We start from the raw sequence: 94,955 nt of genomic DNA, 5'->3' as shown, positions 1-94,955 counted from the left end.
CTGACACAAGGTCAGTCAAGTCTGACGAGGTGCTGAAAAAAAGTTAACGTTCTGGTAGGTGCAGGTGACTTCAGAAGATGGCAAAACAGGTAAGACCGCAGGAGGATACACCGAGAGGTAACAAGGGCAAGTTAGCCCGTAGAGGATGATTGGTACCTGCCTGGCGGATTTCATCATGGTTCGGGATAAAAATCCCATCAGAAACCGGATATATGGCTGCACCTACCCGTTTTATTACATAACTGAAGAAAGCATTGCATTCCGGGAGCGTCCATATATGTTACCTCGCGCCCGACCCGGTAGCCGTAAGGGATAAGCCGAGGGCACCGCGCAGCGGCGATTTTGTTCGCCAGAGCCCGGGGGTGCAGGGGGCGGCGACGATTGGCCGCCCCTTGCGCGCTCCTTGCGCCAGTGATTATATGAAGCAATGCACATGACAGGAGCGCAACAGGATGAGAGACTGAAATATTCTCGTTATTTTCGAATCTGATGACATTAATTAATTTTAAAATATCATCTTAAATACGCCAGTCACCACCAGTAGCCCAATCAGGAAAATAATCAATACTGCCCAGAGTATAATTTTCATTGGCGTTCCTTTATTTGTGAATGCTGAATAAGTATAGGAAAAAATGAAACTCTTTGCCGTCATTCATAAGCAATTAAGATAAATCAGAGGATATCATTCACTTACTGTATATTTTTCTGGATATGTCGTTTTATTTCCGCTGATGTATTGCCACGCGAAACTAAAAAATATATCGCCACACACGGTAATCTCCGCGCACCGTTTCTTACCTGATTATTCCCCATGAATCGTGATTCATTTAATGCAGCAAGCGTCTGTTTTCCGCTTTTAATTTTGTTGGCTGGGTGTGCGCCTGTGCACGAAACTCGCCAGGCGTTAAGCCTGCAAACGCCTGCCACGCAAGTGGACACGACGTTACCTGCGGCATTGAAAAACGGTTGGCCAGACAGTCAGTGGTGGCTGGAATACCACGATAATCAACTCACTTCCTTAATTAATAATGCAATACAGAACGCGCCGGATATGCAGGTGGCTGAACAGCGAATTCAACTGGCTGAAGCGCAGGCGAAAGCAGTAGCGACCCAGGATGGCCCGCAGGTAGATTTTTCTGCGGATATGCAACGGCAAAAAATGTCGGCTGAAGGGTTAATGGGGCCGTTTGCCCTGAACGATCCTGCCGCAGGAACTACGGGGCCGTGGTATACCAACGGTACTTTTGGTTTAACGGCGGGCTGGCATCTTGATATTTGGGGAAAGAATCGGGCGGAAGTTACTGCTCGCCTGGGGAATGGTAAAGCACGGGCGGCTGAACGTGAGCAGACCCGACAATTGCTGGCTGGCAGCGTGGCACGCCTGTACTGGGAGTGGCAAACCCAGGCAGCTTTGAACACTGTATTGCTGCAAATCGAAAAAGAGCAGAACACCATTATTGCGACCGATCGCCAGCTCTATCAGCGTGGAATTACCTCTTCGGTTGAAGGTGTGGAAACCGATATTAATGCCAGTAAAACCCAGCAACAGCTCAACGATGTCGCGGGTAAAATGAAAATTATCGAGGCGCGATTAAGTGCGCTCACCAACCATCAGAAAAGCGCATTGAAGCTGCATCCGGTCACGTTGCCGAAAGTGGCAAGCCAGCTTCCTGATGAACTGGGATATTCCTTGCTGGCCCGGCGGGCAGATTTGCAGGCGGCGCATTGGTATGTCGAGTCGTCGTTAAGTACCATCGACGCAGCAAAAGCGGCATTTTATCCCGACATCAATCTGATGGCCTTTCTGCAACAGGATGCTTTGCATTTAAGCGATCTTTTTCGTAGCTCCGCCCAACAGATGGGCGTCACGGCGGGGCTGACATTGCCAATATTCGACAGCGGCAGACTTAATGCCAATCTTGATATTGCGAAAGCCGAAAGCAACTTGTCGATTGCCAACTACAACAAAGCAGTGGTCGAGGCGGTGAATGATGTGGCGCGGGCGGCGAGTCAGGTGCAGACACTGGCAGAGAAAAACCAGCATCAGGCGCAAATTGAGCGCGATGCCATGCGTGTGGTGGGGCTGGCACAGGCGCGATTTAACGCGGGCATCATCGCGGGTTCCCGCGTCAGTGAAGCCAGAATTCCGGCGCTTCGCGAACGAGCCAACGGCCTGCTTTTGCAAGGGCAATGGCTGGATGCCTCCATTCAACTCACCAGTGCGCTGGGCGGGGGCTATAAACGCGGTTGATGTCTCATTTATCAAGTATTAAGCAGAGAAACGTTGGACCTCACCGGCGTTTCATTTCCCGCGCCGTTTCAGCCACCAGCGAACACCAACCACCAGAGCCACAACCAGAATCAACCAAACCCAGTGCTTCAAATGTTGGTCAAGTTCGTGCAACCACGGCGCAATCACCTGACCACCAGCGTAACCGATAGTGGTAAAAATCAACGCCCAGGCAAATGCGCCGAGAATATTCAGCGGTAGAAATATTTTCGGCGGTAGCTGACTAGCGCCAATCAGCGTCGGACCAATCACCCGAAAGCCATACATAAAACGTGTACCAATAACAAACAGATACGGATGACGTTGGATCAGCTTCTGCGCCCGTTCAATTTTATCCTGATGTTTTGATAAACGGCGTAACAGCTTGCCGCCAAACCGCCGCCCGCACAGATAAAGCGCCTGGTCGCCAATCATGCCGCCAAGTGCTACGGAAAGTACCACTAGCGGGAATTTCAGCAGCCCCTGATGCGCGGCAACACCACCGAGCAAGGTGACGGTTTCACCTTCAGCCAGACTGCCAAGTACCAGCGCGGCATAACCATATTGTGAAATAAGTGTATTAATATCCATAGGCCAGTCTGTCTCCCTTTGGTTACCTGTAAGCATACACCCAGTAAATTATTCACGCAGAAAAAGCCCCTCAGGGTAGTGCACTAATTTTGTGGTTGAATAAAAAATAATCACAAGCTGACTTATACTTGAACTGTCAGGTTCATGAACTCACAACAAGGGGGCGGTATGAGCCATGTCTGGGGACTGTTTTCCCATCCCGATCGTGAAATGCAGGTGATTAATCGTGAAAACGAAACGATTTCTCATCACTACACCCACCACGTTTTGCTGATGGCGGCGATTCCGGTGATTTGCGCCTTCATTGGCACCACGCAAATCGGCTGGAATTTTGGCGATGGCACTATCCTGAAGTTATCCTGGTTTACCGGACTGGCGTTGGCTGTCTTGTTTTATGGCGTGATGCTGGCTGGGGTCGCGGTGATGGGGCGGGTCATCTGGTGGATGGCGCGCAATTACCCACAGCGCCCGTCGCTTGCGCACTGTATGGTCTTCGCGGGATACGTCGCGACGCCGCTGTTTCTAAGCGGTCTGGTAGCGCTTTACCCGCTGGTCTGGCTGTGTGCTCTGGTCGGCACGGTGGCGCTGTTTTACACGGGGTATCTGCTTTATCTCGGTATTCCAAGCTTCCTGAATATTAACAAAGAGGAAGGTCTTAGCTTCTCCAGTTCGACACTGGCGATTGGTGTGCTGGTACTGGAAGTCCTGCTCGCCCTTACCGTCATACTTTGGGGGTACGGTTATCGTCTGTTCTAGAAAGTTCTTTTGCGTTGCATTGCTGGCGTAAATGTCAGCAATGCAGCATTTCCTCACGATTCTCCTTTGACGACCGCACTTTTTGCTCGTTATGATGGCTTCGCTAGCCTCAGTAAATCCTTACTCCGGCGGTGCGCAACCCGTGCGCGTGAACCACTATTTGAATGCTCATCATGCCGAAATTTCGAGTTTCTTTATTTAGCCTGGCCCTGATGCTGGCTGTGCCTTTTGCACCGCAGGCCGCTGCGAAAACGGCAGCCGCTACCACCGCTTCGCAGCCGGAAATTGCTTCCGGTAGTGCGATGATTGTTGATCTTAATACCAACAAAGTGATCTATTCGAACCACCCGGATCTGGTGCGTCCGATTGCCTCAATCACCAAATTAATGACTGCGATGGTTGTGCTGGATGCACGACTGCCGCTGGATGAGAAACTAAAAGTAGACATCAGCCAGACGCCGGAGATGAAAGGGGTCTATTCGCGCGTACGACTGAACAGCGAAATCAGCCGTAAAGATATGCTGCTGCTGGCGTTGATGTCTTCGGAAAACCGCGCGGCGGCGAGCCTGGCACATCATTATCTTGGCGGTTATAACGCATTTATTAAAGCAATGAATGCGAAAGCAAAAGCTCTCGGGATGAATAACACGCGCTTCGTTGAACCGACCGGGCTATCAGTGCATAACGTTTCGACTGCCCGTGATCTGACCAAATTGTTGATTGCCACCAAACAATATCCGTTGATCGGTCAGTTAAGTACCACCCGTGAAGATATGGCGACCTTCTCTAACCCGTCGTATACGCTGCCATTCCGCAATACTAACCATCTGGTGTATCGCGATAACTGGAATATCCAGCTAACCAAAACGGGCTTTACCAATGCCGCAGGGCATTGCCTGGTGATGCGCACGGTTTTCAATAATAAACCGGTGGCGCTGGTGGTGATGGATGCGTTTGGCAAATATACCCATTTTGCCGATGCCAGCCGCCTGCGTACATGGATTGAAACCGGCAAAGTGATGCCCGTTCCGGCAGCGGCGTTGAGTTATAAAAAACAAAAAGCCGCCCAGATGGCGGCGGCAGGGCAGACGGCACAAAACGATTAAGTTTGCTTGCCCGTAGGCCGGAGAAGGCGTTTACGCCGCATCCGGCATTCGATTGTGCCGTGCCTGATGCGATGCTTGCGCATCTTATCAGGCCTACAAACGTGACCCGCCCGTCAGGCTGGATAAGGCGTTCACGCCGCATCCGGCATTCGTTGTCCGTGCCTGATGCGATGCTTGCGCATCTTATCAGGCCTACAAATGTGACGCGCCTGTAGGCTGGANAAGGCGTCACGCCGCATCCGGCATTGTGTCGGATGCGATGCTGCCGCATCTTATCCGACCTACAGATATCACCGCGCTCGTAGGCTGGATAAGGCGTTCACGCCGCATCCGGAAAAAGCCGCCCGCACAATAACATCATTCTTCCTGAACACGTTTTACCGCAAATTATCATCACCACTGAAACCGATTACACCAACCACACCAGCCAAATATTTGTAATATTTTCATATTATTATTCAGTTTTCACGGTTGTTACATTTCTTTTCAGTAAAGTCTTAATTGCAGATAACCGTGTTTAACCTATGATGATATAACTCAATTAATTTCATATACTTAAATTATAACCATAATGAATATTAGTGTAAGCGATTACACTGATGTGATTTGCTTCACATCTTTTTACGTCGTACTCACCTATCTTAATTCACAATAAAAAATAACCATATTGGAGGGCATCATGCCTGACGCTAAAAAACAGGGGCGGTCAAACAAGGCAATGACGTTTTTTCGTCTGCTTCCTTGCTGCTCTGGCGGGATTACTCTTTGGCCTGGATATCGGTGTAATTGCTGGCGCACTGCCGTTTATTGCAGATGAATTCCAGATTACTTCGCACACGCAAGAATGGGTCGTAAGCTCCATGATGTTCGGTGCGGCAGTCGGTGCGGTGGGTAGCGGCTGGCTCTCCTTTAAACTCGGGCGCAAAAAGAGCCTGATGATCGGCGCAATCCTGTTTGTTGCCGGTTCGCTGTTCTCTGCTGCTGCACCGAACGTTGAAGTGCTGATTCTTTCCCGCGTTCTGCTGGGTCTGGCGGTAGGTGTAGCCTCTTATACCGCGCCGCTGTACCTCTCTGAAATTGCGCCAGAGAAAATTCGCGGCAGTATGATCTCGATGTATCAGTTGATGATCACTATCGGGATCCTCGGCGCGTATCTTTCTGATACCGCCTTCAGCTACACCGGTGCATGGCGCTGGATGCTGGGTGTGATTATCATCCCGGCAATTCTGCTACTGATTGGTGTCTTCTTCCTGCCAGACAGCCCACGTTGGTTTGCCGCTAAACGCCGCTTTGTTGATGCCGAACGCGTGCTACTGCGCCTGCGCGACACCAGCGCGGAAGCCAAACGCGAACTGGATGAAATCCGTGAAAGTTTGCAGGTTAAACAGAGCGGTTGGGCATTGTTTAAAGAGAACAGTAACTTCCGTCGCGCGGTGTTCCTGGGTGTACTGTTGCAGGTGATGCAGCAATTCACCGGGATGAACGTCATCATGTACTACGCGCCGAAAATCTTCGAACTGGCGGGTTATACCAACACCACAGAGCAAATGTGGGGGACCGTGATTGTCGGCCTGACCAACGTACTTGCCACCTTTATCGCAATCGGTCTTGTTGACCGTTGGGGGCGTAAACCAACGTTGACGCTGGGCTTCATGGTGATGGCTGTGGGCATGGGCGTACTGGGTACAATGATGCACATCGGTATTCACTCACCGTCGGCGCAGTATTTCGCCATCGCCATGCTGCTGATGTTTATTGTCGGTTTTGCCATGAGCGCGGGTCCGTTGATTTGGGTACTGTGTTCTGAAATCCAGCCGCTGAAAGGCCGCGACTTCGGTATCACCTGCTCCACCGCTACCAACTGGATTGCCAACATGATTGTCGGCGCAACCTTCCTGACTATGCTCAACACGCTGGGCAACGCCAATACCTTCTGGGTTTACGCAGGTCTGAACGTGCTGTTTATCCTGCTGACACTGTGGCTGGTGCCGGAAACCAAACACGTTTCGCTGGAACACATTGAACGTAATCTGATGAAAGGTCGTAAACTGCGCGAAATCGGCGCTCACGATTAATCTCCCCAGGCTTCCTCCCGTCGCGGAGGAAGCCACCTCTTGCAGTCATCTTTTCTTCGCTCTATCCTCTGCCGCTATGAAAACATCCCGTCTCCCTATCGCCATCCAACAGGCTGTTATGCGTCGCCTGCGGGAAAAACTCGCCCAGGCCAACCTGAAGCTGGGGCGTAACTATCCGGAGCCAAAACTCTCTTATACCCAGCGTGGCACATCCGCCGGAACGGCCTGGCTGGAAAGCTATGAAATTCGCCTCAATCCGGTGTTGCTGATGGAAAACAGCGAGGCTTTTATAGAAGAAGTGGTGCCACACGAACTGGCGCATTTGCTGGTATGGAAACACTTTGGTCGCGTAGCGCCACATGGCAAAGAGTGGAAGTGGATGATGGAAAGCGTGCTGGGCGTTCCCGCCCGCCGTACGCATCAGTTTGAACTGCAATCCGTGCGCCGTAACACTTTCTCCTACCGTTGCAAATGCCAGGAGCATCAGCTCACCGTACGTCGTCATAACCGCGTGGTACGAGGCGAAGCCGTCTATCGCTGCGTTCACTGCGGTGAACAACTGGTTGCCCAATAACCAGCAGAACTATCAGGAATTTTACTGATCTGGCTGATTGCATACCAAAACAACTTTCGCTACGTTGCTCGCTCGTTTTAACACGGAGTAAGTGATGTACCGTAATTTGTCTGTGGCTGCGGTGGTACTGAGCGCAGCATTATCCGGCACGGCGTTAGCCGAAGGCATCAATAGTTTTTCCCAGGCGAAAACAGCAGCGGTAAAAGTCTACGCTGATGTGCCGGGAACATTTTACTGTGGATGTAAAATCAACTGGCAGGGTAAAAAAGGCATCGTGGATCTGGAGTCGTGCGGGTATCAGGTGCGCAAAAATGAAAACCGCGCCAGCCGCGTAGAGTGGGAACATGTTGTTCCCGCCTGGCAGTTCGGCCACCAGCGTCAGTGCTGGCAGGAAGGCGGTCGTAAAAACTGCGCTAAAGATCCGGTTTATCGCCAAATGGAAAGCGATATGCATAACCTGCAGCCCGCGATAGGTGAAGTGAATGGCGATCGCGGCAACTTTATGTACAGCCAGTGGAATGGCGGCGAGGGCCAGTATGGGCAGTGCGCTATGAAGATTGATTTCAAAGAAAAAGTTGCTGAACCGCCAGCTCATGCCCGTGGTTCCATTGCGCGGATTTACTTCTACATGCGTGACCAGTACAACCTGACACTCTCACGCCAGCAAACGCAGCTGTTTAACGCCTGGAACAAAATGTATCCGGTCACCGACTGGGAGTGTGAGCGTGACGAACGCATCGCGAAGGTGCAAGGCAATCACAACCCGTATGTGCAACGCGCTTGCCAGGCGCGAAAGAGCTAACCTACACTAGCGAAATTCTTTTTGTTAACCCTACCCCACGCGCGCAACCGCGTGGGGAGACGACGCGGATATTTAACCATGCGTATCCCCCGCATTTATCATCCTGAACCACTCACCAGCAATTCGCAGATCGCGCTTTGTGAAGATGCTGCTAACCATATCGGGCGCGTCCTGCGTATGGGGCCAGGTCAGGCATTACAGTTATTTGACGGCAGCAACCAGGTCTTTGACGCAGAAATCACCAGCGCCAGCAAAAAAAGCGTGGAAGTTAAAGTGCTGGAAGGCCAGGTAGACGACCGTGAATCTCCCTTGCATATTCACCTTGGTCAGGTGATGTCGCGCGGAGAAAAAATGGAATTCACTATCCAGAAATCGATAGAACTTGGCGTAAGCTCATTACGCCACTTTTTCTGAACGCTGCGGCGTTAAACTGGATAGTGAACGTCTGAACAAGAAGCTCCAGCAGTGGCAGAAAATTGCAATTGCCGCCTGCGAGCAGTGTGGTCGTAATCGGGTACCAGAAATCCGTCCGGCGATGGATCTGGAAGCCTGGTGTGCAGAGCAAGATGAAGGCTTGAAACTCAATCTTCACCCGCGCGCCAGTAACAGCATCAATACATTGCCGTTACCGGTTGAACGCGTCCGCCTGCTGATTGGCCCGGAAGGCGGTTTGTCGGCAGATGAAATTGCCATGACTGCCCGCTATCAATTTACTGATATCCTGTTGGGACCTCGCGTTCTGCGTACTGAGACAACTGCGCTCACCGCCATTACCGCGCTACAAGTGCGTTTTGGCGATCTGGGCTAACGGAGAAGAATAATGATCAAGCTCGGCATCGTGATGGACCCCATCGCAAGCATCAACATCAAGAAAGATTCCAGTTTCGCTATGTTGCTGGAAGCACAGCGTCGTGGTTACGAACTTCACTATATGGAGATGGCCGATCTCTATTTGATCAATGGTGAGGCTCGCGCTCGTACCCGTACTTTGAGCGTCGAACAGAACTACGATAAATGGTACGAGTTCACGGGTGAGCAGGATCTGCAACTGGCCGATCTCGACGTGATTCTGATGCGTAAAGATCCGCCGTTTGATACCGAGTTTATCTACGCGACCTATATTCTGGAACGCGCCGAAGAGAAAGGAACGCTGATTGTTAACAAGCCGCAGAGCCTGCGCGACTGTAACGAGAAGCTGTTTACCGCCTGGTTCTCTGACTTAACGCCAGAAACACTGGTCACGCGCAATAAAGCGCAGTTGAAAGCGTTCTGGGAAAAACACAGCGATATCATCCTCAAGCCGCTGGACGGTATGGGTGGCGCGTCGATTTTCCGCGTGAAAGAAGGCGATCCGAACCTTGGTGTGATTGCCGAAACCTTGACTGAGCACGGCACTCGCTACTGCATGGCACAAAATTATCTGCCAGCGATTAAAGATGGTGACAAGCGCGTGCTGGTGGTGGATGGCGAACCAGTACCGTACTGTCTGGCGCGTATTCCACAGGGCGGCGAAACCCGTGGCAATCTGGCTGCCGGTGGTCGTGGCGAACCTCGTCCGCTAACGGAAAGCGACTGGAAAATCGCCCGTCAGGTAGGACCGACGCTGAAAGAAAAAGGGCTGATTTTTGTTGGTCTGGATATTATCGGTGACCGCCTGACTGAAATTAACGTCACCAGCCCAACCTGTATTCGTGAGATTGAAGCAGAGTTTCCGGTGTCTATCACCGGAATGTTAATGGATGCTATTGAAGCACGATTACAGCAGCAGTAACCCTGTTTAGCGAGAGGGATCTCGTTGAGACTATGAGTGACAGCGCCATACTTTCCACGCATACTGGGCGCTGTTGCTTTTTTGAACCAGGAAACAGAACCTCTGACAATGAATTTACAGCATCACTTTCTTATTGCCATGCCTGCTCTCCAGGATCCGATTTTCCGTCGTTCCGTGGTCTACATTTGCGAACATAATACCAATGGAGCAATGGGGATCATCATTAACAAGCCACTGGAAAATCTCAAAATTGAAGGGATTCTGGAAAAGCTGAAGATCACGCCGGAGCCGCGTGATGAATCTGTCCGTCTGGACAAACCGGTTATGCTTGGCGGTCCGCTGGCTGAAGATCGCGGGTTTATTTTGCATACCCCGCCATCCAATTTTGCGTCCAGCATTCGCATTTCAGATAACACGGTGATGACCACTTCCCGCGATGTGCTGGAAACACTCGGCACCGATAAACAACCTGCTGACGTGATGGTAGCCCTTGGTTACTCCTCCTGGGATAAAGGCCAACTGGAGCAAGAAATTCTCGATAATGCGTGGTTAACCGCCCCGGCAGATCTGAATATTCTGTTCAAAACACCGATAGCCGACCGCTGGCGCGATGCGGCAAGGCTGATTGGTGTTGATATTCTCACCATGCCTGGTGTGGCAGGGCATGCCTGATGAGCGGAACATTACTCGCCTTCGACTTCGGCACCAAAAGCATTGGCGTAGCGGTCGGCCAACGCATTACCGGCACCGCTCGCCCGCTGCCCGCAATTAAAGCACAGGACGGTACGCCGGACTGGAACCTTATCGAGCGTTTACTGAAAGAGTGGCAACCAGACGAAATCATCGTCGGTTTACCGCTGAATATGGACGGCACCGAGCAACCATTGACTGCCAGAGCGCGTAAATTTGCCAACCGTATTCATGGCCGTTTTGGTGTTGAAGTAAAGCTCCATGATGAACGGCTTAGCACCGTGGAAGCGCGTTCCGGTCTGTTTGAACAAGGCGGCTATCGGGCGCTCAACAAAGGCAAAGTCGACTCTGCCTCTGCGGTTATTATTCTCGAAAGTTATTTCGAGCAGGGATATTAAGGCGATTTATAAGCGCACGGATTGCTGATAACGTGCTCGTTGTTTCATGTTGGATGCGGCGTGAACGCCTTATCCAACCTACAGTGAGTGCAAATTCAATAAGTTACGCTTCCCTTATAGGCCCGATAAGCTTGCGCATCGGGCATGTTTACAATTCGTATCAGGCACAGCAACGTCACAAGCGCCCTTCCCCCACCCGCTGCTGATAACTCTGCTGAAACGTTATCATCCCCACCTGCTGCCCGGTTTGAATAACATGCGGTAACTGGTGGGTTTTCCCCTCACGAATCAAATTCCCCACCGCGGGTGTGTTAATCAGCAATTCAAACAGCGCCACACGTCCTTCCTGTTTATCCACTTCCAGCTTTTGTGACAACACTGCTCGCAAACTACCCGCCAGTTGATTACGCACGGGATCTTTTTCCTGCGCCGGAAATGAATCCACCAACCGCTCAACGGCCTGCGCCGCACCACGCGTATGTAAAGTTGCCAGCACCAGGTGCCCGGTTTCTGCCGCCGTCAGCGCCAGACGTATTGTCTCGCTGTCACGCAGCTCTCCGAGCAATATCACATCGGGATCTTCCCGCAATGCAGCCCGCAATCCCGATGCGAACGTCATACAGTGCAAACCAATCTCCCGCTGCTGGATCAAACATCGCTGGCTGGTATAGAGATATTCCACAGGATCTTCCAGCGTCAGAATATGCGCATCGGCATGTTGATTGAGATAGCCAACCATCGCCGCCAGAGTGGTCGATTTGCCACTCCCCGTCGCCCCCGTCACCAGAATCAGGCCATTCTCGCTATTGAGTAATTCCGGTAATACCGGCGGCGCGCCAAGCTGTTCGAGCTGCGGGCAGTGCGAAGGCAACAGCCGTAACGCCAGAGAAATACCTTGCCGTTGGGCGAACGCACTACCACGCAACCGCTGGTTTTCCGTCAGCGACACGGCAAAATCCAGCTGACCATTCTCCAGCAATATCGCCCGCTGCTCGTCATCCAGCCACTCCCGCAGTAGCTCCTCGACGTCCGGCGCATCAAACGGCGCAGCTTCCATTCTGCCGCGAATGCGCCATCGTGCGGGCCAGGCGCTGCACAGGTGTAGATCCGAGACGTTATGCTTTACACTAAGGGCCACAATTTCTTCCATATTCATACTAAGATCCTCGGAAAATGAACGATATTGCGCATAACCTGGCACAGGTCCGGGACAAAATCTCAGCGGCTGCAACGCGTTGCGGCCGTTCTCCAGAAGAAATTACGCTGCTTGCAGTCAGTAAAACAAAACCTGCGAGCGCCATCGCAGAAGCCATTGATGCCGGGCAGCGTCAATTTGGTGAAAACTACGTTCAGGAAGGGGTAGATAAAATTCGCCACTTTCAGGAGCTGGGCGTAACAGGATTAGAATGGCATTTTATTGGCCCGTTGCAGTCTAATAAAAGCCGCCTGGTGGCAGAAAATTTCGACTGGTGTCATACCATCGACCGTTTGCGTATCGCTACCCGCCTGAACGACCAGCGACCGGCAGAACTTCCCCCTCTTAACGTGCTGATTCAAATCAATATTAGCGATGAAAACAGCAAGTCAGGGATTCAACTGGCGGAACTGGACGAGCTGGCTGCTGCGGTCGCTGAACTACCGCGTTTACGTCTGCGCGGGCTGATGGCAATCCCTGCGCCTGAGTCAGAATATGTAAGGCAGTTTGAAGTTGCACGCCAAATGGCTGTAGCATTTGCCGGACTGAAAACGCGCTACCCGCATATCGACACGCTCTCTCTGGGAATGTCGGACGATATGGAAGCCGCCATTGCGGCAGGTAGCACGATGGTTCGTATCGGCACTGCAATTTTTGGTGCGCGTGATTACTCTAAAAAATAAGGAATTAAAGGAACGCCATGAATACGTTGACTTTCCTGCTTTCAACGGTCATTGAGCTGTATACCATGGTGCTGTTATTACGCATCTGGATGCAGTGGGCTCATTGTGATTTTTATAACCCTTTCTCACAGTTTGTGGTGAAGGTGACACAACCGATTATCGGGCCACTGCGCCGCGTTATTCCGGCAATGGGCCCCATTGATAGCGCCTCGCTGCTGGTCGCGTACATTTTGAGTTTTATCAAAGCCATCGTGCTGTTCAAAGTGGTGACCTTCCTGCCGATCATCTGGATTGCAGGTTTGCTGATTCTGCTGAAAACCATCGGCCTGCTGATTTTCTGGGTCCTGCTGGTGATGGCGATTATGAGCTGGGTAAGCCAGGGTCGTAGCCCAATTGAATACGTGCTGATTCAGCTTGCCGATCCGCTGCTGCGCCCGATTCGCCGCCTGCTACCGGCAATGGGTGGGATTGATTTCTCGCCGATGATCCTCGTTCTGCTGCTGTATGTCATTAATATGGGTGTCGCAGAAGTGCTGCAGGCAACCGGAAATATGCTGCTGCCGGGGCTGTGGATGGCGTTATGAGTGCCGTAACAGTTAATGATGACGGTCTGGTTTTACGGCTCTATATTCAGCCGAAAGCCAGCCGTGATTCTATTGTCGGTTTACATGGCGACGAGGTAAAAGTCGCCATTACCGCGCCGCCGGTTGACGGTCAGGCCAACAGCCATCTGGTGAAGTTTCTCGGTAAGCAATTCCGGGTAGCCAAAAGCCAGGTGGTGATTGAGAAAGGCGAACTTGGCCGCCACAAACAAATTAAAATCATTAATCCGCAACAAATCCCGCCAGAAATCGCGGCGTTAATTAATTAGGTATCCTATGCAAAAAGTTGTCCTCGCAACCGGCAATGCCGGTAAAGTGCGTGAGCTGGCGTCGCTGCTTAGCGACTTCGGTCTTGATATCGTGGCCCAAACAGACCTCGGCGTAGATTCCGCTGAAGAAACCGGCCTGACCTTTATCGAAAACGCGATTCTGAAAGCGCGCCATGCGGCAAAAGTGACCGGTTTACCGGCAATTGCGACGACTCTGGTCTGGCGGTAGATGTGCTTGGCGGCGCGCCGGGTATTTACTCCGCACGTTATTCCGGTGAAGACGCGACCGATCAAAAGAATCTGCAAAAACTGCTGGAAACACTGAAAGACGTACCGGACGACCAACGTCAGGCGCGTTTCCACTGCGTGCTGGTGTATCTGCGTCACGCGGAAGATCCGACCCCGCTGGTGTGCCATGGCAGCTGGCCGGGTGTGATTACTCGCGAACCGGCGGGCACTGGTGGCTTTGGTTATGATCCAATCTTCTTCGTACCTTCCGAAGGGAAAACCGCTGCCGAACTGACCCGCGAAGAAAAGAGCGCCATTTCCCACCGTGGTCAGGCATTGAAACTGCTGCTGGACGCTTTACGTAATGGTTAAATTACCGCCGCTGAGTCTCTACATTCACATCCCGTGGTGCGTGCAGAAATGCCCGTACTGCGATTTCAACTCTCACGCGTTGAAAGGAGAAGTGCCGCACGACGATTATGTTCAGCATCTGCTTTGCGATCTGGACAACGATGTGGCTTACGCTCAGGGCCGTGAAGTAAAGACAATCTTTATTGGCGGTGGTACGCCGAGCCTGCTTTCCGGCCCGGCGATGCAAACGCTGCTGGACGGCGTGCGTGCGCGTTTGCCGCTGGCAGCGGATGCAGAAATTACTATGGAAGCGAACCCTGGAACGGTAGAAGCCGATCGCTTTGTCGATTATCAGCGTGCTGGTGTGAACCGCATCTCTATTGGTGTGCAGAGTTTTAGCGAAGAAAAGCTGAAACGGCTCGGGCGCATTCACGGCCCGCAAGAAGCGAAACGTGCAGCAAAACTGGCAAGCGGACTGGGGCTGCGTAGCTTTAACCTCGATTTGATGCACGGGCTGCCGGATCAATCACTGGAAGAGGCGCTAGGCGATCTGCGCCAGGCCATTGAACTGAATCCGCCGCATCTTTCCTGGTATCAACTGACCATCGAACCCAATACGCTGTTTGGCTCGCGCCCTCCCGTACTGCCGGACGATGATGCGTTATGGGATATTTTCGAACAGGGGCATCAGTTGTTAACCGCGGCAGGTTATCAGCAATATGAAACTTCCGCTTACGCCAAGCCCGATTATCAGTGCCAGCACAATCTCAATTACTGGCGATTTGGCGACTACATCGGCATCGGCTGCGGCGCGCACGGCAAAGTGACCTTCCCGGATGGGCGCATTCTGCGTACCACCAAAACGCGTCATCCGCGTGGTTTTATGCAAGGAAGGTATCTGGAAAGCCAGCGTGATGTCGAAGCCGCAGATAAGCCGTTTGAGTTCTTTATGAATCGCTTCCGTCTGCTGGAGGCCGCGCCGCGCGTGGAGTTTAGCCAGTTTACTGGCCTTTCTGAAGAAGTTATTCGCTCTCAGTTAGACGAGGCTATCGCTCAGGGCTATCTCACAGAATGTGCGGATTACTGGCAGATTACGGAACATGGGAAGCTGTTTTTAAATTCGCTGCTGGAGCTTTTTCTAGCTGAGTAAACTTGTATTGCCGGATGCGGCGTGAACGCCTTATCCAGCCTACATGTGGCAACGGTTGTAGGTCTGATAAGACGCGCAAGCGTCGCATCAGACGTTGATTGCCGGATGCGGCGTGAGCGCCTCAGCCGACATGTGGCAGCGGTTGTAGGTCTGATAAGACGCGCTAGCGTCGCATCAGACGTTGATTGCCGGATGCGGGGTCGAACGCCGCATCCTGCTACAAATCGTGCGCTATATCAAAACTTACTTAATCACCCCATTGCGCCGTAATGCTTCGGTATCTTTTTTCCAGCGATCGCAGGCCTTATTGATATCGTCAATTTTCATCAAAATCGCGACTTTTTTTACTGTTTATTTCTGAAACCTTCATCGTTAACGGATATTGCCCTTTCTCGAGCGTTATCCAGTCATCCTGCAATTTACGGCTAAGTTTTTGTGATTGCAGAAAGGTCTGTCGCCGTTGTTCGTTGATATCAAAATCTCGTTTCTGCTGAATCGGCACTTCATAACACTCTTCACTCTGTTTATGACATGCCGCAATCGCCGGTTGATAAACCTCTTTGTCATATTTAACCGCGAACGCCTCGCTATCATTCTGTTTATTAAACTCATCACGCTGTTGGTGAATTTTTTTTAAAGGCGTCTTCGCGAGTCATTTGCTTGCCATTTGCATCTTTTCCCCAATATGCATCTGCTGCTTTCTTCGCCGCCACCATTTGCTTATCAAGCGCTTTTACATCCTTTTCCAGCGCAGGAATCGAGTTCTTCTGGGTATTCAACGCTGATTCAAGCTGACTAAAGCGATAATTGAAATCTTCGCTATTCACAATCAGGTACTTATTATTCGTTTTAATATCGTCGACCGCCCGCCCACTATCGCTGGCTGCCGCCTGAAAAGAGTAAAAGTTCACCGTCCAGCCAGACGCGGGCGTTCCTTTACTGGTTAACATCGCCGAGAATTTTACTGGTTTATCTTTCGTCCAGGTCTGTTCGAGCAGTTCGTAATCTGTCAACTGACCGACCCAGGTATAGAGATCGTCATTGGAAGAGACATCGCCTTCCGCTGACCAGGTGGCCTGATTACCCTTGGCATCAAGATTTTTTAAGGTGATGGCATCAAGTTTGAGAATGCCGTGATACTGCTTTTTGAATTGATCTTTTAAGATATTTTCAGTTGGCGGTTCGCCATCGGCCCAGACATTACCAGACATCAACATAAGCAGCGCCGTGCCAACAATCCATTGCTTTTTCACCCGAAAACCCTCGCGCGGAATAATTTATTCCGGTGATTATCATTAGGGTAATGATAATTGGCAATGGACGTGAGTCTGAAGTGAATAAGCCCCGGCGCGATACCGGGGCGAGGTGATTAGTACTGATTGAAGATCTGCTGGATCTGCTGCGGATCTTTGGTTTGCGTCAGAGCCAGTTGCAGCAGAACGCGCGCTTTTTGCGGGTTCAGCGTGCCAGAGGCGACGAAGCCGTATTTCGCATCATCCACTTCGGCATCCTGAGTGGTAGCGCCCGTCGGTACGCGGGAAGAACGCACTACCGCAGTGCCGTTTTTCGCGGCGGTCGCCAGAGTGTCAAACACGGATTTATACAGGTTGCCGTTACCCACACCAGCGCTCACGATGCCATCATAGCCCGCATCTACCAGGGCTTTAGCCGGAAGATCGGATGCGTTAGCGTAGTTATAAACAATGCCGACTTTCGGCAGTTCATTCAGCTTAGAGACATCGAACGGCGTGTCGCCAGTATGCTTACGTGCCGGGGTACGCTGATAGTCAATCTTACCGTTGTGAATGTAACCCAGAGGGCCGTAGTTAACAGACTTAAAGGTCGCAACGTCGGTGGTGTTGGTTTTGGTGACATCCCGCCCATCCAGCACAGTGTCGTTCATCACCACCAGCACACCACGATTGGCGGAGGCTTTATCAGCTGCGGTCACTACCGCGTTATACAGGTTGAATGGACCGTCTGCGCTCATGGACGTGGACGGGCGCATTGCGCCAACCATCACCACGGGCTTGTCGCATTTCACCGTCAGGTCGAGGAAGTAAGCAGTCTCTTCCATCGTGTCGGTACCGTGGGTAATAACGAAGCCGTCAGTCTTATCACAGTCGGTGTTAATTTTTTTCGCCAGTGTCAGCCAGACATCATCGTTCATATCCTGGGAGCCGATATTAACGACCTGCTCGCCTTTAACGTTCGCAATGTCCTTCAGTTGCGGCACCGCATTGACCAGATTTTCTACGCCAACTTTACCCGCTGTGTAGTTAGATTTGGTTGCGGAGTCACCACCACCGGCAATCGTCCCGCCAGTCGCTAAAATGGTGATATTGGGTAATGCCAATGCTGCACCACTAAAACCCATAACCAGTGCGGCAAGTGCCGTCTTTTTGAAAAACTCCATTTCATTCCTCCAGTTACGTGAACGCTACGTATTATCCCTTAGCTTTGTATAGGAAATTTGACGTTAAACAATTTACTTTGTGAATAGATTTTGGAGATCTATAAAGTTAGAGGCAGGTAACAAAATGAAGAATTAAACGGCATAAAAAAGCATTATGCCGTCTTAAACTAGAGGATTATTTCAAATTCCCGACCAGGGCTTTACGGCTGTCTTCCAGAGTCACAACACGGCTACAAACATCTTTGCCAAATTGCTGGAAATCTTTTTCCTGCTTTTTCCACTCGGTCTGGATTGAGGATTGCAGTCCTCCCAGGCTTCCCAGCACATTCTGTAACGGGTTGCCGCCGCTTTTCAGCACCGCTTTCGCGCCCATTTCGTTAATGCTGTCCTGCAAAATTCCGCCCATCGCCTGATTCACTAACTGCTGACCTTCGGCGCGAACCTGATCAATGGCTTTATAGTGAAATGTCAGGCCATCGCTGCGCGTTTCGATAATACGATTCATCTGCTCTTTCAGCTGCGCATCAAGTTTGGTCAGACGGCTGCGCATTTTGCTGCTTTCGCCCATCTCCTGAACGATAATTTTATCCAGCGCAACGCGTGCTTTCTCTACGCGGCTTTTCGCGCCTTCATCAATCCACGGCAGCGTGCTGCGCAGTTCGGCCTGATAATCCTTCGCCTGCTCGCGCTGGGCGGCGTTCAGTGAATATTGCTTGCCGTTGTACATCACATTGCCGTCTGGCGTGATCACCAGATTGCCGTTTTCGCCCTTCACCTGCACGGTTTGCGGGCTGACAATCACATCGTCACGCGGCGTGACGCTGCACTGGTAGTCGGCGTGAGCGGTCATTGCCGTCACTGAAAGTGCTGCCGCCAGCAGCATTTTGCGCATCATAGTCTTCCCTCAAGAACAAATCAGGCCAGCATTTGCTGGCCCCAGATTGATAACAAAGTACACGTTGTCCATGCCGGATGCGGCGTAAATGCTTTATCCGGCCTACTCGATCGTGCATCTTTCCAGGCCTGATAAGCGTAGCGCATCAGGCAGTTTTGCATTTGTCATCGCCCGTATGCTTTCTTAGTCCCACCAAACATCGAAAAGTTCGCTGGTGCGTACCTCATCCAGTTTGCGCTCTTCCAGCCACTTACGCACAATCGCCTGATGTTCTTCGGTGCATTTGCCGATTTCCTGCATGCAGATCAGACCTTCCCAGGCCAGATAACCGCTGCCGTCAAAGGCCAGTTTGTTCGGTTCGATAACCTCGTTAATAAAGTCATCAACGGTTTTATCAATCTGCTCTTCCGATGTACCTTCCGGGAATCGCCATGCCACCGAAAATCCTAATTCCTGGAATTCGTCGATGTGCATTTTTTTACGCAGACGACGGCTACGGTTCTTTGCCATTATTTCACCCTCTCGAACATTAAGTCCCATACTCCGTGACCAAGACGATGACCACGTTGTTCAAATTTCGTCACCGGACGTGATGCCGGACGCGGTACGTAATCATTGCTCTCTGACAGGTTTTTATAACCGTCAATGGAAGACATCACTTCGAGCATATGTTCCGCATAAGGTTCCCAATCGGTCGCCATATGGAATACGCCACCCAGCTGCAGTTTGCTTTTTACCAGTTCAGCAAACGGCACCTGAACGATACGGCGTTTATTATGGCGCGCTTTGTGCCACGGGTCAGGGAAAAAGAGCTGCACCATGCGCAATGAATTGTCAGGAATCATTTTATGCAGCACTTCAACCGCGTCGTGGCACATCACGCGCAGGTTGGTTAAGCCCTCTTCATGCGCAGAAGCCAGGCATGCACCAACGCCCGGTGAATGCACTTCAATGCCGAGGAAGTCCTGCTCGGGGCGATCTTTAGCCATTGCCACCAGCGAGGCGCCCATGCCAAAACCAATCTCAAGCGTCACCGGCGCTTCACGGCCAAAAAGCGCAGGGAAATCCAGCATATCTTCGCTGAACTCAACGCCCATCACCGGCCAGTAGTTTTCCAGCGCATGTTCCTGGCCTTTGGTCAGTCGCCCCTGGCGGCGCACAAAACTACGGATACGGCGCAGTGGGCGGCCGTTTTCATCAAATTCCGGTGAGATGACGTCGTTTTTCATAAAGATTTAGTCGCTTGTGAAAGTGTTCTGAAAACGGGCATTATCCAAAGTTAGTTGCCGGATGCAAGCATGATAAGGCCGTAGCTGCGGAAAGTTCCGGTTTACACCCCGCCGCGGCTGTGCTGCAATCTTGCCCCCAACAACAGTGAATTCGGTGACCATGCAAGCGTCGCAATTTTCAGCCCAGGTTCTGGACTGGTACGATAAATACGGGCGGAAAACGCTGCCCTGGCAAATTGACAAGACGCCCTACAAAGTATGGCTCTCAGAAGTGATGTTGCAACAAACTCAGGTTGCGACCGTTATCCCCTATTTTGAACGCTTTATGGCGCGCTTCCCGACGGTGACCGATCTCGCCAATGCGCCGCTGGACGAAGTTCTCCACTTGTGGACCGGGCTTGGCTATTACGCCCGCGCGCGCAATCTGCATAAAGCGGCACAGCAAGTTGCCACCTTACACGGTGGTAAATTCCCGGAAACCTTTGAAGAAGTCGCGGCGTTACCGGGCGTCGGGCGTTCCACTGCGGGCGCGATTCTCTCACTTTCTCTGGGTAAGCACTTTCCGATTCTCGACGGTAACGTCAAACGCGTGCTGGCGCGCTGCTATGCTATAAGCGGCTGGCCTGGGAAAAAAGAGGTCGAGAATAAACTATGGAGTTTGAGCGAGCAGGTGACGCCCGCGGTTGGCGTGGAACGGTTTAATCAGGCGATGATGGATTTGGGCGCGATGATTTGCACGCGTTCGAAGCCGAAATGCTCGCTCTGTCCGCTACAAAACGGGTGTATTGCCGCCGCCAATAATAGCTGGTCGCTTTATCCGGGCAAAAAACCGAAACAGACGCTGCCGGAGCGCACCGGCTACTTTCTGCTGTTACAGCACGAAGATGAAGTATTGCTGACGCAGCGTCCGCCGAGCGGATTGTGGGGCGGTTTATACTGTTTCCCGCAGTTTGCCGACGAAGAAAGTTTGCGGCAATGGCTGGCGCAACGGCAGATTGCTGCCGATAACCTGACGCAACTGACCGCGTTTCGCCATACCTTCAGCCATTTCCATTTAGATATTGTGCCTATGTGGCTTCCCGTGTCGTCATTCACCGACTGCATGGATGAAGGCAATGCGCTCTGGTATAACTTAGCGCAACCGCCGTCAGTTGGCCTGGCGGCTCCCGTGGAGCGTTTGTTACAGCAGTTACGCACTGGCGCGCCGGTTTAGCGCGTGAGTCGATAAAGAGGATGATTTATGAGCAGAACGATTTTTTGTACTTTCCTGCAACGTGAAGCAGAAGGTCAGGATTTTCAGCTGTACCCCGGCGAGCTGGGGAAACGCATCTATAACGAGATCTCCAAAGAAGCCTGGGCGCAGTGGCAGCACAAACAAACCATGCTGATTAATGAAAAGAAACTCAACATGATGAATGCCGAGCACCGCAAACTGCTGGAGCAGGAGATGGTCAACTTCCTGTTCGAGGGTAAAGAGGTGCATATCGAGGGCTATACGCCGGAAGATAAAAAATAAAAACAGTGCCGGAGTACGCCTCCGGCAACTTGCATAAAAACAAACACAACACGCACCCGGAATGATGAAAAAATATCTCGCGCTGGCTTTGATTGCGCCGTTGCTCATCTCCTGTTCGACGACCAAAAAAGGCGATACCTATAATGAAGCCTGGGTCAAAGATACCAACGGTTTTGATATTCTGATGGGGCAATTTGCCCACAATATTGAGAACATCTGGGGATTCAAAGAGGTGGTGATCGCCGGTCCTAAGGACTACGTGAAATACACCGATCAGTATCAGACTCGCAGCCACATCAACTTTGATGACGGCACGATTACTATCGAAACCATCGCCGGGACAGAACCTGCCGCGCATCTGCGCCGGGCAATTATCAAAACGTTGCTGATGGGTGACGATCCGAGTTCGGTCGATCTCTATTCCGACGTTGATGATATTACGATTTCGAAAGAACCTTTCCTTTACGGTCAGGTGGTGGATAACACCGGGCAGCCGATTCGCTGGGAAGGCCGTGCGAGTAACTTCGCGGATTATCTGCTGAAAAACCGCCTCAAAAGCCGCAGCAACGGACTGCGTATCATCTACAGCGTCACCATTAACATGGTGCCGAACCACCTTGATAAACGTGCGCACAAATATCTCGGCATGGTCCGCCAGGCGTCACGGAAATATGGCGTTGATGAGTCGCTGATTCTGGCGATTATGCAGACCGAATCTTCCTTTAACCCGTATGCGGTCAGCCGTTCCGATGCGCTGGGATTAATGCAGGTGGTACAACATACTGCCGGGAAAGATGTGTTCCGCTCGCAGGGGAAATCCGGCACGCCAAGCCGCAGTTTCTTGTTTGATCCTGCCAGCAATATTGATACCGGCACCGCGTATCTGGCGATACTGAACAATGTTTATCTCGGCGGAATTGATAACCCAACGTCGCGGCGTTATGCCGTCATCACCGCCTATAACGGTGGTGCAGGCAGCGTGTTACGCGTTTTCTCTAACGATAAGATTCAGGCGGCTAATATTATTAATACCATGACACCGGGCGATGTTTATCAGACGCTGACGACTCGCCATCCTTCTGCGGAATCTCGTCGCTATCTTTATAAAGTGAACACGGCGCAAAAATCTTACCGTCGCCGATAATTTTACCCTTATCCCTAACAATACTCCGAGGAAAGTGTTACACGCATCACAATTCCGCCTTGCAAATTGAGATTATTTGCAATTATTTGCTACGGATAACAAAAAAACAGTCAGTGAAGTTGATAGAATCGCATCATCTTGCACGGTCAAATGTGCTTTTTAAAACACTCATCCGCATCACGATGTGAGGAAATTAACATGAATCTTAAGCTGCAGCTGAAAATCCTCTCTTTTCTGCAGTTCTGTCTGTGGGGAAGTTGGCTGACGACCCTCGGCTCATATATGTTCGTTACCCTGAAGTTCGACGGTGCTTCCATTGGCGCTGTTTATAGCTCGCTGGGTATCGCTGCGGTCTTTATGCCTGCTTTGCTGGGGATTGTGGCCGACAAATGGTTAAGTGCGAAATGGGTGTATGCTATTTGTCACACCATCGGCGCAATCACCCTCTTCATGGCGGCACAAGTTACCACTCCGGAGGCGATGTTCCTCGTGATATTGATTAACTCGTTTGCTTATATGCCAACGCTTGGGTTAATCAACACCATCTCCTACTATCGCCTGCAAAATGCCGGAATGGATATCGTGACTGATTTCCCGCCAATCCGTATCTGGGGTACTATCGGCTTTATCATGGCAATGTGGGTTGTGAGCCTGTCTGGCTTTGAATTGAGCCACATGCAGCTATATATTGGCGCAGCACTCTCCGCCGTTCTGGTGCTGTTCACCTTTACGCTGCCGTATATTCCGGTTGCTAAACAGCAAGCTAATCAGAGCTGGACGACGCTGCTCGGCCTCGATGCATTCGCGCTGTTTAAAAACAAGCGTATGGCGATTTTCTTCATCTTCTCGATGCTGCTGGGCGCGGAACTGCAGATTACCAACATGTTCGGTAATACCTTCCTGCACAGCTTCGACAAAGATCCGATGTTTGCCAGCAGCTTTATTGTGCAGCATGCGTCAATCATCATGTCGATTTCGCAGATCTCTGAAACCCTGTTCATTCTGACCATCCCGTTCTTCTTAAGCCGCTACGGTATTAAGAACGTAATGATGATCAGTATTGTGGCATGGATCCTGCGTTTTGCGCTGTTTGCTTACGGCGACCCGACTCCGTTCGGTACCGTACTGCTGGTTCTGTCGATGATTGTTTACGGCTGTGCGTTCGACTTCTTCAACATCTCTGGTTCGGTGTTTGTCGAAAAAGAAGTTAGCCCGGCAATTCGCGCCAGTGCGCAAGGGATGTTCCTGATGATGACCAACGGCTTCGGCTGTATCCTCGGTGGCATCGTGAGCGGTAAAGTGGTTGAGATGTACACCCAAAACGGCATTACCGACTGGCAGACCGTATGGCTGATTTTCGCAGGTTACTCCGTGATTCTGGCCTTCGCATTCATGGCGATGTTTAAATACAAACACGTTCGTGTCCCTGCCGGTACACAAACTGTTAACCACTAATTACGCAAAGAAAAACGGGGGCGCCAGAAGGTGCCCCGTTTTTTATTCTTACTTCAACACATAACCGTATAACCGTTTCATTCCATCCGCATCGGTTTCGCTATAGACACCTTGTAGCTCCGGCGAAAATCCCGGCAGCAAATTCACGCCTTCTTCCAGCGCAAGGAAATAACGCTGGACCGCTCCGCCCCACATTTCTCCTGGCACCACGCAAAGCACGCCAGGTGGATACGGCAGCGCGCCTTCCGCCGCAATTCGCCCTTCGGCATCACGAATGCGCACCAACTCCACTTCACCACGAATATAAGCGCTATGCGCGTCCTGGGGATTCATCACCACTGGCGGGAAGCTCTGCTGGCGGAACATCGCTTTTTGCAGGTCTTTGACGTCAAAACTGACATACAGATCATGCATCTCCTGACACAACTGGCGCAGGGTGTAGTCACGATAGCGCACCGGGTATTTGTTATAAACACTCGGCAACACTTCAGACAGCGGCGAGTCATCTTCAATATGTTGTTCAAACTGCACCAGCATCGCCACCAGCTGTGCCAGCTTCTCGTGGCTTTCCGCCGGAGTTAATAAGAACAGAATGGAGTTGAGATCGCACTTCTCCGGCACAATGCCGTTCTCACGCAGATAGTGCGCCAGAATCGTCGCTGGAACGCCAAAATCGCTATATTCGCCGGTTTCGGCATCGATACCCGGCGTGGTGAGTAACAGCTTGCACGGATCAACAAAATACTGATCAGCGGCATATCCTTCAAAGCCGTGCCACTTCGCCCCCGGCTCGAAACTGAAAAAACGGCGGTCGCTGGCTAACACTGATGTCGGATAATCCTGCCACAATTTGCCATCAACAACGGGCGGGATAAACGGGCGGAACAGCTTACAGCGCGCAAGAATCGCTTTCCGGGCTTCAATCCCTATCTCAACACACTCAGCCCACAGCCGACGCCCACTCTCCCCTTCATGAATTTTGGCGTTAACGTCCAGCGCGGCAAACAGCGGGTAAAACGGGCTGGTAGAGGCGTGCAGCATAAAAGCATTGTTCAACCGTTTATGCGGGCAAAAACGCGACTGTCCGCGGATATGGTTATCTTTTTTATGGATCTGCGACGTCTGTGAGAATCCCGCCTGCTGTTTGTGCACCGACTGAGTCACAAAGATCCCCGGATCGTTTTCGTTAAGTTCTAACAGCAGCGGCGAGCTATCTGCCATCATCGGGATAAACTGCTCGTACCCTACCCATGCAGAATCAAACAGAATGTAATCACACAGATGCCCAATGGTATCGATCACCTGGCGGGCGTGTAGATAGTGCCGTCATAGGTTCCCAACTGAATAATCGCCAGGCGGAACGGGCGCGGCAATTCGGCTTTTTCTGGCGCAACGTCTCGAATTTGCTGGCGCAGATACTCTTCATTAAAACAGTGCGCATCAATCCCGCCGATAAACCCGAATGGGTTGCGTGAGGCTTCCAGATACACCGGCGTCGCCCCCGCCTGAATCAGCGCACCGTGATGATTCGACTTATGGTTGTTACGGTCGAAGAGCACCAGATCACCACGCGTTAACAGCGCATTCGTCACCACTTTATTCGCTGCCGATGTGCCGTTCAGCACAAAATAGGTTTTATCGGCATGAAAGACTTTGGCGGCGAATTTCTGCGCATCCTTTGCGGAACCTTCATGAATAAGCAGATCGCCCAATTTTACGTCAGCGTTACACATATCGGCGCGAAAGACGTTCTCACCAAAGAAATCGTAAAAATGGCGTCCGGCAGGATGCTTTTTAAAGAACGCACCATGTTGATGCCCAGGACAAGCAAAGGTGCTATTGCCCATCTCAACGTACTGGGTCAGCGTGTCATAAAATGGCGGCAGCAAATTCTCTTCATACTGACAGGCTGCGGATTCCAGCTCCAGCCACTGCTGCTCATTGCCGTTGATGATAGCCGTAACGCCCGTGGGCAATTCAACCGCATCTTCAGAATACAAAAACACCGGCAGATGAAAACCGGTGCGCTTAAGTAACGCAAGGATGCCGCTACGACTATCCGCAGCGGTAATGACGACTGCCGCGACGTCCGTAAAATCAGTATCTTCCAGCGCCACCACGCGGCGATGGGTAGAAAGTCGGGAAACCAGTTCACCACTGGCGGCAATACTCATTGATTTCATAAGCGCAAAACCGTTTCGGGGAAGTAAAAATACCGGGCAAGGTGGAACCCCCTGCCCCATGAGATGTGGGTCAAACTGGTCATCAGCTCCGACCGCCAGACATCAGTAAAAGCAGAAACGCTCTGATTTTACTGTTGCCCTGCAGTGAGCATACGTTAACGTCACCGCATAAAAAGCAGCGTCACAGAACAGGAGACATTTCGCGCGAAACGGCGATAAGCGAAAGAATGTAAGGAGGCGGCGTGCATCAGGCAAGCTCCGTACAGGAAGGAGAAAATTCGCGCAATCATGGCACTTTTCGCTAACGCGTGCAAGCCAGGACTTTGCGACCAGACAAGCAATCGACGGGGCAAAAAGTTCATAATAAAAACATCAAACAACACAATTAACAGGAACTCTTGTGGTCATCGGCCCTTTTATCAACGCAAGTGCAGTATTACTGGGTGGCGCCCTCGGCGCACTGCTTAGCCAACGCTTACCGGAACACATCCGAGTCTCTATGACATCGATTTTTGGTCTGGCATCGCTGGGAATTGGTATTTTACTGGTGGTGAAATGTGCCAACCTTCCGGCGATGGTTTTAGCTACGCTACTCGGGGCATTAATCGGCGAAATTTGTCTGCTGGAAAAAGGCGTCAATACTGCGGTCGCTAAAGCGCAGAATCTGTTTCGTCACTCGAGCAAGAAATCTGCGCATGAATCTTTTATTCAGAATTTTGTCGCGATTATTGTCCTGTTTTGTGCCAGCGGCACCGGGATCTTCGGCGCGATGAATGAAGGGATGACAGGCGATCCGAGTATTTTAATCGCCAAGTCATTTCTTGATTTCTTTACAGCGATGATCTTCGCCTGTTCACTTGGCATTGCGGTATCGGTGATTAGTATTCCATTGCTCATCATCCAGTTAACGCTGGCGTGGGCTGCTGCGCTGATATTACCGCTGACCACACCGTCGATGATGGCGGACTTCAGCGCCGTAGGTGGTTTATTGCTGCTGGCAACCGGCTTACGCATCTGCGGCATAAAAATGTTCCCGGTGGTCAATATGCTTCCAGCCCTCCTTCTGGCAATGCCACTTTCCGCCGCCTGGACCACCTGGTTTGCCTGACATTACGAGCGATAACGGCAAACTGATGATAGATTGTGCAGTCTGCCGTAAATTGAAGAAATTTGATTGACGAGACGAGGCGAATCAGGTTTAATGCGCCCCGTTGCCCGGATAGCTCAGTCGGTAGAGCAGGGGATTGAAAATCCCCGTGTCCTTGGTTCGATTCCGAGTCCGGGCACCAAATTTATAAGGCCTCGCTGCAAAGCGGGGCTTTTTTCTTTTTCTGGCTACGGTAAATTTCAGATCGTTGCTACAGGTCATTCGTAATCGTTAACGCCTTTTAATTTCAAAGCATTCTGTCTAATGTCGGCATATCTGGCGATGAGCTGTTTCAGATGCATCTCTGCCTCAGCCCCTGCGGCAGGAGGAAGTGGTTGTCCCGCCGACGACTGTTCCAGTATCCGCAGTTGCTCTTCAGCCGGTATGGATTGATTAAAAGACTGTATCGTTGAAAACACCACTGACTTCAGCTCGCTGACCGTCATGTATTTCCCCTTATGCTCATCCAGTCCGTTCAGTCGTTCACTCAGTTTCTGTAGCGTAACCATTCCCTGATGCCAGCTATTCAAATTTTCTGTCGGCAACGCAGCGACATTAAATTGTTGCTGCCACTGCTGTATCAGGGGCTTTGCGCGCTCCGGCCATATCACCTGGGCCTGTTCGACAAGCTGCCTTTCCCGGGTTATGAGCCAGTCCGGCGGTAGCTTGTCCAGAAGCGTAAGCTGCTGTTGTGTTTGCGTAATTAAAGCTTGTGGCAACGGCGATTGCTGACGCAATAAATCCAATTGTTCAGGCGTGAGTACTGCGGGTAACGGTGCCAGAGAGGCAGTAAACTGGGTTTGTAACGGGTCCGGCCGATGCAAAAACTGCCACGTCCATAGTGTTGCTGCACCTATCACCAGCATGGTACACATCCCACCGACAAAAGATTTCCATTTTTTTACTGGCTCAGGTATTGCCGACAGTACCTCCACGTTCGGCTGCGTAACGTACACCCATTGCACTGCACTGTCTGGCGTCCGGATATCTTCAAACGAACGACCAGTATGGGAACCTGTTGTTATACCCACGTCATTCATGACCGGATCATGCGAAACGATACCCGACTGAATTGTCGCCCCTGTACAGATTGTGTCATCGCTGTTCTCCAGCCTGACAGCGTTGTTATGTATCAGGGTACGCAATGTATCCAGCTGACTGAGATGTCTGAGTTCCAGGCGCTGTAAAACTGCCCCCAAACGGGTAAGCAGTTGCTCTGCCCGATACAGTTGGCTAAGGTCGCTGTATTTCAGCGGGAGTGAGCGCATCCGTTGTTGCAAACGCTGGCTCAGATTACTGAGGATCTCAATCCGAACATGGACAGGCTGTGGCCAAAGCACGCCCCACTGATGGCTTATCAGAGCCTCCAGTATTGCCAACCCTTCATTCAGACCAAACAATCCGGCCAGCTGCGTACGGGCCAGCGTATACCAGGCCGCAGTCTGCAGCTCAACACCATTTTGCTCAAACAGTGAGAGACACAGTTTTTCGGCATAACGCCAGTTCACATCAGGACGTGCCGGATGCGTTAGCTTATTGAGTTCATCACACAAAGCGGCATAATCCGGTAGCCTTCGCGGGTCACCGCCGGTTTTGATTCTACGTGGGGTAATGTCATTCATGACCAGTTATCCATCTGACGTACTTGCGGTTATAGAAGATGATTGTTTATGCAGCTTCGTGTTCTGCATATTCAGGGCGTAGCAGAGACTGACGGGGTTAGGGAGAAACGCTAAAACCAGGCCTTAAATACGAGCTGCCGTGTCGAGATACTGCTGTTTCAGGTGTCTCAACAGGACTCGCCCTTCAGGCATAAATTCAGTGCCATAACGCACCAGACCAACATCTTTGAGTTCAGCGTCAATGGCATAGCACAGCTCGCCAGGGACTGCCTGTTCCAGCAGAACAACGGTTATTTTTTTCAGACGCGGCTCATATTTGAGCAGTACGGTAGATAACGTCCCCATCATTTCATGCGCCGTCCCCGGCATTCCCTGGAGAATTTTGGTCATATCCGGTAGACCATAGTCCGGCAGATGTGCCAGCGTGCCGGCACGACTGTTAAGAATGCGCTGCATATTGTCCAGTACTGAAAGGATTATCTGGTTCTGCTCGCTAACCTGATTCAGATCCAGACCTCCGGTAAAATTCCCAAACAGGGTTTCATATAGCGACGGACGCGGAGTGTCATTCATCTTTCAACGCCTTCAGAGTCAACCGTTCACTCCCTGCTTCAATGATTCTGGCTGAGTCCGGGTCAAGGTCGTCACGACTCAACACGATCCACCATGTGTTATTCACCTGATCCGGAGTGCCGGCCTTATCCAGGTCTAACATCGCTGCCCGGTCCGGATGATTGTGTGCAAACTCTTTCGCGGCTTCACGCAGGTAGCGCATTTCTGCGTCGTAATAACGCAGGGTTAAATCTTCCATAAAATAGTTACTCAAAATATAGGAAACAATGTTTTCTTCCCCAAAAGTGGAAGTTATCTCACCACTTCGCGAGTAGTCAGAGACATAGGTTCTATCTCCTCATTTAAAATCTCAAATTCAGTAGTTATTTTTCTGAATGACTGACCAGATAAAAAAATGTGAGAAAGTACCTTGCGATAAATTATGAGCCACGCTTATTCATCCTCCTTTTATCCAGCCAATAACTTTCTCTAACCACATAACACCGCGGCCCGCGCCGGATCGAGCTGAATCAGCCCGCCTAGCAATTTTTCCATAGCAGGCCCGAGGCGAATCTTGTCAGCCTCACTGCGACTGGCTTTCAGTCTGAGGAGTTTCAGATGACGGGCCTGTACCTCAAACAGCAGCTCGGGTTCCCAGTCGCTAAGGGCCACTTCTCTGGCACGCTCACCCAGCTCTGCAAACAGGTGCACCGCGAGCTCATTTTTTCCGTACTGTTCTGCAATACGCCCCATTAGCAGGCGCAGCAGCCACTGCTGCCGCGCAGTGGCGATGCCTGGTCGATGCTGTAACCAGCTCAGTGCCGCATCCGGGCTTTCGCTGTCCGCCAGCGCCACGGCTTCCGACTCCAGAGCCAGAATGTCGTCATTCACTTCGGCCATACGGGCGGAAGGCGTTTCTTTGCCCCACCCAGCGGTGGTATCCAGTACGCTCTGCTGGATCCAGTTCAGCGTCACTTCATCAGCAAACGGCGTACCGTCACTGAATGCCAGCGTCTCCAGCCCGGATAGCCGGGTCAGTAGCCCCTTCAGATCAGCGGCAATAATGTCAGCCACTATCTCCTTACCGGACTTCGTCAGCGCCTGGTGGATATACCATTGCAGATCCAGCCACAGGTGGTTAGCACCGCGGGAAAAAGTACTGTCTGCCGTTTCCAGAATTTCAGCCCAGTTTTGCTGCAGGTACAGACGTTTGAGCAGCGCTCGCTGGTCTGCTCTTGGGGGTTCGATGCGAGTTCGCCCCTGTGCATCTGGAGCCGGAATAGCCTGCAGGGTATCGTGACGCAGACTTTTCATCAGATGGTGCGCCGACAACCAACCGTCGGGCTGTTCGCGCAGGTATTCGCTGAGAGTGCGCGCCTGCGCCAGCAAATCCTGACCGGAAGTGATTCTCCCGATAGCAGGGGCATCGCTGTGGCTCGCCGTGGAAAGTGTCTCAGTAGTACTGGCGTTCTGCGGTACAACTGCATCCACACCGCCCGCTTTCTGCAGGCGGTTTTCCAGCGCACCATACAGCGCGTTAAGTTCTGGGCGGGTTTCATCCGGCTCATTTTCAGTGAGCTGCGCTATCAGCAGCAGCGCGCCGATGGTACGCAGCGCATCTTCCCTGACCACTTCCGGATACAGTGAAAGAGAATCCGTCATGCGTGAACCTGCCAGCCACTCCAGTGCTGCCTTACGGCTGCGGTTGCGCTGTGGATGCAGTTGCACACCGAAGCGGTCTATCAGACCCGCCAGCAGTTCGAGCCCCTCTGCCAGCCCCTGCTCGCCTTCACGATGCAACCTGGCCCAGCAGTAATACGTCGCCACACGAATGTCTTTAGCAGTGGTGGTGAGCACTTTCTCCGCCAACTGGCAGATAAGCTCAGTATCCGCCCCGGAAAGTTTGTTGACCTCCTCGCGCATTTGCTGGAAGCCATCGTCATAACCTGGGTCATCTCCCACTGATGACTCTCCGGGTAACGGCTGCAGCCAATTGTTCCACTGCGCCACTCGCTCACGGGTCGCGTCAAGGAGTGTTGTCGGCTCTGTCTGACAGGCGCTAACCAGGGCATTTAACGTGCTCATCAATTGACCTCCGCTGCATCACGGTTCGTGCTGGCGACCGGGTCTGTCACTGCCACTTTCGCCGTACTGAAGATGGTACCTGTCAGACTCATAAGGTTCCTTCAGTCATATTTAAACTCCAGCACAACCCCTTCTTCATCATTCCACCCCAGTGTCAACGACGCTGGCTTTTGTTTCGCCGCCATATGAACCAGCAATTGCTGACTCAGCACCGGCAGAATTTGTTGGTTGAGTAAGCTGTCGACATTGCGCGCCCCGGTGTCCGGTAACAGGCAGGCTGCGGTCAGCGCGTCGTACAGACTTTCGTCAATCAGCGTGGTCAGGCCGTAGTGGCGCTGTAAGCGCTGGCTGACCTGGGAGAGTTTCATCTCCACAATCGTGTGCATGGCTGCTTCTGCCAGCGGACGGTAAATCACGGTCTGGAAACGGGCGAGCAACGCGGGCTGGAAGTGGTCGCGCAGTGTCGGGCGCAGCAGTTCGTGCAGGTCTGCCTCGGTGGCTTCCGGTTGTTCGTTCAGCAACTGCATCAGGTGGTCGCTACCAAGGTTGGAGGTCATCAAAATAACGGTATTACGGAAGTCGATTTCTCGCCCTTCGCCGTCGCGCATAAAACCACGATCGAATACCTGATAGAACAGATTCATCACGTCACGGTGCGCTTTTTCGACTTCATCGAGCAGCACCACACTGTACGGACGCTTACGTACGGCTTCAGTAAGAATGCCGCCCTGGCCGTAGCCGACGTAACCAGGTGGAGAACCTTTCAGCTGGGAAACTGTGTGTGGTTCCTGGTATTCCGACAGGTTAATGGTAATCAGCGATTTTTCGCCACCGTACAGCGCATCCGCCAGCGCCAGCGCGGTTTCAGTTTTTCCTACACCGCTTGGACCAACCAGCAGGAATACACCCTGTGGACCGTTCTCAGAGGTGAGGCCAGTTTTAGCGGCGCGCAGGCGCCGGGCGATGGCTTCAAGCGCAATATTCTGACCGACTACACGTTTACCGATTTCATTTTCCAGGGTAAGCAGTTCAGTCTGTTCGTCTTTCATCAGCGAAGAAAGCGGCACGCCGGTCCAGTCGGCAATCACTGTTGCAACAGTGCGCACATCCACATCCACCGACAACAACGGATTGCCCTGCTGTAAACCGTTCAGCTCCTGTTGTAGGGCATGCGTTTCGCTCTGACGGGAAATGTCCTGGCGGCTTTCCCGTAGTTGTTCAGTAAGTTTCAGTTCCTGGCCGTACTGGGTTTCAAGTTCGTGGAGTTCAACGATGACGTTTTTCTCTTCCTGTTCGATTGCCGTCAAGCGTTCACCGTGGTTTTGATTACCGACGGTAATATCTTCCTGTAGCGCTTGTCTCTCCATTTCAAGAGAGGTAATCCGGGAACGGATACGGGTCAACTGTTCGGGTACGGTGTCGAGACTCATACGCACGCGAGCGCTTGCAGTGTCGAGCAGGTCAACGGCTTTGTCCGGGAGTTGACGGCCTGTCAGATAACGTCGGGATAACGTAACGACAGCGCACACCGCATCATCAGTGATGTGCACATTATGATGTTCGGCATAACGGGATTTCAGGCCACGCAACATCAGACAAGCCGTGTCGTCGTCCGGTTCGTCAACTTTCACCATCTGGAAGCGGCGTTCGAGTGCGGCATCGCGCTCAAAGTATTGTTTATACTCAGACCAGGTCGTCGCGGCGATGGTACGTAACTCACCGCGCGCCAGGGCTGGCTTCAGCAGATTGGCAGCATCAGCACCACCCGCCTGGTTACCTGCGCCGATGATGGTATGGGCCTCATCGATAAACAGCAAGACAGGTACCGGAGACTGCTGTACAGCATTAATCACGTTTTTCAGGCGCTGCTCAAATTCCCCCTTCACTCCCGCCCCCGCCTGCAGCAGCCCGAGGTCAAGGGTGCGTAGCACCACCGGTTTGAGGGATTCAGGGACATTACCGTCAGAGATTCTGAGCGCCAGACCTTCTACCAGTGCGGTTTTCCCGACACCTGGCTCACCGACCAGGATTGGGTTATTTTTTCGGCGACGAGAAAGAATGTCCACCATCTGGCGGATTTCACTATCGCGGCCAAATACCGGATCAATTTTGCCTTCACGCGCCTGGGCGGTGACGTCATGGGTGAATTTATCCAGCGCATTCTGCAGCGCCGGACTCAGTTCCCCATCTTTCATCTCACTCCCGACTGGACGCCCGATAAACTCCACGTCCCCACCATGGCTCCCCGTAATTTCGGCTTCCTGCTGTACTTGCGCACGCTCGTCTGACTGAGCATCCAGTAGCGGGCGCAGGCACTCTAACTGGCTCTGTCCCAGAGTCAGCAATGGCCACAGACCATCGCAGCGCACCAGCTTCTGTTTAGCCACCAGCGCCATCAGCAGGTGGTGACTTCGAATCTGTTCTTCTCCCGCCAGAGAGGCAATCAGCCAGGCTTGTTGCATCAATACCTGGATATTTTCTGAAAGCTGCGGGCGATGGCGCACCGAGCGCGGTTGTTTGTCGAGCCAGGCAAGTAAATCTTGCCAGAGAGTGTCCATGTCCCACTCGTAGCGGCGTGCCAGCACTGTGAGACTCCCCCTCGCCCTGCTCAAGAAGTTTCAGCAGCCAGTGCTCTGGCAAAATTTCCGCATGCGCGCGAATCTGACAGAGTGAAGCCGCGCCTTCCATCGCACGGGCGCAATAAGGATTCAGACGTCGCAGCAAAATGGCTGGATTTTCCATGAATATCTCTCTTTGTCGGTTTCTGAACACACTACCGCCCCTCGCTGTTTTCCGTGAGGAAGACCAAAGCGCATACGGTCGTGCTGACAGATTGTGGAGTTTTTGCTGAAAGCCCGTTGGCTTCAGACGTTCAGCAAAAACAAAAAACGGACAGAGAAACTCTGTCCGCTCGTGGCTTAGGCGGTGGCGCGTTCGTTCCAGGAATCGGAATGAATGATGTTGCCGTCTTTGTAGGTCCAGGTGATTTTTTCGTAACGCAGTTCAATGCGCTCAAGGTGGTTGTGCTTCTCTTTAGAAGGATCCTTGATGTCATACATTTCAGGATTCACCTTCACCACTTTCACGTTCTCAAGTTTGGTGTTGAAGTACTCCACTTCCTGGCCTGCGTCGTTGATTTTGTACCACTTGAATTCGGCAGACTTGAGGGTCTGACCGGTGGTCACTGCCTTATACAAGTACGGACTGGAGGAGTCGATTTCCTTGGTGAACAGGAACGGGGTATGGATACGGGTGCCGGTCAGTTTGCCTGTGTTGTTATCAGTCGGGATGTACAGGTTGTGTTCCTGAGCCACGACTTCGATGCTGCCTTCACGATCCTGAACGTCCACAGACCCTTTGATGTCCGCGCCGCCATCGTCCTTCAGCCAAAGATAAACAGGTATTGCCATGGAATTACTCTCCATTATGTTGTGATGCGCCATCATCCTGCGATGACGCCAGGGTGTGTCCAGGTATCTGACAGGCATTAGCCTGCGGTACCAGACTGATTTCGACACGGCGGTTGAGCGCACGGCCCTCCGGGGTGTCATTGGTTGCGATCGGACGGCTTTCGCCATAGCCCTGTACCGCAAAACAGCTTTCCGGTACGTCACCGGTTTCATGCATCCAGCCGCGCACCGCTTCGGCACGTTTCTGAGAAAGCGTCTGGTTTAGTTGTGCGTTCCCGGTGTTATCCGTGTGGCCAGCGACCACAATCAACCAGCCCGGTTTTGCTCTGACTCCCACCAGTGAATTAACCAACATTTTGGTGGACCCGGCCTTCAGCACCGATTTGCCGGAATCAAATAGCGACATACTGTCGAGGCGGATAATCTTCTGCCCCGGGACGATTTTTGGGATAACAGGTGAAGAGAACGACGGTGGTGCCAGGTCATCCATGACGGCTTCAATAACAGGTACAAGACGCAGCCCCTGATACAGTCCGAGGCGATAACGCACAGGCTCACCGCGACGATGCCAATCATCCAGCAGTGCGTCATCAGCGCGCAGACGCTGCTGGGCCTGGAGTTAGGTTCTGCCTGTGTGTCAGTAAGATGGTGGTATAAGGCAAGGTGGTCGCCGACATTGCGACGGATAAATCACAAACCGGAGGAAGATTATCCGCCAGGTCGGTATCAACGATCGTGCCATCCTGGAAACGTACCACCAGACAGGTAGCATTTAGCCGTGACAGCGCCAGGGCGGCGGTGTCAAATTCAGCATTCACCACGCCCCAGGGATGGGAAATCCCCATCCTTGCAACGGTATCGGCAACGTGCGCATTCCAGCGGGCCTGCTGCTGGAACTGTTGCGGGGCCAGCGCAGCCCCGTCCTCCCAAAGTGGGCGAAAAATTTTCATCCTTGATTTCCCCTCGCCTTACGACTTGGCTTTTGGCATCTGGGAAACCAGTGATAGGTTGATGTCCATCCCTTCCACCTGGAAGTGGGGGATAGCAAAGAGTTTCACGCGGAAGAAGCCTGGGTTATCCCCGATATCTTCCACCAGCACTTTCGCGTCACGCAGCGGGTGAGAAGCCTGCAAGTCATCGCCCGGATCGGTCATTTCTGTCACAAGACCACGAACCCAGGTATTAAGCTCCAGTTCCAGCAGACGACGATCCTTGGTTGTACCAATGTTTTCCCGTTGAATCAGCTTCAGGTAATGAGCGATTCGCGACAGCAGGAAGATGTACGGCAAACGCGCATTGATGCGGCTATTAGCAGTGGCATCAGCAGTGTCGTAGAGCGCAGGTTTTTGCGTGGAGTTCGCCGAGAAGAAACAGGCATAATCGCGGTTTTTGTAGTACGACAGGGGAATAAATCCAAGATTTGCGAATTCAAATTCGCGGGTTTCCGGGATCATCACCTCTGACGGAATTTTTACCTGATTACCCGTGCCGAGATCATACAGATGAATGGGCAAGTCCTGCACTGCACCACCGGCCTGTGGGCCACGGATTTGCACGCACCAGCCGTTGTTGATGAAGCTTTTCACCATGTTGGCCGCAAAAGCGAAGGAGGCATTGGTCCACAGGTATTTATCGTGATCCGGGCCTTTTACTTCTTCAACATAGTTAAAACTACGTACCGGTACTGTGTCCGGGCCATACGGCAAACGGCCCAGCACGCGAGGCATGACCAGCCCCATGTATCGGGAGTCATCCGTATCCCTGAAACTTTTCCATTTAATGTACTCGGCGCGGTCAAAGTAGTTACCAATATCTTTGATGGCCGCGACCTCTTCCATTGACTCTTTCAGGAAAAATTTCGGCCCCGCAGAACCGATAAAGGGCATATGTGCCGCAGCAGACACTTTTGACAAATTACGCATCAGCGCCACGTCCTGCGCAGAAGCATCAAACTCGTAAGAGGAAATCAGCGCGGCAATCGGCTCGCCGCCCGGCGTGTCATATTCATCGATGTATGTGTGTTTGTACAAACCACTCTGGATAATTTCCGGGCTATCTTCAAAATCCTGACGCAGGTCTTCTTTAGAGATATCCAGCAGTTCAACTTTCACGTTCTGGCGGAAATCGGTTTTATCAACCAACGATTTCACGCCCCGCCACAGGCTTTCTACCGCCTGAAAGGCCTCGTGATGCATAACTGCATCAAGTTGACGACTTATCTGGTAATCCAGTTCAGCGATATGGTGGTCAATCAAATTTTTGTCGAGCTTTTCAACTTTAGAGCCGGATTTAGTCAGACATTCCAGGAACACTTGCATCCCGGCCGTTAAACGTTCATCCGCGGTCGCATCTGACATCGCCTGTGCATCCTGCCAGATATCCAGTGCACTCAACTCTGAGACTGGACTCAGATTAATTTTTTCAAACAGGGACGCATAAACTCCACTTGCCACAGGACGTTCAAGGACCACACTCTCGCCAGCAGTGGCATTCTCATTATTTACAGACATCAACATATTCCTTATTAATCCATTAAATCGTCATGATCGTTATGGCTGTTTTGGGGCCAGGGCTGAGAGTTCGGCTCTGAGTTCTGCGCTTAATGCCGGGTCCAGCAGAATATTTTCCAGTTCTTTGCGGAAAGCCTGGTTATCCAGAAGATTTGCTTTTAAATCACGAAGTAAATTACGCATGGAAAGCATGGCCTTCAGTTGCGGTATTTGCCGGGAGACTTGTTCCGGGGAAAAATCCTTTATACTGCGGAATGTCAGTTTGATGCTTTCTTCGCTATCGTCATCAGCAAGCGTATTTTTAACGATAAGATTTACTTTTGGGGAATAATCAAAAAGGACTGCATCAAAGTTATTTTTGTTAAGATTAACTTTTTTACGCTCTGATAATGGCGCGGATTCCTGACCATTACTAAAATCACCCGCAATAAGTAACTTAAGGGGTAATTCCATTTTTTTGCTTGCGCCACCTGTATGCAGTTCTAATTTTAGATTAATACGGGCCTTCGGGATCTCCCGCTGGAAGCTGTCACTCATAGTTCCCTCACGTAATTCAGTTAAAGTCAAATTAACAACAATATTTCCTTAACCGGATACTAGGGCAATATCAATTCCAAAAAAACAATATAGATCAATAAATTGAATATAAAAAACAATAAGAAATCTGCCAAAAAACAAGAATAACTTTAGACATATCAAGCAATTAAAAAAACGACTTTATACATGTTCTGAATTATATTTTCATTACGTAACTACATTATTTTTTATACCCTAACCCAGATTGTACAAAGTGCGAAATGCTGACTTATTATATAACAACATTCTTCATGATCCTCAGGCGGCAGCCCTGAGTGTTTTTGCGATGTAATATCGAAGTAATTCGTTTGTATATAAAATCCATCACTATAGTAAACCGTGAATATTCACCATGCACTGGCATTTCCTCTTTGTACGCTCCAGCTTAAAGTCAAACCAGTTTCTATTAGGTTAAATACCGTAGAAAGAAGATTTACTTATTAATATTTTTATTTCAGGTAATCAGAATTTTGCATTTTTGCATCCAGAAGCACCTTCAGGAATACTCTGATTAAGCATAAACATTGATGCAGCGCAGCAAATTATTTATTTTCACCACTTATATTCACATAGACATTGTAATTGCACAGTAAAAGTAGGTACTTATGCGTAATGGAGTATTTCGGATTAGTAAGTATTTGGTTGTTATTACTGCGATATCCTGTATGTATACCGGATTTGCATTTGCAACGAACGTCACATTGAACTCTGTCCAGGTAAAACATCTGAATAGCGTTATCAATCGTGAGGTAAAAGGGAAGAATGACCGTAATTTTGTCAATAACAACTGGACTGAAGCTCAGCGCGTAGCCGAATTTATTTGCCGACCGCTCGCAATAAAAGAGCTGCAGAAGCAGTACCCCGACGTAGATAAGGTTATTTTCGATCAGGGAAAACATAATATGCAGCGACTGATCTCACCTGCACTACTGACAGGCAATGGCCAGTACCGTAGGGGGATTAGCTGGACGCCGTTTCACTACGAATGTCAACTGTCAGTAAAAACCGGGGAAGCAACAGGATTCAGGCTGACGAGAAACAGAGTCCTGACCATGGCTCCTGGGCCAGTTATCCGATCTGAAGGAGCCAACCAGTGAAAAATATACTTACGGCATTTCTCATCATTACGTTGCCTGCTTTCTCTGTCACGGCAGCCAGTTTTGACTGTCGGCTGGCCCGCAGTGCGGATGAAAAAGCGATTTGTGCATCGCGTACCCTCAATGACATGGATGTGGAGATGAGCGTTAAATACAAATTTCTCCATGGGCTTTACGCAATGGGTGCCGCCGGGGAACTAAAAGAATCACAGGCACAGTGGCTGACAGAACGACGCCGTTGTGGCAGTGATAAACCCTGCCTGAGAGAAATATACAGAAAGCGCTTAACAACGTTGAACCATCTTTATGACGCGATTAACAAACCACTCTGAATCCAGAGTGGGCTCGTTGGTTGTTGGAAGTGCCTTCATGCGAGGCACTTCCTTATCAGTCTGCACAGTTATTGGTTAGCGAATGATAATCCCCGCCATTATTTTTTAATTTAATAATAGTTTCCACGGAAAATATATACGGTGATAAATGCGTCTCTGTTTGATTTAAAAACATATTTATCGCCATAAATAATCAAGCGCAAAACTATCATGCTAGTCAATATTCACCGCAAAAAATTTGTCATTCTCTTCTGCTTTACAGGGGGATTGTCAATCTGTTTATTATATTCAACTTAAATAGTTAATCACAAAATATCATCGCCATTACTGACGTGTTTTATTTATTGATAACAGTGACATACGTTCTTTTTTTTATAAGCAAACAATCAATCGCTAAATTGTTTTTCGACTTAATAGTTAATCGCGAAACATTTTAATGATTGATAAAAATCCTAAATTCCTTGTTCATAATGTAGGGGTGTGTTAAATAGGTGGGCAAAATTTGGTTCCCCCTTCTCGCCTGTAATATTGCAGCATCTTCGCACTTCCACGAGACATTGCGACTTAATAAGAAGGTGATAAGCCCTACATAAGCACATGGGCTGACCATGGTTTTATATTCATTAAAACACTTTGTTATAACCAATTGATTTAATATCAATAATTTATTGTTGGTTCGGGTTTGTTGTGACTATGGCATTATTTCCGAGCAAAGGAGTTGATATGTCTGAAAGACATTTCCCTGATGACCAGAGCAGTACTATCGATCCATATTTAATTACCTCGATTTGCCAGACTCTGGCAGAACAAGGTGCTGCATTACAAAATTTGTCCAAACAGCTGGATTCCACTCAGTACCAACGTGCTCTTGAATTGATAATTAATTGTAAAGGACACGTTATTCTTTCGGGAATGGGTAAATCAGGGCATGTTGGTCGAAAAATGTCTGCGACTCTGGCCTCTACGGGTACGCCGAGTTTCTTTATTCATCCCGCAGAAGCTTTCCATGGCGATCTGGGCATGATTACGCCTTATGATCTTCTGATCCTTATTTCTGCCAGCGGCGAAACAGATGAAATCCTCAAGCTCGTCCCGTCACTGAAGAATTTCGGCAACCGAATTATCGCCATTACCAATAATGGAAATTCCACGCTGGCGAAAAATGCCGATGCCGTGCTGGAACTCCACATGGCGAATGAAACCTGCCCGAATAATCTTGCACCAACAACGTCCACCACGCTGACCATGGCGATCGGCGATGCGTTGGCGATTGCCATGATCCACCAACGCAAATTTATGCCGAATGATTTTGCACGCTATCACCCGGGCGGTTCATTAGGCCGTCGCCTGCTGACCCGCGTTGCGGATGTCATGCAGCATGATGTCCCTTCGGTTCATCTGGATGCGCCCTTTAAAACGGTGATTCAACGTATCACCAGCGGTTGCCAGGGAATGGTGATGGTAGAAGACGCAGAAGGCGAGCTGGCGGGCATTATCACCGACGGTGACCTGCGTCGCTTTATGGAAAAAGAAGATTCTCTGACATCCGCCACGGCGGCGCAGATGATGACGCGTGAACCGCTGACGTTGCCAGAAGAAACCATGATCATCGAAGCGGAAGAAAAGATGCAAAAACACCGCGTCTCGACGTTATTGGTGACCAATAAGGCGAACAAAGTTACTGGTCTTGTGCGCATTTTCGACTAATTAAGCAACAGGGCGCGAGAGTTAAGTCTCTCATTGAATTTGCGCCCCACTGAAACTCTGATAATCGTTACATGTTGATAAAAGTGAAGTCAGCCGTATCCTGGATGCGTGCTCGTTTGTCTGCCATCTCACTGGCAGATATCCAAAAACACCTGGCGAAAATCATCATTCTGGCACCGATGGCGGTGCTGCTGATCTATCTGGCTATCTTCAGCCAACCTCGCTATATGAGCGAGTCGAAAGTTGCCATTAAACGCTCAGATGATTTAAACAGCGGCAGCTTAAATTTTGGTCTGCTGTTGGGTGCCTCTAACCCGAGTTCCGCAGAGGATGCGTTATATCTGAAAGAGTACATCAACTCTCCAGATATGCTGGCAGCGTTAGATAAGCAACTGAATTTTCGCGAAGCGTTTAGCCACAGCGGGCTCGATTTTCTTAATCATCTTAGCAAGGATGAAACCGCAGAAGGCTTCCTGAAGTACTACAAGGACCGTATCAACGTTTCGTATGACGATAAAACCGGATTGCTCAATATTCAGACGCAGGGCTTTAGCCCGGAGTTTGCGCTTAAGTTTAACCAGACCGTGCTGAAAGAGTCAGAGCGCTTTATCAATGAGATGTCACATCGCATTGCGCGTGACCAGCTTGCCTTTGCGGAAACGGAAATGGAAAAGGCACGCCAGCGTCTGGACGCCAGCAAAGCGGAACTGCTCTCTTATCAGGACAACAACAACGTTCTGGATCCGCAGGCACAGGCACAGGCAGCGAGCACGTTAGTGAATACGCTGATGGGCCAGAAGATCCAGATGGAAGCGGACCTGCGGAACTTGCTGACGTATCTGCGCGAGGACGCCCCGCAAGTTGTGAGTGCGCGTAATGCGATTCAGTCATTGCAGGCACAAATCGATGAAGAAAAAAGCAAAATCACAGCGCCACAGGGTGACAAGCTAAACCGTATGGCGGTGGATTTTGAGGAAATCAAATCAAAAGTAGAGTTCAACACCGAGCTCTACAAACTGACGCTGACCTCCATTGAAAAGACCCGTGTAGAAGCGGCTCGTAAGCTCAAGGTGCTGTCTGTGATCAGTTCGCCACAGTTGCCGCAGGAATCCTCTTTTCCAAACATCCCTTATTTGATCGCCTGTTGGTTACTGGTGTGCTGCCTGCTGTTCGGCACCCTGAAACTGTTGCTGGCTGTTATTGAAGATCACCGAGATTAACGCTGTCGCTGAATGAGTTTGTGATGAAATTATTTAAATCAATTTTACTGATTGCCGCCTGTCACGCGGCGCAGGCCAGCGCGGCCATTGATATTAACGCTGACCCAAACCTGACAGGAGCCGCACCACTGCCCGGTATTCTGAGCGGACAAAAGTCGGATACGCAAAACATGAGCGGCTTCGACAATACCCCACCGCCAGCACCGCCGGTGGTGATGAGCCGTATGTTTGGTGCTCAACTTTTCAACGGCACCAGCGCGGATAGCGGTGCGACGGTAGGATTCAACCCTGACTATATTCTGAATCCGGGCGATAGCATTCAGGTTCGCTTGTGGGGTGCGTTCACCTTTGATGGTGCGTTACAGGTTGATCCCAAAGGTAATATTTTCCTGCCGAACGTTGGTCCGGTGAAAGTTGCTGGCGTCAGTAATAGTCAGTTAAATACCCTGGTCACATCCAAAGTGAAGGAAGTGTACCAGTCCAACGTCAACGTCTACGCCTCCTTATTACAGGCGCAGCCAGTAAAAGTGTACGTGACCGGATTTGTGCGTAATCCTGGTCTGTATGGCGGTGTGACGTCTGATTCGTTACTCAATTATCTGATCAAGGCTGGCGGCGTTGATCCAGAGCGCGGAAGTTACGTTGATATTGTGGTCAAGCGCGGTAACCGCGTGCGCTCCAACGTCAACCTGTACGACTTCCTGCTGAACGGCAAACTGGGGCTTTCGCAGTTCGCCGATGGTGACACCATCATCGTCGGGCCTCGTCAACATACGTTCAGCGTCCAGGGCGATGTCTTTAACAGCTACGACTTTGAGTTCCGCGAAAGCAGCATTCCCGTAACGGAAGCGTTGAGCTGGGCGCGCCCTAAGCCTGGCGCGACTCACATTACGATTATGCGTAAACAGGGACTGCAAAAACGTAGCGAATACTATCCGATAAGCTCAGCGCCAGGCCGTATGTTGCAAAATGGCGATACCTTAATCGTCAGCACTGACCGCTATGCCGGCACCATTCAGGTGCGGGTTGAAGGCGCGCACTCTGGTGAACATGCCATGGTGCTGCCTTATGGCTCCACCATGCGTGCGGTTCTGGAAAAAGTCCGCCCGAACAGCATGTCGCAGATGAACGCGGTTCAGCTTTATCGCCCATCAGTGGCCCAGCGGCAGAAAGAGATGCTGAATCTCTCGCTGCAAAAGCTGGAGGAAGCATCTCTTTCCGCCCAGTCCTCCACCAAAGAAGAAGCCAGCCTGCGAATGCAGGAAGCGCAACTGATCAGCCGCTTTGTGGCGAAAGCGCGCACCGTGGTTCCGAAAGGTGAAGTGATCCTCAACGAGTCCAATATTGATTCTGTTCTGCTTGAAGATGGCGACGTCATCAATATTCCGGAGAAAACATCGCTGGTTATGGTTCATGGCGAGGTGCTGTTCCCGAACGCGGTGAGCTGGCAGAAGGGAATGACCACCGAGGATTACATCGAGAAATGCGGTGGCCTGACGCAAAAATCGGGTAACGCCAGAATTATCGTCATTCGTCAGAACGGTGCTGCCGTCAACGCTGAAGATGTGGATTCACTCAAGCCGGGCGATGAGATTATGGTTCTGCCGAAATATGAATCGAAAAACATTGAAGTTACCCGTGGTATTTCCACCATCCTCTATCAGCTGGCGGTGGGTGCAAAAGTGATTCTGTCGTTGTAAGGAATTGAAATGAGCAAAGCAGTTATTGTCATTCCGGCCCGCTACGGCTCCTCGCGCCTGCCGGGTAAGCCACTGCTCGATATTGTTGGCAAACCGATGATCCAGCATGTTTACGAGCGTGCGTTACAGGTGGCGGGCGTTGCGGAAGTTTGGGTGGCAACAGACGACCCGCGCGTTGAACAGGCCGTGCAGGCGTTTGGCGGGAAAGCCATCATGACGCGCAACGATCATGAATCCGGCACCGATCGGCTGGTCGAGGTAATGCATACGGTGGAAGCAGATATCTACATTAACCTGCAGGGCGATGAACCAATGATTCGCCCGCGGGATGTAGAAACGCTGCTGCAAGGAATGCGTGATGACCCCGCGTTGCCAGTGGCAACGCTATGCCACGCGATTTCTGCCGAAGAAGCAACAGAGCCAAGCACGGTAAAAGTGGTGGTAAATACCCGCCAGGATGCACTTTATTTCAGCCGTTCGCCGATTCCGTATCCGCGTAATGCTGAAAAAGCGCGCTACCTGAAACACGTCGGTATTTACGCTTATCGTCGCGATGTGCTGCAAAACTACAGTCAATTGCCAGAGTCCATGCCGGAGCAGGCGGAATCACTGGAGCAGCTACGGTTGATGAACGCGGGGATCAACATTCGCACATTTGAGGTTGCCGCAACCGGTCCGGGCGTTGACACCCCGGCATGCCTTGAAAAGGTGCGCGCTCTGATGGCGCAGGAACTGGCCGAAAACGCATGATTGGCATTTACTCGTCTGGCATCTGGCGTATTCCACATCTGGAGAAATTTCTGGCGCAACCGTGCCAGAAACTTTCTCTGCTGCGTCCTGTTCCGCAAAACGTCGATGCTATCGCCGTGTGGGGGCATCGCCCCAGCGCGGCGAAACCAGTCGCCATCGCCAAAGCTGCGGGAAAACCCATCATTCGTCTGGAAGATGGATTTGTGCGTTCGCTGGATCTTGGCGTCAATGGCGCACCGCCGCTTTCTCTGGTGGTGGATGACTCCGGCATTTACTACGATGCCAGCAAGCCTTCGGCGCTGGAGAAACTGGTACAGGATAAAGCCGGAAATGCGGCATTGGCTGATCAGGCCAGAGAAGCGATGCACACCATCGTGACCGATGATTTGTCGAAATATAATCTGGCGCCTGCGTTTGTGGCTGATGAATCAGAACATTCAGACATCGTTCTGGTTGTCGATCAGACATTTAATGATATGTCAGTGACGTATGGTAATGCTGGCCCGCATGAGTTTGCTGCCATGCTTGAAGCCGCGATGGCGGAAAATCCTCAAGCCGAAATTTGGGTGAAGGTGCACCCAGATGTACTTGAAGGAAAGAAAACAGGTTATTTCGCCGATCTGCGCGCCACGCAACGAGTACGTTTGATTGCCGAGAATGTCAGCCCGCAGTCGCTGTTGCGACACGTTTCCCGGGTATACGTCGTGACCTCCCAATACGGCTTTGAAGCCTTGCTGGCAGGAAAACCAGTGACATGTTTCGGTCAGCCCTGGTATGCAGGCTGGGGCTTAACCGACGATCGCCATCCGCAGTCCGCTTTGTTATCCGCTCGACGCGGTTCTGCCACGCTGGAAGAACTTTTTGCCGCAGCATACCTGCGTTACTGTCGCTATATCGACCCGCTCACCGGGGCCACAAGCGATCTGTTTACCGTACTGCAATGGCTGCAATTACAGCGCAGCCATCAGCAACAGCGTAATGGCTATTTGTGGGCGCCAGGCTTAACGCTGTGGAAGTCGGCGATCCTGAAACCTTTCTTGCGAACAGCGACAAACCGACTGAGTTTTACACGTCGCTGTACTGCCGCCACCGCTTGCGTGGTATGGGGTGTAAAAGGAGAACAGCAATGGCAGGCCGAAGCGCAGCGAAAATCACTGCCATTATGGCGAATGGAAGATGGTTTTCTGCGTTCATCCGGACTTGGCTCTGACCTTTTGCCGCCGCTATCGTTGGTGCTAGATAAACGCGGGATCTACTATGACGCCACGCGCCCCAGCGACCTGGAAGTACTGCTTAATCACAGCCAGTTAACGCTGGCGCAGCAGATGCGAGCTGAAAAATTACGCCAGCGGCTGGTTGAAAGCAAACTGAGTAAATACAACCTGGGGGCCGATTTCTCTCTGCCTGCCGAGTCCAAAGGTAAAAAAATCATCCTGGTACCGGGTCAGGTAGAGGACGATGCATCTATTAAAACAGGCACTGTCTCGATTAAGAGCAACCTTGAGTTATTGCGCACAGTACGCGAGCGTAATCCGCGCGCCTACATTATTTATAAACCGCACCCGGATGTACTGGTGGGAAATCGCAAGGGCAATATTCCGGCTAAATTGATCTCTGAACTTGCCAATTATCAGGCTCTGGACGCAGATATTATTCAATGCATTCAGCGCGCAGATGAAGTGCACACCATGACATCATTGTCCGGGTTTGAAGCGTTATTACATGGCAAGCAAGTTCATTGTTACGGCATGCCCTTCTATGCCGGTTGGGGGTTAACCGTTGATGAACATCACTGCCCGCGCCGCGAGCGCAGATTAACGCTAGCAGACTTGATCTATCAGGCGTTGATTGTTTATCCAACCTATATCCACCCAACACGGCTACAACCTATTACGGTTGAAGAAGCTGCGGAATATTTAATCCAGACGCCGCGCAAGCCGATGTTTATTACCCGAAAAAAAGCGGGGCGGGTAATACGCTATTACCGCAAATTAATTATGTTCTGCAAGGTCAGATTTGGCTAAACAATTTCATAGTTGACTATTACGCAAATTATTTATGCAAGACAACGCACTAACCATTTTATTATCGGGTAAAAAATATCTGCTTTTGCAGGGACCGATGGGACCTTTTTTCAATGACGTCGCCGAATGGTTAGAGTCATTAGGCCGTAACGCTGTGAATGTTGTCTTCAACGGTGGGGATCGTTTTTACTGCCGCCATCGACAATATCTGGCTTACTATCAAACGCCGAAAGAGTTTCCTGGTTGGTTGCGAGATCTCCACCGACAATATGACTTTGACACCATCCTCTGCTTTGGTGACTGCCGCCCATTGCACAAAGAAGCCAAACGGTGGGCAACGTCGAAAGGTATCCGCTTTCTGGCATTTGAGGAAGGATATTTACGTCCGCAATTTATAACCGTTGAAGAAGGCGGAGTGAACGCATATTCATCGCTACCGCGCGATCCGGATTTTTATCGTAAGTTACCAGATATGCCTGCGCCGCACGTTGAGAACTTAAAACCTTCAACGATGAAACGTATAGGTCATGCGATGTGGTATTACCTGATGGGCTGGCATTACCGTCGTGAGTTTCCTCGCTACCGCCACCACAAATCGTTTTCCCCCTGGTATGAGGCTCGTTGCTGGGTTCGTGCGTACTGGCGCAAGCAACTTTACAAGGTAACACAGCGTAAGGTATTGCCGAGGTTAACGAATGAGCTGGATCAGCGTTATTATCTTGCCGTTTTGCAGGTGTATAACGATAGCCAGATTCGTAACCACAGCAATTATAACGATGTGCGTGACTATATTAATGAAGTCATGTACTCATTTTCGCGTAAAGCGCCGAAAGAGAGTTATTTGGTGATCAAACATCATCCGATGGATCGTGGTCACAGACTCTATCGACCATTAATTAAGCGGTTGAGTAAGGAATATGGCTTAGGTGAGCGAGTCATATACGTGCACGATCTCCCGATGCCGGAATTATTACGCCACGCAAAAGCGGTGGTGACGATTAACAGTACGGCGGGGATCTCTGCACTGATTCATAACAAACCACTCAAAGTGATGGGCAATGCCCTGTACGACATCAAAGGATTGACGTATCAAGGGCATTTGCACCAGTTCTGGCAGGCCGATTTTAAACCGGATATGAAACTGTTTAAGAAGTTTCGAGGGTATTTATTGGTTAAGACGCAGGTTAATGGGGTTTATTATGGGGAGATGATTTTTAACAAGATAAAACTGGATAAATATTTTCAGAGCTTGTCGTGTCAAGTATGAAATATAATAATAAACAACACAAAACAATTATTAAAATGATGCCATTTTAATGTTACAAATATAAACAACAACCATCCACAAGCCAAGTTAAAAATCCAAGATGTAATTTTGTTATTATCTATAAATGATACAAGTATAATCTATACACTAATCAATTATTTTTGTAGAAAATTTATTTTATTAGTATTCACACGAAAATATGACGAAGTTATTAGCATTACACATTTATAACCATCAAATATGAAAATATTGTTACTATCATCACTCATCAATAAGTTTATCTAAAGGAATATAATATAATTGAGCAAATCTTTTTTTATGATCCCCAAAAGCATACATGATAACCAATGATTTTGATTTGCGATCAATAGCTAAACCTTCAGGTTCCCAATGTTTTTCTTTGCCACTGTTAAGAGAATCTTTTTTCCCTACTGTTACATTATTAAACTTTCTTACAAGCTCTCCTTTTAACGTGTAAATATAGATTCTTTTGTTTTCTCTATTCCCTCCCCCACTCAACAAATATATATATTTATTATCAGCGGTAATGGCTTGCAGTACATAATTATCATTGGTTAAACCTGCATCGATAAACCATTCTATATTTTGTTCTGATGAAATATCACTCTCGATTCGAAAGTTAACTTCTTCACTATTATAGACTCTTAATAAGTCTCTACCATTCAACTTACTTCTTACTATTAAATATTTAGCATCTAAGGTTAAAACAGGCATTGTACTAACACGAGTATTATATGGTCTATCGAATACTTTTGTAAATTTCATATCATACGGAAACGCTTGCTGCTGATATTTAAAGTGCGTGATAAACCATCCCTTGTAACTAAATGCATCACCAGCCGAAGAAACTAAATACCCATTGCTATAATCAAAAGTTAAACCTTGATGACCTATAAAATCCGTAGGATTCTGAAAAGAACAAGCCGTAATTTTATTAGATTCGTCAACAAGCAAAAAATGATTTACAACTCCTTTTTCTGGTTTCCCTGTTACATGTAGTGTGTATAGACCATCAGTTTTATCATCAATCACAAGACCTTGAGTAACGTTATTCTTACCTTTCCCCAACCGATGTAGCTTTATTTTTTTAAATATATAATTATCATCTATAATAACATCTTTATCAGAAGTGATGCTTGCCTTAACATTAAAACACAACAATAACAACAACAAGAGATATAAATTCTTAATCGCATTCATAAAAAATAATCATCATCCTGACAACAAGAATATTTTAATATATTGACTCTAGGAGTTTTGTCTTTATTTTCTTATCTTCATGCACATAATTACATAGCCATTGTATTCTCTCAGAATATGTTTTATGTTTTAACGTAGGCAGGGAATAAGATATCATGTAATCAATTATATCATTAGGGCATGATGGAATACTTGAATTACACACCACCTTATCAAATAAAATATTCTTATAAAACGGCAGCATTCTTTTGGGGATATATATTCTTTCCGCCTTGTTTTCTTTTAGCACTACGCTACATGGAATTCTTCGAGAGTGAAACTGTACCTCCATAGCAGAAATATCAGTAATTGCAAATGAAACGCCGATATTTTCTACCTTTTTTTTTCTGCCTTTCCAAAAAACAAAATAATAATATTGTCGCACAAATCCATCCTCTACCAAGAAAACAGTTAAATTTGATCTCAAAAAAAAATCAATGCATTCATTCAAATAATATCGATACTTTGCATCTCTATGTCCTAAATTAGGATGAGGTTGTATAAAAATTTTTTTTAATGTTATTTTTTTTACAGAATTTATCTATGTTTTTTGCGATAGACATACTAATCGAGCAATAATTTTCTTCCGGAACTCCACCCTCCCATGTAGGGGCATAGACAAGACTATGCGAATTTGATTCGTATTTAAAAATATTGCTACCGATAAAAGTATCGCCTAATTTTAGCACTTTCCCATTGTTGATATCGTACTGAGTGAATATACCTGATTTCAAATATCTATCAACTCCAACATCACCTGATGTAATTACATAGTCGTAGATTCTAATAATTGGTTTAACAGAGGCTAGCTTATGACTCTCGCCGTGAGTTACAAAAACATGGATAAGATCTCTATTGGCTACGACACGACAATTGGACTGTGCATTAAACAAATAAAATACAATCCTTCCCTTGATAAAGGATAGATCTGAATTTTTTTTTAATAAACTTAAACGTTATATTATGTTTATTAAATACCTCGACAGCTAAATGTTCTATTTCCTTATAATATTTACAAAAAACACTAATACAATCCTTGTTATTAAATACTTGTGATTGAAAGTAACGAATAAGTTGCTCAAATGCACCTTTTATCTTTGTATCTATATATATATAATATAGGCTATTATTGGACATAATGTATGCCCCTTGTATTTATTGTCATATTAATATCTATTTATTTATGATATCTCACAGGGTTTAATATTTTATAAATGTTATTAAAAAGACCAGCAGGTTTATCTTTAACAATTATAAAAAACACAAACCAATAACTATTGATGCAATTTATCTGGAGCAATGCTATTTAAAATCTCATTCTTAATAAAAAAATGTAGTAAAATCTTGTAAAAAATAAATTTATAATGCTTTATGGAAAACCTAAATGAAATATACATTCATCCATTTTTTGTTAAGAATATTAAATTACAGATCGTTTATTACAATAACTAAAACTCAAAAACAGTCATGTTATAAGTAAAACATTGATAATTACATGTTATATTAGGCCATGATAAATAAACATAATTTAAATAAGGTAGTAGCATAATGAAATTTATAGTACTAATCATTTTTGTTTAATTAATAACTTTAATGATTAATCATTTATGATTACTATCTGTAAAATGATTATTAGCCACTACCTGTGATATAGCGTTTGTTAATTGCCCACCGGTTAATTAACACCCGTATAATTCTCTATCAATTACAAATCATCTTCCATCTTTACGGATATCAACAATAAGCCCTGTTCTGTTTGAGCCTAACACTTTAAGGCTTGTAAGGGCAACATCTTTGGGGTCAAGAAGCAAGTCGCTTGGTTCAACGCCAAAATTCGATGTTCTCATCGGTGTTGCAGTTCTTTCTGGATTAATACAATTAACTTTTATGTTGTCTGAGGTCCATTCTTCTGCAATTGCTTGGGTAAAGTTTACAATTGCAGCCTTCGAAGATGAATAAAGAGCATAATAAGAACGTCCACGAGTATACGAACTTGATGTAAAATTCAATAGCATCCCTGAAGATTTTTTTTAAATATTTTTTTGCAGCGATAGCTATATTAACAGCGCCAACATAATTAATGCCTATTAGAGAATTCACTTCATTAAATGTAAGTGCATCAATTGGTTTCTTTATCAAAACACCAGCTGTATTTATTATATAATCTATTGATCCCAACTTTTCATTAACATTATTAAGGAAGTGTTCTATATTCTCGATATTAGCAATATCAACATTATTGAAAGAACGACTTGCAACTTCAACATTTGCGCCTAATAAAATTGCCTCCTTTTGTATTTCCAATCCAATACCACTGTTCCCACCAAAGATGACAATATTTTTCCCTTTAATAAAACTTAAATCATCACCTGTAGAAAAAGATATTTTATTCGCTTCCTGAAGTAATTTTTCTGCGATAAAAAGATCAATAGGTTGTGTTACTTTCATATTTGCTTCAGTCCCCATGACTGTAGCAACCCGGACACCAGGTACCATTGATCGAACAACACCACAATCACACGTAAAACTAAACCGCTTTTCAGCAATTGCACGTTGATATGCCAATTTTATTGTTCCTAACTTAAATGCTTGTGGTGTTTGGCCCCGCCGCATTAGTGCGCGATTTGGTATATTAGAAATACATCCGTCATCATAGACCTCGACTAAGGTATCTGCCGATGGAATAACAACATCTACAGCCTCAAAAATTTTCAGAGATTCGATACAATTACTAATTATTGTCTCATCGATTAATGGTCTTACAGCATCATGGAAAAGGATATTGCAATTATCGTCTTCGCCTTCCAAGCCTTGTAACGCTGAATATGTTGAATCAAATCGCTCCTTCCCTCCATTAAAAATTTTTTGTAACTTTATTCCATTGGTTTTTCTTCACATAATCCCATGTCAGTTCAGTGTAATTTGGTTGTGAAACTATAATAATTTCATCAATTAACTCTGTTCTTTCGAAAGCATCGATAGTATATTCTATAACTGCTCTTCCTGCTAACTTTGTAAACTGCTTTGGTAAGGTTCCTCCAAATCTCGCACCTGAACCACCAGAAAGAATAACAGCAATATTTTTCATATTAAACCACCTTATTTTTATTGAATGACAAATTCACGTTTATTTTCTTTTTCTGAAACAGTTGAACTTATTCTCTTAAGCTCATTTAAAAATGCATCGTTTACTGTTTCATTTACACTCAAAAGATAATCTAATGCTTTATATCTGGCTTCAGCTAGATGATCATTCCCATTAATAATTATGTTTTCTATTAGTTGCATCAACTGCTCTATATTTGAAAAGGTGTATGCATAATCAGAATAATGCATATCACTTCCAGAAGTAATCACATTACGATCTTCAGGAATATAAATAAAAATTGGAGATAATGAAGATATACATTCACTTACTACAGCTGAAATATCACAAATAAACAAATCACTGTTAACAACCAAGTTGGGTATCGGTTCTGACTTGTTAGCAATTGAAAGCATGCAAGAACGATCTATGAAACTATTTTGTAATGCATCTTGGATCGTTTCTAATGTTTTATCTCGTGAGCCTGTAAGTGGATGGTATTTAGCTACTATTTTACAATTAAGTTTTTGTTGTAATTCAGAGAGAAATATAGGTGACAATCTAGCTGATGAATAATTATTCTCCTCAAAAGCACCTTCCCATGTTGGAAAGTAAGTTAGTGTTTTAATAATATGTTCTGTCACATTATTATTACTAACAGATTGTTTTACAATTTGCTTTAAGGAAGGACGCCCTACTTTAACAAACTTTATATGTTCTACATTGAATCCTGCATTTTTAAATCTATCAATATGTGCCTGCCCTGCTACCCAAATTTCATCATACACCCTAAAAAACTTATGCGCACTTGCTGCTTTATCACTATCGCCATGTCCTAAAAATATATGTTGGTAAATATTATATCTTAGAGTATGAATCAAATTACCAGTATTAGAAAGATAGTAAATTGCTTTAAGATATGGTAACTGATTCAGAACCTGTTCCACTGCGATGGCTGACTTTGCATACACAATATCCACATTGGGATATTTTGTAATAGCCCAATTATAAAGATTAATGTCTCTAATTAATAATGCAAACCTTTCATTTGAGGATATAAATTCACCGATCCATTGTTCAATATGAAATGAACAATTTATACCTTCTCCCGTATGTATCAAGTGGTTTATTTTTGTAAACAGCCTAATATTTGTTGTAATCATTTTAGGTTCATTTTTAGCTAAGTTATTAGTAATGTTTTTTTTCTTATCTTTTTCAGCCAACTTAGGTGTTTTTGAAACAATATTGACTTTTTCTGATTTATCAGGTTGTTTTTTATTATTTGAGTCTTTTATTGTATCCCCACGTCTTTTTCTTAATCATATCTCTGAAGAACATATCAGGCTTTGTTACTAACTTGCTTAACTTTGACAAGCTCCAACTCCTTTTCAAAAACAATTAATGATTTAAAATATGAATGCATAAAATATTTTTATCTTAAGATGTGACATCTAATAAAAACACCATTACATTTTACATTTTTTTGCTCAACAAAGGCATACTCATCTTATTTTACTATACACAATTAAAGTGTATTTTTATAATATATAAGATGAATGCTTTAGATCGATTTTATAATAACTCTTTTTTACATCATCAATATATGACTTATGGTAATGGATTTAATATACCATCACACCTATACTCATCTATCCCCTCCTGAACATCCTCATGAAAACTAACCGCATTATCATCCTTAAACACAATCGCCACATCACAAAACTCTTTCAATGAATTCAAACTATGTGAAACCATTAAAAAGCTAGATTCTTTATGCCTTTCTTTAAACAATTGAGCGCATTTTTCTTTAAACCTGGCATCACCGACCGCCGTTACTTCATCGACGATATAATAATCAAACTTAAATGCCATGCTTAAACCAAAGCCCAGGCGAGATCGCATACCTGAGGAGTAAGTTTTAATCGGCATATCAAAGTACTTACCGAGTTCGGCAAATTCTTCAACAAACTCAATTTTCTCTTTCAGTTCTTCTTGCTTCGCGTATAACCGGGCAACAAATTTTACGTTTTCGCGTCCGGTTAAACTTCCCTGAAATCCACCTGCAAGGCCGACTGGCCATGATATTGTTTTATTGGTGATGATCTTTCCACTGTCAGGGCGGTCAATGCCGCCAATCATTCTCAGTAACGTTGATTTACCCGCTCCGTTGCGACCAATAAAGGCGACACTTTTTCCTGAAGGGATTTCAATATTTAAATCCTTAAAGACATAATGTCGACCCGTTGGCGTGCGATAGGACTTCGTCAAATTCTCAATCTTAATCATGATGTCAGCATTGCCTCTTCACGCGTTCGGTATAACGCCAGACCGATGAACAGGGTGACCAGAGTAAACATTGCCAGGTAGTTCAGACTCACGCCTTCGCTGATATAGCCAGGCATAACGGCCTCGCGGCTTAACTCCACGATATGCACTAATGGGTTCCAGAGTAGATATGACCAGTATTGCTTTGGAATCGAGTGTAGAGGGAACATGATGCAGGAGATGAAATACAGCGGCTTAAGCAGTATCGGCAGGACCTTTTGCATTTCAGGGAAGGTTTTGCCAACGACCATGAATATTAAGCCGACGCCACATGAAAGAATGATCAGCAGACTCCAGGTAAGCACAAGTTGTAAAAAGTTTGTTATTTCGAAATATTCGCCTGCCATCCAGACGATAAGCATGAGCAATATATAAACAGCAACGTAAATCAGTGTCTCAAGCAGTGCGCGCGCAATGATCGTATCGATGGGTTTTACTGGTCGATAATTAAACAACCCCTGGTTCGCTTCAATAGCACCAATAGAACGTTTGCTGATACTGCTAAAGATAAAAAAGGGAATCAGGCCATTAAGTAAAAACACCGGGAATGAGATGTCTGGCATCGTGCGGTGCATAATGTAACCAAAAATGCCCAACAGTATCAGCAAATGCGCAGAGGGTTCGAGAATCGCCCACAGATATCCCAGACGGAACTTACCAAAGCGTGTTCGTATTTCTCGTAGAAATAATGCCTCTACGGTGACTTTCTGGACTTCAAATCCACTTCTTGCCATTTGGTGATGTGATCCTATTCTCTTCAGGTATGCTACCGCCCCTGGCTTAACAGCTACCAATACACTGGAGGTAATACTTGTTTGTGACTGGATAAAATTCACTCAGACGGTTTGACCTTTTTAATAGCAGCAAACAATTTCAGCAGAAATTATTTCTGCAGGGATAAATAGATCTATTTCCGTCTCGTTTCTTCTAATCCATTCTTCAGGCATGAATGTATTCGGTCTTCTGGTAATTTCAGAAAACTGGCCGTTTCAGAATGTTGAGTTAATTTCTCAGGAAATTATTTCTACCTCTTTTTGCTTAACCAATATGGCTTAAAAAAGACGTAACGCAGCATGCGTTCTGGATTACTCCGGAACACACTTATTCAAAATGGGCTGCTAATTTCGCAAGAAATTATTTTTTACTATTACTGTTAACTACTTGATTATAATACCACCTATGAATTTTATGCGTAACAACACCTGCAATCTGTCTCAAACCAGAACGCATGCGATTGATTACCAATAAATTGTTTAGCGAGAAACTATTTCCCTATTTAAAATTCACTCATGTACTTCTTATTTATATCTACAGCACCCTCTTCACAGCCATATTTGTGATTTATATCACATTTAAATGGTGTTATTTAAGTCGCATCAATAATCCCGGAAGTAATTATTTTCGTCGATTAAGATATACATCTTGATTATTTTGTGTATTTATTTTAACCAGCGTTACAGCCAGCATTAACCGTCGGTAGATATACCAAATCAGACATTTCTTAAAATCGACGAATAGTTTCCGCGGAAATTATTTTACTTTCCCAAAATTCCCTTTCTGATTATCTCCAGGAATTTTACTAATTTCCAGGCTACACAAAATACAGATCACACAAGAATTATCCTATATGTTTTGGCCTATCAATTGTTACTCAATGATTTATTGCAACTATTAATAATCATAATGTGTCAAAACACTTAAGCATCTTTACAGTCTGTGAAAGGTGTCTATTCACAAGGGCTACATTGTGAAAAACGAATTCCTACAGTATTGTCGAACATTCCGTGGCGGCCTGGAAGGAGAGTGCATTCTTGCTACATCGAAACTCAGCCCGGTGAGCGGGTTTGACAGTTCCGCACTCACCATTGGGCTAAGGGTTATCAGGTGGGGTTAAGGAAATGGCAATACCTACCCCCGCCCAAACTCCAGCCGCTGCACCTCCACCATCCCGGGCTTCTCACCCGCACTGACATCAATTTGTGTCACCCGCAGCGCATACTTTTCATCCAGCGCATTTAACCATTTCACCAGATCATTAAACACCACAGGTTCTATCCAGACCTGAATATTCTCCCCGCGCTCGGCTATCCGCTTTATGACCACTGAGTGCGCGGAAGCACTGTCACTGATGACCCGCGATACCTGTGCAGGCGTTGTCGTGGCGGATTTTCGCGCCACAATAATATCCGGCGCGGCGCTCTTCATCCGGGAGTTCATCGCCACCAGCTGTTGCAACATCGTCTCCTGTTGCTCAATCCGTTCGCTCAAAGGCTGCCAGATGAGGACGTAATATCCGACGCTAAACAGGAACACTGCCGCTGCCAGTAACATGCCTTTTTCACGCGGCGAACGCCCCGCCAGGTGTTGTGCCAGCCAGTGTTCGCCACGCTGAACTGGCGTTCACGCCATTGCTGAAAATAGTGAATAAATTTATCGCGTAACATGTTATTTCCTCCGCAACGTTACGCCGCCGGAAACCGCATCACCCTCTTTCTGTAACGCGTCCTGTTGCACAACATAATCTGCCGCCAGTGCGCTACGCAGTTTGTCGAAGCTGGCAAAGTTCGCAGCCCGTAGCTGAAGGTGAAGCGTCTGGCGTTTTTGATCAAAGGTAAATCCACGCATCTCAATGTCGGTAAGTGACGCTGATTTCAGGGTACTGGCGATCGCTGACAATTCTGCGAGCAGCCGGGTATCGTCGGCCTGCGGGCGATATTTTTTCAGCGCCATCGTCACCTGAGAGCGTAAATTCACAATCCGCTTCTGCTCCGGGAACAACATTAAGAACTGTTTCTCGGCCTGGGCGCGGCTTTGCGCCACCTGTTCGTTGACGCTCCATAACGTCACGCCCCGTTCCACTGCCAGCGCAACCAGAATCAGCAATATCGGTAGAATCATCACCCGCCAGCGCGCCCACTGTTTTCGGTAGCTGACGCGAGGCTGCCACGGTCCAGTTAGCAGGTTCCCTTCCGGTTCGCCATAAGTGGTAATGGCGGGCAGAGCCGTAATTGTCAGGCGTTCAGCGTCTGCGCCAGCCCATGCAGATAGCTCTTCCTGCGCGATCCCGACCACGGTTAGCGAAAGCGGTAAATCCTGCTCATTGAGCTGTGCGCGGAACATTACCGGAGCCAGCGCCCGCCAGGCGCTCCATCCCCGGCACTCATCGATGCGGCAGATAACCCGTTGCGCATCGCCAGCCATATAGCCACAAGGAATGGACATCCAGTCCGGCGCGACGGTAGCGCGGGTGATGCCGTTTTCCTGCAACCACTGCGCAATGTTGCGCATATGCTGCTGGTGAATCACAGCTACGGTTGCCAGTTGCTGGTCGATTTTCAACGGGGCGAAATGCAGTTCATCGATATCCTGGTTCAGCTCTTCTTCCAGCAAGGCGGGCAGAATAGTCGGTATCTGCTTGCGGGCAACATCAGGCAGTTCAGCCTGCCAGACGCTGATCCATTCGCCGGGGATGTAGAGTCGAATCGCATCAGTTTGCAGCCATTGCTGGAGACGTTCATCAGCAACGTCAGGCCAGATACCGTGCTCCACGTCGGGTGTACGGCACTGCCAACGGATGGGGTCGGAGGCGCAAAGCGGGAAAAAAATCTCAAGCATGGAACTCACTCACTTTCTCCTGTCTGATGCCAGAGAACAGAAAAGTGTTGTGGGCCCATGCGGACAATTAACGAGTTCATCGTCAGTTCAATCTCATTCACGGTGATATCTGAACGCAGCCAGAAGTAATTGCTGTCCACGCTCAGGACGGTTTTTAGCTGTTTTTTAGTACGCTCATCGACGTCAGCAAGTAGCGGCTGTGCAAGAAACTGATCGACATCTTCCCAGCCCTTCGCCGGACGTTGTTGTAATAACGCCCGCGCCTGAACGGGGCTTAACCACGGGTCAAACAGCGCCTCAAGAATCACGCTTTGCGCGACGTCTAAGGTGTTGATGTTGATTCGCTGGCGAGTCATCGGCAGCGCACAAACCAGCGGTTTGAGTTTTTGATAGAGTCCGGCATCCATTCCCTGCACAACGCGCATCTCACTGATATCCGCCAGCGGTTGATTCGCGGCGTAGAAAGGCACCGAACGGGCGAGATACTCGCTGTCTTCACGCCCCAGCCGCGTCTGCACGCTGCGATCTTCGTCAATAAACTCCCACAGGCTTTCGGCTATCAGTTCGGCCCGATAAGCAGGCACATCCAGGCGCGAGATCAGGGCGATAAGCTGTTGCACCGCGAGCGGACGCGACGCCGTTGTCGGCTGTGCGAGGGCATTCAGGTTAAAGCAGGCCTGTGCGTCACGCAGAGTGACGGCGATTTGCCCCTGCGGCAGTGGGAAAAAACGAGGGCCTGAAGCCCACGGCTGTGTCAGATGCACGCGCTTTTCATTTTTCAGGCTCAGACTGAGCGCGCTCAGCGCCAGGCTTTCTGCACTGGCGCTGTACCACAGCGCCTGCTGGTACTCCTGCTGGCTGCGCGTTCGCCCAAGTTGTTGCTGCATCCGCCCGGAAAGCGTGATGGTTACCAGCATCATAACTGCCAGCAATACCAGCACCACGACCAGTGCCATTCCGCGTTTTGGTGGTGAGGTGATCATGATAATTGCGGCCCGCGTAACAACCAGATGCGTTCAATCTCGCCCCATTGCGGCGAATGCAGGGTCATGCGTACCGCTACAGGGATCGCCTGTACTGACGACCAGCTCTCCTGCCAGCGCGTGCCGTCGTAGAACTGCAAACGGAGCGAATCCGCCGGAATCAACTTTTGCGTTGTTGGCTTCACGCTGCCTGCTGCATCGGTCAGCGGCCAGGACAACCGTTCGAGATAACCATCATGAATGCGATAACCAACGGTGAGCAGATTACTGCGCGGCAGACGCATCAACGGGTTAACCACACCGCCGCGCACAAAGCGCATCCCTTCACTCTCAGACGCCAGCACGCCAGCGCCCGCCAGTAACGCTGATTCACGCTGGCCCTGCTCGCCTCTTACCGGACGCGGCATCATTTGGGTCAGATCGTGGGTCAGAAAACTCATCGTTTGCTGCATGAGGTTTAGTTTTTGATCGTGTCCGGCGACGGCGCTATTCACGCGCGTGACGCCGTTTGTCACCTGCTGCGCCATCAGTGCCAGCGAGGCAAAAATGGCAATTGCCACCAGCATTTCCAGTAACGTGAAACCAGCGCGAGTCCTTCTCACTGTTGGCCTCCCACGGCGCTAAACCAGGCGCGTCGTGACTGAATCACTGGCGAAAAGTCTTCGTGAAGACTGACTTCAATATCCACTGCCTGGAGCAGCGCGTTACCTGTATTCAGCGGTGTGGTTCGCCAGTACCAGCGGCTTCCTGCCATATCACTCTCGCCCTGGTGCCTGACCGCTCGTTGTTCACGGGTCATCAGGTAGAGCAATGCGGTCTGGTTTTCAGCTACCCAGCCCGCTACCGTTTTTTCCTCAAGAATTTGCTGATTACTCAGCGCACCGCTGGCAATCTGTAACACCGCCGTGGCAGCCAGCGCAAAAATCGCCAGCGCGAGCATCACTTCCAGCAAGGTAAACCCGCGCTTCATGGCATCCTCTCATCACATTGATTGAGGGATAACGCGCCATCGTGCGCCAGTTTTACCGCCCAACATGCGTTTTGCGCCGCCGAGTAGAAGCGCAGCGTAAACGGCGTACCGGGTTCAAAAGGCGAAAAACGGATCTGCGGCGTCTTCTTTTTCGCCTCTTTTTGCAGCTCCAGTTCAATATCGTGCAGCGTCAGGCGGCGACGTTGCAGCTCCAGCGTATATTCCTTCTGCCAGATATCACTTCCGGGTTGTAACAGCATCTGCACCTGTTTCGGCACCGTAACCTGTGCCGATAACCGGGTCGCAGAAACGGGCAACCACTGCCCCTGACGACGCTGCATAAACTGGTATCCCGGCGGGTCGATTAGCACACCGAGTGTTTGCCCTTCGATCACTGCCCTGTCCTTAAACTGCGCAAAGCGAGTCAGAAAATCCTGCGCCGCTTTTTTCGCGGGCGATTCAGAATCGGTCGCAAAAGTCCGTACCACGCCCGCACTGGCAAGGCCGATAAGGAAAATCACCAGCATGATTTCCAGAAGAGTGAATCCGCGTTCAGGCACTGATTACTGAAACTCCTGCAAATTCCAGTTACCGATATCTGCGCCAGCACCTTCCCCGTTTTCCTGACCATCCGCCCCCAGGGTATAAACATCAAACAGTCCTTTTTCACCCGGGCTGAGATACTGATAATCATTGCCCCACGGATCTTTTGGCAGTCGTTTGATGTATCCACCGGTACGGTAGTTGCGGGAATCAGCCATATTGGCTGGTTGCTGGATCAGCGCCTCAAGCCCCTGTTCGGTGGTCGGGTAACGCCCGTTATCCAGTCGGTACATATCCAGCGCGTTTTCCAGCGCCACGATATCGCTGATGGCTTTTTGCCGATCCGCTTTCTCTTTGTTGCCCAAAAGGTTAGGCACCACCAGACTTGCCAGGACGCCAAGAATAACAATCACCACCATCACTTCCAGCAGGGTAAAACCTGCCCGTGGTTTTTGTGTGCGGGATAACGAATTCATGTGATAACTCCGTAAATTACATTCCAACCATATTGTTCAGTTGCAGCATCGGCTCGAGGATGGCGATGACGATAAACAGCACCACGCCCGCCATCATCACCACCAGCGCAGGTTCAAACAGCCCCAACGCCAGCCCCACTTGGGTATCAAATTCCCGTTCCTGGTTAACCGCGGCCTGTTCAAGCATGGTTTCCAGTTCACCGCTCTGTTCACCGGAGGCGATCATGTACAGCATCATCGGTGGGAACAGGCGCAACTCCGCCAACGCGGCGCGCAGGCTGCTTCCTTCGCGGACGCGATCTGCAGCCAGCAGCAGTTGTTGCTCGACATAACGATTTGCCGACACGGCGGCAGCGGTCTGAATACCTTCCAGCAGCGGAACACTGCTGGCGGTGAGGATGCTTAAGGTGCGGGAAAAACGCGCCGTATTCAGCCCGCGCGCAACACGCCCCGTCACGGGCAGGCGCAGCAAAGTTTTATCCCAGCGCAGGCGCATAGCAGGATTTTTGAGTAGCCGTTGCCCCAGCACCAGAAGCCCCAGCAATCCCGCCAGCCAGTAAACGCCGCTGGCCTGTAACGCGTCGCTCATAGCGATGAGCATTCGGGTGGAGGCGGGCAGCGCGTGTCCGAGATGATCGAACTGTTCGATGATTTTCGGCACCACTGCCGTCAGCAAAATAGTGACCACGCCCGCTGCCACCACCAGCAATACCAGCGGATAGAGCATGGCCTGCAGCAGGCGTGATTTCAGGCGCTGCCGCTGTTCGGTGTAATCCGCAAGGCGATTGAGCACCACGTCGAGATGCCCGGATTTTTCTCCGGCAGCCACCATCGAACAAAACAGGGAATCAAAAACGCGAGGATGTTCGCGCAGGCTGTCCGACAGGGTATAACCTTCCTGAATCCGGCTGCGCAGCGCCATTCCGAGGCTCTTCACATGCAGTTTTTCACTTTGCTCACTGACCGCCTGCAAGCAGGTTTCCAGCGGCATTGCTGCCTGTACCAGCGTTGCCAGTTGGCGAGTGAACAGCGCCAGATCTGCCGCCGCCACGCGACGATGTGCGTGCCGCCGACGCTGCAACATTCCCCCTGCCGATGCATTCATCCTGGCTTCAATGTGCACGGGGATAAGCTCTTTAGCGCGCAACAACTGACGGGCATGACGCGCGGAATCCGCCTCAATCATGCCTTTGGTTTTGCGACCATTACGCTCCAGCGCCTGATAGTAAAACAGTGCCATTACGCCTCCATGGTTACCCGCAGAACTTCATCGAGAGAGGTTTCTCCGGCGAGCACTTTCTCAATGCCGTTGCTGCGGATACCTGCGGAGTGTTGCCGGACATAACGTTCCAGCTCCAGTTCCCCTGCCTGACGGTGGATCAAATCACGCAATGTGGCGTCCACCACGATCAGCTCATGGATGGCAGTACGTCCGCGAAAACCTTTGTGATTACAGGCGGGGCAACCCTGCGGATGGTACAGGGTGACAGTACGGGCGTCGGTAATCCCGAGCAGGCGTTTTTTCTTCGTCAGTGGCAGGCAGGGCCTGGCGGCAGTCGGTGCACAGCGTGCGGACCAGTCGCTGCGCCATCACGCCCGTCAGACTGGAAGAGAGCAGGAAAGGCTCGACGCCCATATCCTGCAAACGTGTGATCGCCCCCACCGCCGTGTTGGTATGCAGGGTTGAAAGTACCAGGTGTCCGGTCAATGACGCCTGGACGGCGATTTCTGCGGTTTCGGTATCGCGGATTTCACCGACCATCACCACATCCGGGTCCTGACGCAAAATCGCGCGCAGGCCACGGGCGAAGGTCATCCCGACGCGGGTGTTAACCTGCGTCTGACCGATCCCTTCAATCATGTATTCGATGGGGTCTTCAACCGTGAGAATGTTGCGCGAGTGGTTGTTCAGCTCCTGCAATCCGGCGTACAGCGTGGTGCTTTTGCCGGAACCTGTCGGCCCCGTCACCAGAAAGATGCCGTGCGGTTTGTGTAACAGCTGGCGCAACTGCACAGTCAGTTGCTGACTTAAACCCAGACGCTCCAGCGTCAGGCGGGCCTGGTTTTTGTCCAGCAGTCGCAGCACCACGCGCTCGCCCCAGGCGGAAGGCATGGTGGAGACACGCACGTCAATCGCCCGGCCGCCCAGCAGCAGCGCAATACGTCCATCCTGCGGTACGCGCTTTTCGGCGATATCCAGCCGTGCCATCACCTTAATACGAGATACCAGCAGCGAGGCCAGTTTGCGACCCGGGCGCAGCATTTCATGTAATGTGCCGTCAACGCGAAAACGGATCACCAGACTCTTTTCAAACGTCTCGATGTGGATATCCGAAGCGCCTTCTTTAATCGCCTCTGCCAGCATGGCGTTGATCAGTTTGATGATCGGCGCATCGTCGTCGCTTTCCAGCAGATCTTCCGTTTCCGGCAGTTCTTCAGCGAGGGTAAAAAAAGTCCTCGGCGGAACCGAGATCTTCCATCAGCTGGCGGGCCTCGGAAGAGTCACGCTGCCAGACCGCATTCAGCCGCTGTTCAAATTCGGCTTCGTCGATTTGCCGCAGCGTAAAGGGCGCGTTCAGCCCCCGCTGCAGCTCCTGCAAAACAGAGAGCGACAACGGATGAACATGGAGGATCTCCAGCGACGCTTCGCACCATGCCACCAGGCTAAACCGACGGCTGAAACTGTAGGGCAGACGCACGGTGTTAGCGGTGGTTTCCTGTGCTACAGGCACCATTAACGCGTTCTCCCGGCGTTGAGGAACGCGCGAACTTCCGGCGGTAGAGACTGGTTTTGCGCTGGCAGCACCGGCTGCGCGGTGTGCGGCATCAGGCTTAAGCCTTGTTCATCGCGATAGATCTGCTCGGCGCGCATATAGTTATATTTGCGCTGCGACACGCCGTCTGCCGCCATACCGTCACGCAGAATGGTCGGGCGGATAAACACCATCAGGTTACGTTTTTCTTTTTTATCCGCCGTCGATTTAAACAGGTTACCAATCAATGGGATATCGCCCAGCAGCGGCACTTTCGCCACGCTTTCTCCCGCCTGATCGTCCATCAGACCGCCAAGCACAATCAGCTCACCATCGTTAGCCAGCACGGTGGTCTTTAGTTTGCGCTCACCAAACACCACGTCGAGGCTGGTCTGTCCTTCCACCTTCGAGACTTCCTGCTCAATCACCATCTGTACCGCGTTACCTTCGTTAATCTGCGGCGTGACTTTCAGCATGATGCCGACTTTTTTCCTTTCTACTGTATTGAAAGGATTGCTGTTATTGGAGCCAACGGTAGATCCGGTTAATACCGGAACATCCTGGCCCACCATGAAGAAGGCTTCCTGGTTGTCCAGCGTGGTGATACTCGGAGTGGAGAGGACGTTCGAGCTGGAGTCGTTTTTGACCGCCTGTACCAGCGCCATCCAGTCGCCTTTCACCACACCAACCGCCGTACCGCTAAAGCCAGAAAGCAGCTGGGCGAGCGTGGAGAGATCGCCGTTAGTATCCGGGTTAATGGTGGTGGCGCCGTTTTCACTGATCACCGTCGAGCCTTTCTGCGGTTTCGCCTGAGAAATGGCTGCCCCCAGCGTACCGATAGGGATCTGCGTACCATTAGCAAACTGCATTAATCCGGCATCTTTCGACGCCCACTGCACGCCGAAGTTGATATTGCTGCCTTCGGCAACTTCCACGATCAACGCCTCGACATGCACCTGAGCACGGCGAATATCCAGTTGTTCAATCACGCTTTGCAGCGACTGCATGATGTCCTGCGGCGCAGTAACAATCAGGGCATTACTGTGTTTGCTGGCGGCGATGGAGACAACCTCACGCCCGCTACCGACCGTGCCTTCCGCCTCTTCTTTAGCCGCCGTGAGCGTGCCGCTGACCTGCTTCAGCACATCGACCAGATCTTCCGCTTTGCTGTATTTGAGATAGAACACCTGGCTGTTGCCGCTGCGCTCCATTTCTGAGTCCAGGCGACGGATCAGGCGGCGCATTTTGTCTCGCGTGGCGGGGTCACCGCTGACAATTACGCTGTTAGTGCGTTCATCAGCGACAATTTGTGATTTCAGCGTCGCAGGCTGGTTCTCGCCGCTATTTTTGGTCAGGCTTTCCAGCACGCGGGCAATTTCCGAAGCCGAGGCGTTATCCAGCGGAATCACCTCTTCAGTGCGATTACCCGCATGATCCACACGCTGGATCACTTCCGTCAGGCGCTCCACGACGGAGGCACGTCCGGTGAGCATAATTACGTTGGAGGGATCGTAATTAACAACGTTGCCTGAGCCCGCGCTGTCGATCATCTGGCGTAATATCGGTGCCAGTTCGCGTACCGACACATTACGCACCGGCACCACTTTGGTGACCATTTCATCGCCCGCGTAGTTGTCGTTGCCTTCACCGACCAGCGGCAGCGGCTCGACTTTCGCGGCGCTGGATTTCACCACCTTCAGCACGTCGTTTTCCATCGGTACGACGGCATACCCCTGCGCTTCCAGCAGGTTAAGGAATAGCTGGTAATACTGGCGTTCATTGAGCGGGGTCATGGTGCGAATACTCACTTTCCCCTGTACGCCCGGCCCCATAATGATGGTTTTATTAAGGTTAGCACCGACGGTTTCTATGAACGATTTCAGGTCGGTATCTTTAAAATTGGCGGTGAAAGTGGCTTCTTCCGCCCAGACCGGTGAACTACATAATGCCGCTGCCAGCACCAGCGGCAGTAAACGCTTTTTTGTTTTGAGGCCAGTTGTCTTCTTACGCCAGACCGACAACGTAATATCACGCCAAAACACGATGAATGATTCTCCTGGATTAAATGCTGTTAGCGCAGCGCGATGGAAATGTCGTAGCGCGCACCCTTGCGTAAAACCGTAAGTTGAATGGAATCCATTGAAGGTAACTGCCGCATCAGAGCAATCATTGCTCGTGGATCAGTAAAATCCTGCTGATTTAGCGCAATGGCGATATCGCCTTCCTTGAAACCGCTGGCATCGAACAGAGAACGATCTGCCCCCGGCTTCACTGCATAACCGACAATCCCCTCCTTACGCACAGGCGTAAGCTGGATATAGTTAAAAATTTTCTGCGGATCTTTCGCCAGTGCCTGACGCACGGCAGCCGGGATCTCAACTGGCGCACTGGCAGCAGGCTCAGCAACGGCTTGCTTTGCTTCGTCACTGACGGCTTTTTTGTTGGTCACGGCTACGGTGGAACGTTCCTCTTCTGCCAGGCTCAGACGCTCTATTTTTCCCTGATAACGCAGCATCACATGGTCGCGGTTGATTTCCTCAATCACCGCGTTGTGAGAGCCAAGCCGTTCGCCCTGCAAATAAACCTGTTGTTTGCCGCCTTCTTCAATAACCGCGCCGGGTCTGGCACCAAAGGCGATCCCACGCAGCACCACATTAAGACGCGTTTCTGCCACAGGCGCAGGTTCGGGTTGTTTTACCGACTCGGCGACAGGCTGATATTTGCCAAACCAGTTTTGCTGGCTGATTAATTGCACGTCTTTTTTTATCTAACGCTTTTGCATCTGCACGGGTCGGTTTATTCACCGATTGAGAAACCGCCGTATATTCCGCAGAAAAGGAGAAATAGCGCCAGAGTGAATGCGCCATTTTTGCAGAAATAATAAGCAGCATCAGCCAGAACATCGCGCGGGCAATTTTGCGCAGATGCTCTTTGTCTGTATGAAGAGATTGTCTCTGGCTAAATGTGTGACGAATTTTTGTCAGCCATTGAATGAGATAAATTCGTGCGTCACGAAAAACAACCCGCGCCAATTTATATACCCGACGTTATGCTTTGACTATTCCACAGGTGGTACGATCCAGTTTCCGCTGATACTGGTTACCTGTACGTGTATCATTAATCGTTATGCTGTAATTAATTCCCTCGGTGATCATTAATTTCACCGTTGGGTCAGCGCACATTTGTCGTTGATAGCTGGTTAAAAAGACGTCAGGCGTCTGCGTGGTTTGTGTACCCGCTTCGCTGATAATGGTCATTTTTACCGTCGTGCCGCTACTTTGCGCCAGCACTAAGGTATATCCCGCAGATTTAATTGGCAGGTTTTGACTGATATTTTGCGCCTGTTTTTTCGCCAGTAAACTGGCGTTTTCATTATGGCTGGCGCAGCCACTTAATAATCCTGTAACGCTCAACAATAGCGATATTAATACCCTCCCTGGCATTTGTTTTATCGACATGGTAAATAATCTCTAAGGTTATTAATAAGAGTTAAAATGTCACTTCGATAATGACGTGGTTATCATTAAAACAATGCCTGTAGATAAAGTGTTGATATACCGCCCAGACTTAAACACGGTCCAAAAGGCAGTGTGGTTGATCCTCTTTTTGTAATAACGGCATATATCAGGCCGCAGCATGAGGCGATTAAAGCAACATTGGGTAGCGACAACGCCCCCACCCAGCCACCTAAAGCGGCGAAGAGTAATACATCACCCATGCCTAATGCTTCTTTACGCAGAACTATTCCGGCTATCCAGCGCAGGGAGTAAAAAGTGATAAATCCCACCAGGACGCCGGTAACTGCGTCTTGTAGCGTTAACGGACTCTGTTGCGCCCATGCCGCAATCAGCCCGGTCCACAATACGCCCTGAGTAAAAACATCGGGCAGCCATTGGTTGTCGAGGTCGATGATGCTCGCGGCAATCAGCCAGGCGGATAATATCATCACCGCCAGCCCCCATCCACTTTCCGGCCACACCAGACTCGCCAGCAAAAAAGCGAGTGCCGTCAATAACTCCACCAGCGGATAACGCTTGCTGATTTTCGCCTGACAGTCGCGGCAGCGCCCTTTGAGCATCAGCCAGGAGAGCAGCGGAATGTTGTCACGTATCCGGATGGTCTGCTGACACTGTGGGCAGTGCGAGCGTGGCAGCGCCAGGCTTATTTTTGACTGCGTACTCGGCATTTCACCGTGAAACTCCGCCATTTGTTGACGAAGCATGATGGGGTAACGCCAAATCACCACATTCAAAAAACTGCCGATGATTAATCCTCCGACGGTAGCCAGTATGGGCATCGCCGCGGGGTATTGCTGAAACACATCAAAAAGCATGGTTAACGGTTATTTGTTGTAACTTGCCGGATGCGGGCCTGCAGATGTATGCCATACGGCTTTCCTCCAGGCCCGATAAGCTGGCGCAACCCGATGCGCCTTATCCGGGTTATTCAGCAGGCATCGAATACTCGGTAACCTTGTTAATGGTTTCCGGCCCTTGCTTCGGTTTCGGCAGATTGAGTGACGCCAGCGTGTTGTACGCCGACTGGCTCACACCGCCTTCGAAGCTCATCTCCGTCGCTCCCGGCAACTGGTAAGCATTCGCGCCCGGATTCCATTTCTTAAAGAACTCCGAAAGATCCGTCTGGGCGACCCAGGAGGCGCACAGCATCAGCGTGTCCGCAGCGTTACCGTTTGACTCAGCACAGTAATTTCTTTCGCCAAACTTGGTTTTACCAACCTCATCGCCGCGTGCTTTACGGTGCATCAACTGGAACAGGTTCCAGCCTTTCATCCCTTCACGATCGCTGTAGAACGCTGGCAGCTTGCTATCTGGATACCACTTCGTGATATCAAAGTACTTCTCAGCCCATTCTTTCAGCTGCGCGTACATCAGCAGACGGTCACCCGCACCGCCGCGCGCCCATGCCTGACCTTTGCTCTCGTCCAGATATTCCGGCGCGACGGTAATATCGTCAGCGACACGGTTCATCTTGCCGAGATAGCGATCCTGCATGTACAGCGCCAGCACGTTGTTCGCTACTTCAGTTGCGCCCGGTACAGTCAGCGGCGTTTCTGCAGCGTTATGCCCTACTTCGTGCCAGATCAGCCAGTCGTTCAGCGGCGTCGTCGGCAGCGTGGTGCTGTTCGTCGAGAAGCTGCTGTTCATTACCGGGTAACCCGAGTGCGCATCACCGATGGAGATCTGCACATCGTTAGTGAAACGGTGTTTGTGACCCGGCAAGTTTTCAAAGGTAAACATCCGGTGCTTACCGTTTTCGCCATCACGTCCGTAGAAGTCATTCATTGAGCTGGCAAAGGTATCCAGTTCCTTAGCGAATTGTTTTACGCCACCCGTGAAATTGCTGGCATTCAGGTTCTTCTTCGGCGTGGTATAGACGAACGACGCAGACTCCAGCTCGCCTAGCGGCGCAGGGGAGTTCAGCTCGTGTTGCCACTTACCATCTTTATAGAACGGTGCTTTTACCACGCCAGTAAAGGTGAAGTTGGCTGACTCATTCGTTGGGCTGTTGCCCTTGATATAAATCAGACCACCGTAAGGCACCTTGAAGGTCACCGTGCCTTGAGCATCCAGATCATAGGTTTTCGTCACTTTTGGCGGACGGTTCAGAGCAACTTCATGCTTCTCACGTCCGGTCAGGTCGTCGGCCAACGCCACGGTGACAGTCACAGGAACGTTCGCATTGGACTTAATGCTGACTTCCTGCTGAGCCGGAGCCCACAGGCCTGTAGACTGCATGTTACCCGCAAACCATTTGGTCGGACTCGAGTACAGGCTGATGCTTTCAGTAACCTCCTGCCCCGCTGCCGATACCGCCCCCGGATACTTCTCGACATCAACCTTAATGTTCAGATCCCACCAGGAACGGCCCAGCATCAGGCGCGTCAGCGGTTTTTCCATATAGTTGAGCGGATAGCTCGGGTTCATCATGCCCGCTTTATTAACGCTCTTCTCGCCGTAGATCATGTTGTTATCGACCAGCGATTTTTTCAGCTCATCAGAACACTGCGTGCCGCCAGTATAGGCATTGTTGGCGTAGCAGTTCAGGAACTCGGTGAACGTTTTAAAGCCCAGCTCGTCGTCCTTGCCGCTTTCATAGCGGTATTCAATTTTATTCCACAGCCAGACCGACATGTTCTGGTACAGACGTTCCAGATCGACGCTGTTCAGACGCTCACCTTTGCGACCATTGGTCCGGAAGTAGAGCTCATGCTGATACAGACGCTGAATGTTGGTGCCTAAATCCGCAGCCTGCACCATCGCTTTCGCGGTGTCGGCGTCAAGATTCAGTTGCGTATACTGCGGAACATACATTGTCCCCGTCACAGGAACACCCGTGCCAGGACGGTATTCCAGACAGTTGACCTCGTAGTGGTATGTCGAGTCCTTACACTCCTTCAGCCCCGGGAACGCTGCAAAGATCTTATCTTTTGCGGCTTTCAGAGACTCATCAGTTGGATGTTTAGCAACATCAATAAATGCGTATTGAGTTACTTGTTCACCATCAACCTCTTCTTGCCAGCTGGCAACTTCCAGTTTCGGTTTCTTATCTGGTTTGTTATCAATCTGATATTTCCAGATAACTTCTTTCGTTTTTTCATCAATGGTGTACGGCAGTTCACCTTCTACCAGCGGATAACGTTCATAGACCCACATCCCTTTTTCATTCAACTGACGAACGCGATCCGGATATCCCTGAGGATCGTTATTCACCACCGACTTGTTAAGAGCCATCGACAGGCCTGCGGCATCCAGCAGACGCACAAAGCCAGACGCGCTCTCTTCCTTAAGATTGCTCATCACGTTTTCCATGATCAGCACCGAACCGCCTTTGTTCAGATAGGCGATCAGATCGGTCACATCCTGCTGGCTCAGCTTCGGTTTGCTGGTATCTGCACGCAGAGGCACTGCATAGGGATCGCCCCCCACCTGAGTCACATACTCAAAGCCGTTAAGGATCAGCAGCGGCATTTTCTGCGGATCGAGATCGCCATAGCTACTTAAATGCTCAACGGAGATACCCGCGAAATCCGGATGGAAGCCGAACTCAGCACTGTTTCCTGTAACCTGACCATGACGTTTGAAATAGACGGTATCCAGGTTGGTGCCTACGGTCATGCTGGCTTTCGCGTCCGGCGTCCATTTATCGTCGGACAAATAGCGCAACACGTTCTGCATAAAGTGCTTCATGTCATTTGAATCACTGTTACGCATACACTGACCGCTTTTATCAACACCGCCTTCCCAGCTGTAACCGTTCGGGCAACGCAGAATGCTGTTGTAGTGCGGGTTACCGATAACCATCAGCTTACCTTTGCCGACTTGCCCCAGCGAGATAAACGGCAGGTTGAAAGTGGCAGTTTCGCGTGTCACGTTCTCCGGGCGCACAATGGAAGGCGCTTCAGTAATGTACGCCAGCTCGTTTTTATCCCAGGCGCGTTTTTCGCCGAAGGCCAGCCAGTAGTTTTTATCATTACGCGCCATCAGAATCGGGAATGCCGCGTTGGAGATATTCACCACCGCCTGACCACGCGCATTACCAGTACTGCCATAGAAGTTGGTAGAATCATGGAAGACGTGGAATTTCGTCACAGATTTGTAATCTTCATCCACACCCCACAGCTTGTTGATTACGCCCTGAATCTGACCTTCGTTAACATTGCGTGCCGTCAACGAGAACCAACGCTGAGAGTTGCAGCCCCCAAGGGAGTCACAAATCGCCGTATCAATCTCTTTAGCCTGCCCGGATTCAAACTGCTCAAGAAATTCGTTTGTCCGCTCAAAGGTTTGATCGCCTTCGCTCAACGCCTCGCCATTGGATAACGAGAGATTGATAATCTCGTTGATCACGTTGGGATACTCGGCAAAGACCTTACGCACTACGTCCGGCACTTCACGCTCATCATTTTTTCCGGCCTGGGAGTAACGATGAATCAGCTGATCGATATTCGCGCCGCGAACTTCGTCGCCCAGCTCAGTCAACGCAATAGTCGACTTATTGCCGCGTACTGAGCCCAGTTCAAAGGTGTCGATACCAAAGGAGATGGTTTCGCCCCAGCTGAAGTTGAATTTGCCGTTTTCTCCAGTTACGCCACGGCCTGAGCTGGTGTAGTAATTTACGCCAACCACACCATTGCCCATGCTATCTACCAGTCGGCCTTCGGAGAGAATGATTTCCGTAGGTTGATACTGATAAAACTGTTCCGCGTTAGCCGACACGAAGGAAGCGTTCAGATCCGGTTTTGTTCCCGGCGTCGTGACGGGCACTACCGGTGAAGTATGAGTGGATGGCGCCTTATCGGTCGCGGCATTGTTTTCCACCTCTTCATTGACCAGCTTTTTGAACTCTTCCGGAGTCAGATCGATTTGCTTATACAGCGAGTCGAAGCGTTTACTCTCGATCACCGAGGAGAACGTCAGGCAAACCTGTTCTGTATCCGCCGGACAACTGTTCATGGACGTTACCAGCGAGAGCGCATTGCTTTTCTTGTCGTCGGACTCCGCCAGTTCTTGCGAGTCCTCAAGGCTAAACGACACTTTTTCAACCGCACGCAGGCTACGCGCAGCTTCTGACTGAGTGTTGAAGGTGGCAATTGTCGTGTTACCTGCCACGCAAGTAACGTTCTCGCCAGGTGTAAAAGTAAAGCCGTCGCTGGATTCACCATTACAGGTAGCACCGATTACCCGCTGGCTTCCGCCCAGGGTCAGATAACCGGTTTTCGTAGGAACAGGTTCTGGCTCCGGTTCTGGTGTTGGCTCTGGATCAGGTGTCGGATCCGGCGTAGGTTCCGGCTCCGGCGTCGGCTCCGGGTTTGGCGTTGGATCGGGTTTCACTTCCGGCAAAGACCCAGTTCCAGAATCTACAGGCGGAGTATCGGAGGAAGAACCTGAACCGCCGCCATCACAACCGGTTAATAAGGTTGCGCTTAAAATAGCCGCTAAAAGCGATTTTTTATATTTAAATTTCTTATTCATTAATAACGCAAGTGACAAAATATAGTTAAAAAATTCGTAACTGGGGAAATAGTTTTATGCTTTATCTTCTCTAATAACTTCCTCCATTCTTAAAAAACTGCATTATTGATAACGAAACAGGTGAAATTTATAAGAATATCCCCTATTCGATGTCAGACGGGGTATTTATAAAAAAGATTCAACAAACAAAAAAGTAACAATTATTCACAATGTAACTATCCCAAGTTGTTGATAGTTTTAACGATTGCGATTGCAAAAGCAACAGATAGCACGGTGTTTGCTCATCAAGCGAACACAATTAATACAGACTTGTTTTGCGTGACAAAAAAATAGATATTCTCACCCCCTTAATTATTTAGCGAGTTATCTGACCATGAAATATTATTTATGCCTGGATAATAAACAGCGAAATGATTTTGCAATTATTTAGCCAGGATAATGAAACGAGAATAGAAAGAAGCCGGATGATATTGACGATCATCCGGCATTATTGACTTACGAAACTAACATCCCGGTAAACACATACGCCTGCAACAGGGTGATAATGCCGATAACGCTGGCAAAAATCAGACTGTGCTTCACGGTGTAGCGGAACAGTTCAGATTCTCGGCCCACCATGCCCGTCGCGGCGCAGGCCACGGCGATAGATTGTGGGGAGATCATCTTGCCAGTTACGCCGCCGCTGGTATTTGCTGCCACCAGCAGAGTGTCAGAGACGTTGATTTGCTGCGCCGTGGTTGATTGCAGTGAACCAAACAGGGCGTTAGAGGAAGTGTCCGAGCCGGTAAGGAATACCCCCAGCCAGCCGAGGAATGGCGAAAAGAACGGGAACATCACACCAGTACCCGCCAGTACCAGCGCCAGCGTGGTGGACATACCGGAATAGTTGGTCACGAAGGCAAATGCCAGCACCATGCCAATCGACAATATCGGCCACTTCAGGCTAATTAGCGTTTCGGCAAAGACACCAATACCTTTCTTGATCCCCACGCCGAGGATGAAGATAGAGATAATCGCTGCAATGAAAATAGCGGTGCCGCCAGCAGAGAGCGGGTCGAATTTAAACACCGCGTCCATTGGCGTCGGCTGGGCGACAATGGGGGCCGCTTTCAAGACTTGTTGATGCAAATGAGGGATCTGGAAATTAATCACCAGCGAATAAAACGCGCCGCCCGGAGCAAATAACGCTTTAAACGGTTTCATGGTCCAGATGGTGACCAGTACCGTTAAGATTAAAAACGGTGACCACGCGCGAATAATTTGCCCCAGACTATATTCTGACGGTACCGGGCCGCCAGAAGACGGTTTATTCACCACCATCGCACCTGCGGATTGCCCCATGCTGATTGCCGTTTCGGTATTTTTCGGTCGCCAGACTTTAAGGAATAAAGAGAGTGAGACGATACTCACCAGCGCCGAAGTAATATCCGGCAGTTCCGGGCCAATATAGTTAGAGGTAAAGAACTGAGTGACAGCGAAGCTTCCCCCTGCAACCAGCGCCGCGGGCCACGTCTCTTTCACCCCTTTCCAGCCGTCCATCATTGCTACCAGCCAGAACGGCACCAGTACCGACAGGAACGGTAACTGACGTCCCGCCATTGCGCCAATGTCGAACGGATCGATTCCCGTTACCTGACCGGCGACCAGAATTGGCACACCCAACGCACCAAACGCCACCGGCGCAGTGTTGGCAATCAGACACAGCCCCGCCGCGTATAGCGGTTTGAAGCCCAAGCCCACCAGCAGCGCACCGGTAATCGCCACCGGAGCACCAAAGCCAGCCGCCCCTTCCAGCAACGCGCCAAAGGAGAAACCAATCAGTAACACCTGCAAACGCTGATCGTCGGTGATGGAGATAACCGAGCTGCGGATAATATCAAACTGACCGCTGGCAACGGTTAATTTATACAGGAATACAGCCGCGACAATAATCCACGCAATAGGCCATAATCCATAAATAAAGCCATAGCCCGCAGCAGCAAATGCCATATCAATCGGCATTTTAAAGGCGAATATCGCAATCAGGATAGATAATATAAGGGTTATTGCTCCGGCGACATGTCCTTTCAGACGTAATACCGCAAGTGCAACGAAGAAGAATATTATTGGGATCAGGGCAACCAGAGCGGATAGCCCCAGTCCTCCCATCGGCATATACATTTGAGTCCAGGTAACCATATTGTTCAGTCTCTTATTATCTTTATATGCTTGATATGATTAAGGTTGTAATAAGCAAAAGAGGACTGAACTGTAAAATATAGGCGTTATACTTTACAGCAACAGTACGCTGCTAACGCAATTGCTACCTCTGGCATAACAAGTATATCGGGTAAGGGTTTCTGTTCCGCACACGCAGGCGCAGAGTATCGTTAAGATGTCCATATTGTTGTTTTAGGCCCGCTAGTAATGCGCTGCGGGTATTTAATTTTGTTAAACCCTGATAATCGCTCCGGTTATTTCCGGGATAAATGTACTACCGCAGTTACTATAATAGCCCCGACAATAAATCTTGCCGGGGCTTTTTTTTGACGCTATTAATGATTTTCTTTTTCGCGTAAACGCCATGCGTGTAATAACGGTTCGGTATAGCCGTTTGGCTGTTTCACGCCGAGGAAGATCAAATCGCTGGCAGCTTTAAAAGCACACGAGTTAGCGAAATTCCCCGCCATCGGACAATAAGCCGGATCGCCAGCGTTTTGCTGATCAACCACCTTCGCCATGTTCTCTAGCGACGCCTGCACCTGCTCTTTGGTCAGGATGCCGTGGCGTAACCAGTTGGCAATATGCTGGCTGGAGATGCGCAGCGTTGCACGGTCTTCCATCAGCGCCACATTGTGAATATCCGGCACTTTTGAACAACCAATCCCCTGCTCCACCCAGCGCACCACGTAGCCCAGAATCCCCTGCACGTTGTTATCCAGCTCTTGTTGGATCTCTTGCGCCGACCAGTTAGCATTTTCAGCAACCGGAATAGTCAGCAGATCGTCCAGCAGCGGTTCAAATTCAGCATTGAACTCGGTCTGGGCAATGTTGGCTTGCACGCTCTGTACGTTGGTTTGGTGGTAGTGCAACGCATGGAGTGTAGCGGCAGTTGGCGACGGAACCCAGGCCGTGTTTGCCCCGGCACGCAGTTGGTCGCCCTTCTGGCTGTACATGTCTGCCATCAGGTCCGGCATTGCCCACATCCCTTTACCGATTTGCGCTTTACCGCGCAGCCCACAGAACAGACCGGAAAGCACGTTATTGCGCTCGTAGGCTTTGATCCACGGCGTCGATTTCATCTGGTTTTTACGCAGCATCGGGCCCGCTTCCATCACCGAATGCATCTCATCGCCAGTACGGTCGAGGAAACCGGTATTGATGAACGCCACGCGGTTGCGCGCCTGAGCGATACAGCTACGCAAGTTCAGCGAGGTCCGGCGTTCTTCATCCATAATGCCCATTTTCAGGGTATTCGGTGCCATACCGAGCATTGTCTCAACGCGGGTAAACAGTTTGTTGGCGAACGCCACTTCCTGCGGACCGTGCATTTTCGGTTTCACAATATAGACGCTGCCAGTGCGCGAGTTTTTCTGCACTTTTAAATCATAGAGGGCGATCGCGCCAGTCATGACGCCATCAAGAATGCCTTCCGGGATTTCATTGCCTTCGCTGTCCCAAATCACAGGAATGGTCATCAAATGACCCACGTTGCGGATAAACTGCAACGAGCGTCCGTGCAGAGAAATTTCAGAGCCATCGGCGGCGGTGTACTGACGATCGTCATTCAGTTTACGCACGATTTGCCGACCGTTTTTCTCCATTTTCTCTTGCAGAGTCCCCTGCATCAGGCCCAGCAAGTTGCGGTACAGCAGGATTTTATCTTCCGCATCAACCGCCGCGACCGAATCTTCACAGTCGAGAATAGTACTGATGGCGGCTTCAACGATAACGTCGTTGATGTGCGCCGGATCGTCTTTGCCAATCCGCCCGTTGGCATCGATTTGCAGCTCAATATGCAGGCAGTTATTTTTCAGCAAAATGCAGGTCGGCGCAGCGGCATTGCCACGGTAACCGACAAACTGTGCCGGAGTACGTAACGTGGTTTCTTTACCATTTTTCAACTGGATGCGTAATTGTTTGTCGACCACCTTAAACGCCACGACATCCTGATAGCTGCCGTTTTCCAGCGGTAGAGATTCATCGAGGAAATGCCGAACCCAGGCGATAACCTGCTCACCGCGCTGCGGATCGTAGCCGCTGACCATCGCCCCTTCCTGCGGGATGATGTCGCTGCCGTATAACGCATCGTACAGTGAGCCCCAGCGAGCATTCGCCGCGTTCAGCGCGTAGCGGGCGTTCATCGCCGGAACCACTAGCTGTGGCCCCGCCTGACTGGTGATTTCACTGTCGATGCCCGTGGTTTCCACCGTAACGTGGTCAGGCTGCGGCACGAGATAGCCCAGTTCCCGCAGGAAAGATTTATAAGCCGCTTTGTCTTTTACCGGCCCCGGGTTGCTGCGATGCCATTCGTCCAGCGCCGCCTGAATGCGATCGCGTTCTGCCAGTAATTGACGATTTTCTGGCGCCAGATCGTGAACGATCTCATCAAAATTGCGCCAGAACGCCGCAGCGTCCAGCCCTGTTCCCGGTAAAACTTCTTCATCCACAAAACGTTTAAAATTGGCGTCAATGCGTAAACGGCCCTGGGTTATGGTTTGACTCATTGTTTATCTCCTCGTTTTCGCTTATTTCGCCAACACCGCTGCTGCCGCTTTCGCGACCTGCGCATCCTGTGCTCCGGTTAAACCAGAAACGCCCACGGCACCAATAATTTGCCCATCCACAACAACCGGTACGCCACCTTCCAGCGACGTCAGTAACGGCGCAGTCACGAACGCGGTACGTCCGTTGTTCACCATCTCTTCATAGCCCTTAGTTTCACGACGCCCCAGCGCGGCGGTACGCGCTTTCTCCTGGGAGATGTAAGCCGCAATCGGCGCGCAATCGTCCATGCGACTTAACGCCAGCAGATGACCGCCGTCATCGGCAACAGCAATGGAAACAGACCAGTTATTTTTCTGCGCCTCTTCCTGACCTGCGGCAATAATTGCACTCGCCATTTGCTGGCTAAGAATGACTTTAGTTTTCATTTTGTTATTCCTTTTCAAGGGCTTGTTCTACAATTTCAATCCAGTGACGCACAGAGGTACGACCGGCGCTCGCCAGATGCGTCTGGCAACCAATGTTGGCGGTGACGATCATTTCCGGTTTGCCGCTTTCCAGCGCATTCATTTTGTTATCCCGCAGCTGGCGCGCCAGATCGGGATGCGTTAACGCATATGTTCCCGCCGACCCGCAGCACAGATGGCTGTCGGGAACGTCGGTTAAGGTAAATCCAAGACGAAGTAACACTTTTTCCACTTCGCCATTGAGCTTTTGCGCATGTTGCAGGGTACACGGGCAGTGGAAGGCCAGTTTTTTATCGCCGCGAATTGCCAGTTTTTCCAGCGGTTCCTCGCGCAGAAGTTCGACTAAATCGACCGCCAGCTCACTGACCTGACGCGCTTTATCGGCATACAGCGCATCGTTTTTCAGCATCTGCCCGTACTCTTTGACAAACGCACCGCAGCCGCTGGCAGTCTGCAAAATTGCCTCGGCACCTGCTTCAATCGCGGGCCACCAGGCATCAATATTATTTCGCGCCCGTGCCAGCCCTTTCTCCTGCGCATTAAGATGATAGTCCACCGCGCCACAACAGCCTGCTTCGTTAGCTGGCATGACGCTGATCCCCAAACGATCCAGCACTCGCGCAGTTGCCGCGTTGGTGTTGGGCGAAAGCGTAGGCTGGGCGCAGCCTTCCAGCATTAAAACCCGACGCTTATGGCGCAGCGGTGGACGCGGTTTAGCTTTCACCATTTCGGCGGGCAATTTTGCTCTTATCTGTTCTGGCAAAAACGGTCGCAGCACCAGACCTACCTGCGTCAATGCGCGGAAGACCGCCGGACGCGGCACTACCTGGCGCAATCCTTCGCGCAGCATTCGCTCCGGCAGTGGGCGTTTCACTTTCTGCTCGACAATATCACGCCCGATATCCAGCAAATTGTGATAGCGCACACCAGAAGGACAGGTGGTTTCACAATTGCGGCAAGTGAGACAGCGATCGAGATGCTCCTGTGTTTTAAGCGTGACTTCGTTGCCTTCCAGCACCTGTTTAATCAGATAGATGCGCCCGCGCGGCCCGTCCAGTTCATCGCCCAATAGCTGATAAGTTGGGCAGGTTGCGGTACAAAATCCGCAGTGAACACAGGCGCGCAGGATGCTGTCGGCTTCCTGCGCCCGCGCGTTCTGCCGCATCTCTTCGGTTAACCGGGTTTGCATAGCCTGCTCCTTAAAGTTCCGCGTACATGCGACCGGGGTTAAACACGCCGCAAGGATCGAGCTGCTGTTTAAGCTGCTGGTGATAGCGGAATAAAGGAGCCGGTAGCGGGGCAAAGCCGCCATCTCCGGCACTAAAACGGGTCGCATGACCGCCAGCGTTGCGGGCGATGCGATGGATTTGATTGTCATCGGCTGTCGATTTCAGCCAGCGTAACGCCCCGCCCCAGTCGATCAGTTGCTCGCCGGGTAAATCCATCATCGGCGCATCGCTGGGTAATGAAATGCGCCATAAGGTACCTGGTAACGAGAAGAACGGCAGTTGTTGTTCACGCAATTGCTGCCAGAACTGACCCGCAACCTCTTCGCCACCCAGCAGTTCACGCGCCGCTTTTACCGATCCTTCACCGCCTTCAAGGCGGATCCACAACGCGTTGTCGAAGTAACATAAGCCACTAATGGGTAGCGGCTGGAGTTGCCACTGGGCGATTTCGTCCATGGCTTCTTGCAGGCTGATTTCCCGACGCAGGCTCAGGGAGGCGCGCGGTCGCGGTAACACTTTCATCGAGATTTCAGTGAGCACGCCAAGACAACCGTAGCTTCCGGCCATTAATCGCGAGAGATCGTATCCGGCAACGTTTTTCATCACTTCGCCACCAAAACGCAGATGTTTTCCAGTGCCGGTAATGATGCGCGTGCCGAGGACAAAATCGCGGACCGAACCGCTCCACGGGCGACGCGGCCCCGCCAGCCCGCAGGCGACCATCCCGCCCCAGGTGGCTTCTTCACCATAATGCGGCGGCTCGCAGGGGAGCATTTGCCCGGCGCTCTCCAGTGCCGCTTCAATCGCCACCAGCGGCGTTCCGGCACGCGCGGTTATCACCAGCTCGGTCGGGTCGTAATTAACAATGCCGCGATGACAACGCACATCCAGCGTTTGCCCGGTTACAGGACGACCTAAAAAAGGCTTTGCTATTGCTGCCCTGAATCACCAGCGGCGTTTTATCGCTAATCGCCTGATTCACCTGCTCCAGCAGCGCCTGGCTGTAATCACACTCGCGTAGCATCAGAAACGCTCCAGTTCAGGGAAAGGTAAATGACCGTGATGCACATGCATGGCACCAAATTCAGCACAGCGGTGTAGCGTGGGAATGTTTTTTCCTGGGTTCAGCAAACCATCGGGATCAAACGCCGCCTTTACCGCATGAAAAGTAGTGATTTCATCACTGTTGAACTGGGCGCACATTTGATTGATTTTTTCGCGCCCGATGCCATGTTCCCCACTGATGCTGCCGCCCACTTCAACGCAGAGTTCGAGGATCTTCCCGCCCAGCTCTTCCGCGCGGGCAAATTCACCGGGCTCGTTGGCATCGAAAAGGATTAACGGGTGCATGTTGCCATCTCCGGCATGAAAGACGTTGGCAACACGTAAATCATATTGCTGCGATAAACGGGCAATGCCTTCCAGTACGCCAGGCAGGGCGCGACGCGGGATGGTGCCATCCATGCAGTAGTAATCCGGGGAGATGCGCCCCACCGCCGGAAAGGCGTTCTTGCGGCCAGCCCAGAAACGTACGCGCTCTGCTTCGTCCTGTGCCAGACGGACGTCAGTCGCGCCCGCTTTCAACAAGATGTCGTTAACCCGCTCGCAGTCTTCCTGTACATCAGACTCCACGCCGTCCAGCTCGCATAACAAAATCGCTTCGGCGTCGACGGGATAACCGGCATGAATAAAATCTTCCGCCGCGCGGATCGACAGGTTATCCATCATCTCCAGCCCGCCGGGGATAATGCCATTAGCGATGATGTCACCAACCGCAAGTCCGGCTTTTTCTACCGAGTCAAAGCTGGCTAACAACACGCGCGCCACGGGCGGCTTCGGCAGCAGTTTTACCGTCACTTCGGTGGTCACGCCGAGCATGCCTTCCGATCCGGTGAACAGCGCCAGCAGGTCAAAACCAGGCGAATCCAGCGCGTCCGATCCCAACGTCAACGCCTCGCCGTCCAGCGTTTGCACTTCAATTTTCAGCAGGTTATGTACGGTCAGACCATATTTCAGGCAGTGGACGCCACCGGCATTTTCCGCCACGTTGCCGCCAATCGAACAGGCGATTTGTGAGGAAGGATCTGGCGCGTAATAGAGATTATGCGGCGCAACGGCCTGGGAGATCGCCAGGTTACGCACGCCCGGCTGCACGCGTGCACGGCGCCCAACGGGGTTAATGTCGAGGATCTCTTTAAAGCGCGCCATCACCAACAACACACCTTTTTCCAGCGGTAGCGCGCCACCAGAAAGCCCGGTGCCTGCGCCACGGGTCACCACCGGCACACGCAGGCGGTGGCAGACAGCCAGAATCGCCGTCACCTGTTCCATCTGCTTAGGCAGAACAACCAGTAATGGACGCGTGCGATACGCGCTCAACCCGTCACACTCGTAAGGAATGATCTCCTCATCGGTATGCAGGATCTCCAGTCCAGGGACATGCTCACGCAGTGCCATCAGTACCGATGTGCGGTCGACATCGGGTAAAGCGCCATCAAGACGCTCTTCGTACAAGATGCTCATGAGTAGGGTTCGCTTTGTTGTGTTGTGTGGCAGCTGATTTCTGCGCGCTGCTTCTGTGAACAGTTATTAAGCGGGCTTTTCGTTTTCGTCTATCTCTTTAGCTACCGGTCAGACCATTTTTTTTTCCAGCTCTGTGACCTTGCCTTGGTTAACTTAATGTTAAATTGATGTAACATAATCACTTACGTGATGTGCGTGTTTTGCGAGTTAAGAACAGAAAAATTGGTCCTACCTGTGCACGAGGTCCGGGAATGAAAGATGAACGTCGCCCTATTTGCGAAGTAGTTGCTGAAAGTATCGAACGGTTAATTATCGACGGCGTGCTGAAGGTCGGGCAGCCGCTTCCTTCAGAACGTCGACTGTGTGAAAAGCTCGGCTTCTCACGCTCCGCACTGCGTGAAGGGCTGACCGTGCTGCGCGGGCGCGGGATTATTGAAACAGCGCAGGGTCGCGATTCGCGTGTCGCACGGCTTAATCGGGTGCAGGACACCAGCCCGCTAATTCATCTGTTCAGCACGCAGCCGCGAACGCTGTACGATCTGCTTGATGTTCGCGCATTGCTGGAAGGCGAATCGGCAAGGTTGGCGGCTACGCTGGGAACCCAGGCTGATTTTGTTTTGATAACCCGCTGTTATGAAAAAATGCTCGCCGCCAGTGAGCACAACAAAGAGCTTTCGCTGATCGAACATGCACAGCTGGATCACGCTTTCCATCTCGCCATTTGTCAGGCTTCCCACAATCAGGTGCTGGTGTTTACGCTGCAATCATTGACCGATCTGATGTTTAATTCGGTGTTTGCCAGCGTGAATAATCTCTACCATCGGCCACAGCAAAAAAAGCAGATCGATCGCCAGCATGCGCGGATCTATAACGCGGTGTTGCAGCGACTCCCGCATGTCGCCCAGCGCGCCGCCCGCGATCATGTGCGGACCGTGAAAAAGAATCTCCACGATATTGAGCTGGAAGGCCACCACTTGATTCGTTCGGCGGTGCCGCAGGAGATGAACAAAGGGGGGATGTGAGCAGCGTTTTCCCCCTATCCCCGAGGCGAGGGGGCTGTCTTGTGCGCTTAATGGGATCTGGAGTTAAATCTGCTTTTCATACAAGCGATAACGCTTGTACGGCTCCGCCCCAATGCGTTCCAGCATGTTATTCATGCCTGTATTGGTTTCGAGGATCCATGACATTTCCAGCGCATCGATCTTCCGGCGGGCAAACGGATCATGTAAGGCTTCAATCAATAACAGAGCAATCACCGGGCCGATGCGGCTGAACTGATACTCGTCCCGCACGCCCATCAGCGGCACTCGCGCGGTCCGCACACCGCTGACTTTCAAGCGCCACAGTAATTTTGCCCAGCCTAGAGGAAAGAGCGATCCGTTCAGATCGGCAATCGCCTCGTTGATGTTCGGTAAGCCGACAATAAACGCGCAGGGTGCAGAATCAATCTCGGCGATGTAGATCATATCGTCCGGCACCAGATACTTAAGTTGATCGCCCATGGTCGCAAATTCATGTTCGGTAAACGGCACAAATCCCCAGTTGTGCTGCCAGCCGGAGTTGAAAATCTCACGCAGGATCTGCATCTCTTCGGCAAACCGCTGACGATTAATACAGCGAATGGTCACCTTGTTGCGCACCTGATCCATCAGTTTTTTTAGCGCCGGAGAGAAAGTGAGATCGGTTCGCTGCATCCACCACGCCAGTAAATCAATGCCTTTGTGATAACCCAAGTGTTCGATATGCGCGGCATACCACGGTTTACCGTGCGGCATCATCGCGCATGGCGGTGTATCGAAACCTTCAATCAGTAATCCGCTTTCCTGATTGATATTCAGGCTAAAAGGTCCGCTGATCTTGCTTGCACCTTGTGACTTCAGCCATGCTTCCGCTGCGCCAAACAACGCGGCAAAAACCTGCGAATCATCAATGGCGTCAATCATGCCGAAATGACCGGTATCTTCGCCGTAACGCTCGCGGTGTAAGGTATCGATTTGCGCGGTAATGCGCCCTACTACCTGCCCTTCTTTTTTCGCCACCCATGCCTGCCAGATGATATGGTCCGTCCCCGGATTCTTCGCTGACAGATGCTCGCTGCGTTCAATGAATAAAGGAGGGATCCAGTTCGGATCATCGGGATAAAGTGACGACGGAAAAGCGATAAATGCTTTTAAGTCGTTTTTATTTATTACTTTTTCAATTTTAATCATCAGCAGATCGCATTCCATATCTTAGTGGATAACAAATAATTAATGCTGAAAATAAACAGCAACGGACGGCACCTTAAAAATCCATTCGGTGAATGCAAAGAAAAATAAAATAATATTTATGAATAATTACGATAAACCAGAGCTACCGTTAGCCGATCAACATGACTATTGTGGACTTAATGCGACCCGCCAGAGCATTATCTTAATATATTCATAAATTAAATATTATTCACAATAAACAGAGTTAAGATTTAAAGCATTATTTAAATCAATGTTCAATATCACACCAATGAAAATACTATCTCATTTATCTTTTATGCATATATAATCCACCGCATTATTGTCACTTTATTTTTGATATCCAATTTTTTCGTGGTGTATATGTCCAATAAAATTTTTACGCATTCCCTGCCTATGCGCTATGCCGATTTTCCAACGCTTGTTGATGCTTTGGACTATGCCGCGCTGGGAAGCGCCGGAATGAGTTTTTATGACAGGCGTTGCCAACTTGAAGAAAAATTGGAATATCAGACACTAAACGTGCGCGCCGAAACAGGAGCAAAGCGGCTGCTATCGCTGAACCTGAAAAAAGGCGATCGCGTGGCGCTGATTGCCGAAACCAGCAGCGGGTTTGTCGAGGCATTTTTTGCCTGCCAGTATGCTGGATTAGTTGCCGTACCATTGGCGATTCCAATGGGCGTCGGTCAGCGTGATTCCTGGAGCACCAAACTGCAAGGTTTACTGGCAAGCTGCCAACCAGCCGCGATAATCACTGGCGATGAATGGTTGCCGCTGGTCAATGCCGCGACGCATGACAACCCCAAATTACATGTTTTAAGCCACGCCTGGTTTAAGGCATTACCAGAAGCCGATGTTGCACTCCAGCGTCCAGTTCCAGACGATATCGCCTACCTCCAGTACACCTCCGGCAGCACCCGTTTTCCCCGTGGCGTTATCATCACTCACCGCGAAGTGATGGCTAATCTACGCGCCATAAGCCACGATGGCATTAAATTACGCCCCGGCGACCGCTGCGTCTCCTGGCTGCCTTTCTACCATGATATGGGGCTGGTCGGTTTTCTCCTGACACCTGTCGCTACGCAGCTTTCGGTGGATTATTTACGTACCCAGGATTTCGCCATGCGCCCACTGCAATGGCTTAAATTGATCAGTAAAAATCGTGGCACCGTTTCCGTTGCGCCGCCGTTTGGCTATGAATTGTGCCAGCGCCGCGTGAATGAAAAAGATCTCGCTGAACTGGATCTTTCCTGCTGGCGCGTTGCGGGTATTGGCGCAGAACCCATCTCAGCAGAACAGCTCCATCAGTTCGCTGAATGTTTCCGTCAGGTTAACTTTGACGATAAAACCTTTATGCCCTGCTACGGACTGGCAGAGAACGCGCTGGCCGTCAGCTTCTCCGATGAAGCCTCCGGGGTTGTGGTTAACGAAGTGGATCGCGACATCCTTGAATATCAGGGTAAAGCCGTCGCACCGGGTGCTGAGACACGCGCCGTATCGACTTTCGTCAACTGCGGTAAAACGTTGCCGGAACATGGCATTGAAATTCGTAATGAAGCGGGTCTGCCAGTAGCCGAACGCGTAGTGGGCCATATTTGTATTTCTGGTCCCAGCCTGATGAGCGGCTATTTTGGCGACCAGACTTCGCAGGACGATATCGCGGCGACGGGCTGGTTAGATACCGGCGACCTCGGTTATCTGCTGGACGGTTACCTTTATGTCACTGGGCGTATTAAAGATCTGATTATTATTCGTGGCCGCAATATCTGGCCGCAGGATATTGAATACATTGCGGAACAGGAACCAGAAATTCATTCTGGCGATGCCATTGCTTTTGTTACCGCCCAGGAAAAAATCATTTTGCAGATCCAGTGCCGGATCAGCGACGAAAATCGTCGCGCCCAGCTAATCCATTCTCTGGCGGCACGGATACAAAGCGAATTTGGCGTTTCGGCGGCTATCGACTTGTTACCACCACACAGTATTCCGCGCACATCTTCCGGTAAACCTGCCCGCGCAGAAGCGAAAAAACGTTATCAGAAAGCCTATGCCGCCAATCTTCATGTGCAGGAATCCCTCGCAGGTTTTGCGCAATGAATCAAACGGTCGCGGTGACGGGCGCTACCGGGTTTATCGGTAAATATATTATCGATAATCTGCTCGCCCGCGGCTTTCACGTCCGCGCATTGACGCGTACTTCCCGTGCTCACCATAACGATAACGTTACCTGGGTGCGCGGTTCGCTGGAAGATACGCATTCACTTAGCGAGCTGGTTGCTGGTGCCGGTGCTGTGGTCCATTGCGCCGGGCAAGTACGCGGACACAAAGAGGATGTCTTTACTCGCTGTAACGTTGACGGCAGCTTGCGCCTGATGCAGGCGGCAAAAGAGAGCGGTTTTTGCCAACGTTTTCTGTTTATCTCTTCGCTGGCGGCGCGCCATCCCGAACTCTCCTGGTACGCGAAATCCAAACACGTCGCCGAACAACGACTGGCAGCAATGGCGGACGAAATTACGCTGGGCATTTTTCGCCCAACAGCCGTGTATGGTCCCGGCGATAAAGAGTTAAAACCACTGTTTGACTGGATGCTGCGTGGCCTGCTGCCACGGCTGGGCGCACCAGATACACAACTCTCTTTCCTGCACGTCACCGATTTCGCGCAAGCCGTGGGTCAGTGGTTAAGCACCGATTCCGTACAGACGCAAACGTATGAATTATGTGATGGTGTCGCCGGTGGATATGACTGGCAGCACGTGCAACAACTGGCCGCCGCCGCCCGTCAAGGAGCTGTACGGATGGTCGGCGTTCCTCTGCCGTTGCTCACCTGCCTTGCAGATGTCAGTACCGCGTTGAGTCGCCTGGCAGGTAAAGAACCCATGCTGACCCGCTCAAAATTGGGTGAATTAACTCATGTTGACTGGTCGGCAAGTAATAACCGTATTTCTGAAGATATTAATTGGTTTCCCGGGATTAGCCTGGAACACGCATTACGCAACGGGCTATTTTGATTGTCTTGTTTAAAGGTGTGTTAACGTTTCTATGGTAAATCGTGAAATAGTAATGGATTACATCCTTTCCTGTTTACAGGATTTGGTCGAAAACGGTGTGGAAATTAAGCCTGACAGCGATCTCGTCAACGATCTCGGCCTGGAGTCGATTAAAGTGATGGATCTCTTAATGATGCTGGAAGACAGATTTGATATTTCCATTCCTATTAATATTCTGCTGGATGTCAAAACCCCTGCGCAATTAATGGAAACACTACTTCCATGGCTGGAGAATAAATAATGGGGCTATACGATAAATATGCGCGCCTTGCGGGCGAGCGACTGCAATTTAGCGATAACGGGTTAACGCCGTTTGGCACCTGTATTGATGAAGTGTATTCCGCCACCGAAGGGTGTATCGGCAATAAAAAAGTGATCCTGGCCGGGACCAATAATTATCTCGGTTTAACCTTCAATCATGATGCCATCGCCGATGGTCAAGCAGCGTTAGCGACGCAAGGCACCGGCACCACCGGCTCACGTATGGCGAATGGCAGTTATGCGCCGCACCTGGCGTTAGAGAAAGAGATTGCCGAGTTTTTCAATCGCCCTACCGCTATCGTTTTTTCAACCGGTTATACCGCTAATTTAGGTGTCATCAGCGCACTCGCCGACCATAACGCCGTGGTGTTGTTGGATGCCGACAGCCACGCCAGTATTTATGACGCCTGTTCTCTCGGCGGCGCGGAGATTATTCGTTTCCGCCATAATGACGCCAACGATCTGGAACGTCGCATGGTTCGCCTCGGTGAACGGGCAAAAGAGGCGATTATCATCGTTGAAGGTATCTACAGTATGCTCGGTGACGTTGCGCCGCTGGCGGAAATTGTTGATATCAAACGTCGTCTCGGCGGATATTTAATTGTCGATGAAGCTCACTCGTTCGGCGTGTTAGGCGCAACGGGGCGCGGATTGGTTGAAGCCGTTGGCGTTGAAGATGATGTGGATATTATCGTTGGCACCTTCAGTAAAAGCCTGGCTTCTATTGGTGGTTTTGCCGTGGGTTCGGAAGCGATGGAAGTGCTGCGCTACGGCAGCCGTCCGTATATTTTTACCGCCTCTCCTTCTCCTTCCTGCATTGCGACCGTGCGCTCGTCGTTAAGAACCATTGCCACACAACCAGAGCTGCGGCAAAAGCTGATGGATAACGCCAACCATCTGTATGACGGGCTGCAAAAATTGGGTTACGAGTTAAGCTCACATATTAGCCCGGTAGTGCCGGTAATAATCGGTTCGAAAGAGGAAGGTTTACGCATCTGGCGTGAGCTTATTTCGCTGGGCGTGTATGTGAATCTTATCCTGCCACCTGCCGCGCCGGCGGGCATGACGCTGCTGCGCTGTAGCGTAAACGCTGCCCACAGTCGTGAGCAAATCGATGCCATCATTCAGGCATTTGCTACTCTGAAGCAGTAACGTGAGCCCGCCGTGGTGTTGCGCCACGGCGGGTTTAATGTTGACTGTCATACCAATACACCAGGCTCAACGCCACCAGCACAAACGCTATCGGTAAACCGAGCGCGGTAACGGGTGCGCTCAACGCAAATAGCAATCCCAGATTGACCATGATTTGATAGCTGATCCAGGTGAGTAAGCCAACGATGACGCCTACAGCGAGACGGCTACCCATCCCTGGCGAGCGCGGAGCGCTAAAGGTAAACGGTACAGCCAGCAAAATCATCGCCAGGGTTAAGATCGGTTGCCCCAGTTTTTCCCACAGTGCAAGGCGGTATTCGCTGCTGGGTTGCCCGGTTTCCTGCAAATAATGGATGTAATGATTAAGCTGACGGACAGAAAAAGTATTCCCCGGCATCGATAACTCTTCAAGATTCATACTGGTGAAGGCCGATTGCCAGGCAAGATTATCTAATGTTTCCAGCGTTTCTTTGCCATTCAGCCATTTTTTATGATTCACACCATGCAGGATCCACGTTTTGTCGTCTTCAATGGTGGCACTGCGTGCATAAATGTAGGATTCGAGCGAGAGATCGTCGCGGTAATGAAATATCTCCACGCCCACCGGCTGGCCCTGCTCGTTTAGCGATTTTACCGTCACAAATTCATTACCGCGCCTGGCCCACAGCATATTGCCGGTAATGTCATCGTCCCTCCCCCAACGCGGTGGCAGTCGATTTGATTTGCAGCGCCTGTTGCTGCAATGGTGACGCCACCCACTCATCTATCGCGCCTAACGAAACAGTCCACGATATCCCGGCAACCAGCGCCACCAGTGCAATACGGAAGATAGAAAACCCCGTGCTGCGAATGGCGGTAAGCTCACTGTTTTTCGATAACTGCCCCAGGCCAACAATACCACCCAATAAGGCGATAAACGGCGAAAGTTCGACCAGTGTGCGCGGTAAGGTCATCAGCACCACCAGCACCGCCTGAGTCCAGCGATAACCGCCCGGACTGACATCATCCAGTTCGTTAATCAGGTTGAAGGTGGTAAAAAGCGGCAGCAATAGCCCTGCGGCGGCGGCAAAACCGAGAAAGAGGTAACGGATTAAATAGCGACTGAAAACATTCATCGGGAAAATTTCTGCAGCAAGGAGAAGTCGCGTGCGACCAGCATCAACAGGCCCATTAGCATGAGTCCGGGCACTAACCACAAACCAGGAATGAGGGGAATAGCGCCGTTAGCCACCAGCGTACGGCAGACGTCGCCGCCATAAAAAATGGCAACAAACAGCAACGTCAGTGGCAGTAACGTTGAAAATCGCCCTTGCCGCGGTTTTACCCGACTTAAAGAGATAGCCAGCAGAGCCATTAACAACGCTGTCAGGCCACGGCTTTGTCGCCATTGCAGTTCGGCATGATCGGCAGGAAATACAGAGCGCGCCAGTTCCGCGACCGATTTCGCTTTACGTTTGACGTTGGCACTTTGATCCAGTGGATTGAGATGTAATTGCAGATTACGGTAGATCTGTTCGTTGTCGTCACTGCCCTGATGATCGAGTATATAAGCCGTGCCGGTATGCAACATAACGGTTGGCTTCTCCGGAGAGGGGTCAACAACATCAAGCGAACGGGCACGGAAAATGCGGGTTCGGTTGGCGGTAGAGGTGTAAATCAGCGCGTCAGTCAGGCGATTATTGTCTTGATCAACCGTCTGCGAAAGGATCATTCGTCCGTTATCGTTAGTGTTAAATTTCTTTGCCCGCAACTGGCGAACATCCAGCTCCGACTGCGACTGTTGTTCCAGTTGATAAATCTGCGCATAAGCCCAGGGCCGACCATACATCGACAACAGCGTGACAAAAATGCTTAATGGAATTGCCAGATACAGAACGGCTTTATACAAACGTGTGGGACTGGCGCCCGCCGCAGAGATAGCGGTAATTTCCGAGTCGGTATACATCTGCCCTAGCGTCACGCCAACTGACACATACAGGCCCACTGGAAGTAACATTTCAAGCGCTATCAGCACTTTGTAGAAAACAACATTAAGTACCACATCAAGCGCTAAAGTCCCATTGGCTGCTTCGGTCAGGTAACGCTGTGCAGAGTAACTGGCGAAGATAAAGATCAAAAAACCAACGATAATCAGCACCAGACGGCGTGTACCACGCATGATGTAGTGTTCAACCAGCTTCATCTCACTAACGCCCTCAATCCTTTGAGTTTTTTATTCATTGATCAGCTTCTGCGCCAACGCAATGACCTGATCAACCTCTTCTGGCGTCAGGCTGCCGTCCTTTGCCCACTGAATTTTCCCGGCTTTATTCAGCACCAGAATGGTTGAACTCTGCTCCGGTAGTTGCCAGGCAACGCGCCCCAGACCGCTGCCGTCGATTACGAATTGCGCCCACGGATAACGACGTTTATTTTTTTCAATTTTACCTGTCACAAAATAGCCAGTGCCAAAGATGGCATCATCGGTGTTCACAATGGTGGTGGGCTGAAAACGATCCTGAGGAAAGCTTGCTGTTTCTACTGCTTTGATTAACAGAGAGTTCTTCTTCTTCGCTGACTTTCGCCCGGCGATATACTGAATAATGCGGACTTTTCCTTTCAGTTGCGTGCTGTTCCACTTTTGATAGTAAATTTCGTCATTTTTGAGCAGTAATTCGCCACCATCCTGAATATAAACAGGTGTGACCGGTTTTCCGATGACGAAATTGTGCGCAGTGGCGCAGAACGAGAAGAGTGAAAATATCAGCGCAGTAATCAGACGAGAGGGCATCATTACTCCGGTTATAGCGGAAAACGCGAAATCAGCAGTTCTAAGCGCTGACGAATATCGCTGTCGAGTGCCACTGGCGCATCATACGATTGGCGATTGTCCAAATCATCCGCCACCATGTCGTCGTGCTTATCCCCCATCAGGCCATTAATGGCCGCCAGGAAGCGGGAAATCTGCAACGCCTCTGTATTTTCGGGATCAAGCGATCTTAGAGTGTCGTAATAAGAAACCTGCTGACTGATGATTTTTCGCACATCATGAAATTCCCTGCCGGTTAGCTGCGGCCTGGCAATAATTTCTTTCAGGATGCGCATTTGCTTCTGCCGATAAGCGATAAAACCATTAACGCTTTCTAGCTGGCTATGGCGTAATGAATAGTTCACCAGCCACCAGACAGGAGAGCTTAAATAAATACGTAACAGGTTGCCGTAATACGACACAATATTTTTCTTACCGTTACGAAAACCATCCTGAAAACGCCCCAGAAAAACGGTCGTTTTGCCAAATAAAAAACCAGCCTGATGCTTCTTTAAATACAGCCGTTGCGCAAAACGCAGATGCTTGTAGCGCGCTCGCATGTATTTATACTGTTTGCGTTCTTCGTCGGTAAGAGAGTCACCTTTAGCCTGCTTCAGAGTCAGGTGGAGCAACGCCTTGCGATTGACGCCGTCCAACCAGAATCTCAGGCATAATGCATAATTATCATGAATAATTTCCGATGAACAACGCAGTGCGATCGTTGGTGGTAAGCTAACTTGAGCGTCAACAACATCATCTTCTTCGACCGCGATAAATAAACGCTCACTGACCTCAAGTGGAAAATATTTTTTCATCATTGGGATTTTTCTCCCACTGCGTTATAGGCCAATAAATGGCGTTGAAAGAACGCCTTCAATGTCGGAATTAACGAGAGCACCACATCAAGACATTGCCCACCGAAGTAAGCAAATGCTGCCCCCAGCACGCCAAACAGATGGCAGAACATGAACAGCAACACGATGTAGCCGATAGAGGCGATGGTTTGCGCCACGAGAAAAGCACGCTGTTTCCCTGCCATTAGCAATAATGACTCCTGTGGGAAACCCAGCATCGAAATAACAATGGCTCCGAGCATCACCTGGATCAGGTCATACGCTTCGAGATACTTAACACCAAACACCAGTGAAATAAGTGGCTTGCCAACGATTAACACGGCCAGCGCCACCAGAATGCCAATCCCACCAGCCAGTAATCCAGACTTCACGCCCAGGAGCCACGGTCGGGTAGTTCGTGGATCTAATCGCATGACTTCAGGGTAAAAACTCTTACCCAACAAACTGGCGGGCGTCCCTGCGGCATCGAAGAATGTCATGGCGATTTTAAATAACCCGGCAGCAGCTGGCCCTAATACGATCCCCACCAGTACCGTGCTACATGAATTACGCGCCGACCAAATGGAATGGGCAATGTTGGTTGACCAGACAAAACTCCATGCGCCTTTGATGTGTCGGGCAGACTCAAACAGATTCAATTTGAAGGCGTTATGGATATTTCTGCGGCGTAATTCGCGCGCGGCAAACCACCAGTACATGGTGCCGCCAACCAGATTCGATGCGTACCACGCGATAACAAAACCCGCAAAACCAAAGTCAAAATACCAGGCTACGACGCTCCCCGCTGCGCGCAGAAAAGGTTTCGTCGCCTGCTGTACAGCAATCAAATCGAAGCGATCTACCGCACGCAGAATGCCGGTCGGCGTGGAGGAAGCCATTGAAGGAATGAGCGTGCAATAGAGCGCCGCCAGCCAAAAACTTTGGTCATCCAGACCTAATGAATGGGAAAGAAAAGGGAGTAAGGCAATGCCGCCGACAATCGCCACCGCGCCGCTGACGATATCCAGCGAGAAGGAAAATGAGACGACATTGCGGAATTGCTGGGGATTATTGTTGGTTAATGCTGGCGTTCCGTACTGCACCACCAACTGCCATGTCTGAAACTTAATAAAATCACTAATCGACTTGGCATAAGACTGTATGACGACAAGTACGCCAAACATCGCTGGTGTCATCCCTTTACCGGCGCACGAAAGCGCCAGTAATCCCAGCAAGGCACTCACGACATTGCTGGAACCTAACCAGGCGCTGTTACGAATAATGGTGCGAAAGGCTCCATCTGCAAACCAATGTTTGATGTTAAAACCTGCCAATTCAGCCTGACCTTATCGTTGAAAAATGAAAAATATCCAGCCTGCCTTAAGTCAAACTTCGGCGGTCAGAAACGATGGCAACCAGAGAAACCGCTTTCAGTGCCTGTTCCAGCACTTCGCTGTAGGGCGCTCTGGAATCAATCTCTAAAATTTTTGTGCCGTTATAGCCAATCTTCGACATGACGCCGATTTTGTCCTGCAATTCGGCATAGTCATGGTCAGGCTTGCGGGAGATGGCAGTATCAATATCAATCCCCAAACGAATAATTAATTCAGGACGGTACTGCGCCATTTGTTGGTATAACTGCCGCTCGCGCTGCGCCAGAAATTGGTTGATTTTCCCGGTCGCGCGCTCGACGCCAATCCCCGGCCCGTCATAATAAAAACCGGAAATTTCCGCCTGCGGAAAGCGATCGCTGACCACCAGAACGCCGCTTTGCGCCAGTCGCTGAACCTTACGAAGGTTCGCCATTCTTCGCAGCGAGAAGCAGTACATAATCACCGCCGCCCAGAGCGCCGGAGAGCGAGTTTTCATGCTTTGGGTTTTCGAGGATTTTGCCGCCAGTCGCCGCTCCAGCCAGACACCAACCAACGGTAATCGTTTGATTTTGTCGCCGTCTTCGCCCGAGAGCAGCCCCAGATAGCGCCGCTCGGTTTGCCAGTGCTGTTGCAATGATTTCACCAGATCGGTGGTCAGCGTGGATTTGCCGGTGCCATCGCACCCGACCACCGCAATTAGCCCCGGAATGTAGCTGGGCTGCGGCGCGGTAGTGCTGTTAACAGCTTGCGTTTGTAGTGCATCCATTCTTTAAATCATCCCCTATCCATTTTGGTGATCAGGAAAGTGCGGCGTGAATTGCACGTAGTGACGCTTGCAGGATTTCATCGGCTGGTTGCCGACCATCCAGTTCAAGGATCCTGGCGCCGTTGAAAGTCAGTTGCGGCGTAACGGCGATTTTTTCCTGTAAAGCCGCCAGTTGATGATCAGGTTTACGCGAAAACGCGGTTTGTTCATCAATGCCAAGACGAATCAACAATA

The 94,955-nt window shown here is 50.0% G+C and carries 72 protein-coding genes, 1 tRNA gene and 16 pseudogenes (1 of these 89 only partly in view); 33 read left to right on the top strand and 56 right to left on the bottom strand.

All coding sequences use genetic code 11. The features are described 5' to 3' along the window. Window positions 1–505: 505 nt before the first annotated feature. A complete protein-coding gene (gene yohP, locus CRI63_RS24410; protein ID WP_000691708.1) occupies window positions 506–589 on the bottom strand; it encodes a small membrane protein YohP in 84 nt (27 codons plus the stop codon). Window positions 590–811: 222 nt separating this feature from the next. Here yohP and mdtQ point away from each other — a divergent pair, with 222 nt between their 5' ends. After that, complete coding sequence (gene mdtQ / locus CRI63_RS13915; RefSeq protein WP_135519835.1) at window positions 812–2,251, top strand: multidrug resistance outer membrane protein MdtQ; 1,440 nt, start codon at window positions 812–814, stop codon at window positions 2,249–2,251. Window positions 2,252–2,302: 51 nt separating this feature from the next. On the opposite strand, the gene CRI63_RS13910 is transcribed toward mdtQ, so the two are convergent. Further along, a complete protein-coding gene (locus CRI63_RS13910) occupies window positions 2,303–2,860 on the bottom strand; it encodes a DedA family protein (RefSeq protein WP_130261138.1) in 558 nt (185 codons plus the stop codon). A 168-nt stretch (window positions 2,861–3,028) separates the two neighbouring features. On the opposite strand from CRI63_RS13910, the gene CRI63_RS13905 reads away from it, so the two are divergent. The 9 genes and pseudogenes from CRI63_RS13905 to ruvX all read left to right on the top strand — a co-directional run bounded on the left by CRI63_RS13905 (window position 3,029) and on the right by ruvX (window position 11,032). After that, a complete protein-coding gene (locus tag CRI63_RS13905; protein WP_001295454.1) occupies window positions 3,029–3,616 on the top strand; it encodes a Yip1 family protein in 588 nt (195 codons plus the stop codon). Window positions 3,617–3,789: 173 nt separating this feature from the next. Beyond that, on the top strand, window positions 3,790–4,722 hold the full coding sequence (pbpG, locus tag CRI63_RS13900; protein WP_135519833.1) for a D-alanyl-D-alanine endopeptidase: 933 nt from the start codon (window positions 3,790–3,792) through the stop codon (window positions 4,720–4,722). 679 nt (window positions 4,723–5,401) lie between these two features. Then, window positions 5,402–6,797 (top strand): annotated as a pseudogene (galP, locus tag CRI63_RS13895) (galactose/proton symporter). Window positions 6,798–6,873: 76 nt separating this feature from the next. After that, window positions 6,874–7,371: a SprT family zinc-dependent metalloprotease gene (locus CRI63_RS13890; protein WP_130218035.1), complete on the top strand. Its 498-nt coding sequence runs from the start codon at window positions 6,874–6,876 to the stop codon at window positions 7,369–7,371. 94 nt (window positions 7,372–7,465) lie between these two features. After that, window positions 7,466–8,173 carry a deoxyribonuclease I gene (gene endA, locus CRI63_RS13885; RefSeq protein WP_130207903.1) on the top strand — a complete coding sequence of 236 codons (708 nt, stop codon included), beginning with the start codon at window positions 7,466–7,468 and terminating at the stop codon, window positions 8,171–8,173. A 78-nt stretch (window positions 8,174–8,251) separates the two neighbouring features. Then, window positions 8,252–8,981 (top strand): annotated as a pseudogene (gene rsmE / locus CRI63_RS13880) (16S rRNA (uracil(1498)-N(3))-methyltransferase). 12 nt (window positions 8,982–8,993) lie between these two features. Continuing rightward, window positions 8,994–9,944, top strand: a complete 951-nt coding sequence (gene gshB, locus CRI63_RS13875; protein WP_130207907.1) for a glutathione synthase — start codon at window positions 8,994–8,996, stop codon at window positions 9,942–9,944. 108 nt (window positions 9,945–10,052) lie between these two features. Beyond that, complete coding sequence (locus CRI63_RS13870) at window positions 10,053–10,616, top strand: YqgE/AlgH family protein (RefSeq protein WP_130207909.1); 564 nt, start codon at window positions 10,053–10,055, stop codon at window positions 10,614–10,616. Further along, window positions 10,616–11,032: a Holliday junction resolvase RuvX gene (gene ruvX / locus CRI63_RS13865; protein ID WP_000017111.1), complete on the top strand. Its 417-nt coding sequence runs from the start codon at window positions 10,616–10,618 to the stop codon at window positions 11,030–11,032. Before CRI63_RS13870 ends, ruvX begins: the two co-directional genes overlap by 1 nt. A 175-nt stretch (window positions 11,033–11,207) precedes the next feature. Here the strand turns inward: ruvX and CRI63_RS13860 are convergent, their stop codons facing one another. Continuing rightward, entirely contained in the window at window positions 11,208–12,188 is a 981-nt protein-coding gene (locus CRI63_RS13860) for a type IV pilus twitching motility protein PilT (RefSeq protein ID WP_135519831.1), read from the bottom strand. Window positions 12,189–12,205: 17 nt separating this feature from the next. On the opposite strand from CRI63_RS13860, the gene yggS reads away from it, so the two are divergent. The 5 genes and pseudogenes from yggS to hemW all read left to right on the top strand — a co-directional run bounded on the left by yggS (window position 12,206) and on the right by hemW (window position 15,510). Continuing rightward, complete coding sequence (yggS, locus tag CRI63_RS13855; RefSeq protein WP_135519829.1) at window positions 12,206–12,910, top strand: pyridoxal phosphate homeostasis protein; 705 nt, start codon at window positions 12,206–12,208, stop codon at window positions 12,908–12,910. A 17-nt stretch (window positions 12,911–12,927) separates the two neighbouring features. After that, a complete protein-coding gene (gene yggT, locus CRI63_RS13850) occupies window positions 12,928–13,494 on the top strand; it encodes an osmotic shock tolerance protein YggT (RefSeq protein WP_001094831.1) in 567 nt (188 codons plus the stop codon). Further along, the gene (gene yggU / locus CRI63_RS13845) at window positions 13,491–13,781 is read left to right on the top strand and encodes a DUF167 family protein YggU (protein ID WP_001277222.1); all 291 of its coding nucleotides are present in this window, start codon (window positions 13,491–13,493) and stop codon (window positions 13,779–13,781) included. The genes yggT and yggU overlap by 4 nt, the downstream gene beginning before the upstream one ends. A gap of 7 nt (window positions 13,782–13,788) precedes the next feature. Further along, window positions 13,789–14,381, top strand: a pseudogene (locus tag CRI63_RS13840) (XTP/dITP diphosphatase). After that, on the top strand, window positions 14,374–15,510 hold the full coding sequence (hemW, locus tag CRI63_RS13835; protein ID WP_135519827.1) for a radical SAM family heme chaperone HemW: 1,137 nt from the start codon (window positions 14,374–14,376) through the stop codon (window positions 15,508–15,510). The pseudogene CRI63_RS13840 and the gene hemW overlap by 8 nt, the downstream one beginning before the upstream one ends. A 243-nt stretch (window positions 15,511–15,753) precedes the next feature. Here hemW and CRI63_RS13830 read toward each other — a convergent pair. The 5 genes and pseudogenes from CRI63_RS13830 to trmB form a co-directional block, all read right to left on the bottom strand. Next, window positions 15,754–16,763, bottom strand: a pseudogene (locus CRI63_RS13830) (DUF1202 family protein). A 116-nt stretch (window positions 16,764–16,879) separates the two neighbouring features. Continuing rightward, window positions 16,880–17,926: an L-asparaginase 2 gene (ansB, locus tag CRI63_RS13825; RefSeq protein ID WP_135488791.1), complete on the bottom strand. Its 1,047-nt coding sequence runs from the start codon at window positions 17,924–17,926 to the stop codon at window positions 16,880–16,882. A 175-nt stretch (window positions 17,927–18,101) separates the two neighbouring features. Then, entirely contained in the window at window positions 18,102–18,821 is a 720-nt protein-coding gene (locus CRI63_RS13820; RefSeq protein WP_000984799.1) for a DUF2884 family protein, read from the bottom strand. A 183-nt stretch (window positions 18,822–19,004) separates the two neighbouring features. Beyond that, the gene (locus tag CRI63_RS13815) at window positions 19,005–19,331 is read right to left on the bottom strand and encodes a YggL family protein (protein WP_001107564.1); all 327 of its coding nucleotides are present in this window, start codon (window positions 19,329–19,331) and stop codon (window positions 19,005–19,007) included. Next, window positions 19,331–20,050, bottom strand: a complete 720-nt coding sequence (gene trmB / locus CRI63_RS13810) for a tRNA (guanosine(46)-N7)-methyltransferase TrmB (RefSeq protein WP_064529713.1) — start codon at window positions 20,048–20,050, stop codon at window positions 19,331–19,333. Before trmB ends, CRI63_RS13815 begins: the two co-directional genes overlap by 1 nt. A gap of 160 nt (window positions 20,051–20,210) precedes the next feature. Between trmB and mutY the strand changes: the two genes are divergently transcribed. The 4 genes from mutY (at window position 20,211) to nupG (ending at window position 24,165) form a co-directional block, all read left to right on the top strand. Continuing rightward, window positions 20,211–21,263, top strand: coding sequence for an A/G-specific adenine glycosylase (gene mutY, locus CRI63_RS13805; protein WP_135519825.1), 1,053 nt, complete (start codon window positions 20,211–20,213; stop codon window positions 21,261–21,263). Between the two features lie 27 nt (window positions 21,264–21,290). Beyond that, on the top strand, window positions 21,291–21,566 hold the full coding sequence (locus CRI63_RS13800; RefSeq protein WP_000091700.1) for an oxidative damage protection protein: 276 nt from the start codon (window positions 21,291–21,293) through the stop codon (window positions 21,564–21,566). Between the two features lie 64 nt (window positions 21,567–21,630). Continuing rightward, entirely contained in the window at window positions 21,631–22,710 is a 1,080-nt protein-coding gene (mltC, locus tag CRI63_RS13795) for a membrane-bound lytic murein transglycosylase MltC (RefSeq protein WP_001374284.1), read from the top strand. 198 nt (window positions 22,711–22,908) lie between these two features. Beyond that, complete coding sequence (gene nupG / locus CRI63_RS13790; RefSeq protein ID WP_130207923.1) at window positions 22,909–24,165, top strand: nucleoside permease NupG; 1,257 nt, start codon at window positions 22,909–22,911, stop codon at window positions 24,163–24,165. Window positions 24,166–24,213: 48 nt separating this feature from the next. Here nupG and speC read toward each other — a convergent pair. Continuing rightward, window positions 24,214–26,348: pseudogene (speC, locus tag CRI63_RS13785) on the bottom strand (ornithine decarboxylase). Between the two features lie 400 nt (window positions 26,349–26,748). Between speC and CRI63_RS13780 the strand changes: the two are divergent. Beyond that, on the top strand, window positions 26,749–27,456 hold the full coding sequence (locus CRI63_RS13780) for a DUF554 domain-containing protein (protein WP_130207927.1): 708 nt from the start codon (window positions 26,749–26,751) through the stop codon (window positions 27,454–27,456). Window positions 27,457–27,561: 105 nt separating this feature from the next. Beyond that, window positions 27,562–27,637 (top strand) — tRNA-Phe (locus CRI63_RS13775). A gap of 76 nt (window positions 27,638–27,713) precedes the next feature. Here the strand turns inward: CRI63_RS13775 and CRI63_RS13770 are convergent. The 11 genes and pseudogenes from CRI63_RS13770 to tssB form a co-directional block, all read right to left on the bottom strand. After that, entirely contained in the window at window positions 27,714–29,117 is a 1,404-nt protein-coding gene (locus CRI63_RS13770) for a VasL domain-containing protein (protein WP_135519823.1), read from the bottom strand. Between the two features lie 123 nt (window positions 29,118–29,240). Continuing rightward, window positions 29,241–29,690, bottom strand: a complete 450-nt coding sequence (gene tssE, locus CRI63_RS13765) for a type VI secretion system baseplate subunit TssE (RefSeq protein ID WP_130207931.1) — start codon at window positions 29,688–29,690, stop codon at window positions 29,241–29,243. Continuing rightward, a pseudogene (locus CRI63_RS24835) lies at window positions 29,683–29,808 on the bottom strand (type VI secretion system lipoprotein TssJ); the annotation flags it as partial. The pseudogene CRI63_RS24835 and the gene tssE, both read right to left, overlap by 8 nt. After that, window positions 29,800–29,928 (bottom strand): annotated as a pseudogene (locus CRI63_RS24095) (type VI secretion system baseplate subunit TssF); the annotation flags it as partial. The pseudogenes CRI63_RS24835 and CRI63_RS24095, both read right to left, overlap by 9 nt. 230 nt (window positions 29,929–30,158) lie before the next feature. Further along, on the bottom strand, window positions 30,159–31,754 hold the full coding sequence (gene tssA / locus CRI63_RS13755; protein WP_135519819.1) for a type VI secretion system protein TssA: 1,596 nt from the start codon (window positions 31,752–31,754) through the stop codon (window positions 30,159–30,161). A 101-nt stretch (window positions 31,755–31,855) separates the two neighbouring features. Continuing rightward, window positions 31,856–34,496 (bottom strand): annotated as a pseudogene (gene tssH / locus CRI63_RS13750) (type VI secretion system ATPase TssH). 176 nt (window positions 34,497–34,672) lie between these two features. After that, window positions 34,673–35,164 carry a type VI secretion system effector Hcp gene (hcp, locus tag CRI63_RS13745; protein WP_024558534.1) on the bottom strand — a complete coding sequence of 164 codons (492 nt, stop codon included), beginning with the start codon at window positions 35,162–35,164 and terminating at the stop codon, window positions 34,673–34,675. Between the two features lie 4 nt (window positions 35,165–35,168). After that, window positions 35,169–35,845 (bottom strand): annotated as a pseudogene (locus tag CRI63_RS13740) (OmpA family protein); the annotation flags it as partial. 2 nt (window positions 35,846–35,847) lie between these two features. Next, window positions 35,848–36,114: pseudogene (gene tssK, locus CRI63_RS13735) on the bottom strand (type VI secretion system baseplate subunit TssK); the annotation flags it as partial. Window positions 36,115–36,132: 18 nt separating this feature from the next. Continuing rightward, entirely contained in the window at window positions 36,133–37,680 is a 1,548-nt protein-coding gene (gene tssC / locus CRI63_RS13730) for a type VI secretion system contractile sheath large subunit (RefSeq protein ID WP_130207939.1), read from the bottom strand. Window positions 37,681–37,713: 33 nt separating this feature from the next. Beyond that, a complete protein-coding gene (gene tssB / locus CRI63_RS13725) occupies window positions 37,714–38,211 on the bottom strand; it encodes a type VI secretion system contractile sheath small subunit (RefSeq protein WP_135403996.1) in 498 nt (165 codons plus the stop codon). A 1,132-nt stretch (window positions 38,212–39,343) separates the two neighbouring features. Here tssB and CRI63_RS13715 point away from each other — a divergent pair. From CRI63_RS13715 to CRI63_RS13685, 7 genes are all read left to right on the top strand, one after another. Then, window positions 39,344–39,679 carry a lysozyme inhibitor LprI family protein gene (locus CRI63_RS13715; protein ID WP_130207945.1) on the top strand — a complete coding sequence of 112 codons (336 nt, stop codon included), beginning with the start codon at window positions 39,344–39,346 and terminating at the stop codon, window positions 39,677–39,679. A gap of 723 nt (window positions 39,680–40,402) precedes the next feature. Continuing rightward, window positions 40,403–41,386: a KpsF/GutQ family sugar-phosphate isomerase gene (locus CRI63_RS13710; protein WP_135403993.1), complete on the top strand. Its 984-nt coding sequence runs from the start codon at window positions 40,403–40,405 to the stop codon at window positions 41,384–41,386. A gap of 71 nt (window positions 41,387–41,457) precedes the next feature. After that, window positions 41,458–42,606 (top strand): capsule polysaccharide export inner-membrane protein KpsE, encoded by a 1,149-nt coding sequence (locus CRI63_RS13705; protein ID WP_000905920.1) that lies wholly within the window; start codon window positions 41,458–41,460, stop codon window positions 42,604–42,606. Window positions 42,607–42,629: 23 nt separating this feature from the next. After that, on the top strand, window positions 42,630–44,306 hold the full coding sequence (locus CRI63_RS13700) for a polysaccharide biosynthesis/export family protein (protein ID WP_032226219.1): 1,677 nt from the start codon (window positions 42,630–42,632) through the stop codon (window positions 44,304–44,306). A 9-nt stretch (window positions 44,307–44,315) separates the two neighbouring features. Continuing rightward, window positions 44,316–45,056, top strand: coding sequence for a 3-deoxy-manno-octulosonate cytidylyltransferase (gene kdsB, locus CRI63_RS13695; RefSeq protein ID WP_135519817.1), 741 nt, complete (start codon window positions 44,316–44,318; stop codon window positions 45,054–45,056). Further along, on the top strand, window positions 45,053–47,080 hold the full coding sequence (locus CRI63_RS13690; protein WP_135519815.1) for a capsular polysaccharide biosynthesis protein: 2,028 nt from the start codon (window positions 45,053–45,055) through the stop codon (window positions 47,078–47,080). The genes kdsB and CRI63_RS13690 overlap by 4 nt, the downstream gene beginning before the upstream one ends. Before the next feature lie 34 nt (window positions 47,081–47,114). Continuing rightward, on the top strand, window positions 47,115–48,347 hold the full coding sequence (locus tag CRI63_RS13685) for a capsular biosynthesis protein (RefSeq protein WP_135519813.1): 1,233 nt from the start codon (window positions 47,115–47,117) through the stop codon (window positions 48,345–48,347). 261 nt (window positions 48,348–48,608) lie between these two features. Here CRI63_RS13685 and CRI63_RS13680 read toward each other — a convergent pair whose 3' ends face one another. From CRI63_RS13680 to glcD, 28 genes and pseudogenes are all read right to left on the bottom strand, one after another. Beyond that, window positions 48,609–49,568 carry a hypothetical protein gene (locus CRI63_RS13680; RefSeq protein WP_130224029.1) on the bottom strand — a complete coding sequence of 320 codons (960 nt, stop codon included), beginning with the start codon at window positions 49,566–49,568 and terminating at the stop codon, window positions 48,609–48,611. Between the two features lie 34 nt (window positions 49,569–49,602). After that, window positions 49,603–49,992, bottom strand: a complete 390-nt coding sequence (locus CRI63_RS24405) for a hypothetical protein (protein WP_240782753.1) — start codon at window positions 49,990–49,992, stop codon at window positions 49,603–49,605. 100 nt (window positions 49,993–50,092) lie between these two features. Beyond that, window positions 50,093–50,500: a hypothetical protein gene (locus CRI63_RS24400; RefSeq protein ID WP_240782752.1), complete on the bottom strand. Its 408-nt coding sequence runs from the start codon at window positions 50,498–50,500 to the stop codon at window positions 50,093–50,095. Window positions 50,501–51,319: 819 nt separating this feature from the next. Continuing rightward, window positions 51,320–52,415 (bottom strand): annotated as a pseudogene (locus tag CRI63_RS24700) (SDR family oxidoreductase). 46 nt (window positions 52,416–52,461) lie between these two features. Beyond that, on the bottom strand, window positions 52,462–52,695 hold the full coding sequence (locus CRI63_RS24695; RefSeq protein ID WP_276606368.1) for an NTP transferase domain-containing protein: 234 nt from the start codon (window positions 52,693–52,695) through the stop codon (window positions 52,462–52,464). Between the two features lie 17 nt (window positions 52,696–52,712). Then, the gene (locus CRI63_RS13665; protein WP_240782751.1) at window positions 52,713–53,915 is read right to left on the bottom strand and encodes a CDP-glycerol glycerophosphotransferase family protein; all 1,203 of its coding nucleotides are present in this window, start codon (window positions 53,913–53,915) and stop codon (window positions 52,713–52,715) included. 385 nt (window positions 53,916–54,300) lie between these two features. Beyond that, window positions 54,301–54,978, bottom strand: coding sequence for an ABC transporter ATP-binding protein (locus CRI63_RS13660; RefSeq protein WP_135519811.1), 678 nt, complete (start codon window positions 54,976–54,978; stop codon window positions 54,301–54,303). Beyond that, complete coding sequence (locus CRI63_RS13655) at window positions 54,975–55,751, bottom strand: ABC transporter permease (protein ID WP_130237369.1); 777 nt, start codon at window positions 55,749–55,751, stop codon at window positions 54,975–54,977. The genes CRI63_RS13660 and CRI63_RS13655 overlap by 4 nt, the downstream gene beginning before the upstream one ends. Window positions 55,752–56,925: 1,174 nt before the next feature. Further along, window positions 56,926–57,461: pseudogene (gene yghD, locus CRI63_RS13650) on the bottom strand (GspM family type II secretion system protein YghD). Between the two features lies 1 nt (window position 57,462). Then, window positions 57,463–58,641, bottom strand: coding sequence for a type II secretion system protein GspL (gspL, locus tag CRI63_RS13645; RefSeq protein WP_135519809.1), 1,179 nt, complete (start codon window positions 58,639–58,641; stop codon window positions 57,463–57,465). Continuing rightward, window positions 58,638–59,615 (bottom strand): type II secretion system minor pseudopilin GspK, encoded by a 978-nt coding sequence (gene gspK, locus CRI63_RS13640; protein WP_135519807.1) that lies wholly within the window; start codon window positions 59,613–59,615, stop codon window positions 58,638–58,640. The genes gspL and gspK overlap by 4 nt, the downstream gene beginning before the upstream one ends. Continuing rightward, the gene (gene gspJ / locus CRI63_RS13635; RefSeq protein ID WP_135519805.1) at window positions 59,612–60,217 is read right to left on the bottom strand and encodes a type II secretion system minor pseudopilin GspJ; all 606 of its coding nucleotides are present in this window, start codon (window positions 60,215–60,217) and stop codon (window positions 59,612–59,614) included. The genes gspK and gspJ overlap by 4 nt, the downstream gene beginning before the upstream one ends. Beyond that, entirely contained in the window at window positions 60,214–60,585 is a 372-nt protein-coding gene (gene gspI, locus CRI63_RS13630) for a type II secretion system minor pseudopilin GspI (RefSeq protein WP_000820118.1), read from the bottom strand. Before gspI ends, gspJ begins: the two co-directional genes overlap by 4 nt. Further along, window positions 60,582–61,145, bottom strand: coding sequence for a type II secretion system minor pseudopilin GspH (gspH, locus tag CRI63_RS13625; RefSeq protein ID WP_135519803.1), 564 nt, complete (start codon window positions 61,143–61,145; stop codon window positions 60,582–60,584). Before gspH ends, gspI begins: the two co-directional genes overlap by 4 nt. Window positions 61,146–61,148: 3 nt before the next feature. Next, complete coding sequence (gene gspG / locus CRI63_RS13620; protein ID WP_001087296.1) at window positions 61,149–61,604, bottom strand: type II secretion system major pseudopilin GspG; 456 nt, start codon at window positions 61,602–61,604, stop codon at window positions 61,149–61,151. 16 nt (window positions 61,605–61,620) lie between these two features. Beyond that, window positions 61,621–62,844, bottom strand: coding sequence for a type II secretion system inner membrane protein GspF (gene gspF / locus CRI63_RS13615; RefSeq protein WP_135519801.1), 1,224 nt, complete (start codon window positions 62,842–62,844; stop codon window positions 61,621–61,623). Continuing rightward, window positions 62,844–64,339 (bottom strand): annotated as a pseudogene (gene gspE / locus CRI63_RS13610) (type II secretion system ATPase GspE). Before gspE ends, gspF begins: the two are co-directional and overlap by 1 nt. Beyond that, window positions 64,339–66,399: a type II secretion system secretin GspD gene (gene gspD, locus CRI63_RS13605; protein WP_135519799.1), complete on the bottom strand. Its 2,061-nt coding sequence runs from the start codon at window positions 66,397–66,399 to the stop codon at window positions 64,339–64,341. The pseudogene gspE and the gene gspD overlap by 1 nt, the downstream one beginning before the upstream one ends. Before the next feature lie 29 nt (window positions 66,400–66,428). Beyond that, window positions 66,429–67,389 (bottom strand): annotated as a pseudogene (gene gspC, locus CRI63_RS13600) (type II secretion system protein GspC). 15 nt (window positions 67,390–67,404) lie between these two features. Then, complete coding sequence (gene gspS2 / locus CRI63_RS13595) at window positions 67,405–67,815, bottom strand: type II secretion system pilot lipoprotein GspS-beta (RefSeq protein ID WP_135519797.1); 411 nt, start codon at window positions 67,813–67,815, stop codon at window positions 67,405–67,407. Between the two features lie 65 nt (window positions 67,816–67,880). Beyond that, the gene (gene pppA / locus CRI63_RS13590; protein ID WP_135519795.1) at window positions 67,881–68,690 is read right to left on the bottom strand and encodes a prepilin peptidase PppA; all 810 of its coding nucleotides are present in this window, start codon (window positions 68,688–68,690) and stop codon (window positions 67,881–67,883) included. Between the two features lie 109 nt (window positions 68,691–68,799). Next, a complete protein-coding gene (sslE, locus tag CRI63_RS13585; RefSeq protein ID WP_135519793.1) occupies window positions 68,800–73,350 on the bottom strand; it encodes a lipoprotein metalloprotease SslE in 4,551 nt (1,516 codons plus the stop codon). Between the two features lie 495 nt (window positions 73,351–73,845). Next, the gene (glcA, locus tag CRI63_RS13580) at window positions 73,846–75,528 is read right to left on the bottom strand and encodes a glycolate permease GlcA (RefSeq protein ID WP_000259282.1); all 1,683 of its coding nucleotides are present in this window, start codon (window positions 75,526–75,528) and stop codon (window positions 73,846–73,848) included. Between the two features lie 356 nt (window positions 75,529–75,884). Then, a complete protein-coding gene (gene glcB / locus CRI63_RS13575; protein ID WP_135519791.1) occupies window positions 75,885–78,056 on the bottom strand; it encodes a malate synthase G in 2,172 nt (723 codons plus the stop codon). 21 nt (window positions 78,057–78,077) lie between these two features. Continuing rightward, window positions 78,078–78,482 (bottom strand): GlcG family protein, encoded by a 405-nt coding sequence (locus CRI63_RS13570; protein WP_000853256.1) that lies wholly within the window; start codon window positions 78,480–78,482, stop codon window positions 78,078–78,080. 4 nt (window positions 78,483–78,486) lie between these two features. Continuing rightward, on the bottom strand, window positions 78,487–79,710 hold the full coding sequence (glcF, locus tag CRI63_RS13565) for a glycolate oxidase subunit GlcF (protein ID WP_135519789.1): 1,224 nt from the start codon (window positions 79,708–79,710) through the stop codon (window positions 78,487–78,489). A 10-nt stretch (window positions 79,711–79,720) separates the two neighbouring features. Next, window positions 79,721–80,774 (bottom strand): annotated as a pseudogene (glcE, locus tag CRI63_RS13560) (glycolate oxidase subunit GlcE). Continuing rightward, window positions 80,774–82,273, bottom strand: a complete 1,500-nt coding sequence (gene glcD / locus CRI63_RS13555) for a glycolate oxidase subunit GlcD (RefSeq protein WP_000026117.1) — start codon at window positions 82,271–82,273, stop codon at window positions 80,774–80,776. Before glcD ends, glcE begins: the two are co-directional and overlap by 1 nt. A 251-nt stretch (window positions 82,274–82,524) precedes the next feature. Here glcD and glcC point away from each other — a divergent pair, with 251 nt between their 5' ends. After that, window positions 82,525–83,295, top strand: a complete 771-nt coding sequence (glcC, locus tag CRI63_RS13550; protein WP_135487255.1) for a transcriptional regulator GlcC — start codon at window positions 82,525–82,527, stop codon at window positions 83,293–83,295. A 63-nt stretch (window positions 83,296–83,358) separates the two neighbouring features. Here the strand turns inward: glcC and yghO are convergent, their stop codons facing one another. Continuing rightward, window positions 83,359–84,501, bottom strand: coding sequence for a protein YghO (gene yghO / locus CRI63_RS13545; RefSeq protein WP_205713417.1), 1,143 nt, complete (start codon window positions 84,499–84,501; stop codon window positions 83,359–83,361). A gap of 396 nt (window positions 84,502–84,897) precedes the next feature. Here yghO and CRI63_RS13540 point away from each other — a divergent pair, with 396 nt between their 5' ends. The 4 genes from CRI63_RS13540 to CRI63_RS13525 are packed head-to-tail and all read left to right on the top strand — an operon-like array spanning window position 84,898 to window position 88,961. Next, window positions 84,898–86,598: a fatty acyl-AMP ligase gene (locus tag CRI63_RS13540; RefSeq protein ID WP_240782754.1), complete on the top strand. Its 1,701-nt coding sequence runs from the start codon at window positions 84,898–84,900 to the stop codon at window positions 86,596–86,598. Next, the gene (locus CRI63_RS13535) at window positions 86,595–87,509 is read left to right on the top strand and encodes an NAD-dependent epimerase/dehydratase family protein (protein WP_135519783.1); all 915 of its coding nucleotides are present in this window, start codon (window positions 86,595–86,597) and stop codon (window positions 87,507–87,509) included. Before CRI63_RS13540 ends, CRI63_RS13535 begins: the two co-directional genes overlap by 4 nt. Before the next feature lie 31 nt (window positions 87,510–87,540). Further along, entirely contained in the window at window positions 87,541–87,789 is a 249-nt protein-coding gene (locus CRI63_RS13530) for an acyl carrier protein (protein ID WP_000248097.1), read from the top strand. Further along, the gene (locus tag CRI63_RS13525) at window positions 87,789–88,961 is read left to right on the top strand and encodes an aminotransferase class I/II-fold pyridoxal phosphate-dependent enzyme (protein WP_135519781.1); all 1,173 of its coding nucleotides are present in this window, start codon (window positions 87,789–87,791) and stop codon (window positions 88,959–88,961) included. The genes CRI63_RS13530 and CRI63_RS13525 overlap by 1 nt, the downstream gene beginning before the upstream one ends. A 34-nt stretch (window positions 88,962–88,995) precedes the next feature. On the opposite strand, the pseudogene lptG reads toward CRI63_RS13525, so the two are convergent. From lptG to CRI63_RS13490, 7 genes and pseudogenes are all read right to left on the bottom strand, one after another. Then, window positions 88,996–90,076 (bottom strand): annotated as a pseudogene (lptG, locus tag CRI63_RS13520) (LPS export ABC transporter permease LptG). Beyond that, window positions 90,073–91,143, bottom strand: a complete 1,071-nt coding sequence (gene lptF / locus CRI63_RS13515; RefSeq protein ID WP_135385482.1) for an LPS export ABC transporter permease LptF — start codon at window positions 91,141–91,143, stop codon at window positions 90,073–90,075. The pseudogene lptG and the gene lptF overlap by 4 nt, the downstream one beginning before the upstream one ends. A gap of 30 nt (window positions 91,144–91,173) precedes the next feature. Then, complete coding sequence (locus CRI63_RS13510; RefSeq protein ID WP_135519841.1) at window positions 91,174–91,731, bottom strand: YtfJ family protein; 558 nt, start codon at window positions 91,729–91,731, stop codon at window positions 91,174–91,176. A gap of 11 nt (window positions 91,732–91,742) precedes the next feature. Continuing rightward, entirely contained in the window at window positions 91,743–92,567 is an 825-nt protein-coding gene (locus CRI63_RS13505; protein ID WP_130223987.1) for a hypothetical protein, read from the bottom strand. Next, window positions 92,564–93,916 carry a lipopolysaccharide biosynthesis protein gene (locus CRI63_RS13500; RefSeq protein WP_130218128.1) on the bottom strand — a complete coding sequence of 451 codons (1,353 nt, stop codon included), beginning with the start codon at window positions 93,914–93,916 and terminating at the stop codon, window positions 92,564–92,566. Before CRI63_RS13500 ends, CRI63_RS13505 begins: the two co-directional genes overlap by 4 nt. Before the next feature lie 46 nt (window positions 93,917–93,962). Next, window positions 93,963–94,721: a hypothetical protein gene (locus tag CRI63_RS13495; protein ID WP_130218130.1), complete on the bottom strand. Its 759-nt coding sequence runs from the start codon at window positions 94,719–94,721 to the stop codon at window positions 93,963–93,965. A 31-nt stretch (window positions 94,722–94,752) separates the two neighbouring features. Next, on the bottom strand, window positions 94,753–94,955 hold the 3' end of the coding sequence (locus tag CRI63_RS13490; RefSeq protein ID WP_135519779.1) for a dTMP kinase. 511 nt of this gene lie beyond the right edge of the window; 203 of the gene's 714 nt are visible here — the last part of the coding sequence; the start codon falls outside the window, past its right edge; the stop codon is at window positions 94,753–94,755.

This window comes from Escherichia sp. E2661, assembly GCF_004745185.1.
GTDB lineage: Bacteria > Pseudomonadota > Gammaproteobacteria > Enterobacterales > Enterobacteriaceae > Escherichia.
The sequence above is the reverse complement of the archived record's forward strand: the minus strand, read 5'-3'. Positions and strand labels throughout refer to the sequence as shown.

What these genes read in the sequence shown, in the direction of transcription:
- yohP (WP_000691708.1), bottom strand. Translation starts at nt 589, where the DNA reads ATGAAAATTATACTCTGGGCAGTATTGATTATTTTCCTGATTGGGCTA.
- mdtQ (WP_135519835.1), top strand. Translation starts at nt 812, where the DNA reads ATGAATCGTGATTCATTTAATGCAGCAAGCGTCTGTTTTCCGCTTTTA.
- CRI63_RS13910 (WP_130261138.1), bottom strand. Translation starts at nt 2,860, where the DNA reads ATGGATATTAATACACTTATTTCACAATATGGTTATGCCGCGCTGGTA.
- CRI63_RS13905 (WP_001295454.1), top strand. Translation starts at nt 3,029, where the DNA reads ATGAGCCATGTCTGGGGACTGTTTTCCCATCCCGATCGTGAAATGCAG.
- pbpG (WP_135519833.1), top strand. Translation starts at nt 3,790, where the DNA reads ATGCCGAAATTTCGAGTTTCTTTATTTAGCCTGGCCCTGATGCTGGCT.
- CRI63_RS13890 (WP_130218035.1), top strand. Translation starts at nt 6,874, where the DNA reads ATGAAAACATCCCGTCTCCCTATCGCCATCCAACAGGCTGTTATGCGT.
- endA (WP_130207903.1), top strand. Translation starts at nt 7,466, where the DNA reads ATGTACCGTAATTTGTCTGTGGCTGCGGTGGTACTGAGCGCAGCATTA.
- gshB (WP_130207907.1), top strand. Translation starts at nt 8,994, where the DNA reads ATGATCAAGCTCGGCATCGTGATGGACCCCATCGCAAGCATCAACATC.
- CRI63_RS13870 (WP_130207909.1), top strand. Translation starts at nt 10,053, where the DNA reads ATGAATTTACAGCATCACTTTCTTATTGCCATGCCTGCTCTCCAGGAT.
- ruvX (WP_000017111.1), top strand. Translation starts at nt 10,616, where the DNA reads ATGAGCGGAACATTACTCGCCTTCGACTTCGGCACCAAAAGCATTGGC.
- CRI63_RS13860 (WP_135519831.1), bottom strand. Translation starts at nt 12,188, where the DNA reads ATGAATATGGAAGAAATTGTGGCCCTTAGTGTAAAGCATAACGTCTCG.
- yggS (WP_135519829.1), top strand. Translation starts at nt 12,206, where the DNA reads ATGAACGATATTGCGCATAACCTGGCACAGGTCCGGGACAAAATCTCA.
- yggT (WP_001094831.1), top strand. Translation starts at nt 12,928, where the DNA reads ATGAATACGTTGACTTTCCTGCTTTCAACGGTCATTGAGCTGTATACC.
- yggU (WP_001277222.1), top strand. Translation starts at nt 13,491, where the DNA reads ATGAGTGCCGTAACAGTTAATGATGACGGTCTGGTTTTACGGCTCTAT.
- hemW (WP_135519827.1), top strand. Translation starts at nt 14,374, where the DNA reads ATGGTTAAATTACCGCCGCTGAGTCTCTACATTCACATCCCGTGGTGC.
- ansB (WP_135488791.1), bottom strand. Translation starts at nt 17,926, where the DNA reads ATGGAGTTTTTCAAAAAGACGGCACTTGCCGCACTGGTTATGGGTTTT.
- CRI63_RS13820 (WP_000984799.1), bottom strand. Translation starts at nt 18,821, where the DNA reads ATGATGCGCAAAATGCTGCTGGCGGCAGCACTTTCAGTGACGGCAATG.
- CRI63_RS13815 (WP_001107564.1), bottom strand. Translation starts at nt 19,331, where the DNA reads ATGGCAAAGAACCGTAGCCGTCGTCTGCGTAAAAAAATGCACATCGAC.
- trmB (WP_064529713.1), bottom strand. Translation starts at nt 20,050, where the DNA reads ATGAAAAACGACGTCATCTCACCGGAATTTGATGAAAACGGCCGCCCA.
- mutY (WP_135519825.1), top strand. Translation starts at nt 20,211, where the DNA reads ATGCAAGCGTCGCAATTTTCAGCCCAGGTTCTGGACTGGTACGATAAA.
- CRI63_RS13800 (WP_000091700.1), top strand. Translation starts at nt 21,291, where the DNA reads ATGAGCAGAACGATTTTTTGTACTTTCCTGCAACGTGAAGCAGAAGGT.
- mltC (WP_001374284.1), top strand. Translation starts at nt 21,631, where the DNA reads ATGAAAAAATATCTCGCGCTGGCTTTGATTGCGCCGTTGCTCATCTCC.
- nupG (WP_130207923.1), top strand. Translation starts at nt 22,909, where the DNA reads ATGAATCTTAAGCTGCAGCTGAAAATCCTCTCTTTTCTGCAGTTCTGT.
- CRI63_RS13770 (WP_135519823.1), bottom strand. Translation starts at nt 29,117, where the DNA reads ATGAATGACATTACCCCACGTAGAATCAAAACCGGCGGTGACCCGCGA.
- tssE (WP_130207931.1), bottom strand. Translation starts at nt 29,690, where the DNA reads ATGAATGACACTCCGCGTCCGTCGCTATATGAAACCCTGTTTGGGAAT.
- tssA (WP_135519819.1), bottom strand. Translation starts at nt 31,754, where the DNA reads ATGAGCACGTTAAATGCCCTGGTTAGCGCCTGTCAGACAGAGCCGACA.
- hcp (WP_024558534.1), bottom strand. Translation starts at nt 35,164, where the DNA reads ATGGCAATACCTGTTTATCTTTGGCTGAAGGACGATGGCGGCGCGGAC.
- tssC (WP_130207939.1), bottom strand. Translation starts at nt 37,680, where the DNA reads ATGTTGATGTCTGTAAATAATGAGAATGCCACTGCTGGCGAGAGTGTG.
- tssB (WP_135403996.1), bottom strand. Translation starts at nt 38,211, where the DNA reads ATGAGTGACAGCTTCCAGCGGGAGATCCCGAAGGCCCGTATTAATCTA.
- CRI63_RS13710 (WP_135403993.1), top strand. Translation starts at nt 40,403, where the DNA reads ATGTCTGAAAGACATTTCCCTGATGACCAGAGCAGTACTATCGATCCA.
- CRI63_RS13705 (WP_000905920.1), top strand. Translation starts at nt 41,458, where the DNA reads ATGTTGATAAAAGTGAAGTCAGCCGTATCCTGGATGCGTGCTCGTTTG.
- CRI63_RS13700 (WP_032226219.1), top strand. Translation starts at nt 42,630, where the DNA reads ATGAAATTATTTAAATCAATTTTACTGATTGCCGCCTGTCACGCGGCG.
- kdsB (WP_135519817.1), top strand. Translation starts at nt 44,316, where the DNA reads ATGAGCAAAGCAGTTATTGTCATTCCGGCCCGCTACGGCTCCTCGCGC.
- CRI63_RS13690 (WP_135519815.1), top strand. Translation starts at nt 45,053, where the DNA reads ATGATTGGCATTTACTCGTCTGGCATCTGGCGTATTCCACATCTGGAG.
- CRI63_RS13685 (WP_135519813.1), top strand. Translation starts at nt 47,115, where the DNA reads ATGCAAGACAACGCACTAACCATTTTATTATCGGGTAAAAAATATCTG.
- CRI63_RS13680 (WP_130224029.1), bottom strand. Translation starts at nt 49,568, where the DNA reads ATGAATGCGATTAAGAATTTATATCTCTTGTTGTTGTTATTGTTGTGT.
- CRI63_RS24695 (WP_276606368.1), bottom strand. Translation starts at nt 52,695, where the DNA reads ATGAAAAATATTGCTGTTATTCTTTCTGGTGGTTCAGGTGCGAGATTT.
- CRI63_RS13660 (WP_135519811.1), bottom strand. Translation starts at nt 54,978, where the DNA reads ATGATTAAGATTGAGAATTTGACGAAGTCCTATCGCACGCCAACGGGT.
- CRI63_RS13655 (WP_130237369.1), bottom strand. Translation starts at nt 55,751, where the DNA reads ATGGCAAGAAGTGGATTTGAAGTCCAGAAAGTCACCGTAGAGGCATTA.
- gspK (WP_135519807.1), bottom strand. Translation starts at nt 59,615, where the DNA reads ATGATCACCTCACCACCAAAACGCGGAATGGCACTGGTCGTGGTGCTG.
- gspI (WP_000820118.1), bottom strand. Translation starts at nt 60,585, where the DNA reads ATGAAGCGCGGGTTTACCTTGCTGGAAGTGATGCTCGCGCTGGCGATT.
- gspG (WP_001087296.1), bottom strand. Translation starts at nt 61,604, where the DNA reads ATGAATTCGTTATCCCGCACACAAAAACCACGGGCAGGTTTTACCCTG.
- gspF (WP_135519801.1), bottom strand. Translation starts at nt 62,844, where the DNA reads ATGGCACTGTTTTACTATCAGGCGCTGGAGCGTAATGGTCGCAAAACC.
- gspS2 (WP_135519797.1), bottom strand. Translation starts at nt 67,815, where the DNA reads ATGTCGATAAAACAAATGCCAGGGAGGGTATTAATATCGCTATTGTTG.
- pppA (WP_135519795.1), bottom strand. Translation starts at nt 68,690, where the DNA reads ATGCTTTTTGATGTGTTTCAGCAATACCCCGCGGCGATGCCCATACTG.
- sslE (WP_135519793.1), bottom strand. Translation starts at nt 73,350, where the DNA reads ATGAATAAGAAATTTAAATATAAAAAATCGCTTTTAGCGGCTATTTTA.
- glcA (WP_000259282.1), bottom strand. Translation starts at nt 75,528, where the DNA reads ATGGTTACCTGGACTCAAATGTATATGCCGATGGGAGGACTGGGGCTA.
- glcB (WP_135519791.1), bottom strand. Translation starts at nt 78,056, where the DNA reads ATGAGTCAAACCATAACCCAGGGCCGTTTACGCATTGACGCCAATTTT.
- CRI63_RS13570 (WP_000853256.1), bottom strand. Translation starts at nt 78,482, where the DNA reads ATGAAAACTAAAGTCATTCTTAGCCAGCAAATGGCGAGTGCAATTATT.
- glcF (WP_135519789.1), bottom strand. Translation starts at nt 79,710, where the DNA reads ATGCAAACCCGGTTAACCGAAGAGATGCGGCAGAACGCGCGGGCGCAG.
- glcD (WP_000026117.1), bottom strand. Translation starts at nt 82,273, where the DNA reads ATGAGCATCTTGTACGAAGAGCGTCTTGATGGCGCTTTACCCGATGTC.
- glcC (WP_135487255.1), top strand. Translation starts at nt 82,525, where the DNA reads ATGAAAGATGAACGTCGCCCTATTTGCGAAGTAGTTGCTGAAAGTATC.
- yghO (WP_205713417.1), bottom strand. Translation starts at nt 84,501, where the DNA reads ATGGAATGCGATCTGCTGATGATTAAAATTGAAAAAGTAATAAATAAA.
- CRI63_RS13540 (WP_240782754.1), top strand. Translation starts at nt 84,898, where the DNA reads ATGCGCTATGCCGATTTTCCAACGCTTGTTGATGCTTTGGACTATGCC.
- CRI63_RS13535 (WP_135519783.1), top strand. Translation starts at nt 86,595, where the DNA reads ATGAATCAAACGGTCGCGGTGACGGGCGCTACCGGGTTTATCGGTAAA.
- CRI63_RS13530 (WP_000248097.1), top strand. Translation starts at nt 87,541, where the DNA reads ATGGTAAATCGTGAAATAGTAATGGATTACATCCTTTCCTGTTTACAG.
- CRI63_RS13525 (WP_135519781.1), top strand. Translation starts at nt 87,789, where the DNA reads ATGGGGCTATACGATAAATATGCGCGCCTTGCGGGCGAGCGACTGCAA.
- lptF (WP_135385482.1), bottom strand. Translation starts at nt 91,143, where the DNA reads ATGAAGCTGGTTGAACACTACATCATGCGTGGTACACGCCGTCTGGTG.
- CRI63_RS13510 (WP_135519841.1), bottom strand. Translation starts at nt 91,731, where the DNA reads ATGCCCTCTCGTCTGATTACTGCGCTGATATTTTCACTCTTCTCGTTC.
- CRI63_RS13505 (WP_130223987.1), bottom strand. Translation starts at nt 92,567, where the DNA reads ATGATGAAAAAATATTTTCCACTTGAGGTCAGTGAGCGTTTATTTATC.
- CRI63_RS13495 (WP_130218130.1), bottom strand. Translation starts at nt 94,721, where the DNA reads ATGGATGCACTACAAACGCAAGCTGTTAACAGCACTACCGCGCCGCAG.